The organism is Legionella sp. PATHC035 (genome assembly GCF_026191115.1).
Lineage (GTDB): Bacteria > Pseudomonadota > Gammaproteobacteria > Legionellales > Legionellaceae > Legionella.
Genome location: NZ_JAPHOT010000001.1, coordinates 230,686 through 346,028, shown reverse-complemented (window position 1 = coordinate 346,028; position 115,343 = coordinate 230,686). Strand labels below are relative to the sequence as shown.

Sequence of the window (115,343 nt, the reverse complement as noted above, 5' to 3'; positions counted from 1 at the left end):
CAATAAACATTTAAGGGATGAATATCAAGCAGTCGATGTTCAAACAACATTGCTTGCATTTACCGCTCAAACGATTGCGAATTCGATTTTGAAAGAACCCAATCAAGTGGAGCAAATGTACTTGTGTGGTGGGGGTACCCACAATCATGCCCTTTTGCATAGGCTTACTCAATTATTACCAGAAACCCGAGTGAAAAGCATAGCAGAGGTGGGCATTAGTCCTGATTATTTAGAAGCGATGATGTTTGCTTGGCTGGCTGCACAAACAATAAATCACGTTCCCGTGGATTTAAGTACGATTACCGGATCTCGAACACCAGCAATTTTGGGTGCGATTTATCCTAAACAGAATTAGAATCATGTAGCCTGGATGTTTGTGTTGTGAAGTTCTCGTCATCTCAAGTATCGTGAGCGATTTCTCCTCATCACACGGTACTACAACCCTTGAGATCCCTCGCTGTAAGCGGGGTGACGAGGAACAGAGAATAGCGAATCCTTTGAGTAAAATTCATCTGACTCGCTTTTCTGTATTAAGAATATATTGACAAAATAAATCTGTATGAGCTTAAATGAGGAATTTCAAACGGAGTGGCCTTAAGTTGAGCGCAAATTATATAGAAAAAACACCGCAGGGAGTAAGTACAAGTCTGGTGACGGCGTATTTTATTTTTTTCCTCGCGGCATCATTTTATTTGTATGAATTCATTCTACAGGTAGCCCCTAGCGTCATGGCAGAGTCGATGATGAAAACCTTTGGGGTTACAGGTCAAGGATTTGGGGTTATCTCCGCATTTTATTTTTATGCCTACGCACCCACTCAAATACCCGCAGGTGTGTTATTCGATCGTTATGGTCCCCGAAAATTAATGACTTTTGCCATTATCCTGTGTGCTCTTGGGTCTGCATTTTTTGCTTCAACTGACAGTGTGTTCACTGCATGTATCGGAAGATTCTTAATTGGAATTGGCTCAGCATTTTCTTTTATTGGGGTATTGGTTCTTTTATCACGTTGGTTTCCGCCTCATTATTTCGCCATTTTGGCTGGGATCGCCCAATTGATGAGTTCAGTGGGTGCCATGTTTGGTGAAATGCCCCTGGCATATCTAATTCAGGGGGTTGGCTGGCGTAATGCAAGCTTTATTCTGTCGATTATTGGCTTTATTCTGGCCGCATTCTTTTGGTTGTATATCCGAGACTATCCACATCAGAAAAGCCAAGCAGTCCCTGAGCATTACCTGCGTGATGAATGGAAAAGACTTATGGCGGTGTGCAAACACAGTTATACCTGGATAATAGGCGGGTATGCGTTCACAATATGGGCACCCATTGCTGTCTTCGCAGCACTTTGGGGTGTTCCGTATTTACAAGAAAAATTCCAGATAAGCGTGGTTGCCGCTTCGGGACTATGCAGTATGATTTGGATTGGAATCGGTGTGGGGAGCCCCTTATTAGGATGGTTCAGTGATCGTATTCAAAGTCGACGCATCGCGCTCATTATCAGTGCCATTTTAGGTTTGTTTGCGACATTGGTTTTATTGTATTTGCCTGGATTATCTTATGGATGGACCCCATTTATTCTGTTCGTATTAGGTTTAGGCGCAGGTGGGCAAACGGTAAGTTTTGCTGTAGTTAAAGAAAATAATCCACCAGAGCTTGTTGGTACTGCCTCAGGTTTCAATAATCTTTCCGTAGTGCTAGGTGGTGCCTTATTTCAGCCTTTAGTAGGGTACATATTACAGCATACCAACTTATGGCATTTGGTTAATGGAGTGCATGTGTACAGTATTTCAAGTTACCAAATCGCTTTAATGGTGATGCCAATATGCTTTTTAGCAAGTTTGCTCATTGCAAGTTTCGTGTTAAAAGAGTCACATCCAGCACATAAGAAACATTAATTTTAAATCACCCTAGAGTTCACCTTTTGAAAGGTGAACTTTAAAGGATTCTTCAAGTATGGTGGCGCATTTATTCCGAGTTTAGCGGCTACAATTAGAATATAACTTAAAAAAAATATATAAAAAAAACTTATTACTCCAGAAATATTGCATTAGGCGAGTTGTCATTTTAAATGAATAAAAATGAAAATTGATTATTAAACACTTCGTTTCAAAATACTAATTTTAGCGGCGGTATACTCCGCTAAAATTTCTAAAAACCTTTGGAAGCCTTTCCTAGTGCATCGACCAGAGAAGTTGAGACATCATCATGAGATGAAGAATGGCTAAAAATACTCAAAGAAGAGTGAGGTGTATTTGCGTTTTTCTGGAATGCTCCCTCTCCAGAATCATGGAGTACTTCATTGTCTCTACCAGAAGATTTATCTGTACTTAACTGAGTGAAGGGTTGCATTAAAACAGCAGGGACCTCAGTAAAATGGGTACTGGGACCGAACATAGGGTTCCCTCTACAGAGAATAAGTGGCTTCTCTTCTGGCAATAAAGGAATAATACCGATAATCGTATTTTCCTCATGCTCGCCACTGAGAATTTTTACAGTATCACACTCCAGGCCTAAGTTTGTAAAGGTGGCTAAATTAATTGTGGTCTGGTCAGTTAGCTTTTTTGCATGTTGAATTATTTCTTCCTTAACATGTGTTTTAAAACTGGCAAAAAGGGCAGATCCCCCTACTTTATCCAAGGTATTACTTTCGTTTAATATAGTTAATATCTCTACGGAAAGTTTTGCTGAAGGGGTATCTAAAAAGAACTCTTTGTTATTATTATACTCCGCACTAGAATGAGATAGATATGCAGGATTTTTACCAAAATGAAAAAAGCACATTCCTCCTGTTATTTCATCATAGACAATCACTGAGCCAAAACGAGAAGTGCCACCATAATTTTGCATTTCTGAACGTTCAGGTGAGAAAAGGGTGAGCGTCGGAGGGACACTATGATAGTAGCCTACAGGCAAGACCCAAAGGTGGTTACATCTAGGCAAGGCTAATGTTTCTAAAATAGAAAGACCCACAATCCTAAATACAGTTCCTTCTGATAAACTAGATTTATAAATGTCTTGATACTCCAAAATTAATTTTTGCTTTTCCTCTGAAGATTTAGCCCAACTGCTGCGCGTCGAATATTTTTCACTTTCAATTTTATTGAACATTACACGTTCCTATTAAATCAGAATTGATGACTAATACATCTGGTGGTTAAAAAGTTTATATTAAATCCATAAGGTGGTCAATTTGTATCAAAGAAGGCGAGAATGAATTAGATGGTTGGGATTTTATTGGTTATTTCAAATTTCATAATTTCTTTATTCCAATAATTAATGGTTCCTGCATAACTCATTCCGCATTTGATTAATACATTTTGGGAAGAAGCATTTTCTGGATGGACTACAGCGATTAGTTTTTGCATATTAAGCTTTCGAAAAACAAATTGAATTAGAGCGATAGTGATTTCTGTAGCATACCCTTTGCCCCAGTATTGAGGTAATAAAGCATAAGCGAGTTCAACCTCTGATTGCTGGTCATCATAATTGAAATAAATCAGTCCAGCTCGACCGATAAACTCATCGGAATCTTTTATATAAACAGTGCCAAGGCTAAATTGATGTTTTTGAAAGTGATGAATGGCCTTCTCCAATCCAACCATGACTTCATCTTTATCACGTTGCCCATGACCTATAAAACGCATCACTTGAGAATTTGATTGCAGTCTGTAGAGATTATCAAAATCATTCAGAGAGGGTCCGCAAATAATTAATCGTGTAGTTGTTAAAAATGGGGTCATTAAATTTTTTTTAGAGCAAGATAGTTATATTTGAAGAGTATACATTGGAACTGTTAATTAGATTCAATTATGCATCCAAAATATAGGGAAAACAAAGCACAAAAATAATTACAGAAACTGTAACATCAATTGATGTAACTCTAGAGCATCATTTCAAACATAAACTCACTAAATTATGACTTAAATTAAGGGCAGTCAGACTACGCTTACTGCTTTTTTATTCCATTCAAAAGACAGAATTAAAACAGGATGCAAGTTGGTTGAGATGTATATAGCTGGTTTTCAAGCAAGGAAGCACATTGATTAATTAAGCGTAAAATCATCTGTTGTTTACTTTTAGTAGGGGTAAAGCTAAAAAAGCGCAAATTACTGCCAGAGTTATTATCGACAGCATGTTGCATACCTTCCTTGAAATCGTGCATCATCCCCGTAACAATTTCTTTAAAATAACAAGTTTTGATGCCTTTTTCTGAGTTTGTGCCACTAAGAAAAGCCAGCATATCACCTACATCGTCTTTGATCCTATCAATGTCTTTTTCTGAAATAGGAGTTCTTAGTGCATCACTCTCATCATAAGAAGTAATCAAATAGGAAGCTGCCAATACAGAACTCTCTAGTACGTCGGGTTCGTGTGGCAGTGTAAATTCAAGTTGGTTATGCCGGGTATAGAAATAAAGCACTTCATACAATTGTAATAATAAGATACCGATACTGGCTTCCTTTTCGTGTGGATCGGAGATTTGAGGCAATGCATCAAGCGCAAATACAGTGATGAGATGTATTACTTTTAGAGGATTTACTGAGTCCAAATGTATCGTTCTTGCTGTTAGGTAGTCGTTGAATAAATCTTGCGCTTCATTTTTGATTAATTCTCTGTCAGCTTCCAGAAAGCGTTTGCATACTAACCTGCCGTGATGATTGGTAAAACGGAGCAAATAGTGCAGTATCTCATTCGGCAAATTATCAAACGGACTTATAGAGGCGGATGTTAACATGGTAGTCGTTTTCATTTTAGACCATCGTTCACTAATTATTACCGTTTTAAGTGGAAAATACTACCATGCTGAATAGTAATTATGCATTTATTATCATGGTAGCAAGCGTGGGTACTGCCCTTAAAATCAAGCCAAATTTTGATTAAAATATTTTTCAGCAAGACCAGGATTAAGTCTGGAAAATTGGTTTCTCCGTCCCATTAGCTAGCATTCAAATTGATCTAATAATTCAATCTGTTCATTAAGATTTATCAGCAGATTTTGCCAATATACAGGCGTATTAAACCATGGAAAACTCAAAGGGAATGCGGGATCGGCCCAGCGTTTTGCAATCCATCCTGAATAATGCAGCATGCGTAGTGTACGCAATGCCTCGATTAAATGGCGCTCACGCGGGTTAAAATCATGAAATTTACAATAACCCTCTAAAATCTTCTCCAGTTGCAAATCCATTTGCTTGGGTTCACCTGAAAGTAACATCCAAATATCCTGTATCGCAGGGCCCATGAGGCAATCGTCTAAGTCAACGATATGGGGACCTGATTTACTCCATAACACATTTCCTGCATGGCAATCGCCGTGCAAGCGTATTTGATCAATATCGCCTGTAGACTTAAATATCTGATGTACTTTCTCTAATGCTGTTTCCACTGTTTTGCAAAAATTTGAGGTTAAGTAGTCAGGAATAAAACTTTGTTCCATGAGAAATTGGTATGGATCATGGCCATAACTTTGGGGATTTAATTGGATGCGATGGTGAAATGACTGGCTTGCACTAACTCTATGCAAGCGCCCTATAAAGCGTCCCATCCATTCGAGGTGTTCACTATTATCCAATTCGAGTGCGTGGCCGCTGCGCCTGGGAAAGAGTGCGAATCTGAAATCATGATGATGGTGTAAGGTTCGGTCATTGATAATAAGGGGGGCAATAATGGGAATTTCATGTTCTTCTAATTCAAGTGCGAATTGATGTTCCTCTAAAATAGCTGCTGAACACCAGCGATTCGGTCTATAAAATTTAGCAATGAGAGGCTCGTCATTTTCTATTCCTATTTGATAAACGCGGTTTTCATAGCTATTGAGTGCGACCAGGCTGCCCGTGCAAACAACCCCCGTGCTTTCAATGGCATCCAAAATGGTAATGGGATCGAGTTGTGCATAGGGTGTTTGGTTCTCGTGATTCAAGAGGTAATTCTCTGATGGATAAGTATAGGGATGTATTATACAGAATCTATGGCAGCAAGCGTAGGTCAACCTCTTAAAAGTTACCAATGCTTAATGGTGTCATGTCAATGGGGTCAGGCCTTGAATTATGATTTTAATTAACTTATAATTGAAGCTTTAAATTTAAAGCTCGACTGAATAAATTACAATCACTCTGGCCTTAGTAAAGGCAGTTAAAAATCAAGTGAGATCACGGCAAGGCTTTACCTACCAGTATTTGTCTCTTGTAATGTAATCAGAGTTTAAATATGCTCCAATAAAAAGGTTTAACAATGAGAATGAAAGAAGATTCATCGTCTCAGGAGACGATTCAGGAAATCAATGAAGTCATCGAAGATTCACTGGCGTCTGTTGAGCGAGCCGCGCGTATGGCACGAAGAACTCGAGAACTAGGGGCAGATACTGTAGAGGCCTTAGAGGGGCAATCAAAAAAAATTCAAAGAATAGAGGAAATTACAGAAAATATACAAAAAAGGCTGAACAGGCAGAAGAAAGTATATTAAACATAAAAACTTATGGCTTATCTCGCTTTTTTCCTCCCATGCCTGATTTTTTTAAACACCCCTTCAGACGCAAGTCAAAAGATGAACCACCAAGACACTCAACTCTGACTCAATCTATTAAGCAGGGACTGCCAAGACATCATGAGCCCAAACATAAACCCCACTATGATGAACCAGTTGATAGAACTTTACTGGATGAAAAACATGAGGCGCTTTTAGATAAGACCAATGAGGGGCTTGAAGAGTTAGGTGAAATTGTCAAGGATTTAAATCAATTGGCAAGGGAGCAAGGCAAAGAATTAACCTGGCAGAATGAACATCTAAACCAGCTTAAACCAAAGATAGAAGAGGCAACAGAGTCATTACATTATGAAACTCGGCGTGCTGGAATGTTATAGAATTCATTACCGTACCAATGGAACAGGCCTTGAATTGTGAATTTAATTAACTTTTCACAATTCACAATTCAAGGCCTGACCCTGTATCTACCTATATGTTTTTCATACCCCCCTTTTGCTGATTGGCTTCCTCTTTTTGCCGCTCCCTTTGTATAAGCTCAGAGACACAACCAACATATTTATCTCTTAGTTCTCGAGCATGGGTTACTTCAACCAAGTCATTTACCTGTTCAGTTGTAGGAAATGTCCTTTTTTCTTGTATAAAATAATTAGAAACATAGCGTTGTGATTCTTGCTTCGTTATGCTTTCCAAATGTGTTGCCATTTCCGCTTGCGACCTCTTCACTGTACCTTCACAAGCGATGCCCTTAAAGTCAACTAATTCATCCTTTTCAATTGGAGACATATCTCTAATTGGATTGTCTGTCTCGGTTACTTTTTCGATGTGCTTAACGAATTTCGCTGTGGAATTTGCCTTCATTATTTCTTCACGCATCTCAGGATATTTATCCCACTCCCCACCACCCAAAGAACAAGAAATTGCTAGTGCTTCATCATTACCCATCCTACGAATAAATGAATTAGCCATATTTTGATAGTATTCCTTTATGTCAGCGATTATTTTTTCATCAAGCTCCATGCCATTTTCAAACATAATAGCTACTTTAGAGTCATATTTTTTTTTGATTAGATCTGATATTCCTTTGTCAGTTCTCTCTTCAAGACATGATTCAAAGGCTTTATCTATAAGATATTTCTTTATAATGTCAGTTGGCTCTTTAGAGACACTATAAGGCATGGGCTTTACCATATAAACCTCTCCTTTAGTAGAATTTCCATCAGGAAAATCCACATAGCCCATCCAGGGGAACCAAGTTTCCTTGCTATAGCTATTTTGGCCGGTAGACGTGTAAAAAGGATACAGTACCGATGAATTTCCTTTGATTAATGTAATTGTTCGTGCCTGAGTTTTATAAGAATGAATGTCACCATCTTTAAACGTATACATAAACTCTCCCTAGTTTGATATATTTTACTGTTTAAATTATAGGCATAAACTTAATGGGTGGGATTTTAATCCAAAAAATGCTGTAGATGACAACAGTTTTCAATTTAATAAGTTAAGAACATTAATGGTCAGGCCTTGAATTGTGAATTTAATTAACTGTTAATGAAAAATTGACAATTCAAGGCATCACCTTATACGAAACTCACATTTTCTTTGCTTGCTAACCGCTCAATAGAGAGTGAGTTGAATTTGAGAGGGCAATTGCCCTCTAAGATATTATGCAGACTGGTTCAGATTCATCCTGGTCTTTTGGTTTATCTGCTACTTTTGCTTTGCTAATTTCTCCAACAGCCGGATAAGAAAAAAGAATGCCAGTATCATGGCCATCTAATAATACCGTCATTGAGCATACCGGATCTTCAACCTTACCAAAATAATTACCTAGAGCTTCGCTTCCCACTGCTTTACAACGAAGTTTATTCATCGCCTCGGCATAGTCATTCGTATCCTTCGAATTTGCTGTGGCGAGATATTCTCTTGTGGGCCAAAACAAAGGATAAAAATCAAAATATCCTTGCATGAGTATCAGATTGCCTTCATTGCTGTTGGGGCTTCTATAATAATCCAAGAGTGGCATTACCAAGGTTTGAACATCTTTTGTAAGTAATGGTGAGCGAAAATCAGCTATAACCAACATGACATTGTTTCGGAGCAAATCAGTAATCGGATCTTTTATTATCGCAGCCAACGAACTATCAAAATTCATTCTTAAATATTTTTTATCGTCAGTATTAACACTAGCAGTCTTCACATGTTGATGACGGCCTGTTACACGGATCACTAATTCCAATTCATCATCATTTGCCAGGTGATAGGTATCGGTGCACTTTGATTTCAATAACTTAGCGTCATCTTGATTCGCATTCTTTGTATTGAGCTTATAAATATGAGAATCCTTAGGTGATACATAATAAAGATCATCGTTGTATAAAATTACAGCATTTTCAGATCCTAAAATCTTATCCATATTTGTGGTAAAGCTGGATTTTGTCGGATCAGTAGAGACTTTAAGGAGGCCGCAGGGATGGTCGCCTGGATAGTGCGTATCAATGTTTATAATTAAGTGTTTGTTTTCTGAATCAAAAACCATATTTTGGGCATAGGAGTCACGTGGATTTGGCCCTGATCCAATGGTGATAATGACTTGTTTGACGTCAGAACCAACATTGTTTAAATAGCTCAACAGTTGCGATCTGAGATTGATATCCACTTTCTCTGCTCGAATTAAACTATACATATTGACACCAATAATTATTGCCCATGTATTGTGTGAAAATTATACATCACAGGGGTTCGTTTTTCCAATTGACAACCAAAGCACAACATTTCTAACTTAATAAACTCTGATAAAAAACAAGTTAATGGGGGCAGGCCTTGAGTTGTGAAGAAATTGGGGAATATTTTCGTTTGCATTATACAAGTGTGAGTAAAATAGTCAAAAAATTACGACTATAGTTTTAAAAATTCACAATTCAAGCTCAGACTTCGTAAGTCACTATAAGTTTCTTGTGGCAAAAATAACCTATTAGAAGTTTTAAATCCTAGCATTTTCTAGGTCTTTTGTTACGTGTTTTCTTAATAGCTATTAAATGTTGAGCTGTTCTTAAATCAATACTGGAGGTTAAATATTCCCATACAAGTCAATTAGTCTATCCATTGAGTCCACGCTCCCAAGATAAATAAGGAAGGGCAAAATGAACACTAATTTTAATTTTTAAAGATGCTTTTATGCCAATACAATAGCTCTTAATGTTCCTGCGAATGCAGGGGGTAAATTAGCATTCTGGCCTGGGGTGGGGATGTATGAAAGTGCCGGTTCAAGATAGATATTATTTATTATTTTTGCTTGATAATAAATTTGATACATCAATTCAGAGGAGCGATCAGTAATGCGCTGATTGAGCCAAGCAAGCGAAAAACCAGCCCCTAATGAGTCACCGTCACGATGCGCAATAAGGCCAAATAAAGTAAGGCCAGCCCCTACAGATTGTTTCATAGGGAGCACACTGGAGTTATTGATTCCGTATTGATAAAACGCAGAAATCCCGCTGGTATCATATCCAGGGTGGCGGTACCATAAACGTTGCGAACCAAATAGATAAGCGCCTGTTGCTTCCATTTCAGTAAGATTGTGTTGTCGAATTAAGCCAGTTTGGTGCCATACACCTAGTCCAGCAGTCCCAGGTAAATGCTTTTTTCCTAAAACCCAAACACCACCCATTTCACTCACCTGAAAATACCTTCCATTAAATGTCGGTCCGGTTAAGCCGGTTTGTTTGCCACTGGCTAAGTTGCCATCATATATCCCATAGGACAGATACCATTGAGGGATTGGGGCCAAAGTCATAGTAATGCCGTATGCAGTATTCGTATAACCGGGCATGATGCCATCTACTTCAGGATTAATAAAAATAGGCGTATAAATTAAACTGGTCACTGCAGGAATGTTCGGTGCGTCAGAACTAAGTGGAGCGGGCTTAATGACGTTATTAAAATCAAGTGTCGTTATGGTTTTTCCAATTCGGACAAATAATTTTTTGTCGAAAAGTTCCTGGCGATACCAAAGGGCATAAAGTTCAGAACGGTTAAAAGGATAAACATCAGGTAATGAGTTATATCCTTGTATAATTCCCGCTTGTGCATTGGTATTCTGAGCATTTTGTTGCAAAAATTGAGCACTAAACAACCCACCATCCCATCCGGTAAACTGTCCCATATCCACGGTAAGATCGACTAAAAGAACACTGTTGGATGTCACTAGGTCCGCATCAGGAATTCCACCAGAGAACAATCTGTTGGTGTCACCAATCCAGGCTCCTTGAAGCATAATTCCATGATTATTTTGAATACCTAGCTTATTTTCTAAATAACGTTGGAGTACTCCAGAGCCGGTAGTTACATTAACTGCGGCAGGGTTGGAACTAATACTGGAGTTGTTTGCAATTTGTTGGTGTTCTGATTTCGTTGGCTTTGTAGGTGGTTTTTTTAATGTCTGTGCTGTAACCGGGTTATGGAGACCCGTTAGGAGAATAAGTAAGGTAAAAAATAATAATCGGATCATGATTTTTTTCTTTCAAAAGCATAGACATACAAATCTTTCTCTACATCTTTAACTATATATTTTTCTAAAGCAAGCCCAATCGCTTGATATTGACAAAGAATACCTAACTCGATACCGTTAAATGGAAACTGCTGATGCAGACAAGGACGTTATCTCAAAAAACAATAACCTATTAAGGCTGACATGGAGCGGGACTATGGCTGTGGACTATAAATTATTTTTACTTGTTGGCGCAGTTTGTTTCAATATACTGAATACTGGTGCGGCTTTGGCTCAAGATAATTCAATCAATTCAGTAGGAAAAACAAAAAAATGTTTTCCATATATTGAAAAACTCCCTGAGCAAAAACTTATGGCTGCTCCGCTAGAGCGTGACAACTTAGCACATAAAACCTATATTCTTCCTGCAACCCCTGCAACGACACAATGGGGTGTATACAATAATCATCAACCCCCGGTTTTAACCATTAATCCAGGTGACAGTATTTCTATAGAAACTATGGCTGCTTCAGATAACCAAGTCGTACCTGGTACGCCTATTGAAGAAGTTGTCCGTATGAATAATGCAGTACCTGGGAGAGGCCCCCATACTATTACAGGACCCGTCTATATCCAAGGCGCGGAACCTGGTGATGTGCTCAAAATTCATTTTAATAAAATTCTGCCACGAAGCTATGCATCGAATAATAATGTTCCTGGAAAAGGATTATTCCCAGAAGAATTCCCCGAGGGACAAATTAAGTATTTTTATCTGGATGTAAAAAAGATGCAGATGCAATTTGCGCCGGGAATTGTCATTCCACTTGCGCCATTTCCGGGCTTAATTGCCGTAGCACATGAACAATCTGGAGATTTTGACACGATTCCACCGGGCCCTTTTGGTGGAAATATGGATTTACGTGAAATGAAAGAGGGCACCACATTGTACTTACCGGTATTCGTCAAAGGGGGGCTCCTGTGGACAGGTGATTCGCATGCAGGGCAGGGGAATGGCGAGATCAATCTCACTGCAATTGAAACCGCATATGAAGAGTTTAATATTACAGTGGATTTGCTGAAACACACCCCATTGAGCTGGCCACGTGTCGAAACGCCTGATGCTTGGATCGCAGTAGGTTATGATGCGGATTTGAATAAGGCTCTGGATATTCTTAAAGGAGAAACGATTCAATTGATTATGGATCAACGTAAAGTATCTCGCCAACAAGCTGAGCAAATTATGTTTGCAACCTGGAATTGTCCTATTTCAGAAGTGGTTAATGGAGTAAAAGGTGTTTATTGTATGGTTCCAAAACAGTCTGAAAAACAAACTCCGTTCCCATTGCCTAACACAGATACGCCCACTCAATACGTTACTTATGCAAAGGATAATAATATTGAAAATGCAATGAAAAAAGCTTCTTTGACGATGCTTAATCGAATTGCTGCTGAGAAAAAATTAACTCGCCTTGATACCTACTCCTTACTTAGTCTTACTATGGATTGTCGCATGGCACCCTATAAAACCGGGGAAAAGGAAGTTCACTGTATGTTAGATAAAAATTTGTGGATTTCTTAAGATATATATTGCGATCAACAGGAAAACGGAAACCCAGGATTAAAAACTGGGTCCTTATCCCGCAATTGAGCCGGCCCACTAGATGCTGTTATCACTGTCTGCTTTATTTTCTTCCATAATTGCATGTTGACTAGGGAAGAACGTTAAACCTATAAATATTAAAAATAGGAATTGAATTGCATTACAATAAAGTCCGAAATGCAGATTATTGTGATATTTATAGAAAAAATTAGCTAACTCTGTTCCTATCGCACCTACGACCATAACACATAAACTAACCAAAGCCGACGCAGTGCCTTTACTTACAGGCGTTACAAAAAGACAGTATCTGTTTAGAGGCGCATTAATCACACTGAGCGCAAAAAAATAGATAATTGTTCCAGGGAGCAAATGGTAATAGGCATTACCATAGAGGTATGGAAGCAATGAAGTTAAAATGGCCCCTATAACCATAAGAATACAGCCCCAAAAAATGATTTGTTTAATTGTGTATTTGTAAGTTAATTGATGTAAAAACCAATTACCCAAAATGGTTGCACCAAATACAGGAAGTTGCCAAAGGCCATATTGAATGACCGTAAGTTTTGCCTCAGCAATTAAAATAATAGGGGCTAAAGCAATCCAAGCAATACATGGGATACCTACGGTACCTGCGGCCAAGGTTCCAAACACAAATGCCTTATTGGTAAATAAATCCTTATAGTTTCGTAATACCTTATTTGCTGAGAACTTGGTTTTTGGTGTTAGCTCTCCATTTTTTTTTGTTTGGCCAATCGGTTCAGGCATGTATTTCCATAATCCCCATAATGCAACAAGAGCCCCCAGGGCTATGGTTACGAAAATATAACGCCAGGAAGTGTAATGAATCACTATAGCTCCCATCAGGGGGCCTAATAGGGGCGCAAGAATTGCAACGTTTGCCATAATCGAGATTAAACGAATGGCATCCATTCTTCAAATATCTCTTGAATGGTCGCATAACCTATGACACCAATAAAGCATAATCCCATACCTTGAAAAAAACGTGCGACTAGGAATTGATACATTGAATTGGAGCTGGCAATAAATAAAGTAAAAATAAAAAATAGAAAGGCACCAAGTAGCATCATGGGCCTGCGTCCATAACTATCGGATATAGGACCTAAGAAAACTTGCAAGCTTGCGCCTCCAAGAATATAAACACTTAAAGAAGTTGCTACCGCTGATTCAGGCGCATTAAAAGACTGAACCACATGAATCATCCCCGGCATGATCATATCGTTGGCTATATAAGTTAAAAACTCATACATGACAAAAAAACAGGTAAATATTAAAGCGTGTCTTTTTGTTATAGGAATAAGGGGGTCAGTCATAGCAAGAGCCCTTGTTGTTTAATTTTTTCTTTAAATGTTCTGTCTTGTAATTTTGTGGCTAAATTTTATATACTCTTTTGATGCTCAATATTTGTGAAACGATCTTTATGAAATGGTATTTTTTTGGCAAAGATAATGGCAATCCTGGAATTAATGAACATTTAATGATCTACATTCTTAGTCTACTCGATCCTATTTCGCAGTTCAAGGCATCTCTGGTAAACCATACATGAAAAGAGATGGTTGAGTTAACTCAGAAATATATGAATTTATTACCAACAATACATCGCATACCGCTGCTTTCAAAAGTGGGGTTGGATGTGCTGAGATTAAAATTACTATCTGGTGGAATGACCAACACAGTGTACAGAGTACAAATTGGTCCTAATATTCCTAAATTGCTTGCCAAAATCCCTGGAATCAATCCGAAGCTCGTTGAGCGTAGCCAATTCAAACGATGGGTATTACGAATTCCTGGGGAGGTGTCCTCATTTTCAATATCTCGTGAGCACGAAGCAGAAAATGCGCGCAAAGCATCCGTCTTGGGACTTAATGTACCCATAAAACACTTTGATCCTGATGGATTACAATTGATGGAGTATATTGAAAACGCTCATGATTTAAACAAAGAAACATTAGAGCGCATCGACATATTGAATACTCTAGCAAGGATGGCCAAAACACTGCATACGTCGGAACGTTTTGACAATGACACAGCCGTTTTCGAACGTAACGAACAGTTATTGGAGCAGCTAAAAAATAAAAGTTTTGTTGTTCCCGAGAATACAGACTTTATAGTAGAACAGATGATTGCATTGAAGAACTTATTTTCTTCGTATCACGTTGAGATGAGTCCATGTCATAATGATTCGACACCTTTAAATTATATGATGGCATTTTCTGGGCCAAAGAAGGAGGAAGTGTTTTATCAAATTGATTGGGAGTATTCTGGTAATAACGACTTTATGTGGGATCTTGTTTATTTTGCAATTGAAGCAAAACTGAGCAAAGAGCAAGAATTAATTTTTTTAAAAGCATACTTTGGAGATCAAGAACTTACACAGTCGATATTGGCCTGGTTTACTGCTTATAAACCGGTAGTCGAATGGTGGATAACCCTTTGGTCATGGACCCAATTGGCAAATAACGCGAAATCTGTGAGTGAGGAAGAGTATGCAAAACTAGGAACAGAACGCTTTGCAAAAACTTTAGAACATTTACAGAGCGATGATTTTCGGAATGCACTTGATATGATTCATGCGGATAAGTTGCTGCCCTCGTTTAATGGTCACAGGGCTTTTACAATCTAATGGTAGTTTGCGTACAGCGCTTACCCTCATCCCGAGCGCAACGAATGGGCTGCGCTCTTGGATCACGGTCTTACAATGGAGATCGTCACTGCGTTCGGATAGACAGGGGTGCGCTACACTTAACTGACAACTCATTTTATGACATATGACTTAAAAATTCTTGCAGATGTTTTTTATCCTGCTCAGATCTTAAATAAGTTTTTAGCAACTCCAATAAACGATGATATTCATCCTGTTGGAGGACGCCACGCATGAGCTCAAACCGTAAAAAAACACAATAGGTATTGAGCACATCCGTTTCACAATAATCGCGAATACTTTTTATTTGGCCTAACAAATACTGTTCCCACACTTTGGAACCACTCATCCCCATTTTTCCAGGAAATCCCAGCATACTGGATATTTCGTCCAATGGAGCAAACGCTTTATTTTGATATCCTGCAATCACATCCATGAGATCAAGATGTCGATAATGAAAACGGCTTAAGTAATTATTCCAACGAAAATTTTGTTGATTTTCTCCAGTTTCCCAATAGGTGGGTGCGCTAATGCCATGCAACATGGAACGATAATGCAAAACCGGTAAATCAAACCCGCTACCATTCCAGCTCACTAGTGTTGGCGTATGTTTGTCGATTCCAGCAAAAAAACGGGTGATTAATTCCTTTTCATCAGAGGCTTCATCACCTAACGACCATACTTTTATTTGTGACCCATGACTCATCACCAAAGAAATAGCACAAATTTTTTGTAAATAATGCGGTAAGAAATCGTTACCTACTTTAGCGCGGCGCAATGCAAACATTGCTTCTGCGGTGTCTTCATCAGACAGACCGTGTAAATCATATAAATTACGGGCTGTTTCAATATCAGGAATTGTTTCTATATCAAATACAAGAATGGTCATCGGTTTCGCTTTGTTTTACTGTAAATAAACCCCTATCTTAGCACGGGGTAGGGTGAGGAAATAGTAGGTTTTACAATTCGGCCTCTTGTCCGGTCATTTCGGGGGCAGCGAGGGATCTTCACGCTGTAGCACTCGGGATACCGAGGAGGTACTTCGGCCTCTAAAATCATTCCATTTTCGCTCATTTAAATGAATGCATGCAACAGCTAATTTATGGAACAGCATATCTGCAGTTCATCATGACTATAATTCAAGCGTAGATTGTAGTTATCAAATTTGTTAAAATGTTCATTTTTCAGGTTTGGTTGCTCATGGACGCTTTGTTGCACATTTTTAAGAAATTACGAACATTCTTTGTTTTAATATTTGCTTTAATTCTTACTGCGTGTGTTAGTCATCCTCCTGCGGATGTTAATAATCTTTGTAATATATTTAGGCAATATCCTCAATGGTATCGAGATGCTAAGGATGTGGAACGCCGATGGAAAGTTCCAATTCCAGTACAAATGGCAATCATCCATCAAGAATCGAAATTTAACGCACGAGCACGACCACCTCGTCAGAAGCTCTTTTGTATTATTCCTTGGAAAAGACCTTCATCAGCTTATGGATATACCCAAGCACTGCATGGAACTTGGAATCACTACAAACAAAGTTGTGGTGGATGGTTCGCTTCACGGGATGATTTTGCTGATGGTGTGGATTTTATTGGATGGTACGCCAATGAAGCGTATAAAAGAGCGAGGGTACCCCGAACAGATGCGTATTTACTTTATTTGGCCTATCATGAAGGTATAGGTGGTTATCAACGTAAAACTTATTTGAAAAAATCATGGTTAATACCCGTTGCTCGCAAAGTGAAAGCGCGCTCACAACTTTATGCAATGCAGCTAAATTCGTGTAGAAAATATTAGAATTAAACTATTGGTGCTAATGTTTTCCTGGATTTGTGACGTAGATGCTTAGGGTAAATTTGAATTTATATGGTTTAATAAGTAATAATATATTCAGTAATTAACACTGATATAGATCACTAAGGAGTTTTTAATGCGATTAATGCTTTTGGGTGGGCCGGGTGCAGGAAAGGGAACCCAGGCTTTGCGTTTGATTGAACGTTATCAAATTCCGCAAATCTCCACAGGTGATATGCTGCGTGCTGCTATTGCGCAAGGAACTCCTTTGGGACTCAGTGCCAAAAAGATTATGGAAACGGGAGGATTGGTTTCCGATGACATTATTATTGGGCTAGTCAAAGAACGTTTAAAAAAGAGCGATTGTGCCAATGGTTTTCTATTTGATGGTTTTCCTAGAACAATTGTACAGGCAGATGCTTTGAAGCAAGCAGAAATTTATTTAGACCATGTTATTGAAATTGATGTTGATGATGAAGAAATCATTAAGCGTATCAGTGGAAGACGTATCCATCAGCCATCTGGTCGTGTTTATCATATCGAAAATCATCCGCCAAAACGAGATGGAATAGATGATGTAACAGGCGAAACTTTAATTCAACGTGAAGATGACAAAGAAGAAACGGTAAGAAAACGTTTGGAAGTTTATCGTAATCAAACAGCGCCTTTAGTTCATTACTATAAGTCTTGGGCTGAGAGTGGCACCCATGGTGCTCCTGAGTTCCATAGTATCAGTGGAGCTGGAGATGTGGATGATGTGTTCCAAAAAATTGTTAACTCAATTGAAGCTAAGGAAGAGATATGACCAGCCTGAATATAACCAGCTCTGAATTTGAATCTTTAATTAATGAAAATCAAATTGTATTCATTGATTTTTGGGCAGACTGGTGTGCACCATGTAAACAATTTTCCAAGGTTTATGAGCAAGTGGCTGAGCAGTTTCCAAGTATAAAATTTGCAAAAGTAAATATTGAAGCAGAACAACAATTGTCGGATTTCTTTGAAATCCGCTCTATCCCTCATCTGATGGTATTCAAGGAAGGAATTGTGATTTATTCAAATGCTGGCAGTATGCCAGCTTCAACGCTTAAAGAATTGGTCGAACAAGCAGTGGCTGTTGATGTCAGTGCAATAAAAGAGGAGCTTCAGCAGAAGGATAAGAAGTAACCTTTGATAAGTAATTTGCCAATTCTTTTTTGCCTGTTTCATCAATGATTAGATCAAGTTTTGTGCGGCGTTTGAGTATATCATCACAATTTTGTGCCCATTCTTCTAAAATCAGATAGTCTACTTCTACTTGATAGAGATAGGTACAATATTTTTTTCCTAAGGATTCTTTGCTATTACAGGAGGAAAGGAATAATTCCATGCGACTTCCATAAGTATTCAAATAACGATTAAATAAGCCTGTATCCATCCATTTATATTTTTCTTTTGCATAATGAACGTACTGCTCAAAATTCATTTGTTCAAAAGAGGCTCCTGGTAATGGGGTTGATGCGGTGATCGAAGGTCCCATTCGTGGAAATGTTTGCAGGAGTTGATTGATAACCTCTTCTGCTAATTGCCGGTACGTAGTAATTTTCCCGCCATAAATGGTGACACTGGGTGCGGGTTTGAGATGGACTTCATATGAATAATCACGGCTCAAAGATTTGGCTTCTTTGTTTTCGTCAGCGAGCAAGGCTCTGACACCACTCCAAGTATAAATAATATCTTGTGCGGATATCTTGCTTTTAAGGTACGAATTAACCAGATCAATTAAATAGTGAACTTCTTCATCACTGATGCTCGCATTACCTGGGTTACCAGCGAAGGGAATATCAGTGGTACCTATCATGCTAAATCCGTGGTATGGAATAACAAAAATAACCCGATTGTCTTGATGTTGTAACAAATAGGCATGATTGCCCTCATAAATTTGAGGAACAATAATGTGGCTTCCCTTAATTAAACTGATTTTTTGTCGATCGGGTATCTGGGTGAGTTTCTCCACCGATTTAACCCACGGGCCAGCTGCATTAATTACTGATCTGGCATAGAGGGTATAGCTTGGACCCACTTTAGGTTGAACGGTTAATTGCCATAAATTGTTCACAACTTCAATATGAATCACTGTAGAGTGGGGTCGTATGCTTGCTCCATGATTTTTTGCTTGGATTGCATTAACAATGGTTAAGCGAGCATCATCAGTTACCGCATCATAGAATAGGAACCCCATATCTAATTGATGAATCAAAGGGTCAAAATATTCAATTTTGTTTTTTCTATAAATTGTTTTACATTTTGGTAAACGATTTTTGCTACTTAAATGGTCATAAATAAAAAGACCTAAACGCAAAAACCAAGCGGGTCGCATATGCTTTTCATAAGGTAGAACCAAGGCTTGGGGATGAACTAAATGGGGCGCCAAATCAAGAAGCCGTTGTCTTTCGGTGATTGCTTTTTTAACCATACCAAATTCATAATTTTCTAAATATCTAAACCCACCGTGAATTAGTTTTGTGCTGCTTGAAGAGGTTTTAGAGGCTAGATCATCTTGCTCCAAAAGTACTACAGATAATCCTCTTAATGACGCATCTGCAGCACAACCACAGCCATTGATGCCGCCGCCAATGATTGCAACATCAAAAACCGAATTCATATTTTGGTCTCCATAAAAAAAGTATACACTTACAATATACACATAATAGTTGGCACAAGGAACTCTGCAACAATGAATTATTTGCTGGCGATCGATCAAGGAACGAGCAGTACCCGTGCCATGATATATACTGTTCATGGCGAATTAGTTATTTCCAGTCAATATCCAATCACTCAACATTATCCGCAAACCGGATGGGTGGAGCATGATCCAGAAGAAATATGGCAAAAAACTCTGACCGCCATGCGTGATGTTCTCTCTCGAGTTCCTGTGGAGCAAATAGTGTCTTGTGGCGTAACCAACCAAAGGGAAACAACCGTAATCTGGAACAAAAGAACTGGAGATTGTCTTGCGCCGGCTATTGTTTGGCAAGATCGCAGAACCGCTGAATACTGCAAAACACTAATCGTTGATGAATCGATGATTCAAGAGAAGACGGGTTTAATTCCTGATCCTTATTTTTCAGCGACAAAGCTCAAATGGCTTTTGGATAATAATCCTGAAGCAAAAAAATTAGCAGATAAGGGGGATTTAGCTTTTGGCACTATTGATAGCTTTCTTATCTGGCGTTTAACCAGGGAGCATTTGCATCTAACTGATGTGACTAATGCATCAAGGACTATGCTTTTCAATATTAAGGAAGAGCAATGGGATTGGGATTTGCTCGAATATTTTAGAATCCCTGAATCCGTTTTACCCAAAGTCTGTGCTAGTGATAGTCATTTTGGCCTGATAGATAAAAAGTGGTTGGGTATTGAACTTCCGATTACTGGAGTTGCTGGCGATCAGCAAGCCGCATTAATTGGTCAGGTCTGCTTCAAGATTGGCATGATAAAAGCCACTTTTGGAACCGGTGCATTTCTATTGCTTAATACCGGAAGTAAGGCGGTTTTATCGCAGCATAAGCTTTTGACAACCATAGCCTATAAGATACATGGAAAAACGGTTTATGGATTAGAAGGCAGCATTTATCATGCGGGTACTACTGTAAAGTGGTTACGCGATTCTATGAAACTGATTACTCATGCTGATGAAACCGAAACCTTAGCAAATTCATTAAAAGGAAATGACGGTGTTTATTTAGTTTCAGCCTTTACAGGTTTAGGCGCTCCCCATTGGTTATCTGTACCTGGAGCGTCCATGGTCGGTTTAAGCTTATCCAGCAGCAGAGCTCATTTTGCCAGAGCTGCGTTAGAGGGCGTTTGCTACCAAACGCGCGAAGTATGTCTTTGTATGCGAGAAGACAGTCAATTGGATTTGTCCTTACTGCGTGTTGATGGCGGAATGGCTGTCAATCAATGGTTCTTACAATTTTTAGCCGATCAATGTCAACTGCAAATACAAAAACCTAAAGATATCGAGACCACGGCTAAGGGCGCAGCGATGTTGGCTGCTTTAGGATGTGGTGTTTTTAATTCTTTAGATGAACTCAATGCAATTTGGAGTGTGGAACAAGAATTTATTCCGCAAAGAGCTTTAGAGCAAGTAGAAATGGATTATCGGGGCTGGCGCCAGGCATTGCAAAAAGCAAAGGGATAGTTAAACACTCTTAATTTATTGCCCATCGTCCCTCGTTATGCGCGGGATGATGGGCGTGAGCTAAACCGAGGCTAAATGTCGATTTTAAGGTACATCTCTAGTTTTTTCACCAGTGTAAAGCTGACGTGGTCTACCAATTCGTGACTTGGTGGCAACCATTTCCATCCAATGACTCATCCAACCCACAGTTCGAGCCAAAGCAAAAATTACTGTAAACATATTGGTAGGAATGCCTAGAGCACTCAAAGTCAGGCCTGAATAGAAATCAACATTCGGATATAGTTTTTTCTCAATAAAGTAGTCGTCTTCAAGGGCAATGCGCTCTAGTTCCATAGCCAGTTTGAATAATGGCTCATCTTTTGCACCTACAGCTTCCAACACATCATAGCAGGTTTGACGCATTACTTTGGCTCGAGGATCATAACTCTTGTACACACGATGCCCAAATCCCATTAATCGGAATGGATCATCTTTATCCTTAGCCCGTTTAATGTAATGTTGAATGCGATCAACACTTCCAATTTCTTTGAGCATGTTCAAGCAGGCTTCATTTGCCCCCCCATGCGCAGGTCCCCATAATGCACCGATACCTGCAGAAATGCATGCAAAAGGATTGGCACCTGTTGAGCCAGCGAGGCGAACAGTAGAAGTGGAGGCATTTTGTTCATGATCAGCATGCAGAATAAAGATTGTATCCATGGCACGGACTAGAACCGGATCAGGAGTAGACTCTTCTGATGGTACACTAAACATCATATGCAAGAAGTTTTCCGCATAGGACATTTTATTTTGTGGGTAAATGTACGGTAATCCTATGGAATATTTGTAACTCATTGCCGCGAAAGTAGGCATTTTAGCAACCATGCGAATTGCAGAAATAAAGCGATCTTCGGCGTTATTTATATCCAAAGTCTCATGATAAAACGCAGAGAGTGCACCAACCATGCCCACCATAATTGCCATGGGATGCGCATCACGACGAAAACCATTTAAAAATTGATACATTTGTTGATGTACCATGGTGTGATTGTTAATTAAGCTAACAAATTTTTTCTTTTCATCAGCATTAGGTAATTCGCCATTAAGTAAAAGATAGCTTACATCGAGGAAATCTTTTTTCTCAGCCAATTGCTCGATAGGGTAACCGCGATAGAGCAATATGCCTTTATCGCCGTCTATATAAGTGATTTTAGATTCACAGGAGGCAGTGGATAAGTAACCTTGGTCAAAGGTAAAGACGCCACTTGCACCCAGTTTCGTGATATCAATCACATCATTTCCCAAGGTAGGCGTATATACGGGTAACTCAAGCGGCTCTTGGCCTTCAAGGCTAAGTGTGGCTGTTTTATTGGTCATTGCTTCTCCTGATAAAGGATTCATATTGATTGTGCGTGGCACTATATAAAAATGCTCACTTACAGTCAATTTTATTATGGTTTAGAATTTCAAAGAATAACAGTAAAAAAAATAATAAATTTGCTCTGTGCATAGAGCGCACTAAAGTTTCGCGTGCATTTTGTTGTCTCTCTCAGAAATACTGTATCTCTGCGTTTTCCCAAGGGTACATTTTAGGATAGATGATTTAATTAAATCCGTCTGTGTGGTATTCTTTATTATTAAAATTGATCGTCAAGGATACGTCCAAACCATGGTTTATCTAGCTAAAGAAGTCTTGCCAGTTAATATTGAAGATGAATTAAAACAATCCTATCTCGATTATGCGATGAGCGTTATTGTCGGTAGAGCCTTGCCTGATGTTCGCGATGGGTTAAAACCGGTTCATCGACGTGTGCTTTATGCAATGAGTGAGTTAGGTAATGACTGGAATAAACCCTATAAAAAGTCAGCGCGTGTCGTAGGGGATGTTATCGGTAAATACCATCCACATGGCGATACAGCGGTTTATGATACAATCGTTCGCATGGCACAACCTTTTTCAATGCGATATCTTTTGGTTGATGGCCAGGGTAACTTCGGTTCTGTAGATGGTGATGCACCCGCGGCAATGCGATATACCGAAGTAAGAATGTCTAAGGTGGCTCACGCTTTATTAGCGGATTTGGAAAAAGAAACGGTTGATTTTAGTCCCAACTATGATGAAACTGAGTTCGCTCCCGTAGTTTTGCCTTCACGTGTTCCCAATTTATTGGTCAACGGTTCTTCAGGTATCGCGGTAGGTATGGCGACTAATATTCCTCCCCATAACCTGACTGAAGTAATCAATGCGTGTATTGCCTTAGTTGATGATCCTGAATTAAGTCTCGATGACATTATGGAGATTATTCCGGGTCCTGATTTTCCAACAGCGGCAATTATTAATGGAAGAGCTGGAATTATTCAAGGTTATCGTACAGGGAAAGGTCGAGCCATAATCCGTGCGCGAACAGAAATTGAAACAGATGAAGATTCTGGGCGCCAGGCCATCATTATTACGGAACTTCCTTATCAAGTGAATAAAGCCCGTTTGGTTGAACGTATAGCTGAACTGGTTCGTGATAAAAAAATTGAGGGGATTTCTGGGCTTAGAGATGAATCAGATAAACAAGGAATGCGTGTTGTTATCGAGCTAAAACGAAATGAAGTGGCTGATGTCATTTTAAATAACCTATATGCTCATACGCAAATGCAAAACGTGTTCGGAATCAATATGGTTGCCTTAGTTGATGGTCAACCACGAACATTGAATTTGAAACAAATTCTTGAATATTTTATTAAACATCGACGTGAAGTGGTCACCCGAAGAACTTTGTTCGATCTCAAAAAAGCACGTAGCCGTGCTCATTTATTGGAGGGTCTAGGTATTGCCTTGGCTAATATCGATGAGATGATTGCTTTAATTAAACAATCACCAACCCCGCAAGATGCAAAAGAAGCTTTGCTTGCTAAGTTGTGGGAAGCAGGCATGGTTAAAACGATGCTGGAGCGAGCTGGTTCTGATGCATCACGTCCCGATGATTTGGCTGCTGAGTTTGGTTTAGGGGCTGGTGGGTATAAATTATCAGAAGCCCAAGCCCAAGCCATTTTGGAATTGAGACTTCATCGTTTAACTGCTCTGGAGCAGGATAAGATTTTAGGGGAGTTCGAGGAATTATTGAAGTTGATTCGCGAGCTATTGGAAATATTGGCTTCTCCAGAACGGCTTATGCAAGTGATTCGTGATGAGTTTCTTGAGATTAAAACACAGTTTGGTGACGAGCGTCGTAGCGAAATTACCGCATCACAAGAAGATTTAACCATTGAAGATTTAATTACTGAAGAGAATGTGGTCGTGACTCTGTCGCATCAGGGTTATGTAAAATACCAGCCGCTTAGCGCATATCAGGCTCAGCGTCGAGGTGGAAAGGGCAAGTCTGCAACCAACGTTAAAGATGAAGATTTTGTTTCACGTCTTGTTATTGCAAGTACTCACGACACGCTGCTTTGTTTCTCTAACCATGGAAAACTTTATTGGCTCAAAGCTTATCAGCTTCCATTAGCCAGCCGTATTTCCAGAGGCCGTCCGATTATCAATATTTTACCACTTGCTGAAGGCGAAGAAATTAATGCCATGTTGCCAGTTAGAGAATATCAGGACGGTTATTATGTGTTTATGGCGACTAAAAAAGGAACAGTCAAAAAAGTACCTTTAAATGCTTTTAGTCGTCCCAGATCTAACGGAATTATTGCTGTGGATCTTGACGAAGATGATAGCCTGGTCGGTGTGGATATCACAGATGGAAGTAAAGATATCATGTTATTCACCGATGCTGGAAAAGTGGTTCGTTTTGATGAAAATAAAGTACGACCGATGGGTCGTACTGCTCGTGGTGTGCGCGGTATTCGCATAGAAGAAGGTCAGGCAGTCATTTCCTTGGTTGTAGCGCACCCAGATGGAACCATATTGACTGCAACAGAAAATGGATACGGTAAACGTACCTCCATTGAAGAATATCGTGTTTCTGGTCGAGGTGGACAAGGGGTGATTTCCATTCAGGTAACCGAACGGAATGGTAAAGTTGTTCGCTCAGTCCAAGTGACTGATGCAGATGAAGCCATGCTTATTACAGACAAAGGCACGTTGGTACGCTTTAGGATAAATGAATTGTCTGTGATCGGACGAAATACACAAGGGGTTCGATTAATTAATGTTAGCCCAGGTGAAAAAGTAGTCGGTATGCAGAAAATTGAAGATTTGGGCGAAGACTCTAATGAGTCTGATAACGAAATTGAAATTGAAGAAAATGGCGATGACGAATCGAGTTTATAATTTTGGTGCTGGTCCTTCAATGCTTCCTGAGGCCATATTAAAGGAAGCTCAGGAAGAATTCCTTGATTGGCAAAATTTAGGTGTTTCAGTGCTTGAAGTGGGGCATCGTACTTCTCAGTTTTCGGCGCTTTTGAATCATGCCGAGCAGTCTTTAAGAGAATTACTTTTTATACCTCCAAATTATCAAGTACTGTTTTTTGGAGGTGCGGCACGTACTCAATTTGCAATGATTCCGATGAATTTTTTGCATCCCGAGGAGCAGGCGGGGTATTTAGTCACTGGTGTATGGTCGGATATGGCTTTGGCTGAAGCTCAGCACTTAAAAAAAGCCTATTGCATCGCTAGTGGCGAAGAACATGGTTATAAAACAATTCCTGAACCTAAAAGTTGGGAAATAAAAGAAAATACATCTTATGTATATTATACACCTAATGAAACCGTCAACGGTGTACGATTCCCCTATGTTCCTAAAACAAAAGGTAGTACATTAATTGCGGACATGACCTCTGCTCTGCTTACCGAGCCCATAGACATCAAGAATTATGGTTTAATTTTCGCCGGAGCTCAGAAAAATATAGCAAATGCTGGTCTAACCATTGTAATTGTTCGGGATGACCTACTGGAGAGAGTACCTGTTCCTCCTGTGCCTACCATGCTCAATTATAAGATTCAAGCAGAGCATCATTCACTCTATGCAACTTTGCCGGTATTTAATTGTTATTTAGCTGATAAAATGTTTGATTGGTTAAAAAAACAAGGTGGAGTTGAAGCAATATACCGTATTAACTGCCAAAAAGCAGCGAAGTTATATCAATATCTGGATGGCTCAGATTTTTATACTACAAATATCGATCCTCAAGTCCGTTCTATTGTGAATATATGTTTCTCACTTAAAAATGAGCAATTAGAGGGTGAGTTCCTTCGTTTAGCCCAACTTCGGGGTTTATATGCTTTACAGGGACATCGACTTGTGGGTGGACTACGCGCCAGTCTTTATAATGCAATGCCAATGGCTGGGGTTGATGCACTGATTGAGTTTATGTCTGAATTTGCTAAGGAAAATAGTCGGTGAGAATACATCATTTCATAAGTAAACCTGTACGCGCGATAAAAGGTGAGATCACTGTACCTGGTGATAAATCGATTTCCCATCGCTCCATTATTTTTGGAGCTATCGCTAAAGGAACAACCATCATTAATGGATTTCTCGATGGTGAGGATTGCATGGCGACCTTGAAAGCATTTCAAGCAATGGGCGTGTCAATAGAGGGGCCTGATGAACACCAAGTGGTAATCCATGGTGTTGGTAAACATGGGTTGAAGAAACCAGAACAAGTTATTGATTGTGGAAACTCTGGAACCAGCATGCGCCTATTAGCAGGATTATTGGCGGCACAGCCTTTCGATAGTCAGTTGACCGGTGATGAAAGTTTATTAAAGAGACCCATGTTACGGATTAGCAAGCCATTGACACAAATGGGTGCTGATATAACGACTGTGGATGGCAAACCTCCAATAACAATTAGAGGTGGAAGAGAACTTAATGGAATCGATTATGTAATGCCTGAAGCAAGTGCTCAGGTGAAATCATGTATTCTACTGGCCGGGCTTTATGCTCGAGGCAAGACTCGAATTACAGAAACCGGTGTCAGTCGTGATCATACAGAGCTGATGCTCAAATACTTTTCTTATCCCGTTCATCATAAAGACAATGTTCTAATGATTGATTCAACAAGTGAATGTTTGGGTACTGAGATTTTTGTTCCTGGAGATATTTCATCGGCAGCATTTTTCATGGTTGCGGCCACGATTATTCCTGGTTCTGATGTCCTCATTCGCAATGTTGGCATTAATCCAACACGTACGGGAATAATTCACATTTTACTCGAAATGGGCGCCAACATTACTCTTTTAAATCAGCGACAACTCGGAGAAGAGTGGGTTGCTGATTTACGCGTTAAATACGCGCCTCTGAAAGGAATAAATATTGGTGCACATATGGTTCCACTTGCAATTGATGAATTTCCTGCTATTTTTGTAGCCGCAGCATGTGCCCAAGGACAAACTACACTTCATGGAGCAAGCGAGTTACGTTTTAAGGAAAGTGACCGTATTGCTACCATGGTTGATGGCCTAAGCAAACTAGGTATTCATGCGGAAGCATTCGATGACGGTGTCATGATTGAGGGTGGAATAATGCACGGAGGTAGTGTTGAAAGTAGGGGGGATCATCGTATTGCCATGTCTTTTGCAATCGCTGGAGCTGTAGCTAGTGAACCCGTTACTATTAAAAATTGTGCCAATGTAGCTACCTCATTTCCTTTGTTCATAGAAACAGCAAGGGAACTTCAGCTACAAATAGAGGAAATTGTTGATAATGTACAATGACGCCGTACCTGTGATAACCCTAGATGGGCCAAGTGGAACTGGTAAGGGAACGATATGTCAATTACTTGCAAAGCATCTTAAATGGAATATGCTTGATAGCGGAGCAATCTATCGCGTTCTCGCTTATGCAGCAAGAAAGAACAAAATCGATTTTCATGATGTAGGGCAATTAACTGCTTTAGCCCGCTCCTTAAATTTACGTTTTGAATCTTCCGATAACGGAACACGAGCTATTTTAGACGAAGATGACATCAGCTCAGCAATTCGAAGTGAGCAATGTGGACAAGATGCATCTCAAATTGCTGCTATTCAGGAAGTAAGGCAAGCTTTGCTTGAGCGTCAACGTAATTTTGCTCAACCTCCCGGTTTGGTTACTGATGGCCGTGATATGGGCACAGTGGTATTTCCATCGGCCATTTTAAAGATTTTTTTATACGCGAACGAAGCAGAAAGAGCAAATAGGCGATATTTACAGTTGAAAGAAAAAGGAATTAATGTTAGCCTCGCGCAGGTTGTAGAAGAATTGGCTAAACGCGACGTAAGGGATACTGGTCGTGCACATGCGCCATTAAAACCTGCAGAAGATGCAGTACAAATTGATACAACCAGTTTATCCATTGTACAAGTGTTTAATATTGTATTAGAATTAATGAAAGAACGTATGCACAATGGGTAAGTTTTATTAGGGGAAAGATGAGTGGAACTCATTCTTTCATTTTTTTACTAAAGAGTTTATTAACATGTCTGAAAGTTTCAAAGAATTGTTTGAGCAAAGTATTGCCGGTGCTCAATTTTATCCTGGTGCCATTATTAATGCCAAAGTTATCGGTATCGATAGTGATTATGTCATTTTAAATGCCGGTCTAAAATCTGAAGGAATTGTTCCTAAAGAAGAATTTTATGACAAAGATGGTGCCTTGGAAGTCAACCTGGGTGATACTGTCGAAGTAGCGCTGGACTCAGTCGAGGATGGCTACGGCGAAACGCTCCTTTCAAGAGAAAAAGCAAAACGTCAGGAAGCTTGGCGAAAATTATCTAAATCACATGAAAACAATGAAACAGTTACTGGTCTTATTTCCGGCAAGGTCAAAGGAGGCTTTACTGTTGAAATTGGAACAATACGCGCCTTCTTACCTGGTTCATTAGTAGACGTCAGACCTGTAAGAGATCCTTCTTATCTTGAAGGAAAAGAGCTTGAATTCAAAGTCATTAAAATGGATTTAAAGCGCAACAATATTGTTGTATCACGTCGGGCAGTTGTTGAAGAAGAAAGCAGCGCAGACAGACAAGCATTGCTTGAGTCTCTACATGAAGGCCAAGAGCTCCATGGTATTGTCAAAAACCTTACCGATTATGGTGCATTTATTGATTTGGGCGGCATAGATGGCTTGCTGCACATTACTGATATTTCATGGAAACGGGTCAAACATCCGAGTGAAGTATTATCAGTTGGTCAAGATGTAAAAGTTAAAGTGTTAAGCTTTGACAGCGAAAGAAACCGAGTTTCTTTAGGTATGAAGCAATTAGGTAACGATCCCTGGGTTGACCTGGTAGAACGTTATCCAATAGGCAAAAAATTACAAGGTAAAGTAACTAATATTACTGATTATGGTTGCTTTGTAGAAATTGAAGAAGGTGTTGAAGGCTTAGTCCATATGTCTGAAATGGATTGGACCAATAAAAACGTACATCCAAGTAAAGTGGTTTCACTTGGTGATGTAGTTGATGTTATGGTTCTTGAAATTGATGAAGAACGACGTCGTATTTCTTTAGGTATGAAGCAATGTGTGGGTAATCCATGGCAACAATTTGCTGCAACTCACAATAAGAACCAAAAAGTTAGTGGTAAGATTCGTTCAATCACTGATTTCGGAATATTCATTGGCTTAGACGGGGATATTGATGGCTTAGTTCACTTGTCTGATATTTCCTGGACTGTTGCTGGTGAAGAAGCAGTAAAACAGTTTAAGAAAGGACAGGAATTAGAAGCAGTCATTCTTGCTATAGACCCTGAGCGCGAGCGAATTTCCTTAGGTATTAAACAACTTGAAGGGGACAACTTTACAAGTTTTGTTGATGAATACACCAAGGGAGCTATCGTTAAAGGAACTGTTGTCGCTGTTGACGCTAAAACAGTTACTGTAGCATTGGCAGATGACATCACTGGTACTATTCGTGCGAGTGAGCTTTCAGATGAGCGTGTTGATGATGCGACTACTCTGGTCAAAGAAGGTGACGAGATTGAAGCAAAAATCATCAATGTTGACCGTAAAAACCGTTCAATTACTCTTTCAGTAAAAGCGAAAGATGCTCAAGATGAAGCGGATGCGATCAAGAAGTACTCTAGAACTGAAGGTGCATCAACAACAACTTTAGGTGATTTGTTGAAAGAAAAAATGGCAAGCAAAGAAAGTGATTAATTTCTTTATTGTCAAATAGCTAAAAAAGCGTAGATTTTTCTACGCTTTTTTGTTTTTATCTTGTTAAATAATCTGAGTGAGGCGAAGTGAGCTCAGGTTTATGTTATTATAGTCTCCTGGTTAAACCGGGTTGCACTTCGCTTTTACTGCCCAGGCAACAAAAGGAAGAATTTATGCGCATATTAATGCTGGTTATTTATTTACTGCTCATTATTATTGGCGTTAGTTTTGCTGCCCTAAATGCTACTTCGGTAGATGTTAATTTTTATTTTAAAACAATATCCATGCCTATTTCAGTTCTAATGACGATTATGTTGGGCATTGGTATTTTAGTGGGTTTTATACTATTTATTGGACGATATTGGCGTCTGAAAGCCGAATGTTACAAAATTAAAAATCAATTGAAATTAACTGAAAAAGAAATTAAAAACTTACGATCAATTCCATTGCAAGATCAACATTAGTTTTTTTATTATATAAAACGTAACATGCACAGAGGAGGGTAATAATGATTGATTTATGGCCATTACTATTGCCTGCTGCTGCTTGGTCGGGCTGGTGGATGGCAAATCGTACTAAGCCCAAAGAAGATCCTACTTTATACAACCGCTTATCCCGCGAATACGTTGTCGGACTTAATTATCTCTTAAATGAACAACCTGATAAGGCTGTTGATATTTTTATTAAATTATTAGAGGTAGATAGTGATACGGTAGAAACTCACCTTGCATTGGGAAGTTTATTCAGGCGGCGTGGCGAAGTTGATAGAGCCATCCGAATTCATCAAAACTTGATTGCAAGACCTCAGTTAAGTATTGTGCAAAGGAAAGAATCCTTAATGGCTCTTGGCCAGGATTATATGAGTGCCGGATTGTTTGATAGGGCAGAGCGAATTTTTTTAGAGGTTGTGGAGTTAGGTGGTTCTAAAGAAACACGAAGTTTGCATGGCCTACTAGCCATTTATCAGCAAGAAAAAGCTTGGGAAAAAGCTTTAGATGTAATTAAAAAATTAGAAATTTCAACTGGAACTAGTTTTCACAATCAAGCAGCTCATTATTATTGTGAAATGGCCAGTCAGGCATTAAAAAGTAATGCAATTGATAAGGCCACATATTGTATTAAACAGGCTATATCTGTGGATAATGAATCAGTTCGAGCCAGTTTAATGAATGCAAACCTAGAAATGAAAGAAGGTCGTTACAAGCAAGCCATTCGCTCATTAAAGCGTGTCCCACAACAAGATGCAGATTTTTTAACTGAAATTATTGAACCACTGGTTATATGCCACAAAGAATTAAATACAATGGATGAGTGCATCAAGTATCTTGAGCAGACCTTAGAAAATCATCCTCGGGCTTCAGTAATTTTTGTCATCGCAGAATATTTAAGACAACAAAAGAATATGGATGCCGCTATAGATTTCGTAGCAGACAATTTAAGCAAACATCCATCAATAAGAGGTTTAAATCAGTTAATTTATTGGCATCTTGAAACTGCTCACGGAAAAGTTCGTGACAAATTACAAATGCTTTATGATATAACGAGTAAGTTTTTAGACAATAAGCCAGTTTATCGATGCGTTCATTGCGGTTTTGGTGGTAAGCATCTGCATTGGCATTGTCCCGGTTGTAAAAACTGGGGAAGAATGAAACCTGTCCATGGTTTGGAAGGATATTAACTAATTTTAAGAGATTATGATGCAATTTATCGATTTAAAAAAACAGTATTCAATAATAGAAACCGAAATTTTGGCCAGTATTAAAAATGTTTTGAATCATGGCCAATATATCATGGGACCTGAAATTACCGAGCTTGAAAAGCAATTGGCTGATTTTGTAGGTGTGAAGCATGTTATTGTCAACTCAAGTGGAACGGATGCCTTATTAATGGCATTAATGGCTTTAGAAATTCAGCCTGGAGATGAGGTTATTACTACTCCATTTAGTTTTTTTGCCACCACAGAAGTAATTAGTCTTTGCCAAGCCAAACCAGTTTTTGTCGACATCGACCCGCTCACCTATAATATGGATCCCAAACATTTGGAAGCGGCTATTACCAGTAAGACTAAGGCAATAATGCCCGTTGGATTGTATGGTCAATGTTCAGAACATGATGAAATTAATGCTATTGCTGCTCGTTATGGTATTCCGGTCATTGAAGACGCAGCACAAAGTTTCGGTGCAACATATAAAGGTAAGTATTCATGTGCCTTATCAACAATTGGATGTACTAGCTTCTTTCCATCTAAACCTTTAGGCGGATATGGTGATTCTGGTGCTTGTTTTACCAATGATGATGCTTTAGCACAAAAACTCATTGAAATAAGAATTCATGGACAAAATGCGCGTTATTGTCATAATCGAATAGGCATTAATGGACGTATGGATACCATACAAGCTGCTGTTCTAATTGAAAAATTGAAACTTTTCCCAGATGAAATCATTATGCGGCAAAGGGTTGCTAAGGCTTATGATCAGATGCTCTCGCCATTTGTAAAAACACCTTATATTCATAGTCATAACACAAGCGTCTACGCACAATATACAATTGAAGTAAATAATCGTGATGCTTTTCAAAAATCAATGAGCGAATCAGGAATCCCAACAGCAGTTCATTATCCAATTCCCTTGCATCAACAAACTGCTTTAGCTTATTTAGGTTATAAAGTGGGCGATTTTCCCCATTCTGAACATGCAAGTAGTCGAGTGATCAGTTTACCGATGCATCCTTATTTGCAAGAAGCCGAACAAATGAAAATTGTTGCTGCGGTTAAAAATGCCCTGGAAATCCGCGAAGAAGAGGCTGTGGCATAAAATGATACCCAAATTAATTGTTGCGCTTGATTTTGATGACGAGCATGCGGCTTTAAGCCTAATCGAAAAGCTTGACCCTAAAAGTTGTGCTTTAAAAGTCGGTAGCGAGCTTTTTACTCTATTTGGCACCGATTTTGTGAAACAATTAGTGAAGCGGCAATTTAAGGTATTCTTGGATTTAAAATTTCATGATATTCCCAACACTGTTGCAAATGCGTGTAAGGCCGGTGCTGAATTAGGGGTATGGATGATGAATGTTCATGCTTCTGGGGGAATAAGCATGATGCAGGCGGCACGCAAAGCAGTCGATGCGTATGGCGCTAATCGACCTCTATTAATCGCTGTAACAGTTTTAACCAGTTTTAATCAAAACGAATTGACTTCTATTGGCATAAATACACCAATCATGGAGCATGTAAAAAAACTGGCGATCTTAACCAAAGAATCCGGTTTAGATGGAGTGGTTAGCTCCGCTCAAGAAGTTAACGTAATTAAAAGGGCGTGTGGCGATCAATTTATTACCGTTACTCCAGGAATAAGACTTACAAATGATGCAAATGATGATCAATCAAGAGTGATGACGCCGAAACATGCTATTGAGGAAGGTAGTGATTATTTAGTAGTAGGCCGTCCAATCACCCAATCAGTGAATCCAGAACTCGTTGTCGCAGAAATTCTAAACAGTATTCAATAAGTTTAACTATCTCAAAACTCTGGGTAACACAAGTTGTTACCCAGGGTTATCTTAAAAAATTATTCTTTATGCCTCTGCTCGATCTTACTTACTTCAACCTATGAAGTGTAATTTTTGATTAATTAGTGCTATTTAATTTCTGATAAATTTGTGTTAATTATATTTGTGATGGTTAAAAATAATAAAACAGATAGGCATTCAACCGTATCACTAAAATGAATAAGGTGATTAAGAAAACAGGAGTTTAAGCAAAAAGAAGATATAAACAGATTTGGAAATTTTGCAAAATAAAATAAAGCTGCTGAATGAATTAATGGATTATCATAACTTAAGGATAAGTGATGACACCACAACACGTAATAAGTCAGTTGCTTGACTCTGACTCAGCTCAATATGCTCAAAATCTGGATTTATTAAAAAAAATAATTATTACTGCCTACTTAGGTCGTCTACAAATCAACGGCTTACCCCCTGATAATAAAATTGCCTTAGGAAACTATTTATTTGACAACGAGCAGATGATGTTCGATTTCACACGTCTAAGTGAAGAAAAAAGAGCCCTATTTATGCAGTGGTTCTTAGATCCGCATCAAGAAGATAAAACAAAGGTGTTTTTAAGGGGTGTTACCGTAAATGAATATCGAGGTTTTACTGCTGAGGTCCCTTTGTCATGGTGGGGTAGATTAGTAAGCTGGTTCCAAGGGTTGTATCTAGACTATTGGAAAATAAGCGATATCGATTTGTCGCTGAAAAAAATATCTCATTATCAATTGACTGGAATTGAGATGTGCAAAGGGACTCATGGAATATTGATCGGCTTCAATCAATTTCTAGTACCTGGAACCGGAACAAAGTACAAAGCCCACAATGATTTACAACAAGAACCTTTAGGCAATACAAAACGAATTTTTATTACCGATAAATTAGTCGAACAGCTTATTACGCTCAATTTAAAAAATATCAAATTTGAATCGGTATGCAAAAGCCCACATCCTCAATCAATAGAAGTGTCTGATCCGCAGGAACGTCTCGATAAAATGTATGATTATCGAAAAATGCAGCGATTTGTATCCATGAAACCTTGGTATATTCGAATTTGGATTTGGTTATTTCCATGGTTGGGTGAGGAAAAGGTTAAAAGCAAATCTATTAAAGAAAGACAAATAGTTCCCTTATATGAATCAAAAAAAATAGAAATATATCGATTTTTAAAATCTCATGAGGTTTTAGTCAGAGAAAGAAAACCTAATATAGAAAATATTGTTCTTTGCGGTGGTGGTGCAAAAATTTTTGCCCATATTGGGGTTTGGAAGGCGCTAAATGAAGCCAGAATATATCCTGAAAAGTTTGCGGGTAGTTCTGCGGGCGCCATTATGGCTTTAATGTGTTATTTAGGCTATTCAGCGGCTGAAATTGAAGAATTATTTAAACATTTTAAACATGAACATTTAGTTCATTTTGATATTAATATTAATGGAATTTCAGAGGCGCATTCGTTAAAGACAGCTCTTGATTATGCAATTGCCTATAAATTAAATGAAATCGTTGCTCAATATCGAATTCCGTATCCAGAAGGAAAAATTACTTTCGCAACTTTAGAGGAGATAAGAAAAAAATGTCCTGGATGTGGCATAGGGAAAGAGTTGGTGGTGACGGCTACGAATAAGCGTAAAGGCGAAACGCGCTATTTTTCATTTCTACGCTCACCTAATTTTGAAGTAAGTGAGGCAGTGAAAACATCAGCAAGTTTTCCTATAGTTTATCGTTCGACGGATATTGATGGAGATCCACATAATGATGGTGGTGTATTGAATAATTTTCCTACCGAAGCCTTTGTGGATGATCATACAACATTACTCGAATCCGAATATGGTAATAATTTAAAAGTACTCGCAGTCAAATTCGATGATGGCCCCGAAAGAAAGGCAATAGATCGGGTAATGGATAGAGTATATAGAGAAAATATAGTATTAAACTGGATTTATCGCTTGCTCACTGGGGTTAGTGATCCTGCCAGTGGGTGGGAAAAAGACCGTTTGAAATTAAGAAAATATGCATGCCAATCGATTGTGATCAATGTGGATAATGTATCTACCTCATCATTTACGGTGGAAGAGAAAACCAGAAAACAAATGATTGAGTCAGGTTACAAGGAAACAATAAATTACTTAAATATGCGCTATCAAAAAAATGAATTTGATGAGTATGATAATGAGGAATTCATGTATGAGACGTTCAGCTCTTTAGGCGAATTGCTCTCGTATTGTTGTTATAGAGGCGATAGACAATGGTTTGATAGGGTGTATCAACTTCTTGAGGAATCTACTGCTCCTAATCGCGTTGATTTGCTCAAACAGGCTCAAGAATTAAAAGCTCTTTATTTTAATTCGGGATCTTCTTCGTTAAATAGCCCCTTACATGAAGAACGTCCATTAACTTTTTTTGGTAATGAAATACCGCACAGCTTTTCTTCTACAGTGAGAATGGAGAATCACAAAATTTTACTTGCGGTATATCCAGTATTCTTAAAGCTCTCGCAGTCTTTATTAAAAGACAGCACGGACAAAAAAATCTTTGATTACGCTCGGCATTCATTTTTGTTGAAAGATCCTTTTGCTTGCTTAGATCATTTTGCAAAAATCCGCAACGAGACCCATTTAATGCTGCATATTGTGATTCAGTTATTAAAAGAACTTAAAAAAAATCCAGGTAAAGAGGTTTTTGATGCATTGAGTCAGGTGCTTGATTTGTTGAATGGGAATAAAAACATGGATAAAGACGAGTATTTTGCACGTTGGGATTTATCTTTTCCCCAATGTTTACGTATGTTGCGTATATGGAGCAAGGATTCTCAAATTAGTACGCGTTTACTTCGTTCGATGAGCAGAAAAAGTGAGCCTTTGCAAACCGTAGTTTCAGGTGTTTATTATGAAGAAGAGGATGACTCTGATGAGGCATTTTCTTTTAGCATGTAATATTTTGCAATACATGATATTTTATTTACTTCCACTCGCACCAGGAATAGACATGGAGTAGTATTTATTTGTATGAAAATTAAAGGTTTTACACTTCTTGAGTTAGTGATAACAATGGCATTATTTATAGGGTTATCACTATTAGGAATTGCTTCATATAGTTATTTCATCAATAAAAATGAGCAACAAACAATAATTGATGAGCTACGAGCAGCAATTCAATATGCCAAGATTCAGGCGATAATTCTTGGCAATCCAGTATATCTTGCTCCCATAGATAGTTCATCTGATTGGTCAAATGGTATGGTTTTGAGTTTTTTTGATAAACAAACCAATCAAGCCCAATTGATTTATCAATGGCAATGGAGTCATCGACGTTGGAGTTTGAATTGGGAGGGCGCGGGTTCAACAAATAAGATCATATTTTCTACTTTTCTTGGACAGGCAATGAGCAATGGACATTTTACCTTAATTAATAAAGTGACTCATCAACAAGTCACTTTGATTTTAAATCGACTGGGAAGAATAAGGGTCAGCAATAACTTGTCGCTGGAGCGTTAATTTTGTAAGATCTTACTGATAATATTTTGTTTTAAGTAATATCATCGATGGCTATTAATACCCAATCTATTTTTACAATAAATGCAAAAAGATCCGAGACTCTTACCGAGTGGCTCAACTATCAATCTTCATTAACTGATAAATTGCAGCAAATAAACGGTGAGGCAAAAATTGAACTTATTTCACAATGTTGGAAAAATACTGATTGGTGGAATAAAAATCTTTTACAAATTCAAGATGATATGGTTTTTCAGCGTGACATTATTATGAGAAGTCATGGTGTCGCTTATTGGTATGCCCGAAGTATTATTCCTAAAAAATGCTATGACCTCGCTCCTGATTTTTTTGGACGTCTTAAAAATGAATCCATAAAAAACTTAATTTTTGATGAAGAAAACGTGCGTCGCGTGCAATGGATCAGTTATCCCGCCGATCAACAATGTTTAGAATATCATTGGGTAAAACGAAATTTTGATTCAGCTCATGGTGTACTTTGGGTTCGTCTCGCAGAATTTTCATTTCAACAAAGGCAGTCATTTTATTTAGTTGAAATTATGTTACCCGAACTTGAGAATTTGAATCCATGAAATGGAATGCGTATTGGCGATTAATGCGATTTGATAAACCCGTAGGAATTTTATTGCTATGGTATCCTACTGCATGGGCTTTGTGGCTAGCAAACAAAGGAGAACCATCACTGCGACTGTTCCTCCTTTTTTTAAGCGGTACAGTTCTGATGCGAGCAGCGGGCTGTGTCATTAATGATATTGCAGATCGAAATATCGATAGGCATGTCGCCCGCACTAAATTAAGACCACTGACTGCTGGTGAGGTGACTTTACCCGAGGCTTTTCTTTTATTAATCGCATTGCTTTTAGCCGCATTGTTTATATTGATTCAGTTACCGCGAAATTGCTTTTATCTTGGATTAATCGCATTATTTGTTTCTTTGCTCTATCCATTTTGCAAACGTTTTTTAGACGCTCCACAACTGATTCTTGGTTTGGCATTTTCTATGGGAATACCTATGGCTTATGTCGCCTCAGGTTTCTCGTTAACTATTGAATGTTTTTTATTATTTTTAATCAATTTTTGTTGGATCCTTGTTTATGACACCATGTATGCTATGGCCGATAAAGCAGATGATTTACGAATTGGGGTAAAATCTACTGCAATTTTGTTTGCTGATAATGATCGATTGATTATTGGTGTGTTACAAAGTTTATTTCATGGCTTATGGCTCTATTGGGCATTGGTAAATCAAATGAGTTTATTTTTTTATATTATTTGGTGTGCAGCGGGTTTTATCTTGATTTACCAACAGAAACTTATCAGGAAAAGAGAACCTCAGGATTGTTTTAAAGCGTTTCTCGTGAGCGGGTACTATGGTGCATGGATGTGGTTAGCAGTTGCGATATAACAAATGAGCTTGAATGTTTATTTAATAAACGAATTGACGCGCTAAAAAGCAAAAAAGGGTAATCAATAGAGCTCTAATTAATGAATGCATCTAAAGTCTTAGGTCATCTTTTAGGAACTAACAAAGCCTGGCTGTTTGCAACCAGGCTCTATTCACATCAAAGAATGATTCATCCAATAGATGTTGTGATTGATACAGTCTATTAAAACGTCTCACTTCCATTGTCTGCTACAACACGTGTGTGTTTTCCATAAATTACAAGAATTTTTTGTTTTGTTTTAAGCCGGAGATCTTCGGACTGAACAACAGAAATAATTCCACCAGAATTCAATTTAATGACGTACTCAACACCACGGGTTTGACTGTAACCATTATCTACAAACCCATTGCTTGTGCTTTTAGTCATATTATTCATGTTTCGATGTAAGTTCACCGGACGTTTAGAAATAATTGTCCCGGGTATTACTTTTTTAACTTTGCCAACTTCATTTGTATCATACTCACCGGGAGGCAATGCTTTATTGCAGCTTATTAAAATAAAGCCAAAAAGCAATATTAAAACAGATTTAAATAAGTTGATTTTATTCATAGGGCTTAAACTCCAGTTAGGACATGACCGAAATAAGACCGAGTCATATCATCAATTTAATGTTTGGCCGCACGAAGTATAACCGAGAATTAAATTATTTTTAACAGTTCGTTTAATAAACTGCTCGCTCCTATGCGAAACCAGCTTTTGTGAATTTGTTTGTCGATTATTAGTTCTGAAAGCATCGCATAATTGTATGCATCTTGGGTTTTTTTAACACCCCCAGAAACCTTAACGCCACAGTCAGCTTTTGTATCTCTAATTGCAGTTAAAATCGCAAATACTGCGGATAAAGTTGCACCTGAAGGGATTTTACCTGTAGATGTTTTAAGAAAATCGCAACCTGATCCAATTAGCTCTTTACTTGCATTATAAATGGTTTGCATGTCAGGGAAAGCGCCCGTTTCCAAAATAATTTTTAAAACAAGATTATGTTGTTTGCATGTTTCAGAAACAGCACGACATTGGGCTAATGCTTTTTGTTTCTGTCCCTGTAGATACAAATGATATGGAAGGACATAATCAATTTCAGTCACGCCTAATTGTATCGCTTGTTCTATAGAGGCAAGTGAAGAGTCTAATTCATCCTTTCCATGAGGAAAGTTGACCACTGTTGCCAAGGGAATAATATTTTGCGAGGAACACTGTTCTAGATGTTGTAAGTAAATACATAGTGCAGCAACATGATTCAGATTGGCATTCTGTTTTAATTGAGATAATGATTCATCGGTTGCTTGCTCATCCAATAAGGTGAGATCGAGTGTATGGATCAGTTGCTTGGCGGTTATCCCACAATGAGGATAACTGCCAAGCAAAACAGACATGACCTCGTTAAAATGGGTCTCTAAAGTCACTTTAAGCTCGCAATATATTGTTTAAGGATAAGATTAAGCTGCTCAGCGGCACTTTCTGCCATGGCAACTACTGATTCATGACTATGAGCTGTTTTTGAAAGGCCAGTCGCGTAATTAGTTATCATGGCAATTACTGCTACATGCATAGAGCAGTGGTTTGCTACTAAAACTTCTGGAACTGTAGACATTCCTACCGCATCTGCTCCCCAAATTTTAAATGCTTTAATTTCTGCGGCCGTCTCATAGTGTGGGCCTAGTACAGAGATATAAACTCCTTCAGTCAGCTTGATTGAATTTTTTTCTGCAATTGATAATAAATCGAAACGCATCTGTTTATCATAAGCATTATCTAAAGGATAAAATCTTGGACCAAACTCATCATCATTCGGACCTATTAAAGGGTTACTTGGTTGCAAATTGATATGGTCGGAAATGAGCATTAGTTCCCCGGGGCCAACATCTTCTCTTAATGAGCCTGAGGCATTGGTTGCAATAAAATGGGTGCATCCTAGAAGTTTGATAGTACGAACGTAGGTCTTAACCGTCTCATAGTTTTCGATACCTTCATACGTATGAGCTCGCCCTTGCAAACAAACAACACCTACGTTGTTCCAATAGCCAAGAATTAAATTACCACCATGTCCTTGTACTGTAATTTTGGGAAATCCAGGTAATTCATCATAATTGATACGTATTGAATCTTTTAATTCATCAGCAAATTTACCTAATCCTGATCCCAAAACCACCGCAATAGTTGGCTTAAATGAAGGATAGAGTTTTTTGATATGGTTTGCTGCTAAATGAGCATAGTTCTGCTTGGTTGCAGTATCGGTCATACAAATTTTCCTATTATGTTAAGAGTTAAAATCAAACTTAAAAGCCAGCGGCAGGAGTTCATCAATTTTTAAGCTATGCAATATCGAATCTTTGTTACATAGATGGACTAGGGTATCGGGTGTTGCAAACTCATAAATCCTTTGTCTGCACGCACCACATGGTGAACACAATGCATTGGTTCCTGCAAGTACCACCATACTTTTAATATGCTGCTCCCCCGCAGAAACCATTGCTGATATTGCTGAAGTTTCTGCACATACTGCCAAACCATAAGAGCTATTTTCCACATTGACGCCTGTATACAGATTATCTTTATCCGTACAAATACAACAGGCCACACTAAATTTGGAGTAGGGTGAGTAAGAATGAGCAAGTGCTTGATGTGCATTTTTAATCATTGTGGTAATTTTGGGATCCATAATAAGTCTCAATAAAATAGATACAATTTATTCAATTATAAAAGACTATTGCTACTAAGACTATGTCCTCCTGCAATTTCTTGAAGTTGCACTGCATCATTTAATTCAATAGAGTTTGAAAATTTTTTATTAGTTTTTTGATTGGGACTGGAGAACAAGCTGCTCCAACAGCCTGGTTCAGGCGTATCAGCATGTTCGGGGGAAGGTGACGGGCCCAGTGTATCGCCCATTTGCACATAACTACCAGGTCCAGGTTCAGGGGCTGGTTTATGTTCCCCAAAAGAGGAGGTAAGCCAGAATTCAAAGGCCAAAGCACCAAGCCCTACACAAACGATCAGCGAAAAAATAGTAATAGGGATTGCCATAGGAGGAAATACGAATATAAGAGTGGCTGAGATTGCGGTGACTAATGAGATAGCAGATGATGTTGTAGCATAGGCAAAATAAGCACTTTGCTTAGAATAAGGGGTATTTTTATCCTGTGGGTTTCTTAATTTATGATATTCGCCAACGGTCCATACCAGGTTACCCAGAAGAAAGAGCCAAGCTGCTGGAGGGAATAGGGCAGGGATAAAAACCGCAGCAATACTGAGGATAGTTGCACCTAACCCTATGAATGATGAATAAAAAAATTGTTCTTTTATTTGGGCAAAACCGTACCATTTTTGATAGTGTTCTTTATGATCTGGATGAAGAATGGATGCTGTAAGCCAAGAAAGATATGCGAGTAAATAGATCCCCAGTGAAACAAATCTGAAAGCAGCTGATACAATTGGAAAAGGCAGATATTGGAGCTTTGAAAGCAAAAAGCCAGCGAAGAATAAAATACCACTTGCTTTATCTAATTTCTGAGCTACGGTCATTCTATAAATAGTCCTGGAGAGTGTCTAACCCTAAGCATTGTACCTTAATTAGACAGAAAAAAATAGTTCATTTTCAGACACTAAGAAGAGTCAGCATGGATGTCCTACATGGTCATAAGCGAGTCTAATTCAGTTTTTTCGATTCGAGCTGCACTCGCTAGATTTGCATTAAGAATAATTCGTACAAGCAATCCCCCGCCCAAATTATTTTGAGCCATGATTTTACCATGATGCATTTGAATCGCACGAGATGCTATAGCCAAGCCTAAACCATATCCGCCAGTTTTCTTTGCTCTCGATGTATCGACTCGATAAAAGGGATTAAATATTCTCTCTAACTGATCCTCTGGAACGCCTGGTCCTTTATCACTAATGTCGATGCATACGTGTTCTTTGGTTTCATCATGTTTTAATGACACCGTAACCTGTTCAGCAGCCGGTGAATAATGCAACGCATTGCGCACCACATTTTCTATTGCTCTATGAATCAAACGTTCATCGATTAATAAGTGGCAAGGCTCAATTACTCCGGCCAGGACTCTAGGGGCATCATCACCAACCTCATAATTGGCATCTTCGATAATACGAAACAAAAGCTTAGAAAGATCGATTTCAGATAAATTAAGTTCAGTTGTTGATTTTTCTAAGCGAGCAAAGTCTAAAACTTCTGTAATCAAGGCATTTAAACGAGAACATTCAAGCTCCATACGGTTGAATTCGGTATCTGCCAAATGTTGTGTTTTATTGCGCCCCAATTCGATGGCAATTTGTAGTCGAGCAAGAGGGGAGCGTAATTCGTGAGAAATATCTTGCAGTAATCGTTCTTTGGAATTAACCAATCTTTCCAGTTGCTCTGCCATGCGATCAAATTCTTTACTTAATTGCGCAATTTCATCGTTATGATGGCCTCTTAAATGTCCGACACGCGTATTTAATTTTCCCGTCGCAATTGATTTTGCTGCCATGCCTAGAGAACGCAACGGCTGAGTTAAGTAGCGTGATAATAAATAACATATTAGTCCGCTGATAAATGTTGCTAAGATAAGACGAATAGCCAGGCCTGCCCACGGTACACCAACAAAATGATAGATAGGTTTTTCACTAACCGCTGCAAGACGATAGAATTTTCCCGAGGTAGATAAAATTTCATGACTTACTATGAGTTTTCCTGACTTTAAAATACCTTCACTCAATTGATCTTGAAGCAGGTTTTCAGCGACTTTTTTGACATTTTCTGGCGCTGCCTGTGTTCCAATAATTTCACCAGTACTGGACAATAAATAAATGGACATATGACGAGAAATGCCTATTTTATTCAGCCATTTTAATAAAGCAGCTTGCCTGCCTGATTCATAAGTAGCAACTGCGGCATTTGCATAGCTGTCCATAAAGAGTTGTTCTTGTGCGGGTAATGATGACTTTTGTACAATATGGCTAATGACCCATGCAGTAGTGAAAATAATAAGTATGGTGGCAAGCCAGAATGAAATGAAAATTTTCCAATATAAACTACGCATTAAACATATATCCAAAGCCACGAACCGTCTTCACTATGGGTTCGCCTTGAGGATTATCTCCTAACTTGTTTCTTAGGTTACTGATATGAACATCAATGCTGCGATCATAAGCGGTGTATTTTCGCCCAAGAGCATATTCAGTAAGCTCCTCTTTTGAGAATGCTTGTCCTGGTGACTTAATAAGCATCTCCAAAATATTAAATTCGGCATTGGTTAACTCAAGATAACTTCCGGCCATCGTTACATGACGTTTAGAACAATCAACAACAATATTATGTTGTTCAATGATTGGTCTTGAAGTGGGAATTTTTTGAGTACGTCTCAAGATTGCACGTAAACGAGCAACCAATTCACGCGGATTACAGGGTTTAGGCAAGTAATCATCAGCGCCAATTTCAAGACCCACGATACGATCGATGTCATCCCCCCGAGCAGTTAACATGAGTACAGGGGTCTCCAAATGTTCCCGAATTGCTTTTAATACCTCAAAACCATTTAGTTTAGGCAGCATCACATCGAGAATAATCGCATCAAAAGTTTGATTTAAGGCTTTTTTTACGCCACTCTCACCATCATGGACACATATCGCGTTAAATCCCTCAGGGACCAAATATTGGGACAATAAATCTGTCAGCTCTGTATCATCATCAATTATGAGAATATTACCATTCATACTTCATTATGCCTTACGTTTATCAATACATTCCATTAATTTAATTCTTCTGGCATCTGCATTAATAATTCTAAATTCAAAAGAATCAATTGTAATGGTTTCGCCTCGTGAAGGTAAATGACCAAAACTATTCATTACAATACCACCAATTGTATCATAAAATTCATCACTAAAATCGGCATTCAGTTGTTCATTAAATTCATCAATAGGCATATGGGCTTTGACAATATAGTGCCCATCCTCATGTACTTTAAGGTAAGCATCTTCATCGATATCAAACTCATCTTCAATATCGCCGATTATTTGTTCGATAATATCCTCAATGGTTACAAATCCGGAAACTTCGCCATATTCATCCACAACAATAGCCATGTGATTTTTGTTACTACGAAACTCACTGAGCAAGCTATCGAGACGTCGGCTTTCAGGAACAAAAGCCGCCAAGCGACAAATATCCAACAAATCAAAGCTATCCAGATTAGACGATTGATAGCGTAGTAAATCCTTTGCATGGAGTATCCCAATGATTTCATCTGCATCTGCAGCAATGACTGGAAACCTGGAGTGCCCGGTTTGGGTTACGGTTTTTATAATATCGGAGAACTCATCGTTTTGCTTAATGCAAACCATTTGATTTTTAGGCAACATAATATCGCGTACGCGCATCTTGGAAAAAGAAATAGCTCCTTCGATCATTGCCAAAGTTTCTGCACTGATAAGAGAGCGAATTTGAGCGTCCCTTAATAAGCTAACAAGTTCCTCTTGATTTTGTGGTTCTCCTTGTAAAAACTGTTTAAAGCGAGCAAACCACGTACTATTGTCTTCCTCTTTATTCAAGTTCAATACCCTCTGCGTCGTAAGGATTAGGAAACCCCAGTTCCGCTAACAATTTAATTTCAATAGCTTGCATTATAGTGGCTTCATCATCCTTAATATGATCATAGCCCAATAAATGCAGTATTCCATGAATCAAAATCAATGCCCAATGGGCTTCCAAAGTTTTATTAAGCTGTTTACTTTCTTCGACTAATACCTGCGGACAAATAACAACATCACCCAAGAGTGGGCATTCCAGTTGTATTTCAGGAGGCAAAGCACTGGGAAATGAGAGTACATTTGTTGTCTTATTTTGCTTTCTGTAAGTGTGATTTAAGTAGATCATCTCTTCTGGTGTAACGAGACGGATCGTCAGTTCAGCCTCTTTTTGATTATCCCTCAAAGCCAAATGTGCTAGGCGCATTAATTCATCTTCACTAACAGGTAAGGATTCATCAGTTGCATTTTGAATATCGATATAATAACTCATTATTTTTTTCCTGTTGATGCATTATCATAGCAGTCAACAATTTTAGATACTAAAGGATGTCGTACTACTTCCCGACTTGTGAACATATGAATACTAATTTCCGGTATTTTTTTGAATAATCCTACTGCATGGGCAAGTCCAGAATCAATACCCTTAGGCAAATCTACTTGAGTCATATCTCCAGTTACCACCGCTTTTGAACCAAAACCTATGCGAGTTAAAAACATTTTCATTTGCATAATAGTCGTATTTTGCGCCTCATCTAAAATAATAAATGATTCATTTAAAGTTCGTCCGCGCATAAATGCCAAAGGTAAAACTTCGATTATATCAGTTTGAATTAATTTTTGTGTTTCTTTAAAACCTATCATTTCATATAAAGCATCATAAATTGGTCTTAAATAGGGTAATACCTTTTCCACCAAGTCTCCTGGTAGGAAACCTAATTTTTCACCTGCTTCAACTGCGGGTCTAACAAAAATCAATCTTTGTACTTCCCCTTTTTCAAAACATTGTATGGCTTTAGATACAGCCAAATAAGTCTTCCCTGTTCCAGCAGGACCAACAGCGAAAGTTATGTCAGATCGATCAATTGAATCGAGAAAATCTGCTTGTTTGTTATTTCGCGCAGCAATCGATTTTCGGCATAATTTAACGTGATGAACATTGTGAATCATTATTTTTTGGTTTTCCTCAATAAAGTAATATATATTATGAGTATAGTATTTATAATACTTTTTGACCTTGAAAAATATAGGTATGCAAGAATAGTGCAGAAAGCACATCTTCTGCAAGATTTATGCTACAATCATTCTTTTTGATATAACACGAATTCATGATCGATCTTCATTGTCATAGCAGTTTTTCTGATGGAGTTTTAAGTCCAAAAGAACTAATACAAAAAGCGCAAAATCAAAAGATAAGGTGTTTGTCACTCACCGATCACGATACTGTTGCCGGTTATTCAGAATTACTTGATGCAACCGCTGCGACATCCATTAAAATAATAAATGGCATAGAATTTAGTGTTCGATGGAAAAAGCATGAATTACACATTCTTGGTTATCAAATAAATCATACTGCAGATTTTCTGGAACTGATTGAGCGGCAAAATCAAAGTAGAGTTAATCGCGCGCAGCAAATTGGTAGCGCTTTAGAATCACTTGGTATTTCCGATGCTTACTTAAAAGCATGTCATTTGGCAGGTCATGAACGAGTCGGAAGACCTCATTTTGCACAACTTCTTGTTAATGAAGGAATGGTTAAGGATCTTGCGGCCGCATTTAAACGCTTTTTAGGAAGAGGTAAGTGTGCCTATGTGTCTACTCTCTGGATTAGCCTTCAAGAAGCAGTGCAGGGCATTATTGCTGCTGGCGGCCAGGCAGTCATCGCTCACCCACTTAAATATGGATTGACGCGTTCTAAATTGCATGAGTTAATTAATGAGTTTAAAGAAGCAGGTGGAGTAGGAATAGAAGTCGTCTCGGGGGAAATGACAGTAACTGAAGTTAATGAAATGGCTGCAACATGTCTTCGTTTTCATTTATTAGGTTCTTCTGGTTCAGACTATCATAGTGATCGCACTTCACGTGTTAATCTTGGTGGTCAAAAACAGCTACCAGCAAACTGTACGCCTATTTGGCATGAATGGAACATATAACAGGGGACTTTATGAGTCAGTTTTTTGCATTACATCCTGATAATCCGCAAGCTCGTTTGTTGAGAAAGGCGGTAAATGTTATTGAGGAAGGTGGTTTAATTGTTTATCCCACAGATTCAGGCTACGCATTAGGTTGTAGTTTGGGGAACAAGGCCGCGCTCGAACGCATTAGAAAATTACGTCAATTGGATAAGAATCATAATATGACTCTTGTATGCCGTGATCTATCGCAACTTGGCACGTATGCTCGAGTATCAAATCCAATATTTCGATTATTGAAAGCATTCACACCGGGTTCCTATACTTTTATTCTTAATGCAACACATGAGGTTCCTCGTTTAATGTTGCATCCAAAAAGAAAGACATTAGGATTACGGGTTCCTAATAACCTGATTACACTGGCACTGTTGGATTGTCTTGATGCTCCTTTAATGAGCACCACATTAATTCTTCCTGGTGCCAAGGCGCCATTAAGTGAACCAGAAGCGATTCGAGATCTTTTGGGAAATCAAATCGATTTGGTTATTGATGGGGGTAATTGTGGGCATGAACCCACAACGGTAGTTGATTTAACTGGTGATTATCCAGTGATAATAAGGGAGGGTAAAGGTGATCCTGAGCCCTTTAGATAATTAATAATTAAAAAAAGAGGATATTGATGTCAGCACTATTTAGTTCCAATAAACGAGTTGTTTCTGGAATGCGAGTCAGCGGAAGATTACATCTTGGGCACTACCATGGTGTAATAAAAAATTGGATTAAATTACAACATCAATATGATTGCTTCTTTTTTGCAGCCGATTGGCACGGCTTGACAACACAATATGATGAACCTGGTTTTATCGAAAACCATTTATGGGATATGATTATTGATTGGCTAGCTTGTGGCGTAAATCCTGGATTATCACGAATATTTATTCAATCATGGGTCCCAGAACATGCAGAGCTTCATTTACTCTTATCCATGATTACCCCTTTGGGCTGGCTTGAAAGAGTGCCCAGCTTTAAAGATCAGCAAGAAAAAATAAAAGAGAAGGATTTATCCACTTATGGTTTTTTAGGCTATCCCTTATTACAAAGTGCCGATGTTCTAATTTATCATGCCGATTATGTTCCAGTTGGCGAAGATCAGGTATCTCATATTGAGTTGACCCGAGAAATTGCGCGTCGATTTAATCACATCTATGGTAAGGAGCCTAATTTCGAAGAGCTTGCTGCTGAAGCAATTAAAAAAATGGGGAAAAAGAACAGCAAATATTATAGTGAATTACGTCGACAATTTCAGGAGCATGGGAATCACGAAGCGATTAAAACAGCACAGGCTCTTTTAGAGGATCAGTCTAATTTATCTATCGGCGATAAAGAGCGTTTATTAGGCTATTTAGAGGGTAGTGGTAAAATTATTCTCCCAGAACCGCATCCATTACTGACAGAGACTGCCAAGATGCCTGGGCTTGATGGACAAAAGATGTCTAAGTCTTATCACAATACAATTATGTTAAGAGAGCCGCCGGCACAAGTCGAAAAAAAGGTATTGACGATGCCAACTGATCCAGCACGAGTCAAACGAACCGACCCAGGCGAGCCAGAGAAATGCCCAGTTTGGCAATTTCATAAAATTTACTCAAATAATGAAGTGAAAGATTGGGTACAAAATGGATGTCGTTCTGCAGGGATTGGTTGTATTGAATGTAAAAGACCTGTTGTGGATGCAATTAACAAAGAGCTACAGCCTATCCAGGAAGCAATTTCTGAATATGAATCTGATTTAAGCTCCGTGAAACGAATCGTTTCTGAGGGGAGTGAGGCAGCGCGAGAAGTGGCTAGTAAAAATTTGAGTACGGTTCGAGAAGTCATGGGACTCGATTATTGATGTCTCCAGTATGGGGGCTCTTGCGTGTTATAATAATCACCACGGGCTTCATTATTATTAGATAGAAACTGTCGTTCCCGCGAAGGCGGGAGTTTCTTTTTAGTGCGGCATAAGACTACTTTGAGAATAGATTCCCGTCTGTTTTTGTTTGGGAATGACATAAATTTTTTAGAATAATGACCGTAGGTCCAGGTTTACCCATTCTATCGTTGATTATGTCGATCTTTGAAAGTGTACTGACCAGCTGAATAAGAATGAGTTGTTAGCATGGATATTGAAATATCAAGCAATCCGGAAGTGAAAGCAATAGTTGATGGTAAGGAGCTTACAGAGCTTCCGGATGATTTATTTATTCCTCCAGATGCGCTTGAAGTTCTGCTGGATTCATTTAGCGGTCCGCTCGATTTGCTTTTATATCTCATACGCAAACAGAATATTGATATCTTAGATATTCCTATTGTGAGTATTACCAATCAATATTTGCATTACATTCAATTAATGGAATGTAGACGATTGGAGTTAGCCGCTGATTATTTGTTGATGGCTGCAATGCTTGCAGAAATTAAGTCACGGTTATTACTACCAGCACCACCTACTAGTGATGAAGAGGAAGAGGACCCTCGAATGGCACTCGTAAGAAAATTACAAGCCTATGAACAAATAAAAATTGCAGCAGAGCTGCTTGATGCACTCCCTCGACAAGAGCGTGATCACTTTATGATTCAAGTAGTCCCCTCAGAGCTTGAGAGGATAATCGTGCACCCAGAAGTGACGCTCGAGGATTTAATTGATGCAATGAAATCATTATTGAAAAGAGAAGAACAAATAAGTCATCATCAGGTCTCTCGTGAAGCGTTATCTGTTCGTGAGCGTATGAGCGATATATTAATTCAGCTACAAGAACACAAGCTCTTGGAATTTAATCAATTATTTTCTAATAAAGAAGGTCGAATTGGATTGGTTGTCTCTTTGTTGGCTATTTTAGAGTTAGCACGACAATCACTGATTGTGATTACGCAAAATGAACCATTTTCACCAATACATTTACAGGCAGCATAAAATGGATGAAAAGGAGTTAAAAAACATAGTGGAAGCATTACTCTTAAGCAGTAATGAACCCGTATCTCTTGATAGAATGTTAGAGGTCTTTGATGAGTGGCAAAGACCCACTAAAGAGTATTTAAGTGTTATTATCAATGACCTAAAGGAGGAGTATGCATCTCGATCTTTTGATTTGGTACAAGTCGCAACTGGGTTTATTATTCAAACAAAAAAAGAATACAGTAACTGGATTGCGCGAATGCAAATTGAGAAACCCGCAAAATACTCGCGTGCTTTACTTGAAACTTTAGCCATTATTGCTTATAAGCAACCCGTTACTCGAGCAGATATCGAAGAGCTGCGTGGAGTCGCAGTAAGCAGTCAAATAATGAAAACACTGCTGGAGAGAGAATGGATTCGTATTTCCGGTTATAAAAATGTAGCAGGTAAACCTGCTGTATATACAACGACGAGAGAATTTTTAAATTATTTTAATTTAAAATATTTAAATGAACTTCCAACCTTACCTGAGGTCATGGAAGCATTAACCTTACACAATCCTAACGAAGAGTATACTACCGAATGAGCAGCGAAAGGTTACAAAAAATACTAAGCCAAGCAGGTCTTGGATCGCGACGAGAAATGGAGCGATGGATAGAGAATGGCTGGGTACAAGTGAATGGAAAACCGGTTAAATTAGGGGACTCAGCAAGTGCTGAAGATAAGATCACGGTAAAAGGAAAATTAATTCCCAATCCACTTAAGGTAAGACAAAATGTACGTATTCTTCTGTACCATAAGCCTGTTGGAGAAATTTCTAGCCGCCATGATCCTAAATTTGAAAAAACAGTTTTTGATCATTTACCTCACTTAAGACAAGGTCGTTGGGTGCAAGTAGGACGTTTGGATTTGAACACCTCTGGGTTGCTTATCTTTACGAATAATGGTGATTTAGCCAATCAGTTAATGCACCCCAAATATGGTTTAGAAAGGGAATATGCTGTGAGAGTGCATGGTCAGGTGAGTCCTGAAGCCTTAAACAAGCTACAAAAGGGAGTTGAACTGGAAGATGGAGTCGCTAAATTTACTCGTTTAGAATTTCGCGGCGGTGAGGGGGCTAACTCTTGGTATCATGTGACTTTAAATGAGGGGCGTAATCGAGAAGTCCGCCGCCTATGGGAGTCGCAAGGTGTCGAAGTCAGCCGGTTAATACGTATACGCTACGGTCTACTCACTATGCCAAGGTACTTGTCACGGGGACAGTGTTATGAATTAACCCCAAAAGAGGTTACTGAGTTTTTGGCTTCTTTACCAAAGGAATAATTGAAAAAGCTTGAAGCGTATCGACCCCTAGAGTGTAATTTCCTGATTGCGCTAGGCAAATCTGGGCTAAGAAACAACCAAAAATTGATTCTCATATGTGTAGGTTGGTGCTTGGCAACCTACATCTGATTTATCACTCGATCTTAAACCGTATAGTTTTTGTGACTAAAGGGTTTAAGGGACTCTGCAATTTGTTTATATAATTCAGGAAGCCATCTGGGTTGAGCAAATGTAGAAGTTGATGGTTTACCTTTGCGCAAATCATTTGGGGCAATAATGACTTGAATGTTATCAAGACCAACACGACGTGCCAAAATAAAAAGCTGATCTATGGCTAGATCGCCTACAGCCAAACAACCCACCGATAAATTTTTACCATGAATAAAAATATTATTTCCTAAGTTTCTTCTCCCATCTTGATAACCTTTTTGCTTATCAAAATTATTGGGATAATTAATCATCATGGATAAATGCATACTACTAAAAGGGTTGAAATTAACCAGTCTATAAACCCCTTCAGGAATTTGTTTGTCATTTTCACGTAACTTAGGTCCTAGCCGACCACTAAAACCAGTTAACGGATAGTCGTGTATATGTTTCCATTTTTGATTGGTATTTTTAGCCCATAGCTCTACTTTTCTTTCTGATTTAAAAGCGAGTAAGGCGATCTCACTTGGGGGATAACTGACTTTTGCTTTGGAGAAGTAAGATTTGAGCCGGGGTTCAACTCGTAAACCATAGCGTTTTATTGCTTTGTCAACCGCTTGGTCCCAATTAAGTTTAGGGGCCATTGCATGGCAATTGAAACTAAGAATCATTATGGTAATAGATAAGAACCGTTTCATATAAATATTAAAGTGCTGAATTATTGGCATATTATCAAAGATTAACCCAAAGAACAATTTAACCTCCAGACCGAATCAGGACTACGTAACCCTTTTTAATCATTTATTAATACATTAACTCTTATTTTTTTGCTTCAAAAGTAATTGTTTTTTAACAGGTAATGATAATTGTGTTGTGATGAAATCTGGACTTGTTGCTAAGTGTCCAATTGAAGGTAACAAACCATAATAATTGGGGCAGAGGTATGTGACAGTGCTGTCTTGATCAATTTTGTAAAAAACATACTTATTGCCACAATAATCTGGTTTTTGAAACAGAGCTACTTGCATTATGGGAGTGCCTTCCAACTTATTTTCTATAAAAAAAGCATTAATCCAAAGATTACTGATTACAATAAACGCGCCTACAACCATAAGGGAACTAATAAAGGCGTATGTGTATCTCAATGCGGGACGAGCAGCACTTAAATGTGACATCACTTGTATCAATGCAAGGAGCAATATAAAGAAATTAAATGAATAAATTCCTGCATTAAAATAGTTAAAATAAGTTCCAAAAATTTGATTTCCTGAAAATTGGAAATGAATTAACACAGCAATAAGGCTAAGCCAAAGAGATGAAATAACATAATAAATGGCGTTTCTTTTAATTCCAATAATAAAGAGTACTAGTGCAATTAATGGAAAAAGAGCTTGGATTAGTTTTCCCAGTGTATACATTCGAGCATACTCTCAAAGTTAAATGGTATTTACTTTAAAACTATATAGTTATAACAGTAATTTTTATAGATGTATAGATAATGAGAGGCTAGAAGGTATTTCCCAAGAGGCACTTCATGACAAACCTTTAGTCTTTACTCAGTTTAGAGAACGCCACAAAGAAACTACACTAGCATACGAAGAAATCAAAAAGCAAAGCAGAGATTTAAAATTACATTAAAATGTAGCTGATTGATTGCAGTTCGACAGTAATGAATAAAAAAATGCTTATTTGTAGGGCTTACTTACCGAGGACTTCATTTTTTTGTTTTACAAGGGTTAAGTAGGGCTCTGTCGGATAGATTGTGGTTTTAATCATAGTATCCGGGAATTTGATTTGTTTGACCGCAAACCCGTGATCTTTTTTAAACAAATATTTTAATGGATTGAGTAGTTTTGGAAAATAACCTTGGTTACTCATCTGCTTGTTCGCGCGATTGGATGGATGAATGCTGCCTATCCATAGGGGCTGGTTCGATTCAAGTAAATTATAATTAGACTCCCAAATCCTTAACTCCAGTGTTAACTTAGTTTCTTGATCGGTATAGGTCATGACGAGCAAGGGCGCTTTATTTTCATATAATTGGGTCAATAAGGGGAGTTTAATACTGTTTGGTTGCTGATTCATACGCTTAAGTAAGTTCATAAAAAATGAGTCTGTTTGTAGTTTCCACCCATTCTCATTCAAGCTGTTTTGCAATGATTCCAGATTACCTGCGAATTGAAGGTTCAATAAACTGATTCGTTTACCGATTCTACTGTATTGATACATAGGAAGAATAGGCTTTTCTTGCTCCCACCATGTTACTTCACTGAGAGTAAATTTTTTATAGTTGGGTGTGTGATTATAGGATAGCGTTTTAAAATTAATGTAGGTCGATGTGACTGAAGCTAAAAGAATGCCGATTAAAAGCGGAGAGATCATTAACAATGAATGACTTGCTTTCTTGATCGTGATATTCGATTTTCTATATACTAGACAGTGAATTAAACAAATTGTTGTACCTACAAAATAGGATGTTAACACGTCAGTGAGCCAATAATCTCCCAAATAGATAGAGCCTAATCCACTAAAGCCCAAAATCACAAATAGGATTGATTTCAGTATGTTCGCAAATAGGGTAAAGGTGCTATTAATGTAAAATAAAATAAATCCGTATAATCCAGTGGCTATCAAAAGATTTGTTGCCGGAAAAGAGGATCCAGGAGGAGTCACTAATAGTCCCGATGGTCTTGGACTATGAATAAGTGAGTTAAGTAATAGCGCTACCACAGTGCTTATAAAAATCAGACTGCATAAATAAATAATCGCTGTTCTATTCTTATGAAAAATGAACCAACTACAACAAATAATAAAAAAGCTAATCATTGTCATTGCAGAGGTTAATTGGGTGCAAAAGATAAAAAATACTTTTAATGATATTGTATTAAAACTTTGCAAAAACAGATAGACAGGCAAATTAATATAAGTTAGGTATTGTGTTGTAGCAGTTAAGCCAAGAAGAATCAAAAAACAGAGCATACACACTAGGGTTATTAGAACAAGAGCAGCTGTAGGATAATGGTTTGTTTCACTTTTTGGAGTAAATGCATTATATACATAGGCCCATAGCGAGTTGTTTTTAAGCCTGAGCCAGAAATCGTGTAAATAAGCCGTTAAAAAATTATTTAACAAACGAATGAGCCGCTTTATGACTAAACTAATAATCCAGAGCCCTGCAAGTAAGACAAGTATCAGTATAAATAAACGTGTCGCACTCTCTGCTGATAATTCGTGACTTGCTGCGCCGATTGCGACGCCAGGCATAACGTACAGTAGTGACCAGCCAATTGCAGATAAGACATTAGCTACAAAAAAACGCCATTGCTTCATATGCAATATTCCAGCGATGACAGGAATAATTGAACGCAAAGGACCAACAAAACGACCAATTAGCACACTTTTTCCACCATGTGTTCTAAAGAATTCCTTACCATATTCTATCCATTTGGGATATTTACTAAATGGCCAAATTTCAGTTAATCGATCGCTGTAATAGTAACCCAAGGTATAACTTAGGCTATCTCCAGCAACAGCCCCTAAAATAGCTGCCAATAAGGTCAAATCAATACGCATAATTCCAGAACCAGCGAGGATCCCTATAGCGGTCATAGTGACACTCCCAGGTACTATGCTGCCTACAATAGCCAAGGATTCTGTTAAAGAAATTAGAAAGGTAATGAATAAAGACCAACGAGGGTTGTGTTGCAACCATTCTGTAAGCGGTTGTACATAGTCAACGAACAAATTCATATTGTGTTCAAGGATAAAATTGTTCTAGAAAATATTGCACGAAATGCTGATTAACTTGAGTGATTTGAACATCAGGAACGAAATGTTTTATTTGAGTCATTTCCATTTTTGCAAATCCACAAGGATTTATTCCTGAAAAAGGGTTTAAATCCATATCAACATTGAGCGCAATTCCATGATAAGTACAGCCATTTTTTACTCTTAATCCTATTGAAGCAATTTTTTGTTCTTTGACATATACTCCTGGTGCACCGCAACGAATAGAGCCTTCTATTTGATATTGAGCCAGGACAGAGATTAAAATTTGTTCCAATTTACTCACTAACGATCTGATTCCTAAATTTTTTCTCCTAATATCCATTAATACATAGGCAACTAGCTGACCAGGTCCATGATAGGTTACTTGTCCTCCTCGATCAGACTGCACTATGGGTATGGACTGAGGATTGAGGATATGTTCGGGTTTGCCTGCTTGCCCTTGGGTATAAACAGGAAAATGCTCTAGGAGCCAAAGTTCATCGAGTGTTTCTGCCTCACGTTTTTGGGTAAATTCTTTCATGAGCAGCCAAACATCATTGTAATCCTTAATACCTAGCTGACGTATTTTCATTATAGAACCATTTTTACTTCGGGATGCTGAGTGACAGCTCTATAAAACGTATCAAGCATCTCTTGATTTTCAGCATAAACAGTAACTGTTATTGCCAAGTAATTAGAGTCCTTGCTCATCTTATGACTCAATGCCTCATCCTCGATATTAGGAAAGTGAGTGATAGTAATCTGTTTAATTTCCTCAAAAAAAACGGCAGAATTATTCCCTATTATTTTTATAGGAAAATAACAGGGAAATTCAATAAGAGTCGTTTTTTTCATCCTCAATCCTATAAATTTTATGAGCCAAACCAGCGTTTGAAAGCTAAACGAATGGAGTCTTTGGTTCGAGTATAAAAACCGCCTGATTCAACATCTTGTAAAGCATAAAGAGGTCGGGTTGAGACGACGTTATTATCAAATTGAACCACTAAATCACCTATTTTATCACCCTTTTTAATTGGAGCCTCAAGGTATGATGGAACTTTAGTTGAAATGTTTAATCGTTGGTATTGCCCAGTAGGAATCGTGATAAACTGATCTTCAGTTAATCCTACAGTAACTTTATCTACTGTACCTTTATAAAGAGGAAGTTCAGTTATTGATTGTCCTGATTTGTAAAGCTGATGGGTTTCAAAAAATCTAAAACCATAATTGAGTAATTTTTCACTGTCATCAGCACGGGAAGAGTCGCTTGGTTCTCCAAGGACTACTGCCAATAAACGCATGTTATCCCGTTTTGCAGAAGAGACGAGACAAAATCCTGCATCATTCGTATGACCGGTCTTAATTCCGTCGACTTGATTGTCCCGCCATAACAAGCGATTTCTATTAGGTTGACGAATACCATTATAGGTAAACCATTTTTGTTTATACCAGTCGTAGTATTGTGGAAAATCGACAATTAATGCTCTACCAAGAATCGCTAAATCCTTCGCTGTTGTGTACAAATTAGGATCGGGCAAGCCAGTACTGTCAGTAAAATGGCTGTTTTTCATTCCAAGATTTTGAGCTTGCTGATTCATCAGATCAGTGAATGAGTTCTCAGTTCCTCCGACGTGCTCTGCCATTGCGACGCAGGCATCATTACCAGAGTCAACAATAATTCCCTTGAGCAAGTCCTCCACAGGGACTTGTTGTCCTTCTTTAATGAACATGCGAGAGCCACCTATTTTCCAAGCATCACGGCTTACACGCACACTATCAGTGAGGTGAATTTGTTCATGATGCAATGCATTGGAAATAACATATAAAGTCATCATTTTTGTTAGGCTGGCAGGAGGTAAACGCTCTTCACTGTTTTTTTCAGCAATGATTTTGCCGCTGTTTACATCAATCAGTATGTATGCTTTTGCATTAAGAATTGGAGGAGCTGGGGTTACTAAGGGTTTATTGTTCACTGTCGGAGAGGGTCTTTCCAAATCAGCAGTAGGTTTTGTAGGTAATGAACCTTCATCGGCAATCGAATTGGTTGATTGTACAAATAAGGTAATGATAAACAGTGTGGTTAATAGAATAGACGTTGTTCTTGTCATGTTAATTACTAGTCCGATTACAAAAATGAGAATATATTATCACAGCCTTTTGATGGCAACAAAATAACAGATGAAAAATAATGAAATTTTTTTCAAATTAAAATAATTCTTCGAAATTAGGTGATATTTCGGTATATTAGCCAGAAAATAATAATAAAAATGGAAAAAATGCGAAAGATACTTATTGCTGTGCTCATTCTGCTAACAGGATGTCAAACTACAAATCAGTCTCTTGACTCTGCATCATCAGGGGCGAAACAGTCTACGCGACAAGCAAGTAAAAAAACGAATAATTCCATATACAATCGTTATAAAAATAAAACCAATCGCTACACCCAATTAAAGGATGGGGCTCCCTCTAAAACGAAACCAGTTAGTTTCAAGGAACCCGTACCAACCAAAGAACCATTAAGCCGATATGGAAATCCAACAGAGTATTCTGTTGATGGACGCTCATACCAGGTGATGAGAAGCTCAACGGGTTATAAAACACGTGGGATTGCATCCTGGTATGGAACAAAGTTTCACAAGCAAAGAACATCAAGCGGCGAGCCTTACGATATGTACGTCATGTCTGCTGCGCATAAGACCTTACCTTTACCTACTTATGTCAAAGTCAAGAATTTAAATAATGGAAAAGAAGCTGTTGTCAAAGTAAATGATCGTGGTCCTTTTCACTCAGACAGGATCATCGATTTGTCATACGCTGCAGCTTTAAAACTTGGCGTATTTCCTAAGGGAACAGCTCCAGTTGAAATTGAAACGTTAATGGGACCTGCTGGACAAGCGCATTACTATCTGCAAGCAGGTGCTTTTTCGACCGAAATCTTAGCAAAGCGTTTAAAAGAAAAATTATCCCACCTTACCCCGTCTCCTGTTTATATTGAGCATTTTAAACAGCATTATATTGTAAGAGTAGGGCCATTTGGGTCAAAAAATATGGCAGATAGTTTGAAGCATAAATTGGTTCTTAATGGTATTACAGGATCTTTTTCTGTTTTGATTTAATTAACATTGAATTATTGATAGCTAATTCGCGGATTAATAGATAAAATTATGGCGTCGATTTTTCATGACATTAGAATTGCTATGGTAACAAAATTGTAGCATTGATGAAGCGTGTGTTAACTCGTTTGTTGTGTTCCATTTCTTATTCTTGCGACATCATCAAGCTAAAATTTTCTTAGGTTGATATTTTTTATTATTGAGGTATTCAATCAATGCATGATGGCACTGTGTTTTATACAATTTTCTTAATCTTCGCAGGCGCTGCATTATTATCAACGTTGGTTCTTTATACCAAACAGTCCTTGTTGGTTGCCTACATTTTACTCGGTGCCGTATTTGGGCCTTGGGGCTTAGGTCTGGTATCCGATGTAACCATAGTTAAGCAAATTGGTGATGTTGGAATTGTTTTCCTATTATTTCTACTTGGATTGCATTTGCAGCCACAAAACCTGATACACATGCTCAAGAAAGTAACCTGGATTGCCCTAATTAGCTCAATCCTTTTTGCAGTTATGGGCTATTGGGTGGGTAGGTTTTTCGGTTTAACTGTGAATGAGTCATGGATTTTAGGTGGATCAATGATGTTTTCAAGTACCATTATTGGCTTGAAATTATTACCAACAACCATCTTGCACCATCAACATACTGGTGAGGTCATGATCAGTGTATTGTTGATGCAAGACGTTATTGCAATTATTGTGCTGATCTTAATAAATGGCGCGAAACAAACAAACGGTTTATCTATCGATGATATTATTTTAGTAGGCATTGATTTACCTGCACTATGGTTGTTTGCATTTGCCATTGAGCGGTATGTTTTGATTCGATTACTGGCTCGTTTTGATAGAACTCAAGAATATGTATTTCTTTTGTCAATCGGATGGTGTCTTGGCTTGTCTGTTCTTGCGCAAGCGATAGGCCTTTCAGAAGATATAGGTGCATTTATTGCAGGTGTAGCTTTAGCAGCAAGTCCAATTTCTCTTTATATTGCAGAGAGTTTAAAACCCTTAAGAGACTTTTTCCTGGTTATGTTTTTCTTTTCAATCGGAGCAACATTCAATTTTGGATTGGCACATCAAGTTATTGTTCCCGCTCTTATATTATCAGGTTTAGTTTTACTATTTAAACCGATATTATTTTCTTTACTTCTTGGTAAGTCAGGTGAAAAAAAACATGTCGCGAAGGAAGTTGGTATTCGATTGGGGCAAGCAAGCGAGTTTTCATTACTTGTAGCCAGTATTGCTCTTAGCACCAACCTTATCTCGGATAAAGCATCGAATTTAATACAAGCAACTACCATTTTAACTTTTATTGTTTCATCATACTTTGTTGTCTTGAAATACCCAACCCCCATAGCATTCTCTGATAAAATGCGTAAGGATTAAATAATGAAATTACTTGTTATCTTATTGTGTTTACTAAGCGAACGTTTTTTGATTCACACGATGTCCTATCAACGATTCTATTGGTTTGCCGACTATTATCAAAAAATAAAAACATTTGCTGACAAACACAGCATGTTCACTAATCCATGGATATTGTTAGCCTTAATAGTTATACCCGTTGTATTGCTTGTATTAATAATCTATTTATTACTGCACCATATTGTTTTTGGATTGATGGGATTTCTGTTAAGTCTGTTCATTTTCTTTTATTGCCTTGGCCCACAGAATGTCTTTTACCCGGTAACTCAATCAGATAATAAAAGTAATCAAGAGCTTTTGGGGGACTATTTTATCTTGGTTAACCGTCAGTTATTCTCTCTTGTATTTTGGTATATTATTGCCGGACCTGTAGGCGCGCTGGCTTACCGTTTGATCACATTAAGCCGTGATATTAATTCGGTTAGTGAGCATGCAAATGAAATTACGGATCTTCTTGAATGGATTCCTGCGCGATTAACCGCTTTGCTTTTTTTACTTGTGGGAAATTTTCAACGCGGTTTTTCCTCGTTTACTAAATACTTTTTTGCCAAACCCGATTTGAATAGTAATATGCTACGCGATTGTGGTTTATTAGCAGTAAGAACAAATGAAGCTGAAGAAGTTCCTATGCCTGAAGCTGAAGGTTTAGTGGAACATGCAATTATTGTCATGTTGGTTTTTATTGCGCTATTTACATTAATTCCTTGGCTTTAGTTTTTTAATTTATGAATTGAGAATGGGGTTGGGTTTATAGCTCAACCTGCATAATTATTTATTCGGATGCGCTCTATATGAATTCTTTTTTGCGTTTAGTTTGTGCCACTATAATACTAGGACTTGGGGGTTGCCAAGGATTAAAACAAAGCGCACTTAAAGCCCAAGAAGAACAACGATGTACTATGACGTGCATGCAGCATTTTGAATTTTGCAGACAAAATTGTGTCGATAACTGTCCAAATTGTTCTTATAAGGCTCAAAGAACAGCAGGGAAAAATTTTGCTAAATACGTGCATGAACGAAAAGTTGAAGGCAAAAAGGTGATGCGTGAGTTGAATTCTTACCGCGATCCACTACAATGCCGCAAAGTGACATGCGATTGCTTATTTGATTTGGCAATGTGTAAGAAAGGTTGCACGGGTGTAATTCCAAAAAAATTACACGCTATACCTTATTGTGTTTAATAGATTTCGGGGAACACTTTCATGGCAAATGAAACTAACTTAGATTTGGATCCTATAGAAACGCGTGAATGGCTGGATGCCCTGCAAGCTGTATTAGCCAATGATGGCCCTGAACGAGGTGCTTTTCTTTTGAAGCAGCTTCTTAATAAAGCAAATTCAGAAGGGGTCAACTTAACGAGTTCAATTAATACGCCCTACAAAAATACCATTAAACCATATGAAGAAAAGCAAATTCCTCCAGATGAGGGGATTGGCAAACGCATCAGTGCTTTAATTCGCTGGAATGCTGTGGCAATGGTTTTACGCGCGGGAAAATACGCTCCTGAGCTGGGAGGGCATATTGCCTCCTATGCTTCATCATCTACATTATACGAAACTGGATTTAATTATTTTTTTAAAGGACCCAATGGCGAGCATGGCGGTGATTTAATTTATATTCAAGGACACTCTTCTCCTGGAATTTATGCGCGCGCTTTCCTAGAGGGACGTTTAACAGAAGAACAATTAGGTAAGTTCAGGCAAGAAGTAGAAGCTGATGGTTTATCGTCATATCCCCATCCTTGGTTGATGAGCGAGTTTTGGCAGTTTCCTACCGTCTCTATGGGATTAGGGCCATTACAAGCGATTTATCAAGCACGCTTTTTAAAATATTTAGAGAACAGAGGTCTCATTAACACCGAAGACCGAAAAGTGTGGGCTTTCCTTGGTGATGGAGAAATGGATGAGGTCGAGTCAGTAGGCGCTTTAAGCATTGCTGCTCGAGAAAAACTTGATAACCTGATTTTTGTTGTGAATTGCAACTTACAACGGCTTGATGGTCCTGTACGTGGCAATGGCAAAATTATCCAAGAACTTGAAGGTTTATTCCGTGGAGCGGGTTGGAATGTCATTAAAGTGATTTGGGGTGGCCGTTGGGATCCATTGTTTGAGCGTGATAAGGATGGCTGGTTGCAAAAACGTATGGAAGAGTGTGTTGATGGTGATTACCAGGCCTACAAGGCAAATGATGGTGCCTATGTACGACAACATTTCTTTAATGAATATCCTGAATTAAAGAAGATGGTTGAAAATTACACGGATGAAGAAATTTGGAGATTAAATCGAGGTGGACATGATCCGCAAAAAGTTTATGCGGCCTATGCTAAAGCGGTGGAGCATAAAGGTTCACCAACTGTTATTTTAGCAAAGACAATTAAAGGTTACGGAATGGGAGCCGCTGGTGAAGGACAAAATATAACCCACCAGCAAAAAAAGATGACTGTGGATCAATTAAAAGCGTTCCGAGATCGTTTTAGTATTCCTATAAGTGATGAGCAAATTGCTGACATTCCTTTTTATAAACCTGCGGATGATAGCCCAGAGATTAAATACATCAAAAAACAACGGGAAGCGTTAGGTGGGTATTTGCCATCACGTTCTACAGAAGTAGAACCACTTAAAACTCCTCCTTTAGAAGATTTCTCATCCGTAACCAAAGGATTAGGGGATAGAGAAATCTCAACAACAATGGCTTTTGTACGAATACTTTCTGTATTACTTAAAAATAAAGAGATTAGTTCGCGCATTGTTCCAATTGTTCCTGATGAGTGCAGAACGTTTGGTATGGAAGGGTTGTTTCGACAAATTGGTATTTATTCTCCAGTTGGCCAACTTTATACACCTGTAGATCACGAGCAGGTAATGTTTTATCGTGAAGCTAAAGATGGACAAATTCTTGAAGAAGGAATCAATGAGGCAGGTGCTTTTTGTTCCTGGATTGCTGCGGCAACCTCTTACAGTTCCAATAAATTGGCGATGATTCCATTTTATATTTATTATTCTATGTTTGGATTTCAGCGCATTGGCGATTTAGCATGGGCTGCAGGTGATATGCAGGCCAGAGGATTTCTGCTCGGTGGAACCGCCGGACGAACAACCCTGGCGGGAGAGGGATTGCAACATCAAGATGGGCATAGTCATTTATATGCATCAACAATTCCGAATTGTGTTTCTTATGATCCTACCTTTGCGTACGAGCTTGCTGTGATCATTCAAAATGGTTTACACCGTATGTATGAAAAGCAAGAAAATGTTTTTTACTACATTACCGTAATGAATGAAAACTATATGCATCCGGATATGCCCGAGGGTGTTGAAGAGGGTATTATCAAAGGAATGTATTTACTTCAGGAAAATAAGAAAAAATCTAAACAGCATGTGCAACTCATGGGAAGCGGCACTATCTTGCGTGAGGTAATTGAAGCTGCAAAAATGCTAAAAGAAGATTATTCTGTGACCTCGGATATTTGGAGCGTGACAAGCTTTAATGAGTTAAGAAGAGATGGATTAGCTGTGGAACGATACAATGCAATGCATCCTGAGGCAAAGGCATTAAAAAGTTATGTTACAACGCAATTAGAAGGTAGAACCGGACCAGTGATTGCAGCAACGGACTATATGAGGATTTATGCGGATCAAATTAGACCTTATGTTCCAAATTATTTTGTAACATTGGGTACAGATGGTTATGGAAGAAGTGATACACGACAGCGTTTACGTCATTTCTTTGAAGTGGATGCCAAGTTTATAGTTTTGGCAGCATTAAATGCATTAGTTGCTGAAGGAAGCCTCGATAAATCCAAAGTAGTTGATGCAATGAAGCGCTATAACATTAAACCTGATAAATTAAATCCGGTTAATCATTAGAATTGAAATAGATAGTGGCCTTGGTCATTCAAGCACTGAGACTAAGGAAGCGGATAACTATTTTAAGTCTGCTTCCTGAATATCGTTGCTTGAATTGATCGGCAACCTTTGAGGAAAGACATGTCAAACGAAATAGAAGTTAAGATTCCTGATATTGGTGGAGCTACTCAAGTTGATGTGATTGAAATAATGGTTCAGGTTGGTCAGCAAATCGAAGTTGATACACCACTTATTACTTTGGAATCAGATAAAGCCAGCATGGAGATTCCCTCTCCGGTTGCAGGTAAAATCACTAAACTAAACATAAAAGTGGGGGATAAGGTCTCTGAAGGAGACGTAATTCTTTTGGCAACAGTTGAAAGTAAATCAGCAACTGAAAAGGAAAGTGAATCACAAGCTCCTAAAAATGAAACACCCAATAAAGAGCTAGATAAACCTCAAATCGTGCAGGAAAAAAAATCGGAAAGTATAAAAGAAATCAAGATCCCCGATATTGGTGGAGCAACCCAAGTCGATGTGATTGAGATTATGGTACACGTTGGGGATCGGATTGAAGTGGATACGCCACTCATTACCTTGGAGTCGGATAAGGCCAGCATGGATATCCCTTCTCCAGTGGCTGGAACAGTCACGAAACTGAGTGTAAAAGTTGGTGATAAAGTATCTGAAGGCGATGTGATTCTTTTCGCTACAGTAGAAAATGGTTCTGAAGTCGCAAAAACTGAACAAACAGCTAGTGAATCAGTGCAAGTAAGTACTTTTGAATCCTCGAAACCAGCTACAGAGGATCTTAAAAAAGAAGATGTTTCACCGAAAACTATTTCTGCCAGTACCGTTGAGTCAACAAGAATACTCGCTGCCGGTCCTGCTGTAAGACGTATGGCTCGAGAGCTTGGGGTCAACTTATCTGAAGTGGCAGGAACTGGTCGTAAAGAGCGTATTACGAAAGAAGACGTCCAGGCTTTTGTAAAAGCACGTCTCAGTGAGCAACCCAGCTCGAGTTCTTTAGGTATGCCATCTAATCCAGTAATTGATTTTAGTCAGTTCGGTGAAATTGAAACGAAACCACTTAATAAAATTAAAAGGCTTACTGGGGTTAATGTGCATCGCTCTTGGATTACAATACCTCATGTCACCCAATTTGATTCAGCTGACATTACCGATGTTGAGGCATTTAGAAAATCTGAGGCAGAGAATGCAAAAGAAAAGGGTTATAAACTTACATTACTTGCATTTGTCTGTGCCGTAGTGAGTAAAGCTTTAAAAGCGTTCCCTCAATTTAACGCATCTTTAGATGCTACCGGTGCTAATCTTGTTTATAAAAAATATTGCAATATAGGAATTGCTGTTGAGACGCCCAATGGATTGGTTGTGCCGGTAATAAAAAATGTGGATAAGTTAAGCGTTGCTGATATTGCAACCGAAATGACGCGTTTAAGCTCAAAAGCTCGAGATAAAGGATTGATGCCGGCAGATATGGCTGGTGGCTGCTTTACTATTTCCAGCTTAGGCGGAATTGGTGGTACATCTTTTACACCCATAGTGAATAGCCCCGAAGTAGCGATCCTTGGGTTGTCTCGGTCTGAAATAAAACCCGTCTACGAAAATGGCACATTCCAACCAAGATTAATGTTGCCTTTATCTTTATCCTACGATCATCGAGTGATTGATGGTGCTGAGGCAGCGCGTTTTACTCGTTTTATTTGTGATTGCTTAAGTGATATAAGACGAATTTTACTGTAGTTTTTTATAATATCTAATTAAAAGAGGCTTGTAATGGCTAATAAAATTAAAACTGATGTCGTTGTGTTAGGAAGTGGACCTGGTGGATACACAGCAGCATTTAGAGCAGCGGACTTAGGAAAAAAAGTAGTTTTAGTTGAACGATATGATTCACTGGGTGGAGTTTGTTTAAATGTGGGCTGTATCCCTTCTAAAGCTTTGTTGCATCTTGCAAAAGTTGTTGATGAAGCTCATGAAATGTCTGATCAAGGTATAAGCTTTGGCAAACCAAAACTGGATAATAAAAAAATTGTTGCATGGAAAAACTCAGTTGTTTCCAAATTAACAGGCGGTTTAAAAGCCTTATCAAAACAAAGGAAAGTGGAAGTAATTACCGGAGTAGGGAAGTTCTCGGGTTCCCACCAAATAACTGTTGCTACCAAAGATGGCTCAGTCGAAGTGGAGTTTGAAAACGCTATCATTGCTGTAGGCTCTGAATCCATTAATTTACCTTTCATTCCTGAAGACAAGCGTATTTTTAGTTCAACAGGTGCCTTAGAACTTGCTGACATTAAAGGCAATCTATTGGTTTTAGGTGGAGGAATTATTGGACTGGAAATGGCCACAGTTTATTCATCTCTTGGAGTTGATGTAACCGTTGTTGAATTTATGGACCAACTTATTCCAGGTGCTGATTTTGATCTCGTTAATGTTTTGCAAAAACGCATGCAAAAGAAAGGCGTCAAATTCCTTTTGAAAACTAAAGTAACCGCAGTAGAAGCCAAAAAAGATGGTATCTATGTTTCTATGGAAGGCGAGCATGCAACAGACAAACCGCTGTGCTTCCAACAAGTTCTTGTTTCAGTTGGAAGAAAACCAAATGGTGGTGCAATTGATGCAGAAAAAGCTGGTGTAAAGGTGGACGAGCGAGGTTTTATCAAAGTTGATAATCAGCTAAGAACCAATGTCTCACATATTTTTGCTATCGGCGATGTCGTTGGACAACCTATGCTTGCGCATAAAGCAATTCCTGAGGGTAAAGTTGCTGCTGAAGTTATCGCTGGAAAAAAACATTATTTTGATCCCAAATGTATTGCGAGTGTTGCTTATACTGATCCCGAAATTGCTTGGACAGGCTTAACTGAAAAGGAAGCCAAAGAAAAAGGTATTCGTTATGAAAAAGCGACCTTCCCTTGGGCTGCCAGTGGCCGTGCACTAAGTATGGGACGCGAAGAAGGAATGACGAAATTGTTATTCTGTCCTGATACCAACCGAATATTGGGCGCAGGAATTGTTGGAGTTAATGCCGGTGATTTAATTGCTGAAACCTCATTGGCTATTGAAATGTGTTGCGATGTTGAAGACATTGCTCTGACAATACACCCACATCCAACACTTTCGGAAACTATTGCTCAAGCTGCAGAGGCATTTGAGGGTACGATAACCGATCTTTATTTGCCCAAAAAGAAAAAAAGTACTGAGTAACATTTGACAGAGAACACTTGTATTCTCTCATCCGTCATGACGGGCATCTTCTCCCCTAGGGGAGAAGGGATTTTTTGTATTAAATGAATAGGGCATGGACCAGTCAGTTTTTTTGTAGGTCTTATGGTTGTAAAAGTAGTATTCCATTTTTCTGCTTTCGCAGAAATGGAACATATTCGGTATGGTAATTAGGAGCTTTCTCCTGAGTTTCGACAAAAAAATTATTTAGGAGCAAACAGGGATGGCATTCAACATTCGGCGCATGACTGAATCAGATGTTGATGCAGTTTATTTAATTGAAAAAAATGCGCATATTGCTCCTTGGAGTAGAGAGATTTTAAGGGATTGCGTTCGTGTGGGATATGATTGTCGCCTATTCGAAGTTGATGAAGGAAGTCAGCGACTCATTGGTGGTTATATTATTTCCAGACACAGTAACAAATGCGGTCATATTTTAAATTTTTGTATTGCCAAACCATTTCAATCAAAAGGTTATGGACGCCAATTTCTGAAAAAAGTGCTTTTTTCTTTAACTGAATCACAGCATATTGATTATGTCACTCTTGAAGTGCGGCCTAGCAATAAAGCAGCGTTATCTCTTTATCAGAGTATGGGCTTTGAACAAGCAGAAATTAAACCGGGTTATTACATAGAAGATAATAAGATTGAAGATGCAATTGTATTGAAAAAGATATTACACATTCAAAATTAAAATCCTGATAAAAAATATATAAAAATTCACTGTCAAGACTGTTTTTTAAATCTTTCTTTAGTTATGATACACGACCCCCACAGTACGATCTTAAATTTCCTTTCCTGTGAATAACTTTTATTAAAAAGTCGCTTTTTATTTCATTTTTTTACTAAAAAATTCATATACCCCTTGTGTAGCGGGGTATTGTTATTTTTAAAAAAATGTATTGATGATGTGGTTATCCACAGAAACTGTGGATAACACTGTGAATAGGACTATGAATTACTTGATAAATAAGCTCATTTTAAAGATGTTCTAAAATAACCCAATCATGAAATACACACTGTTATCTATTGCAGTAAAAGCAGAATATGAGAGGGCTCGTATATTTGGTATTGCTAGAATTCAAGCCGGATCTGTAATGATATTTATTTGGACATCATGGATTTTGTCATAACAAATATCCATGACAAATATAAATTGCATGTGGTACTCTTTACCGTTTTAAACAATGCAATTTTTTTCGTAATTGCACTGATTTTTCTGTTAATTAAATGATTTATATGTTGAGAATACATTCATGAGAAGAGCAAAACCCAAACACAATCCAACCCCGCAAACTGCTCAAATCGATAATTTAAGCCATGATGGAAAAGGAGTTGCACGTATTCAAGGTAAGGCAACTTTTATTCAAGGTGCTTTGCCAGGTGAATTAGTTGAGTTCCAGTATAAAAGGATAAAAAAAGATTTTGATGAAGGCCTTTTACTTAAGGTTCTTAAACCATCTTCCTTACGGGTCGAACCTAAGTGCCCGCATTATTCTATGTGTGGGGGTTGCTCATTACAACATATGAGTGCAGAAGAACAGATTCATTTTAAACAAGAGCAATTATTGGATTTGTTATCACGATACGGTCATACCAACCCCCAAACTGTGTTATTACCTCTAGTTTCAAATTATTGGAATTACAGAAATAAGGCACGATTAAGCGTACGATTTGTTGAGAAGAAACAGACTTCAATGGTTGGTTTTAGGGAACGTAATAATCCTAGGTATATTACTGAAATTACCCAATGTCCTGTTTTAAATGCCAAACTTGATGCAGATATCATTCCATTAAGACAATTGATCGATTCGATGCAAGATAAACATTGTATTGCACAAATTGAAGTTGCTGCTGGCGATGATGAGGTTGCTCTTATTTTTCGGAATTTAACTGCTTTAAATGGTGAGGATGAGTTAAAAATTCAAAAATTTGCTGAAGACTATCAATATAAAATTTTTCTTCAGCCTGGTGGTCCCGATAGCGTTTATTGTTTTTATCCACCCAAATCCAGTGAGTATCTCACATACACATTACCGGACTATCTGATTACCTATTCATTTCATCCCACAGATTTTACGCAAGTGAATTCTGCGTTAAATCGTTCCATGGTATCGCAAGCCATACAACTTATGGACTTAAAAAGTACAGATATAGTGCTAGACTTATTTTGTGGGTTGGGAAATTTTTCACTTCCAATGGCTAAATTTTGTGCCAAAGTACTCGGTGTTGAAGGCAGTAAGACTATGGTTGAAAGAGCATACATGAATGCCAAATTAAACCATATTCAAAATGTAGATTTTTATGCGGCAAATTTGGATGATGTTAATGAAGTTAAGAAACTGGTTCAGCAGCCTTGTAGTAAAGTATTAATTGACCCTCCTCGATCAGGCGCGCTTGAAATTGTGAAACAAATTGATGCATTAAATCCAGAGCGTATTGTTTATGTATCGTGTAATCCCGTAACATTAGCACGAGATACTGATATATTAGTCAATCAAAAAGGCTATACACTGATAAAAGCAGGAGTAATGGATATGTTCCCTCATACTGCCCATGTTGAGTCGATAGCGTTATTTGAAAAAGGATAAAACTCATGGTTAGAGTAAAAGATACCGTTCCATTGTGCGAAGATGGAAGCATTGATGTTGATTTATGGCTTCATCAATTAGGCGCAAAAGGTTATTTGGAAAATCTTGAACTCATTCGTAGCGCATGTGCTCTCAGTCAGCTTGCAGGTCAAGAACATGCTACAGAAACAGGTCATTCTTGTTTGCAACAAGGATTGATTATGGCGGATTTACTTGCTGATCTTGAAGTTGACCCAGAAACGCTGGCTGCTGCAATTATTTTTGAAAATGTGCATTATGCCGATCTGTCCATTGATGATGTGTCGGAGCAGTTGGGTCCTAATATTGCGAAGCTCGTGAAAGGTATTGAGCGCATGAGCGCGATGCACAGTTTTCAAGGATTAAATAAATACCCACAAAATAAGCAACAAATTGATAACATTCGCAAAATGTTATTGGCTATGGTTGATGATGTGCGGGCTGTATTGATCAAGCTTGCTGAACGCTTGTGTGTTTTAAGAACCGCCACTCATTTATCTGAAGAATTACGCAAACAATTAGCTACCGAGGCAATGGAAATTTATGCTCCTTTAGCCAATAGACTGGGAATAGGGGCCATTAAATGGGAAATGGAAGACTTGGCTTTTCGTCATTTACACCCTGAAGATTATAAAGCGATTGCCAAGGGTCTGAAGGCGAAACGACTGGAGCGCGATAACTTTGTCAATACAATTGTTGGCCAGCTTAATGAACAAATTAAAGCAAGTGGAATAGATCATTTTGCTGTTTACGGTAGATCAAAACATATCCATAGTATTTATAAAAAGATGACCCGTAAGAATGTGTCGCTGGATGAAATTTATGATGCTACAGCGGTACGTGTCCTCGTAGATACCCAACCTCAATGTTATGAGGTCTTAGGTATGGTGCATACACTTTGGAAGCAAATTCCAGCTGAGTTCGATGATTACATTATCAATCCTAAAGCAAATGGCTATCAATCGTTGCATACAGCAGTTACAGGCCCTGAAGGTCGAGCTTTTGAAGTACAAATAAGAACATTTCATATGCATGATTTGGCCGAAATGGGGGTTGCCGCACATTGGAAATATAAAGAGGGTGGTTTTAAACAGAAACAAAGCCATGAACGTAAAATTGAATGGTTACGCGATGTATTGGCTTGGCATCGAGAAATGGCAAGTAATAAAGGGGTTCCTGAAAGTACTACCACAGAGTTTCTCGAAGATAGGGTTTATGTTTTTACTCCTGATGGTGATGTTCTTGATCTACCTCAAGGCGTTACTCCTTTGGATTTTGCATATCATGTACACAGTGATTTAGGGCATCGCTGTCGAGGGGCCCGTATCAATGGCCATATCGTTCCTTTGACTTATCAACTGAAAACAGGAGATAAGGTGGAGATTTTGGCTGGAAAAGAAATCAAGCCATCTCGTGATTGGATCAATCCTCACTTGAACTATCTCAAAACATCCCGAGCTAAGGCCAAAGTATTGCATTGGTTTAAAATGCAAGATTATGATCGAAACATCCAGGATGGACGTGAGTTATTAGATAAAGAATTAAAATCTTTAGGAATAAAATCTGATAAACTGAATGAAGTAGCGACGGCACTGCATTTCAAAAAACTTGATGATCTGTATGCAAATCTTGGACGTGGTGATATCAAGATAGGACAAATCATCAGTAAGCTTGCTCCACCACCTACTTCAGAACTCAATCTTGAGCGATTTGTTAAACCACAGGCCAAGCCAGAGGTTACGGGGAGCGATCTTCGAATTGAAGGGGTCGGTAATTTATTAACTTTTATGGCTCGATGCTGCCAACCTGTCCCAGGTGATCCAGTAATTGGCTACATCACTATAGGAAGAGGTGTGTCAGTACATAGGCCAGATTGCCCTAACATTATTCATGCGAGTGAACGGCAAAAGCAACGCTTCCTGCAAGTTACTTGGGGCAGTGCTACACGTGAAAACTATGTAGTGGATATTTTAATCAAGGCATTTGATCGTTCTGAGCTTTTAAAAGATGTCACATCATTACTTGCCAATGAAAAAGCACATGTTTATGCACTACAAACGCAAAGTAACAAACAAGAAAACATGGCCTATATTACATTAACTGTAGATGTTGATGGTCTAAATAGTCTCTCTCGCCTATTAACAAAATTAGAGCAAATCCCGAATGTTCTTGAGGCACGAAGACAGCTCTAAGTCGCTGCCTGATAAAATGCAGCACTGGCTGCAGTTCAGCCATTGTGTTTCCCTTTTCTCCTTGAGGAGAAGGTGCCCGTATCGGGAGGAGGGAAACCCTCACCCACAAGTGGGAGAGGGGAATTTCGTATGATCGCTGCACTGGACCCAGGCTACAACTATATTTCTATTCAAAAATAAATCCTGCAACAACAGCGCGGTGCTCACTCAGCAACACATTATAAGTACGACATGCTGCACCTACAGACATGCATTCTATACCTATTTGCTGTTCTGTCAGTTGATTGAGAATTGACAGAGGCAGGAGTTTTCCGGTATGTTCATGACCAATGATGATAATTTCCGGTTTAAATTGCGTTAATAAGTTCATATAGTGTGCATCAATTTCTTCGATGGTTTTAATTGCAAGATCACTAATGATTGCTGTTTTAGAAATTATTAAACTGCGTTCATAAACAATGGAATTAATCTGAATTTTGTTATCACTATAAGCTTGTACTGCGTGTTGTTCCGCGGACTCTAAATTGATATTCATGGTTTAGAATGTTCAAATGAATTATACATAGCTACAAGTATACTACAGAGGTCACTATTATGAGTCAATTTCCGCGCATAAATCGTTTGCCCCCTTATGTTTTTAATACTTTAACGCAATTAAAAACCGAAGCGCGGGCGCGGGGAGAAGACATTATTGATTTCGGTATGGGAAATCCAGATCAACCCACACCACCTCATATTGTAAATAAGTTGATTGAGGCAGTACAAAGGCCAGATACCCATCGATATTCTATGTCGAAAGGTATACCAAGGTTAAGACGGGCTATGGCCTCCTGGTATCAACGCAACTATGATGTATCTTTAAATAGTGAAACACAAATATTAGCTACTATTGGTTCAAAAGAGGGATTGGCTCATTTGGCCTTAGCGATAAGTGGGCCTGGAGATACCATACTGGTCCCTGATCCAGCTTACCCTATCCATACCTATGGATTTATTATTGCAGGTGCTAACGTCAAACAAATTCCTTTGATTAATGAAACTCAGTTTTTAGCGTCAATAGAGGATACAATTAATCGAAGCTTGCCGAAACCTAAAGCATTAGTCATTAATTTCCCGGCTAATCCAAGTACGCATTGTGTTGATTATTCCTTTTTTGAGCAAGTAATTGATCTGGCGAAAAAACATAAAATTTGGGTAATTCATGATTTAGCTTATGCTGATATTGTATTTGATGGATATAAAGCTCCATCAATACTTCAAGTACCCGGCGCTACGGATGTTGCCATCGAAACTTATTCGATGTCCAAGTCATATAATATGCCGGGTTGGCGAGTTGGTTTTGCTTGTGGAAATGAGGAACTCGTTGCCGCGCTTACTCGAATTAAATCTTATTTGGATTACGGTACGTTTACACCAATCCAAGTAGCTGCTATTGCCGCACTGGATGGGCCTGATGAGTGTGTGCATGAAATCAGGGCACTCTATGAGAAAAGACGTAATATTCTTTGTGATGGTTTAAATGAGATTGGCTGGGAAGTGACTCGACCCAAAGCAACTATGTTCGTTTGGGCACCTATCCCAACTCATTATCAACACATGGGGTCACTTGAATTCAGCAAATATTTACTTAAAGAAGCTCATGTCGCTGTATCCCCAGGGATAGGCTTTGGCCAACAAGGTGATCATCATGTTCGTTTTGGTTTAATAGAAAATAAAGATCGGATGCGACAAGCATTACGAAACTTAAAGGCATTATTTCGTAGAGATGGATTGATTAAGGCCGAAGAAACATGCATGTTGTAATTGACTCAGAGTGTAATTCTATTCCAGAACGAATGAGTCCACTACCCTCAGAAGGGAATGTGTTACTCAATTTTTTATTGAGCCTGGGCTATGAACCTACTAATCCACCTTATGCCGATTTATTAAAGCGACATCATAATTTGGAAGGCGAGTGGTTCATAGTCACACCAGTTCACTGGGAAGCGACTCATAATGATGCGATGATAGTTGCCTCGGCTAGAGACTTACAGCTGGAAGAGAGTGAGTCGAGATCATGGTTTGACGTATTTTCACAGTATTTGGCTGAAGACGAGACCGTACTTTATTATCATGATGCGGAAACCTGGTTGCTTAATACGAATAAAAAATATTCTTTAAATGCAAAACCTCCCCATCATATATTGCATCAATCCTTAATGCCCGAATTGACCCAACTTGATAACTCGATGCATTGGCAGAAATTCATCACTGAAAGCCAAATGCTGTTCGCTTCAAGACCCAATCAGTCTTTAATTAATGGATTGTGGGTTTGGGGGAATGCAAAACTGAATGAGAAAAAAGCACTTAATATTTGTGTTGACGCGCATTTTTTTTCATTTGCGACATTATGTAGTACTCAGGTTACTGTGTATAGCCCAGAAATAAAGCTCAAGGACTTTCAAATTTTATTACTCTCTGAGTTTTCAATACTGAGCAAGCAACATCAAGAAGAATTAGAAAAAATGCCCGTTCATTTGTATTGGAATAATACTGCTTATTTGATGAATAGCGGCAGGTGGTATGCCCGTTTATGGAGAAAAATAATACATGCTAATTAAACAACGCCCCAAGCCATCACACATACTCGATTTACCTAATGTGCCTGATGTACTCAGGCGAATATTTGCAAACAGGGGAATAAAAGAATCGTGTCAATTGGATAAACAACTCCAAACATTACTCCCTTTTGACAGCTTCAAAGGAATAAACGAGGCTTGTGTTCGTTTAGAGAGCGCATTACGTGAACAGCATAGAATTTTAATCATTGGTGATTTTGATGCGGATGGTGCAACATCAACCGCACTTGCTGTCACTGCTTTACGGGCTATGGGGGCTCAATTTGTTGATTATTTGGTTCCTAATCGGTTTGAGTTTGGCTATGGTTTAACACCTCAAATCGTTGAGGTGGCCAGTAAATGGAAGCCTGATCTCATTATCACCGTAGATAACGGTATTGCTAGTGTTGAGGGTGTGGAAAAAGCAAACCAGTTAGGGATTGATGTTTTAATCACCGATCATCATTTGCCTGCAGATACTCTTCCTGCTGCCTGCGCTATTGTGAACCCAAATCAGCCAGATTGTAAATTTCCCAGTAAATCGATTGCTGGCGTAGGGGTTATTTTTTACGTCATGCTGGCTTTGCGTAGACATTTGGTGAAAGCAAATTGGTTCCATGAAATGAATATCACTGAACCTAATATGGCCAGTTTTTTGGATTTAGTGGCATTAGGCACTGTCGCTGATGTAGTGGGGCTGGATCAGAATAACCGCATTATGGTGAATCAAGGTCTTTCCAGAATACGTCAAGGACAATGTCGTGTAGGAATAAAGGCTTTGATTGAAGTCTCTGGACGTGAGTATGCGCGACTAAGAGAGTCTGATCTAGGTTTTGCTATTGCACCAAGACTTAATGCCGCTGGAAGATTGGACGATATGGCCTTAGGCATAGAATGCTTAATTACTACAGATCCCCAACAAGCTAGAAACTATTGTCAACAACTCGATGAGTTAAATGAAGAAAGAAAGTTAATTGAAACTGAAATGAAAGAGCAAGCAATGCTTGCATTGGAAAAACTTGCTTTAAGTACAGAATATACAAGTAATCATTTACCCATCGCTTTATGCCTTTTTGATAAAACCTGGCATCAGGGGGTAATTGGAATTTTAGCGGGACGGGTGAAAGAGCGATATCATCGTCCTGTAATAGCTTTTGCAGAAGTCAGTGAACATGAATTAAAAGGATCTGCGCGGTCAGTTCCTGATTTAAATATCCGAGATGTATTGGCAGCAATTGATAAGGATAATCCAGGGCTCATCTGTAAATTTGGTGGTCATGCTATGGCTGCAGGTCTGAGTATTCATCCAAACTCGTTTAAAGCCTTTAGGGAAGCATTAATTTCTGAAGTGAGTAAGCATATTGATTTATCTCAATGCGAAGGGGAAGTGCTTACTGATGGGCCATTGCAACCTGAAGAGCTTAATATTGAGATTGCTCAATTGATCCAGCAAGCAGGTCCTTGGGGACAGCAATTTGCTGAACCCGTATTTGATAATGTTTTTGAAGTGCTGGAGCAACGGCTGGTAGGAAAAAATCATTTGAAAATGACTTTGGCAACAACACAGGGTGATCAACAGGTGGATGCGATTGCATTTAACATTGATTTAAAATCTTGGCCGAACCACAGAGTAAAATACATCCATGCGGCTTATAAGCTTGATATTAATTTTTACCAAGGACGTACCCGCCTACAATTACTGATTCAAGCGATGAATGCGGTCAATCAAAAATAGAGTGAAGTGCTTATCTCCCCCTCACGCCTCACTATACTCGGGATGGAGGGGAGCGTATTGCATCGGCATCTGCTGCAATACGGTTATTTTTTTGCACAAAAAATTTTAGTTTCAGTTATAATCAGTACTTTTTAACCGAACAATAATAGTGACGAATATTCTGCTTTCTCCTTTGTCTATTGCTCCGATGATCGATTGGACCTACAGTCATTTTCGAGTTTTTATGCGATTTTTGGCTCCTCATGCACTTTTGTATACTGAAATGCAAACTACTGGGGCAATTCAAAACAATCCTGTGCGTTCGTTGCAATTTAGTGCAAAAGAGCATCCCATCGCACTTCAACTTGGTGGTTCCGATCCTGATGCATTGGCGCAATGCACTCATCGTGCTGAGCAAGAAGGATATGATGAGGTGAATATCAATCTTGGCTGCCCCAGTGATAAAGTTCAAGCAGGCCGTTTTGGTGCCTGTTTGATGAAAGAACCCAAACAGGTCGTTGATTGTATTCATGCTATGCGACAAACAGTGGGTATTCCTGTTACAGCCAAAACTAGAATCGGAATTGATCATCAAGACAGTTATGAATTTTTTAGTGATTTTGTTCATCAATTGGTTGAGGCCGGGGCACAAAAGATTATTGTTCATGCACGTAAAGCATGGCTAAACGGTTTAAATCCAAAACAAAATCGAACAATTCCACCAGTTAATTACGAATATGTTTATCGTCTTAAAAGGGAAATTCCTACAATTCCGATAGTGATCAATGGCAATATTTTGAATATCGGAGAAATTACCGAACATCTTCAACATGTTGAAGGAGTGATGCTTGGACGTTTAGCATGTGACAATCCTTTTCAAATAGCAACAATACATCAAGCGCTTTATCCTGAATCTCCCGTGAGAACACGCAGTCAGGTATTTAACTATTACTTGGATTATTTGCTTGATCAATACAGCAAAGGTGTATCGCTTAGTTTACTAATAAAACCTATATTCAACCTAGCTTTTGGTTTACCTGGCGCCAGTCAGTGGAAAAAAAAGTTGATGCTTATTTTGCAGGATAAAGATTTAACTTTGTTTCAAGAGCTAAGCGAGTATCTTCAGAATATTGAATTGCTTGCAGCGGTTTGATGAGAATTCAAATGTATCTAATCGTTACCCGTTTCGTTACGCAAAGGAGTTTAATACCCTGACTTGCTGTGTTTTATGGATAAAGGCAAAAATCAATATCTGACCCTATATTTTTGAAAAATAATAAGTTACTGTGTAGCATATCCTGACATGCAGGTCGAATCACATTATAAAGAGGGTTAAATGCAAGAACGATTTTTTAAGGAAGCCAGCCCCGATCTTTCAATGTCACTCCCATCTCTGAGTTTGGAAGATTTACACCATTTACAAACTTTATGTGATGAAGAGGTTGATATCAATACCTTGCTGATTCAAAAAATGCCTAAAACAGATTTACATGTTCACGCTGAGGCTGGCTTTTTAATTGATATTGAATTAGCTAAAGTTATAGCTGAGCGAAATAATATCCCTTTTCCATATGACTTGATCGATGAACAAACCCAGCAATGGAAATTTACTGGTTCGGATGATTTGGATCAATTCATCAAAGACTTTCGACGCATTTCGAATCTGTTGAAAACGCCTCAAGATATCGAAGATCTCACCTATGCATTTTATAAATATTGTTATGAGCATCATGTCATTTTCGCTTTGCCAGGAATATCCTGGATTCAATGTAAAGAACATATAACTTTTGTTGAATTTAACCAGGCCTATAACCGTGGCATTGCGCGAGGGATCAAAGAGTTTGGTGATGTCACCACATTAAGATTACGCTATTATCAAGAGCGACACATAGATCCAGAAGATTTTCAGAGCATATGGGGTACCATTCAACAATATCCCAATCCGATGGTGACAACAATAGGCCTTGCAGGCGCGGAAGAAGGGTTCCCTCTAGAGCGTTTTTTTAATTTTTTCGATGAGATCAATCATTACAGACAGCAAAAGGGGAATCCTTGGTATTTTATCACCGCCCATATCGAGCCAGAAGCACAGAAACATACCTTGGAAACTGCAAAAAAATATCTTGACCGATTTGCCCATGGCAGAAATGTTGCCAATTATCCAGAACTCGAAAAAACACTTAAATCTGATGGCATGACACTTGAGCTATGCCCTTTAAGTGATGTTGCATTTTTTCCAAAATCGATACCCAATTTAAAATCTCATACTCAATTTCAAACTTTATTTAAAGATGAAATGATTTCTTTAAATTCTGATGACCCCGCATTTTGTGGGCCCATTGATCAGGTATATCAGGCTGTTTTTAAAGAACTCGAATGCGACATGGCACTTTTATTCCGATGCACTTATAACGGTCTATTTGCGGTAGCACCCAGTACCTTAGATGCGATGCATCGTTTCGCACCAGAAATGTATCAGGACCACATGTTATTCCTTAAGCACAGCCTGTTGAAACTTAAATTTTTTGAACAATATTTTCATTTATTACAAGAGATTAAAACAATAAGTGATGAATATCGCGAACTAAAAAAAAGCATTTTGGGGATTAGCTTACACACACCCATAAGTGAATTAAATCACCTCTCATCATCTCTTTTAAAAATTGGAAAAGAGATTAGCATCAGCTCATTAATCGATATAAAACAGGAAATTATCAGAACGGCTAAACTATTAGAAAAAAACACGTTGCACGCCATAGATAAATTTGAACACAATTGTCTCCTCGCAGAAGAGCAAAGCATCTACTGTCTTGAATCATGATTTAAGACAGTTCCGCATCCAATTATCCTGAAGTGCTAAAATAATGAATGGTCGAAATGAAAAATTGCGTTTTTAAATTTCATCTAACAACATGATAATTCTTGGGATAAGCATCATGTCGGGACAACCTATGACAAGGGGAAAGTTGTTTTTAGAATTAAGGTGAGAAGGTTGCAGTTATTCAACACGTGTTCGTATCTCAAAAAAAGTTTAATGTTGGAACTTGTATTGGTTTACCTGCTCGTTTCTGTCGTACTTAAAGTAGGAAGTGCATCAGGTATTATGCAGGCAGACAAAACCCAGATTTATGAGTTGATTGACGCTAGGGTAATGCAACGAAGGATCTCTGATTTGGAGTTCCCTCGCTGCAGTCGGGATTACGTTGCTCCTAATAGAGATTACAGATTAACAAACGTTTGGTGCAAACGTTCTTCTGCATCTTCACCTAGCAGCTTTTGTGCTTTGTCATAGAAAATTTGCGTCGTTTCTCCTCGTTTGTTGAAAAAGCCGTGATTATTCTTTTTAGCGGAGGCCGCGATCATCCCCGCGACTTTTTCTACGGTTTCTGAAAAGGTCACCGAGCCTTTTTGCGCCTCTTCAATCTCTTTAAGGACGGCATGCATTCCTTTAGGAATGAGATTGGAAGCACCTGTAGTTGATTTAACTTTCTCCCCACCAAAATAACCAATATCCCACTGTGTGTCGATTATGAGGTACTTAAGTACTTCTAATATTGCTTTATTCACAGCTTCTTTAGGCGACTCTGGGGCAATAATTGAGTCTTTATGAATCTGGAAACTATCAATCGTTCCATTGGCATTTCTTGTTTTCAATTGCCATTCCGAAACCTGAGCCAAGTGATTTAATTGATAGTGTAGAAATTCTTTCCTAAAGATATTTTTTTTATTTTTATCCATAGCAGATTTTTGCAAATCAGAATAGATAGTATGAATGGGGGTCGTACGCAACTGGGTTTCATAGTCCGAAAAGCTATCGTTCAATGCTGGCTCATTTTCAGGTTCAATCCAAGGATAACCTATTGATTTGGTACATTCTTGAATCTTTGCCATTTGCTCTAAAGCAGATTTAGACTTGATATCTCCGAGCTGAGTAAAAAATGCATTGGCCTGTCCTTTCACTTGTAAATCAAAAAGCAGGTTTGCAAAATAATCTCTCTCTTTCGTGCTCGCATCTTTATACCAAGTGAACACTTTTTCTATGATCTTTGCTAAATCATCGACATCGATATCACTATATCTGCTCGAGCGAGTTTGTTGATATTCGTACAGCCTCAAATACAGTTTCAACATTGGGGTTAGACATTGAGCAATTTTAGTTGTATCGGTTGGATCCGCTTTTGCATATTCAGCGCCAGTAGTTGCTGTCAGTAAAAGTTTGGGACCATACTTGACCATTACCGCCGGAGTCTCTCCAGTGCCTGTATTATTGAGAAATTCTACTAACTTCTCTTGTTCTCTTTTAGGTAACTGATGGAATGCAGCATCAATACTTTCTACAAATAAACGAGTCCTCGCTTCGTATTGTCCTGTGTCACGAATTGTAATTTTTTTATTGTTTGGATTTTGTCTCGTTTTAAATAAATGACAACGTAACATTTGCGCAATACGTGTTATTGCTGCATCGTGCAATGAAGCCTCAGAGCCGAGAATATCAGGGATGGCTTTCGCTAATTTTTTGCGATATAGAGTATAGGCTTCTTCGGCAGGATCTTTACCTGGCTTTTGTTCCTGAGCTACGCTAACTAAAGTTTTATAAAGTAGATTGATTTTTAGATGAATTTCAGGCGAACTTCCAGGAGCACTAACCATTGTATCAGAAGGTTTCGCGCCAAAAATGTCATAGCAATGATGTACAAAAACCAACTCAGCAAGTTTTGGATTTTTTTTGTACGCAGCAAAAAATAAATCTAATCCTTTTTTAATTCCTGCAAAAGGAATTTCTCCTTGAACAATTTGGGCAATGTTCATTTCATTGCATAAATTGAATAGTTCATCACATAAAATAAATGCTTCTTTATTTTTTTGTTCTTCTTCAGGTGCGGGACCACCCCATAATAAATATTCTGTAGCTGTACAATCCTTTTCTTGAGCACCAACAAAACCATAAAGTTCTAGAGCCATGTCATGATCAACATATTCTTTTGCTTTCTCGAATTGATCTGCATCAGAGGGAGAAAGGTGTTTGTTATCAGTGCACTTAAAATAGCTGCCAGATGGAAGCCGAATTAAATAATTCCCCTTGCTATCCCGATGAACTGCATTTTTTATTTGGTCCCCTTTTCCTGCATCATGAAGTGCTAAATGCAAATAAAACGCAGTTTTATTGGTTGCAGAATGACCATCTAAACCCAGTAGTTTTTTATATTTTGAAGACATGCCCCAAACACCGCTTGAAAAAGCAGTGGGAAATTGGTTTAGGGTGGCCAAAAAATAGTATAGAACGCTATTACCAGTTCGTTTAAATTCAAAATCCAATTTGCCATTTTGCTGCAGTAAATTGCATGCTCTTTCAGTTGGCATCAATCTGGGTCTCAGCATATTAACGAAGAGGCCTGTCAAGGCAGTATATTTTTTCTCTGTTGTCGGCTGCTGGAAGGCTTTGTTGATTTCTTGAATCATTGATTCTGGCAAATCATGGTTTTCAGTAAGTTGTAGGAATGCTTCGATTTCTCTAACCCATTGTAGGAGATTTTCACCTAATGCATTTTTATTCTCGGCTTCTAATGTTTCAGCGCTAAGAAAATATTTATTTGCTTCATCCAGGTTAGCCTGAGCTTGTAGTTTGAGCTGCTGTTGCAGTTCCAATAAGTTCGCCTTTATCCACAGAGAATTAATGTGCTGCTCTTTTTCTGGATCCGTTTGACCTTGTTGTTTTAGCTGATGTAATTCAGCTTTTAATTTAATGATTTTTTTATAGCAATCCACTAAAGGCTCTTGTTCTTTGACACAGCCCACAGCAATGAGATGTAATAGAGAAGTAAAGAATATGGGATCTATTTCTTTTCCATAAATAAAGTGCCCATCACTTTCAATCGCAATATCTTTTTTCTCTTGTTCCTCAGGAACGGAAGAGTCAATTAACACTCCGGTATCATTGACCATGCGTAGGCGGAGATCATGAGCAGGTATTTGAGCTGTCTCCTTAAATAGCATTTCTTTAGTTACTTCAGTTCCAATGGACTCTTTCCAATTGATTATTCCAATTAATGCCAAAAGTGAAGCCACAACATCATGAGGCCAAAATCCTTTGTATTTAGAACTTTTTATAAACTCGCCCATTGCTGTGAGTAGCGTAGGAGCATATTGTCCGGTTAATACAGGATAGGCACGAGACATAATGTCCGATGCCCCTTTCATCGATGTGATTTTACTGTAGTTAGGGAGTACTCGTGTTGTTTTTGAAACCACATGAAATGCTCTGTCATGGGTTAATGCTGCTACTGCAGAAGCTGCCCTCTTCGCGTCGGTGCTCCGTGCATTGTAGGGAAGATCCGAAGTTTGATAATCATTTTGAGAGTAAGGTTTATTATAACCCATGTTGATAAGGGTATACTTTTTCTGCTCTTCTGGTGCCATTTGTGCAAGAAAATCGCTAACTGTATTAAATGACGCGATATTAACTAAAGTTGTCTCTTCAGGACTTGCTTGCCCAATTTTTTGTAACCACGCATTGGGTTGTTCAGCAGTGCTTAAAAGAGAGTTCATTTTGGGCAATACATCAAATTGTGAATAATACTGAATCACTTCATCAGTAGGATAGAAGGCATCGCTTTGTGATGGCTCATGATGGTATTTTTTAAGTGGTTCGTTATAGCTGTAATAACTTGTTACTGGGCCAGCAATTACTTCGGGTAAATTACCTTTGGGCAGGTTTAATTGTTTCTGTAATTGTTCAATGTGCATTTGTAAATATAAAGCACGTAAACCGTATTTGCCATTGGGATCCTGCACTCCATATTGATTGCAAGGAATTTCGTCGGTGGTGATTAATTTAATCGGTGTCAAAGGATCTATAATACCTGCAGCTTTAGCTTGCATGATCACATGGACTGTAGCAAGCAAATCATCCCCATCTTTTCCTGGGTCAGTAAAAAAAACTATTTGTACCATTATTATCTCCTGTTAATTTTAAAATCAGGCTTTTATCACAATTCTTAATAAAAACATATTGTTATTTTTATTTGCAGAAGATCGGGCTGTGTTTTTTTAATTGTTCACTTTGTGCGCTTGCTAGGGTATTTCATGCTTAGAGTGTTTTTTTCTGGTACTAAGATTTTCACGGTAAGATATATTCTGAATCGATGTGTCATATAGATGACTAAAATATCGTATACTATGAGAGAAAATTGCGGAAAATTATGTTTTAGTTGTCTGTTTTGTCAGAAACTGTTCTTTTCACTAAGTTAAACCATGAAGATTCACTTAAATTAGTAGGTATTCATAGTATTTTTCCCCAAATTTTAGTACATTAAGCAATTTGTTATTTGATATCTCCAGAGGATTATTTAGGCCATGCTCAATACGTTGATTAAGAAAATGTTTGGAAGCCGAAATGAGCGTACATTGCGGCGTATGGAAAAGGCAGTAATGGCAATTAATGCATTTGAGCCACAAATGCAAGCACTCACTGATGCTGAATTGGCCGCAAAAACCCAGCATTTTAAAGCACGTTTTGCAGAGGGAGAAAGCCTTGATGAGATGTTAGCAGAGGCTTTTGCTACAGTAAGAGAGGTATCTGTACGCACTTTAGGCTTACGTCATTTTGATGTGCAGTTAATCGGTGGAATGGTGTTGCATGAAGGTAATATTGCTGAAATGCGAACAGGGGAAGGTAAAACATTAGTTGCCACTTTGCCTGCATACTTAAACGCGATCACTGGGCGTGGTGTCCATGTTGTTACAGTGAATGATTATCTTGCTAAACGGGATAGTCAATGGATGAAGCCTATCTTCGAGTTTTTGGGATTAACTGTAGGTGTGATTTTTCCTGATATGCCACATCCTGCAAAACAAGAAGCTTACCGTTGCGATATTGTATACGGAACAAACAATGAGTATGGCTTTGATTATTTGCGCGATAATATGGCTTTTAGTTTAGAAGACAAAGTACAAAGAGAGCTAAATTTTGCTATAGTGGACGAGGTGGATTCAATTCTCATCGATGAAGCACGTACCCCTCTGATTATTTCAGGTGCGGCTGAAGACAGTTCAGAACTTTATATCAAAATTAATACGTTGATCCCCCATTTGAAGAAACAAGAAGAAGAGGGTGGAGAAGGGGATTACACCGTTGATGAAAAACAAAAGCAGGCACATCTTACAGACGCAGGCCATCAACATATTGAAGAGTTACTGGTTAAAGCAAAACTTTTGGATCATGGTGAGAGCCTATATCATGCCAGTAACATTATGTTAATGCACCATGTCAATGCAGCATTAAAAGCCCATGCGATGTTTCATCGTGATGTCGATTATATCGTTAAAGACGGTCAGGTGATTATCGTTGATGAGCATACTGGTCGAACCATGCCTGGCCGAAGATGGTCTGAAGGGCTGCATCAGGCAGTTGAGGCTAAAGAGGGGGTCTCCATTCAAAATGAAAACCAAACTCTGGCTTCAATTACATTCCAGAATTTTTTCCGTATGTATAACAAATTATCAGGAATGACGGGAACAGCAGATACCGAAGCCTATGAATTACAGCAGATTTACAACCTTGATGTGGTTGTAATTCCTACAAATAAACCTATGGTACGCAAAGATGAGTCTGATTTGGTTTATTTAACTCAAAAAGATAAATTTGAGGCTGTTATCGAAGATATTCGTGGATGTATCGCGCGCAAACAACCTGTTCTTGTTGGTACTGTTTCGATAGAAGCGTCTGAATTTTTAAGTCAACTCCTTAAAAAAGAAAATATTAAACATCAAGTACTTAATGCTAAGTTCCATGAAAAAGAAGCACAGATTATTGCTGAAGCGGGTCGACCTGGTGCCGTAACCATTGCTACCAATATGGCTGGTCGGGGAACAGATATTGTACTGGGTGGAAGTTTATCTGCTGATTTGGCGCAATTGCCTGAAACAGCAACTGCCGATGAAATAGATGCTGTAAAAAAAGAGTGGCAAAAACGCCATGATGAAGTACTTGCAGCCGGCGGACTAAGAATTATAGGCTCAGAGCGTCATGAGTCACGCCGGATTGATAATCAGTTGCGAGGTCGTTCTGGACGTCAGGGCGATGTCGGAAGTAGCCGTTTCTACCTGTCACTTGAAGACAATTTGATGCGAATTTTTGCGTCAGATCGTGTTGCATCGATGATGCGTCGTTTAGGTATGAAACCGGGTGAGCCTATTGAACATAGCTTGGTTACCAAAGCAATTGAGAATGCTCAACGAAAGCTAGAAGGACACCATTTTGATGTCAGAAAGCAATTGCTAGATTATGACAATGTCGCTAATGATCAAAGGCAAGTCATCTATACTCAACGTGCCTCAATCATGGAAATGACGGATACTGAGGAGATGGTCAACACGATGAGAGAGGAAGTGATATCTAATCTTGTCGATACCTATATTCCTCCACAAAGTTTGGAGGATCAATGGGACCCCAAAGCTTTAAGTGATATCCTGATGGATGAATTTAAACTCAAAGCACCAGTACTTGAGTGGATTGAAGAAGATCATCATATCCAACCAGAACAAATTAGAGAAAAAGTGCTTGATCTCGCTGAACGTAAATACGATGAAAAAGTAAAACAAGCTGGAAGAGCCACGATGTCACAGTTTGAAAAGTCTGTGGTTTTACAAACCTTAGATAACCAATGGCGTGAACATTTGGCTGCAATGGATCAATTACGTCAAGGTATCCATTTACGTGGTTATGCGCAAAAAGATCCAAAACAAGAGTATAAAAAGGAGGCTTTCACTCTGTTTACCACCATGCTTGATAATTTAAAGTATGATGTAGTTCGTTTAATTTCTTCAGTTGAAATTCAAACTGAAGAAGACGTGAATGCCGTTGAAGAACAACGACGTGCTGATCAGGTCAGTAAAATGAGTTTACAACATGGCAGTTATGCCGATGAAAATGAAGAAGAAGCTCAGCCGCAAACCTACAAGCGACAAGAAAAGAAAGTAGGTCGAAATGATCCTTGTCCATGTGGATCAGGTAAAAAATATAAATCTTGTCATGGAAGCCTGGCGTGAGCATCACCGTTGCCGTAGCGGTCATTATTGATGAGCAGCAACGAATTCTAATAACCCAACGTCCTTTTCATGTACCTCATGGAGGATGTTGGGAATTTCCCGGCGGTAAATTAGAAACAGATGAGACATCATCATCCGCATTAATACGAGAAGTACGAGAAGAAGTGGGCTTAGAGGTTAATCAATACCAGTTACTCGGTGAAGTCCACCACCAATATCCTGATAAAACAGTAAAATTAATTATTTTTCTTGTGAATCAATTTTCTGGAGTGCCTTCCTGTTTGGAAGGGCAACTGGCTATGAAATGGGTTTACCAGCACGAGTTAAATCCTGAACAGTTCCCTGAAGCGAATCATGCAGTAATTGCTATGGTAAAAAATTACCTATTGACCTAGTGCTGCAAATCTTGAGGGTATGGCGAAAAAATATATGATGCACTGGATTGTAAAAGAACCATTTGGTGTTACATGTTAGTTACCCAATGGTTTGGTTTCGATAGCCTCAATAAAATCGTCACTAATCATTTCATCTGTCTCATTTAATAGATGACGATTATCCAGCGATGCTAATTTTTCATAGAGCTTGACTAGTTTATTGACTAGAATGGGAAAATCTTTATCAAGCCTTTCTTTCTTTTTTACATGTTTCTCATGTCGTAGTCGAAGGATTAGATCGGGTTTGTCGAAAGTATCATATGCTTTTTTACTCGTTTTTTCGAATGCCATTTCTGCTTTTTCGAAATGGTGTATTGTTTTATTAAAATGGTTAATTATTTTATTTAATTCAGATAAGAAGTCCGCATTTTTTCCCTCATGTAATTCAATTTTAAGATGAATTAATTCAACAAAAATATTGAATAGCCATTGATAATGCAACACATCAAAAGGAGACATTTGATAACAAAAACAGGGGTTTAATTCGTGTTGCAATAATTCAATCGTCTGATCTGATGAGCAAGGACTTTGAAACAAAGGAACTTTTTTTCTTTTCGTATTTTTAAAAAAAGGAATATGCATGTATTCCGTAGTTTCTCTTATCAGTGGTTTAGCACTTATTTCTTCATTTAAACCATCGAACGATCCTTTACAAAGAAAGAGATTGAGCTGAAATTCGCCTTCTGCATGCTTCAAATAAAAATCTAATTTTTCTTCCTCTGTAGTCGCTCTCCCAGTATTTATCATGTCGATTTTTAGTCGATCACTTTGAGATTGATAATGCTCAATAACTGTTTGAGGCTGTGTATGATCAAATACCACGAATCGGGCTGTATGTGCTTTTTCAAACTCATCTTCATTAAGCAAAATGATGATGTTTGAAATACCAACCTTGTCCAGTTGATATAAGTGACCAAAAGGAATGTCAATATATTCAACATTTGCGAAAATTACTGAAATTTTCATTTCATACGCTCAAAGATTATGAAGTATTTTTTTAAGTATAGCCTAGGCGGTTAAGGAAACATAAAGTACGCAGGGCTTATAAAATCGCCTTATCTTTGAGGGTATAAACAGGAGTAGACTGTCCATGTATTTTCATAACAAGTCTATTTACTCCTCGTTGGCTGTTCTTGCTGTGGAGCAACTCCGGCATATAAAGCATCTAATCCTAATTAAAATCAAGAAACAATGGAGCATGATCAGAAACTTCATCATTCATGACAATGAACTGATTCACTACAATGTCTGGTGAGGTCAGAATGTAGTCCGCATATTTCTCGGGTTTTTTATAATAACGAGTTCTTGTCGATTTAATATTGTTCATCGTAATTAGATTGCTCATTCCTTGCTCAATTATGCGCATACTTTCTGTGTCAGGTCTTAAGTTAAAATCGCCACATAAAATTTTAGGCGTATTGATGGTATCCATAAAATGACGAATACGGTATGACTGATTGATTCGCTCAGGAGTATCCTTTTTTCCTTGCCCATTCCAGAGACCATGCACATTTAGAATGGAATAAATTTTTTTATTGATTTCGCATTCAACCCATTGCAAGTTTCGAGGATGGTTTAATCCTATTCCTGGATAATGTTGCTTTTGATGAATATTGATCTCTCCCTCTCCTAAAATATCAATGTTATTTTTTAATAACATCGCAACGCCATATACATTTTCAACAGCAGGCTTAAAAATTGCAAAATGATTAGGAAGAAGTCGTTGTAAGTCAGCAAATATATTTAAACTAAGTTCTCTATCTTCCTCAGTTATTTTACGGTGTGCGTTGTAATACACTTCTTGTAGGCAAAATATATCAACATCACGATGTTCATTGATAAATTTTAACAGGGGGTTTCTTATGTGTCCTCCCCATAAATTTAAAGTAATTAATTTCATTGATCATTGAGTCCCTGGCAGTCGTTATACTCCATATATTTTACCTCGGCGATTAAGACTCGTTTGGACTTCTCATTAACTCATATACGAGGGTAAAATATTTATTGGTCCTTTTTAGCTTCCTGAAGATATCTATAATGTAAATCGTGTACTCTTTTAGTTAACTCTTCGATCCCCATATTATTAATAATTATATCATCTGCATTTTCCAAACGTTTATCCCAATCGGGTTGAGTGGATAAAATAGCCTGAGCTTGTTTTTCATTGGATTGATCGCGTTGCATTAGCCGTGAGATTTGTGTTTCTTTGGGCGCACATACAAGCAACGTCCGCTTGATATAGGGATAAGTTTGTTTTGTGATCAGCAGGGGAATTTCTATAACACAATAAGGAGTGGTGCATTCATCAGCCCGCTTTTTAATTTCGTGTCGTATAAGAGGATGTAATAGTTGTTCAAGCCAATACCGCTCTTTGTGGTTAGAAAAAATGATTTCTCTTAATTTACTACGATCCAGTTCGTCATCTTCTTTAAGAATGCTACGACCATAATGCTCAAGAATTTTTGTGTATGCGTCTTTATTCTTTTGGGTTAGTTCCCTCGAAATTTTATCAGCATATATTACTTCCATACCCAGTTTGGAAAAAAGTTCAGCAACAGTAGTTTTCCCACTCGCTATATCACCTGTTATTCCAACACAATAAACCATATTTTATATCTCATTTTGATTAATACATGTTACTACATTCATATAACAAGTATAAGGCACTGGACTCTTATGTTTGCAGTATGCTAGAGCAGCCAATGCAGCATCTTCGCGATTGGGATAAAGATTACTTCGCCATGATAATGCTTCCCTGTCCAAAGCGGTACATCGCCACATGGGCATGACATTGATACCGTTAATGAATCGAATACAGCCCATCTTAGTTGTTCTACAGGTAGCTGGCGCCTTACTGTTTTTTTTACATTCAGCATAAGAAAGATTCAATGCTATTTTTTGATAAGGACTTTGTGAAGACCATTTGGCATGAGTCGCATCATGAGCGAAGCATTGCCAATAATTTCCCTCTGTATCTAAAGGTTCAGCAAAACTTGGTACTGAGATTCCTAAAAGCAGCAAAAAATACCATCCTATGTTCTTATTCATTTTTCTCCCCCTGAATCAGTTCAATTAATTGTTCCACATGCAAGGCCTTTGAAAAAAACCAACCTTGAAGGAATCGAACATCATTTTGTAATAAATAGTCGTGTTGCTCTTTGGTTTCTACACCTTCTGCAATAATAATTAAATTAATTTTTTTTGCTAAATGAATTATTGCATCATTTAATGTCTCTGCGATGGCCTTAGTCCCTATGGCATGTACAAATAATTTATCGATTTTAAGATAATTAAAAGGATAATACTGTAGATAGCTGATGCTCGAATGTCCTGTTCCATAATCGTCTATAGCCAATGAATAACCGGTTTTTCTAAGTTCATGCATCCTGTTGATGTAAATTTTATTATTCATATCGAGTAAATAGCGTTCTGTTATTTCCAATAATATTTGTCCAGGTGAAATAGAATAGTGCTGCACAAGTTTATAAAACTTGGGAAAAAAATGACTATCAGTAAAATGTAGGGCACAAATATTAAAAGATAAATAGAATGTAGGATGATTTTTTAAGATATTTTTGGCTTCTTTAAATGCTATTTCAATAATTTGTAATGTTATCGGGACAATTAACCCTGTATTTTCAGCTTCCTCTATGAACAGATCAGGCATTATAATTTCATCATAATTATCCTGCCATCTTAATAGGACTTCAGCTCCGGAATAGGTCCTGGATTCTGCATCAAATAATGGTTGGTAAACAGGGTAAAATTGTCTGCCGCGAAGTGCTTGTTTTATTGCTCCATGCAAAGAGTAATGTTGAATAAAAATATTCTTAATGACAAAGTATAAAAAAATTGAAAATACCAAAACATCGAGAGCAAGCAAAATTTGATTAAACCATAGACTATTCATCATTACGTGCTTGGGTTCAGATACTATGAGTAAAACTCCATTAAGACTTGATAATTTGGCTGTGGCAAATACTCTTTCTGATGCGAAAGATGAGTCAGATGTTAAATGACCTATCCAGGATTTGTCGTTTACTTTTCCCACTTGAATCAGTTCTTTCTTCTTATTTACATCATACAAGGTGACGGTACGTGAAACACTATCTGGTGTTTTCAATATATTTTCCAGCATCGAGGACATCATCACTACCTCTACCTGATAATCACCAATTTTTTTTTGTATTGCATAAATTGGAAGATTAAACATAGGTGTTGTTAATGGCCCAATAATCATCTGGTGTAGATTACGACCCAGGAGAAAGGTCTGATTGAAAGGTAAGGTGGAACATGTAATTTGATGTTTTAGATTGCGGATGGCCAATCCCGAGATTTGTGGATGATTGATGACGATGTGTTGTAAATAAGGAATAAAATCGACTGAACACGAGAGCTTATTTTTTTGATCAGATGGAATTTGATATGCGCTCTGAAATATATCATTAATAAAGTGATCGACCTTTTGTGATAGTTTAGTGCTTTCCTCGGTAACCAAGGTGAGAGAGTTGGTGACGTTATTATGCCAATTGACATATGAGAAGACTGCAAGCAAAAAAATGGTGAAAAATATCCAGAATAATTTGAATCGTTTGTAGACAAAAAATGTCAAGTTTCTGCATATTTTGCGCATAATTATGGTGTTACATAGGCTCCCTTTATAGAGTGTAGTGTGATTTCTGCTAATTTCCCAATTACTTCATGACTTGTATTTAACGGAGGAAGCCAGTAAAGCGTGTTTCCAATTGGTCTTATTAATGCACCATGATTTAATGCCTGCTGATACACTTTATTCCCTATACGATCATGTCCTATTTCCTCAAGATCCGCTGCGACAACTGCGCCAACTCCTCGAACATTGCTTAACCTGCCTGAAATTTGCGCTATTTCAGTCAAAGTACTTAACATGTATTCCCCGAGGTTTTGAGCTTGCATGAGGATATTTTCTTCATGCATGACACGTATGGTTGCCAATGCTGCGCTCACTGCGAGTGCATTACCGCTGTAGGTGTGTGAATGAAGAAACGATTTACCGCTGGCATAATCAGCGTAAAAAAGTTCGAAAATAGAGCTATCAATCATGATACAGCTTAAAGGAATGGATCCTGAAGTTAATCCCTTGGATAGACAAATCAGATCCGGTTCTACATCAGCATGGTGTGAGGCCAGCCATTGGCCTGTACGTCCCATCCCCGTCATTATTTCATCAGCAATAAGATAAATATTATTGCTTTTAGCCCAGGATGAGAGTTTTTTAAGAAAGTCGGGGCTATAACACAACATTCCTCCTGCGCCTTGAATCAACGGCTCAACAATTATGGCGCAGACTTTGTCGCTTACTGCTGCTAATTCTTTTTCTACAGCAGTCCAATACGAATCACAATCACTCCATAAAAGATCTTTATTGCCAGTGATATAGGGAATATTTTGAATAAAATGACACGTTAGACCAAATGAAGTGTAGGGGGATTTATAAAGGCCTAGATCACTGATACTCATTGCACCTAATGTTTCTCCGTGATATCCATTTTTAAGAGCGATAAATTGATTCTTGTCGGTGAAGCCTTTAATTTGGCTTGCATGAATGGCCAATTTCATTGCTATTTCAACTGCACTAGAGCCATCACTGGCAAAGAAAACATGTTGTTTTTGAGTGATTTTTGCAAGCTCTTCTGCCAATTCTACAAGTTGGGGATGTGTAGTATTTGCTGCAATAACATGTTCAAAATGGTTCAGTTGTTCAGTTATTGCTGCCATTACGGCCGGATGGCCGTGTCCTAATGATTTACACCACCAACTGGAAATGGCATCAATCAAAGGCCCTTTATTCGTGTGAAGATAACTGCCTTGCGCTTTTTCAACAAGCAGTGGAGGGCAGGTTTCAAAATCCTTCATTTGGGTGCAAGGGTGCCAAAAATGTTTCAAATCTCTACTTATTAATTGATGCACGTTAACCATTTTTAAAATTTTGGTTGACAAGATTGGGAGGCACTTTATCATGTTCGCCATGTAAATAAAATGAGAAATATCGATGCAGCTGAATTTTGCTTCACTTTGCCTAACATAGAGAAGCATCATTTTATCTGGATAATGGATTGGTGTAGTGTTGGTCATTCCAGGTCCAGTGTTGGAGCTCTACTTGGCCTCACCATGTGCTGATACGAAGTTATTGGCTACGTTGGGCATGAATATCGGATTACTCACTGACGCATCAAGGCTACATTGTTTTTATTTCCTTAATAGGAGGAACTGTTGTGACCCAAACTAAGAAGCACTGGTCTATTTCTGACATTACAGCTCTTTATGAGCAACCATTTAATGATTTGTTGCACCAGGCGCATGCTGTACATAGAGAATATCATCAACCTAATTCGTTGCAATTCGCTACTCTACTCAGTATTAAAACAGGTGCTTGTCCTGAGGACTGCGGTTATTGTTCACAAAGCGGCCACCACAAGACTCATGTAGAAAAAGAAAATTTAATGTCAGTTGCTGAGGTATTAAAAGCAGCTCAGGAAGCTAAAGAGGGTGGTGCCAAACGCTTTTGCATGGGAGCTGCTTGGCGTTGTCCACCAGATAAGGCCATGAATGAATTACAAGAAATGATTAAAGGGGTGAAGTCTTTAGGTTTGGAAACGTGCATGACTTTAGGAATGTTAAATCAAGAGCAAGCTGCTTGTTTAAAAGAAGCCGGTTTGGATTATTACAATCATAATATCGACACATCACCTTCTTATTATGAGAAAGTAGTAACGACACGCAAATTCAGCGAGCGATTGGATACGTTAAATAATGTGCGAGAAGCCGGAATTAATGTATGTTGTGGTGGTATTTTAGGTTTAGGAGAGACACGCGAAGATCGTATTGAATTTTTATTAACTCTAGCCAACATGGAAACGCCTCCCGAAAGTGTTCCTATAAACCGTTTAATTCCAGTAGAAGGTACACCTCTTGCGAAAGCTCAGCCAGTCGAAGGGATTGAGTTAGTTCGTACGATTGCAACTGCTCGAATACTAATGCCTAAAAGCGTCATTCGTTTGACTGCTGGAAGAACTGAAATGAGTGATGAATTACAAGCACTTTGTTTCTTTGCTGGAGCAAATTCTGTATTTATTGGTGATAAATTATTAACAGAGGAAAATCCTCAAAGAGTAAAAGATAAAGCCCTATTTAGCAAGCTAGGTTTAACTGAGATGGTTTAAATGCCTATAAGTCACAAGATTAAGGATTATACGAATCAGCTCGCTCAAGAAGGCCTATTAAGAAATAGGATAATAAACGCTGATGATTCGTCATTAATCCATTTTGACAGTAATGATTATTTGTCGCTAGGTAGGCACCCACGAATTGCAGAAGGATACCAGCGAGGGTATGCTCTGTATCCTTGTGGAAGCGGTGCCTCAATGTTATTAAGTGGCTATCACCCCAATCATCGAGCAGTTGAAGAGGCATTTGCTAACTTATTGGCGGTAGATGATTGTATTTTATTTTCTTCAGGATATGCAGCAAATCTTGCGGTTACAGCCTTACTTGGTCAATTAAAAGTCCATTGTTTTATTGATAAAGAAATACACGCATCAATTTATGATGGCTTAGCTCTATCACAAGTAAACTATACACGCTATCTACATAATAATTTAAATGACTTAGACCGTAAATTAATAACTTATGCCAATGGATCCGCATTAATTACTGAGGGAGTTTTTAGCATGAGTGGCCAAATCGCTCCTTTGGCAAAACTGTCCTCTTTGTGTAGTACAAACCAAAGTGCACTCTTGGTTGATGAGGCTCATTCTTTTGGGCTCCTAGGCGCTCAGGGAAGGGGGGCAGTAGCGTATCATGGTTTAACTCAAAACGAAGTTCCGTTGAGGATTATTCCTCTAGGGAAAGCCTATGCTGCTCAAGGTGCACTGGTTGCTGGTAAAGCAGATTGGATCTATGCTTTATTACAAGCCGGTCGCTCTGTTATCTATTCAACTGCCATAAGTCCTGCCTTAAGTTATGGCTTGTTGCATGCATTGGAATTTGTAGTTAATGCAGAAGATAGAAGGTCGAAATTAACACAACTCATTACGCTATTTCGATCCTATATCAAAGAAACTCCGCTAAATTGGTCTGATTCAATTACCCCAATTCAGCAACTTCAATTAGGCTGTCCGCATTTGGCATTATATTATGCTCGTGAGTTGAAGAAAAAAGGAATTAGCTGTTCTGCTATAAGACGGCCTACAGTCAGTGCCAAAGCATCCGGTTTGCGCGTCATTTTAAATTACAATCATACTCCAGAACAGATCCGGGAGTTATTTAATCAATTAAGTGTCATTTATGAATATCAGCATCAGTAGTTATGGAAAAGGATTCCCTATTGTGTTTCTGCACGGATGGGGATTTGACAGTCGAGTTTGGTTGCCATTAGTGCTTAAACTTTCCATGGAGTATCAGCTCATCTTAATTGACTTGCCTGGATTTGGTCATAGTCCAATCATGGACTGGGATTCATTCAAAACGTTTTTATTGAGCCAATTACCCCCACAATTTGCATTAGTAGGTTGGTCTATGGGGGGCTTATATGCCATCCGTTTTGCATTAGAAGAACCTGAACGAGTTCACTCTCTTATTAACGTGACATCATCACCTCGATTTTTGCACACGGATCGATGGCCAGGGGTTTCTCAGGATGTTTTTAAAAAATTTTACAAAAAATTATTACAAGAGCCAAAGGGTACTTTAAACGAATTTATGGAACTCAATGGATTAACTATTCATGATCGAGTGCAGCATCTGCCTAATAAACTTCCCTCTCCCGAAGGGTTGAAATTAGGCCTTGAAATTCTAGAAGAATGGGATTTACGAGAGGAGCTGAAACAGTTTGCTAAACCCACGTGTTTTATGTTTGGTCGTCTTGACCCCATTGTTTCCATTAAAACAATGAGTTCGATGCAACTGAATTATCCCAAGTTTCATTATATTCTGTTCAAAAGAGCGGCACATATGCCTTTTTTATCTCATATCGATTTATTTATCGAGGAAATCCGAGGATTTATTCAATGAAGCGATTTTTTATTACGGGTACTGATACAGATTGCGGTAAAACCTATGTAACGGCAAGTCTGTTAGATTATTTTTCATCGGCAGCTGCAATTAAACCAGTAGCAAGTGGATGCATGGAAATAGAAAATACACTAGTGAACAGTGACGCGCAGAATTTACAAAAAAACAGCAAGATAAACATCCCCATGGATGTAATCAATCCATGGCGATTTAAAGCTCCGGTTTCCCCTCATATTGCGGCACAGAATGAGGGAGTGTGTTTAAGCGTTACTGAAATTGCAGACTATTGCCTTAACTTGCAACTGGAGGGTATTGAAACATTATTCATTGAGGGCGCGGGTGGGTTAATGGTGCCGCTAAATGACAATCAAACATGGATTGATTTTTTACAGATTACCCAGCTCCCTGTTATTTTAGTGGTTGGCATGAAATTAGGATGTATTAATCATTCGTTGTTAACGGAAGCTGTTTTGCATGCAAATAACATTCAATGCACGGGATGGATTGCAAATTGCATTGACCCAAACATGGAGGCTTTATCAGCTAATATTAATACATTAAAGCAAAAACTTACTGCCCCTCTTTTGGCGGTACTCCCATTTGCTGGCAAGATTACAATGATTGATTTTTAATAGCCGGAATGAATACCTAGGTGACGTCGGAAGCCGTTTTTTTTCCTTTTACTTGTTGTTTCCATGACACTATTGTATGTTAAACAAGACATACATTAATGAAGGGATAACTATGTTAATTCGAGATAAATTAGTGCAATCAGTAATGACTGCTTTTTTTGTTTTAGTTGCAACGGGAAGTTCAGCAGCTGACAACAACGATACAAATTCCACAACGGAAAAATGTTATGGAATTGCTAAAAAGGGAATGAATGATTGCGCTACTGCAACAGCTTCATGCGCCTCTTCTGCGACTAAAGACAAACAAAAAGATGCTTTTATATTGTTACCCAAAGGACTCTGTGAGCGGATAGTTGGTGGCAGTCTCAAGCCTGAGTAAAAGTTTAAATACAATTATTTCAAATTCTCATTAAAAAAAGGAAGTTAATAATGAAAAAAATTTTAGGATGCTTGTCCTCATTCTTGTTTATGGCACTCACTTTTTCTATGACGCCAATTCATGCCGCACCAGAAACGTATACATTGGATAAAAACCATACTTTTGTGTTGTGGAGCATTGATCACTTGGGCTTTTCAACTCAATATGGTAAATGGTATGGGACCGGTCAATTAATTCTTGATAAACAGAATCCAAGTCAAAGTAAAGTCAACGTGAAGATTGATGTTGCGGATATGGTTACCGGTATTCCAGAGTTAGATAAGCATCTAAAAAGTAAGTTGTTTTTTGATACGGAACATTTTCCTACTGCGACTTTTGTCAGTACCAAGGTAACTCCTAAAGGTGATAATAAAGCAACTGTTGATGGTACCTTAACTTTGCGTGGTGTGAGTAAACCTGTGGTATTGGATGTGACCTTAAATAAAGAGGGAATGAATCCCATTAGTAATAAGATGTCAGTTGGCTTTACAGCCACTACCACTATAAATCGTTCTGATTTTGGGATAAATGCTTTCCTGCCTTCTGTAGCTGATAAAGTAAACCTCTCAATTGGGGCCGAAGCATATCAGGATAAGAAATAGGGACTTCTCATGCAAATCAAAAATAGTGCAACTCACTTTGGTATTGTTGCTATAGTATTTCATTGGGTTATTGCTTTGTTAATTATTGGGTTGTTAGTGCTAGGGTTGTACATGGTCTCTTTACCATGGAATCCCCAAAGATTGAAATTCTATGGTTGGCACAAAGAGTATGGCTTGTTGGTCCTTTTTTTGGCAGCTTTTAGAATTATTTGGCGTCTGAGCAATGAACAACCTGAGCTTGCTTTGCCTTTGTTGGAAAAAATTGCTGCTCGCAGTATGCATTGGGCTTTTTACTTGTTCATGTTTGCCATGCCAATTACTGGTTGGTTAATTACTTCGGCTGCTGGATTACCAGCATCATTTTTTGGCTTGTTTACCTTACCTAATCTTATCGCACCAGATGACAGTAAAAGGATTCTATTTGAATGGATCCATGAATGGTTGGGGTATGCACTCATCGCAGCAATTTTTATGCACAGTGCCGCTGCTCTAAAACATCACTTTATTAATAAGGATGATATATTACGGAGAATGTTCCCATGAAAATGATAAAGTTTGTTTTCGTTTTACTTTTTTTGAATAGTACTTATGCAAATGCCTTACCTGAATGGACACTTGTTCCCAGTGAAAGCAGTATAAGTTTTACAGCAACCCAGAACAATGCACCTGTTACTGGTTCATTTAAAGAGTTCACCGCAACAATAAATGCTGATCCGGCACATTATCAAGACAGTAAGGTCGATGTGGTAGTGAATACTAACTCCCTCACTATGTCCTACGCAGAAATAACTTCAATATTACTCAGCTCCGATTGGTTTAATGCCAAAGAATTTCCCAAAGCTGAATTTAAATCGACCAAGTTCACTAAAAAGGATGATAAAAATTATGAGGCTGCTGGAATATTAACCATAAAAAATAAATCTCTACCCGTAGTACTTACTTTTACAGCAGTTGAATCACCTAAAGATCATCTTGTTGTTGAAGGACATACCACAGTAAAACGATTAGACTTTGGTATAGGCCAGGGCGATTGGTCAAGTACTAGTGAAATAAAAGATGAAGTGACCATAAACTTTAAAGCGGTTGCTGTGCTTAAAAAATAAGTGCATTACATTAAATTGAAACCTTAAAGTGATAGTTTGGACAGTGTTCCAGACTTAATTTTATGAACAGACTAGGTGCGATGCACTCTACGCTGGTTTTCTGGGAGATCTTCATCATAACTCAGTGCCACATGATGGAGATCTCTCGCTCGTGATTGACGAATAGACTAAGCATTACGCTTTAAATACCATTTTTTCTTTAATTCAAGAAACTTAGCCTTTTGTTTCTCATTTAAGAGTGAGAACATCTGATGTTGCATCATTATTCTACTTTTTAACATAGAGCCTCTGATTTTACTTATTTTCTCTATTAAAGAATCAAGTTTTGCTTCATCAATTTTATTGGATTGAATCATAGCGTTAATTTGACTGCGAAGTAATCTGAGTTGACCGTAGTTTTCTTTGAATGCAGCTCTAGCTTTTTCTTTATATGCTTTAATTTTAGCTTTTTGATCCGCAGTGAGGTTCAGCTCTTGGGCTAATCTATCGAATCGGTGATGGGAATTACACTGCTTCGAGCCACCAATACACGCAAAACTTGGTTGGCCAAATGTTAGTACAAATACGACGGTTGATAACCAGAGAATTTTTTTACTCATTATCCATTCCTCATAATAATTATACCAACTTTCCTGTTGTCTTAAGGCATTAGGATGACCTTATTGGAGTATAGACTATAGAGTCAATAAATACAGTATGTTAGCGTTAATTGAAACAGGAGTATCTTCATCTACTTTTGCCAGGTAATCAGGTTATGCATGTACTGGCTGATACCCCTAATTTTCTTCTTTATAATTGGTGTTGGGCATGATTGGGGCGATTGAGTAGATGGATGAGCTAATTTTATTTTTCTATCTTTTGCAAGACTAAAAATTAGTGCATCATGACAAAGTGTTTTAAGCTCTTTGATTAATCTTTGCGTACAGTCATCCTGTTTATGATTCTGAATATTCAGTAAAATAGTATTAAATTTAAGGATATTAAATTCATTTTCTTGAGTAAAACAATTTAAAATAAGCTCAAGGTCTTCTTTTTTGGAATAATTCTTATCTCTGATAAATGATCGACAAGGGATTTGAGGCATTTTTTGAATGCTTTCTTCCACTTCCCTTTTAATCATTAAAAACGCAGTAGGTAAGCTTAAAGCAAGTTCCTTTTGTCGGGCAGCAAGTAATTTCGAGCGTGAACTTTGTAATTTTTTTCCAGAATCTAACCAGGAAGAATCATTTAATTCGCCCTCATCAACACCAAGAAACTTGAGCATCCCCAGAACATTTTCATGCAAAGGGATAGAGTTTTGTGAACAAAAGGCTTTTTGTAAGCCATAATGATTAAACGAGTGGGGTTGAATTTCTTTGCTGAATTTATTGGCATCCACCACATAGCCATGAAATAAGGCATTCGATATCTGTATTGGACCTGTAGTACATACAACAATCGACTTAAGATATAGATCACGCTCTTTTTTCATTAAATAAGACAAAAACTTATCATCATTTGTTTCTAAGATCCGTTTAATTAACGAATATTCTTTACTAAAAAATAGATATTTTATTAAATTCAGTTGAACCTGTAGGTTTTTTCTCAATCTTTGTATCACTTCCTCATGAGTTTCTTGGGGGGATATTTTATTAAAATCTAAAAATTTATTTTTATCCGCCATCACTTCATTAATGTATTTTCTGATTTTTAATGAAGAAGTAGATGTATCAGGTGGATTAATTTCTTTAGATTTTGCTATATAAAGTGACTCAGAACGATTTTTCATGAATTTTAACAGATAACGATTTATCAAGCTGTCTTCGTTTAATTCAGCCTCTGTGCGCTCAATGAAGTCAGTATCATAATGAGATAGTCGGGCAATGAGTCCATTTTGTACACGCTCAATATCTTTTTGCGCTGCTAGGGCGTCTACAATCGCGACAAAATCATTATTTGCGAGAATAAATTCTTTTCTTCCCATTCTTAAACTACCAATATTGAGTAATATTGGCATTTCAGTTGGAATAAGTTGAGGAAGCTGAGTCGTATCAATTGGAAAATCAAAATCGGTATAAGTTCCTTTTTTAAATATTGGAGAAAGCCATCTTAAAATATCACTGGCAACAGCTAGGTTCCCGCCCATTTTCAAATTACAAATTTCGTCTTTATAAAATTGGTACAATTTTTTTTCGTTATCTGTTTGAAGGAAGGAGTGAATTGTGTTGGCATCAATTAAATGAATTCGATGTTCTCTACAAAATTCGTGTAGCGTATTAACTGATGTCTGGGTGAGCAAGCTGGATTCGTATACCAAGTGAATTGTATCGTTGATATTTTTTTCACGCATTTCAATCAGTCGAATCTGATTCTCCAAATTCATAAACGCATTTGGATTATTGCTTAACCAGATTTTTACATGTAATTTGGGGTTATATTGATACATTTTTTTTCTTTTTTTGAGTTCAATAAATTACCGCATATAAAAAGCCAGTTTTTTTATATTCCAGTACAACAAAAACAGAGCCATTAATAAAAAGCTTAGCACAAGTTAAAAAAAAGATTTGCCATAAAATTCGATTGATGAATTTCATCTAATATGGTATAAAGGTCGCGCTTTAAATACACACACGGTTCGGCACATACGATAGGGTCCCCAAAAGGGTTTCGTATGGGAAACGTGGAGGAATAACCCTGGAGATAAAAAAATGAATGTAAGTATGCGTGAATTACTCGAAGCAGGTGCTCATTTTGGACACAGAACTCGCTTTTGGAATCCTGAAATGGGTGAGTATATATTTGGATCTCGTAACAAAATCCATATTATCAACCTTGAAAAAACGATGGTAATGCTTAACGACGTAGTAAACTATGTTGGCAGATTAGCATCTAATAAAGCAAAAATTCTGTTTGTAGGTACTAAAAGAGCAGCGCAAGACAGTATTCGCGAACATGCGAAACGTTGTGGCATGCCTTATGTTGACCATCGTTGGTTGGGCGGTATGCTAACTAACTATAAAACAGTACGTCAGTCTATTTTTCGCTTGAAAGAATTAAAAGAAATGAAAGAAAAGGGATTGTTTAATGGAATGATCAAAAAAGAAGCATTAATGCTGACGCGTGAACTCGAAAAGTTAGAAAGAGGCTTAGGCGGTATTGAGAACATGGGCGGTTTGCCTGATGCTTTATTTGTTGTTGATGTTGGTTTCGAACATATTGCCGTTGAAGAAGCTCACCGTTTAAGAATTCCCGTTATTGGTATTGTTGATACAAACAATAGCCCAAGAAATATTGATTACATTATTCCTGGTAACGATGACTCTATGAGAGCAGTTGATATCTATGTACGCTGTGTTGCTGATGCAATTTTAGATGCTAAAGGCACTAATACAGTAGGAGTAGGTTCTTCTGATGCTGAATTTGTTGAAGTAGTTGAACAAACCAGTGATGCAGAAAAAGCTGGGGAATAATTAAAATTTACAATATAGGGGGCCGGGTGTCAGAACACCTCAATTTGCCCCCTTTTTGCTATACGGAGAAATGAAAATGTCAATTAGTGCGAGTTTAGTCATGCAGTTACGTGAACGTACCGGTGCTGGCATGATGGAATGTAAAAAATTTCTAATAGCAACCAATGGTGATATTGAGGCTGCAATTACTGAAATGCGTAAAGCAGGTCAAGCAAAAGCAGATAAAAAAGCAGATCGTGTTGCCGCTGAGGGTGTGGTAGTTATTGCACGTTCCGCAGATGGACGTAGTGCAGTAATGCTTGAAATTAATAGTGAAACCGATTTTGTTGCTCGTGATGAGAACTTTACTAACTTTGCTAGCAAGGTCGCTGAAACGGCATTAAATAGTTCTGCTAATACAATTGCCGAATTGTCTGCAATTACCCTTGCATCTGGAAATACCGTAGAACAAGCTCGTCAAGAATTAGTAGCAAAAATTGGCGAAAACATTAAATTAAGACGTCTAGAGCGTATGTCTTGTGATACTGGGGTAATTGGTTATTACTTACACGGTTCAAGAATTGGCGTTATGGCCGCTCTGAAAACGGGTGATGAAGAACTTGCAAAAGACATTGCTATGCATATTGCTGCCAGCAAGCCAATTGTTGTAAGTCGAGATCAAGTTTCTGCTGAGGCAATTGAAAATGAGCGTGAAATTTTTACTGCTCAAGCAAAAGAAAGTGGCAAACCACAAGAAATTATCGATAAAATGATTGAAGGTCGAATCAATAAATTTATTGATGAAGTAAGCTTATTAGGTCAGCCATTTGTTAAGAACCCTGACATTAAAGTGGGACAACTTTTAAAAGAAAAAAATACAGAAGTACTTTCTTTTATACGCTATGAAGTTGGTGAAGGGATAGAGAAAAAAGAAGATAATTTTGTTGAAGAAGTGATGGCTCAGGTTCGTACATGATGAATGAAAGTCACCCAACATTAAAATACAAACGTATTTTACTAAAATACAGTGGCGAAGCCCTTATGGGCAAGTCACAATTCGGTATTGATCCCTCGGTTCTGGATACCTTAGCCAGGGATATTGCCGAATTAATTAAGATGGGCGTTGAAGTTGGTCTCGTATTAGGTGGTGGTAATTTATTTCGTGGTAAAGCACTTTCTCAGGCTGGGGTTGGACGTGTAACTGGTGACCATATGGGCATGCTGGCTACAGTAATGAACGCCTTAGCGGTGAGAGATGCTTTAGAGCGAATTGATATGCCAGCGCGTATTATGTCAGCTATTCCCATGCTGGGAGTCGTTGACCCTTATCATCGCCGCAAGGCAATTACACATTTGCGCACCGGGCACGTTGTTATTTTCGCAGCAGGAACAGGAAATCCTTTTTTCACTACGGATACAGCGGCTTGCTTAAGAGCCATTGAGATTGGCGCTGATGTGGTATTAAAGGCAACAAAAGTCGATGGTGTTTATTCAGAAGATCCCTTTAAAAACCCTAATGCCATACGATATGATTATTTGACCTATATCGAAGTATTAACGCAAGGCTTAGAAGTAATGGACTCTACTGCAATTTGTCTTTGTCAAGATCAAGGCATGCCATTGCAGGTTTTCGATATGGCTGCACCCAATGCATTGAAAAGAATTGTATCTGGAGAACGCGTAGGAACTATAGTCGGAGCTAATCATGATTAATGAGATTAAGCAAGATTCAGAAAAGCGAATGAAAAAAACGATTGAAGTATTGCACACAGACTTAACTAAAATTCGCACCGGAAGAGCGAATGTTGGTTTACTTGATCATGTGCAAGTTGACTATTATGGAACGATGACTCCATTGAGCCAAGTAGCTAATATTACTGCTAGTGATTCTCGTACAATATTAGTTACCCCATGGGAAAAGTCGATGGTATCAGCTGTAGAGAAGGCCATTTTAACCTCAGATTTGGGTTTGAATCCGGCTACAGCAGGTTCTGCGATTCGTGTCCCTATGCCACCTTTGACTGAAGAACGAAGAAAAGAGCTAATCAAAGTGGTTCGTAATGAAGGCGAGCAAGGAAAAGTATCCATTCGTAATATCAGAAGAGATGCAAATAATCAATTAAAAGAATTAGTTAAGGAAAAGGCTATTTCTGAAGATGATGAGCGTCGAGCAACTGAAGTCATTCAAAAATTAACCGATAAATATATTCTGGAAGTAGATGCATTATTGGCTGAAAAAGAAAAAGATTTAATGGAAATTTAAATCAAGTGACAGCTTGAGGTGAATAACCTCAAGTTGTAATGAATTTTTTATTGCAATTCTTATTCAAATAAAACACAAAGTACTTTATTTAATTTGTTAATTTAGTCATGATAAAGAATCTCAATTAAGTTTTTTCATTGATTAGCGGAAAAATAGCTTAATAAATTTCTCTTAAATGCTTCTGAAAATGATTTTTGGAGGTTCCTTATGAAGTATAAAGTTGTAATTTTTGGCAAAAGTGGTAAAACGAAACTCGTTCATAAAGTAGCTCAAACAAAAATTGATTTTGCAGAAGAGACTTCCCCTACCTTAAGTGTTGAGTTTTTCTCTCGGCAAATGGATTCCAATAATATTGTAGACCTATGGGATATATCTGGAGAAGAGCGATTTAAACAAATTAACCCATATTATTATAAAGGGGCTGATGTTGGTTTATATTGTATTGATTTAACTGAAGAAATTAACGAACAAGAACTAATTAAAAGTATCCAGCAGTTTCGTCAATTTGCGCCCCTAGCTCCGATTATCTGTGTTGGTACAAAATCAGATTCACCTAAAGCAAATCTTAACGCATTAAAACAAATTAATTCAAAGGAATTATTTGCCAATTTCATTACCACTTCAGCAAAAAACGAGGAGAATATCGAGGAGCTTTTCGATCTGATCCGCGCTCAGTGTGAAGCGAAACTTCTGATCTCGTGGGCTGAGGCTGTTATAAAACTAAAGGAAGGTATAAAAAATCTACCCAAGATCAAAAAAAGCTTGATGGATATTGAATTGGATGAGCTGTCTAAAATTATATTGGACTTGAAAGCTACGCCAAAAAATAAAGCTAAAGCCATTGAAAGTTTTATAAAGAATAGTGACATCATTTTGGCGGGTGAGAATCCTAATATCCTTAAAGCAGCACTTTCTGTTGCTGCAGCGGCCATTGTATTGATTGTAACCGCACTAATGGGCTTTACAATTGGGGTTGCGTGTAGTTGGTGGACTGGTCCAGGCGCTTTTTTTGCGGGGATATTAAGCGGTTATACTGCTGCTGTAACTGTTGCTTCTTCGAGCGTCATGTCAGGGGTTATTGCGGGAGGTGTTACTGCATATGGTTTATTTAAGCCTTCTAAAGAGATGGAAGCGCTTGATAAATTTACTGATGAAGTATCTTCTTGGAATAGAGCAGTAGTTTTATAGTCCAACCGAGATGTTAATCGCTGCATTATTTTGTTTGTTACAAAATTGGCAGCACCTCAACCAGGGCTAATCCAACTTTGTAGCGTGTATAAGCAGTTCGAAGTCCATGCGATAGGCAGTAGCAAACGATGGTGTGATGCGCATCATACATTAGGATGACTTTGTTTATCGCACGTGTTGAGCAATCGCTCGATGATATCACCGGAATGGCGCTCGCTGTTGTATAACAAGTTAACTTGCTTTTCCCGTGTTGAATCGGGTTAAAAATGCTTGTAAATCATCATGTCTTTAAAAAATAGTACATTTTTTTTGCATAAAAAAAAGTATCATTTATAATGCACAAAGTTTTAACATTCCTGAGAGTATTATGCCCGGTTCTGTTCATGGTGGTGGCTATATTTATTATTATGATTTTCCAAGCCAACTCGATTTCGATTTTGTTCCACTTCCACTAAAAGAAAAATATCCGACAATTACCTCAGAAGATGATCAATATTCCATTGAAAGCACACGTTACTCTGAGTATGTAAGTACAATAAAAACCGAATGTGCCGATAAAATGGCATGGGTGATGAGTTCACTACCAGCAGCATTGGAATCATTAGAGGATGTGATTTGCCTGAAACAATTATGTAATTATTTAAATACCAGCGATTTTTGGAAAAAAGATGATGATTGGCCTGAACAAGTAAATGATGAGCAGTTAAGAGCATTTAATATCGAGGTTGTTAGAAACTGGCTTTTTCACAACACAGCGCGACATTTTTACGTTCAAAATCAAGGGGCGCTTCCAAGTTTCAATGAATATACAACGCAAATGGCTATTCAACTGGAGCAAATGAAGAAAGAATTATTGGCTCTTGATGCCCTTTATTTGATGAATTCCCATCTAAATAGCTACCTTGTTGGACTGTGGGAAAGCTTTAACTCAGGTAGCAGCCTTAATAAATTCAATGTATTTAATGTTGCTGCAATTACAGAAATGATAAAAGAAAAAGAGTTACTTCCGGACCTCATGCAGCTTAATATTCATTCAGATGATTTTGAGCATTGGCAACGAGTACATCGGGAACTGGTTCATGAATTATTAATCATAATAAACTGTTCAATTCTTAATGAGTTGAAAAAAAAATGTGCAGCACATGGCTGCAAAATCCCCTTTGAACTATTATATGCAAAGTACTGGCCTACCTCGAAACGTTTAGACGACTACACTTCACCATTACGTTCATTATCTGAGATAAATCAGTTCATGGAAAAAATTGCTGAAGTGGAACAAGAACGATTTAGAATCATTGAAGAAAAAAGAAAAAGATGGAACGGTTCACCTGCAGGCTTTGAGGTAGCTATGGAGCGAACCCAAGCCATATTGATGTCCACTGATGCAAGTAATGAAAAATTGATGCAAGTCTTGTCCGAGCAGTTGGAAAAAATTGCTGCTGAAGATGAAGTTGTCCAATCTCTCTCATTGGTTAATAAAAATCCAATAGAGATTGTTAAAAAGATATTGCATGCTGAACGAGTTGATGAGGTAGCTAAGTTAGCTCCTGTAATTGTTCGTGACATTCAGCATGTTATCGAACATATGCCCGATAAGCCTACATCCGTTGATCATTCCAAAAATCTTCAGGCACTGGATCAATTTGTGGTGGGGGTTCGTTCAGCTTGTAATCGTGCCGCTCTGATCGACCTTTATGATCGTTTAGAGCAGAGCACAAACAAACAAATTGCTGAAAAAATAATTGGTGATTGGGATGTGGTTGGGACTGACATTCGTGATAGTGAACGAATGCTGACGGAATCAGATAAACTTCGCATTATCGCTTATGCTCAAGGAAAAATGACTAAGGAAGAATACACAGAGGAAATGTCTAAATTAAATATAAAACTTGAGCGAGGTGAGATTACCGCTCAAGAAGAAGTCGTCATTAAAATGTTTCCTAAGCTCAAACAGGCACTAGCTCGGTTACCTAAAGAATATTTAGAAGATTTTTCTCTTGTCTTAAAACGAGCATTTGTACACCAGCAAATTACCCACCCAGAAAAATTTCTCCAAAACCCTCATGAGACTGCTGTTTTTACAGCACTTGGTTTAGACTCAGGCAAAGTTAAGGTGGATAAGGAGCTTGTCCAGCAAAAAATCAAACATGTGATTCAAAATGTAGTCCTGAATGGTCAGTCCGAAAATGAATTCCCTACCTTGAAAGAATTGCAGTATCAGATTGAACTGATGGCCTTAAAGGAAAAGATCAGTGCCGCAGGTGGAGATCCTTCACTAGCTCCTTTGATTCATACTGTAACCAAGGCCAGGCAAAAAGTCCTCGCAACCGCAACCCTTTGGTTAGAACAAGAATATGAGCGATGCAGAAAGGAATTGAATGATGACAAGGGACATATTGCTCAGCACATAGACAGTTCCTTGAAACAATCAAAAAGTAAATTGCTGCGCTCTATAAGCCGTGCGGTCAATCAAAACATTAAAAAGAGCAAAGACAGTCTTACCGCATTAAAAGATGAGTATAACAAAGTAATCGAGATGATATCTCCTCTCAATGATCAGTCTTGCAGTACCTTCCATGCTGAGTTGTTAAAGGATGTTCAAAAAGACATTGAATTTTTTAATCAATGGGGTGATCCCATCCAATATGAAAATATTCAAGGATTCATTGGTGGCATTGGCGAAGTGTTGGGGGATGGTGTGTGTCAAGCAAATACTTATAGAGTAATTACTCAAGAAATGACCACCCTAGGAAGAAACCAGTTCCTTTCCGATGCTCAATGGAAAACAGAAGTAAAAATTTCACCCCAAGATCGCTATAATCAAGCTTTATATCAAGTAGACGCAGGGGATGAAAAGAACAATGGTTTATCAAAAGCGGTATTAAAGCGTCTTCATTTAAAGAAAATTCAAGCACTACACAAAGATTTTCATTATGCAGATGAGCCTGCTTTTGGTTCTGACTCTATTTATCAAATACTATTTCAGGCAGTTAATGAACAGAAGAAATCCAAATTCAAAAATTTTGGAATTGTGAAACTATCTATTGGACACCATGCAACTAACAAAGACGGAACTCAAGCCACAGATCAGGCGACGTGGGGGCATGCAATCTATTTACGTTACGATCCTAAGAAGAAAACTGCATATTTTTATGATCCAAATCATGGACGGAGCATTAATTTTTATACTTGGAAAAAGTTGGAAAATGACGCTGATTTTAAAAAAATGGGACAGAAAGAACAGGATGAGGTGGTTTTAAATTACATGCTTTTATGTTTTTCGCAAATGATGACTAATGACTTTAATGACATCAATACTGTCAAATGCTATGAAATGGAAATGGATTTTAGTTTTATTGATAAATTAGTCTCTGCCGGTAATAAGGTCGTTGGTGGCTTAAATAATTTCTTTAAAAAGAAAAAAGAGCCTGATATGCAAATTAAAAGCATGACTGTAAGCCCCATGGTTCCATAGCAATAACACTCAAAATGCATAGCAACTGTCATTGACGTTGCTATGCTATCAACAAGCTACTCAAAAGCAATATGGCAAAATTGGAAGTGATCACAAATACTGCTGTTCACCTCTTTATGTGCCAATCATAGATAGTCATATTAACTCGAGTATAGGGAAGAGGTCGAACTTCATAACCAATTTGTCCCTTATTGACTATTTAGAGTTCAATAGATTATTTTGTATGAAAGACGGCTATAGTGAAATTTTTCTAAAATAGATTGCTAATCGCTGCCAGTTTGTTTGTATAAAATCTCCAACATAACCCCATGATTCAACCCAAATAATACGTTTGAAAGCAGACGTTTGCTTTATTTTATTCATGAACAATTCTTTGCTTTCATCGGCAGCAAAAATGACCATATTCGAACTTTTACGTATTGGAATAACTAAGGTATGTTTAAATTGGTTCCTAACTAATTGAAAAATAGCATCTTGCTCTTTGATGTTGGCCAAGTTTATAGCCAAAAAACCATCTTCGGTCATTATTCTTTTGCATGAAGCAAAAAAATTGGCATCAGCGCATTCAGGTGGGAAATGATTGGCGTTATATAGATCAATGATGACATGATTGTATTTCCTTTTGCATGTTTCTATATAATCTTTAGCATTCTCATGGACGACTGTTAACTTTTTTAAGTGGTCTATCATAAAAAAGCTTCTTGCTATGTCGATGACTTCCTCACTATTATCTACAGCAACCAGAGGAACATCTTTTAACATCCACGCAACCCCCGCACCGCCTAATCCCAGCATACAGGTGCCACCAGGGTATTTTCGAGCCATTAATGTAAGTGCAGGAAGATAATATAAAACTGGCTCTTGCGGATGATAACGGTTAATTACTGTTTGGAGTGCTGTACTTCCTAATGTAAGCCAACGATAACATAAATTTTGATATACTTTATAACCTGAAGGAGATGTATGAATGCATCTGCCGAACTTCGTTTTCCACATTTAGCGTGTATTCTCTAATTGAAAAGGGTAAACGGAGCCAAGTTTTAGAATTTGAGATAGTTCATCCAAGGCAGAAAAACATTCTTCAATAAGTTGAGGATCAGCTAAATCTTTGGGAGCTAACTCAGTACGATAATGCTTTAAAACCCACATTTCTAAAATTTTTAATAACTTATCGTCGATTAATACGCCTTGATGCATGGCTTCAAGCTCTTCGTCATTCAAGGGAACACGCAATCTTAAGCAAGCAGGGCCACCACCGTTTTGCATACTTTGTTTCAAATCAAGAAAATGCACCGAGTTGATTGGGTTCGAGTCATCAGCAAGTATTCTCTCAATGCATGCATTAGAACGAGGATTGTTTTGACATTCAAAGGGAGCAATAAGCATCATCGAGTTTGATTTTTTTAAACTAATAATTTGCGAATTAAAAAGATAGGTTGCAACAGCATCAGCAACACTAAGTTCTTTTTGTGGAATTTGAATAATATTTAAAGGAAAGGGTGCTTTTTCCTTTAATTGGTCCAGTATTGAATTTTGTTGATGAAACGCTTGTTCATGGACTAAAAAAACTGATTCATTGACTACAGAGATAACGTCATTATGGAAAACCCCTTGATCGATAGCAAGTGGATTTTGGCATGCGAACACAACTTGGTTTTCTGATAACTGATGTTGACGAACAATCGCCTCAGATGCTTCTCGGGTTTGACGGGCTGGATATTTTATTGGGCCAATGTTTGACTGATTTTTCCCTAAAGTTTTTTTCCCGTAAACAAAAAGATGTATTCCTGGTTGGCTGTAGTTTTGACAGAGACGACTGTGATTTGCAGCACCTTCGTCCCCAGTAATCGTTGATCTTGGCAGAATCGCATGATGATGAAAATAATTTGGGTTAAAAAAAATAAGCTCCAGTAATTTTTTTGAAAAATCTGCCTCATGATGTCGATGTAAATTGCTTATGAGATTTGCGGCAGTAAAATGAACTTTATGGTCATGAGTATCCGTGCTTGGAGAGACGGTAGCTGCATTGGCTGCCCACATACTGGATGCTGAATAACATGCACTAAGAAGTTCTGGTGCATTTTTATACGCTTTATTAATTTGCTCTTTGGGCTTGCCGCAAAAACCTAATTGATGGAGTAGCTCTAGATTCGGACGTTGATGCGGTGGTAATAATCCTTGTTTCAGGCCCATTTTGTACAGCAAGCGCATCTTCTCTAAACCTTGCAGTGCGGCCGCCTGAGGATTAGAAATTGCCGCTGCATTATTAGAAGAAGCAAGATTACCTGGGGCAATACCAGCGTAATTGTGGGTAGGGCCAACTAGGCCATCCATGTTTAACTCATAAACAGTCATTTTAGATTCCATTTTAAATGAGCCGAATTAGCGCAGCGTAATTCAGCTACAATACACCAAAATCGCTAATACCTGGTACTATTTGTTCAGGCATCGTTAAAAAAGATTGTTCCATACTGGCTACGGGATAAGCGCAATAATCTGCAGCAAAGTAAGCACTCGGTCTGTGATTTCCACTTAATCCGACCCCGCCAAAAGGAAGACTACTGGCTGCGCCTGTGGTGGGTCTATTCCAATTAATTAAACCAGCGCGGACATGTTGATAAAATTGCTGATAATTCTGCTCATTATTACTGAATAAACCCGCGACCAAACCGTAACGAGTTTGATTCGCCAGATAAATTGCGTGTTCAAAGTCTGAGTACCGATATATTTGTACTAGAGGTGCAAAAATTTCCTCATCTGGTGGATTTTCGAAATGCGTCATATCTATGATGCCTGGTGATAGTAAGCCTGTACACTCAGCAAGTAATGTCATGGGCAATAAAGAAATACCTCCTGACTCAGCGAGTTTTTTTTGGCTATGAATGTGTTTAAGAGCTTGCACATGGCTTATAACTGGCCCCATAAATGGCTCTGGTTTTTGATCAAATGGGCCTACCTTGACTGATGTGCACATCTTGATAAAACGCTGTAAAAACTCATCACCTTGAGCGGAATCAGGGATGATAACACGTCGTGCACAGGTGCAGCGTTGACCAGCAGTAATTATGGTAGAGAGTAATGTATGGTAAACAGCCGCTTGAAGGTCAGTCACTTCGTCAATGACTAAAGGATTATTTCCACCCATTTCAAGCGCTAAAATTACTTCTGGTTTATCCGCGAATTGTTGGTGAATACGTAACCCTGTGGCATAGCTACCGGTAAAATACACACCTTGAATGTCTTGTGCAAGTAAGATTTTTGCACAGGTTGCATCACCCTGTAAACAATTGATTACTCCGGGAGGCAGTTCGCTCTCATGCCAACATTGCATGATAAACTCGGCTACTGCAGGTGTATGCTCACTTGGTTTATAAAGAATCGTATTTCCTGCTAGAAGAGCAGGGACTATGTGCCCATTGCTCAAATGAGCTGGAAAGTTAAATGCACCAAGAACAACTACAATGCCGTGAGGTTTAAACCGAAGACAGGCATTCGCTTCTGTTGTTTTGGTCATTTTTGTTCCGGTTCTTTCTTGATAAGCTTGGATGGATAAATTAATCTTTCCTATAACTGCATTGACTTCGGTATGTGCCTCCCATAGAGGTTTTCCAGTTTCTAATGCAATGAGCTGCGCTAATTGATCACGATTTTTTTCAATTTGCTTCGCAAATTTCTGGATGTAATTGGCGCGTGTTTCGAAATCAAGTGTAGACCAGGGGAAAAGGGCTTGATGAGCAGCATGATAGGCTGAGGAAATTTCTTGTTCCGTTGCATTTGTTCCTTGCCAAAATAATGTCCCATAAGCCGGATTTAATGATTCCAGCTTAGTTCCCTGTCCCTCAAGCCACTGACCACAAATATAGTGTCCTTTACCATTCAATATTGATGATTTAATCATTTAACACCCCATTATCAAATAATACCGGAGCAACACGCAGTTGATTTCCACATTTAACTTGAAGGAGATTTGCCGTTTTTTTGCTAATGATACATGTATTATTTTCTCTGTTGATTAGAGCGCTATTAATGGTTGCACGAAAATCCAATTGGGTATTTGCTAATAAATAGCTCGTACTGCTCACTTCATCACTAATGTTTTTAATGGTGACCACGCGACTAAGTTCAATGGTTTTGATTTTGGATAATGGTACTTCGAGTGTGGGACCCGCATCGAAAATATCAATGTACTTGTTATAGCGAAAACCTTCTTTTAATAAAATGTTCATTGCCGCTTGTGTCGAGGGATGGGCTTGGCCTATCACTGCTTGGGCTTCTGTAGACAGCAATTTAACGTAGATTGGATTACGAGGCATTAAGTCTGCTATAAACTGTTTGTCAGTGGCGAGGGTGAGTCGATCTGCTTCAGCAAAAGACATGTGAAAAAAATGACTTCCTACATTCTCCCAAAAGGGTGATATACCCTTTTCATCCGAAATTCCGCGCATTTCAGCAATTACCGTTGAAGCAAAACGTTCAGGATATTGAGCCATAAAGAGGAAACGTGCTTTGGAAAGTAATAAACCATTTTTATTTTTTCTGTATTGAGGCTCTAAAAAAAGGGTGCAGATTTCACTTCGTCCCTGATTATCATTTACTAGACTTAAAACCTCATAATCACTGCGTATATTTAACGAACGACAAATTCGGGTGCGCTTAGATATTTTGTAAGAATAAAAAGGAGCCTCATGTCCAGTGCATGATTCTATTCCTGAAACACCCATTATTTTTTTATTTGTTGGATTTTCTAAAACAAATAAATAATATTCATTATACGGCTTTTCGATAACTTTTTTATAGGAGTCAGTAGACCAGCAAAGTCGTTTTTCCAATATTTCTTTATCCTTGGAAAGCGTTGTTATTCCTACGCCACTTTCCTCAGCCAAATGATGAATGGCATCCAAATCTGTAACACGAGCACTACGAAATAGCATCATTTTTTAGATCCTCTAAACCACCTTGAGCTAGATCAAGCAAGAGTAGGGTGCTGAGTGCTGCGCGTTCGAATAAACTATCAAGCAATATATACTCTTCTGAACTGTGAATATTACCACCCCTAACCCCAAGTGTGTCTAGAACTGGTAAACCATGTTGAGCCAAATTATTTCCATCACAGCAGCCACCACTATCTTTCCAATCTATAGATAGACCTAGCTCTTGTCCTAAATGTTGAAGACGATGAAACAAGCGTTTTGTACCTGAGCATACACGTTTTACTGGTCTGCCAAAAACACCATACACGTTTAGAGAATAACCTGGGCGTTTTAATCGACTAATAATTTCATCCAGCTCAGTTCGCACCCAAAACTCATCTTCAGGTAGACTAATCCGAATGTCAAGCTGTGTTACTGCTCGGTCAGGAACCACATTGAGCGCTTCACCGCCTGCAATTGCTCCTACATTAATTGTTACTCCCTCGCGCTTCCCATTAAGTGCATGCACAGCACATATCGCCTCAGCTAAATAACAGATTGCATTTCGACCTTCTGAAAAAGCGCGCCCAGCATGTGCCGCTTTTCCAGTCGCAATAAGCGTCAATTTTCCACTTCCTTTGCGATTTTTTGCTAAGGTACCTGTTGGTGTCATAGCCGGTTCATAAACTAAAGCTGCTTGATAATTAGCTGCTAACTCATCGAAAAGCGCGCTGGATGCTGGTGAGCCAATCTCTTCATCAGTATTGATTAAAACATCCCACCCGAGCTCTGCGGCACACTCATCTTGTTCGAAGGCGGATAAAGCGTGTAACATCACAATAAGGCCACCTTTCATATCGGCAACGCCAGGCCCATTAATACAATTATCATTAATATAAGTTAATTTCTGAAAAGGATTGTCTACGGCATAAACAGTATCCATGTGCCCACAAAGTAAAACTCGACGTTTCAAATGAGGCCTTTTTCTAATAAACAGTGCATCACCACAGTTTTGTATTACTGTATTACCGGATAGATCCATCACTGAAAATGGTTGAAGTTTTTTGATTTGAATGGTGTCTGCTATGGCGCTATAGGCTGTTTGCAGAAGATTAGCCATTTGAGCCAGCCCATCCAAATTGGATGTTCCCGAGTTAGTCTCACAAAACTGATGAAGTTGCTTCACCATCGTTTCCTGATTATTTTTTATTATTTTTATCAGTTTATTGTATGATTTAATCACGGCTTTTAACTTGAAGTTAAAAATACAGAATAGCCGAAATTAGGGTACTTCACAATGTTGGTATAAGCAAAGAAAAAAGTAGATTCAATCCTCCGAGTAATGCAACTCGGAGGAAATGATATCTGAGGGTTTCGCTTAAGGTACAGGATTCATGGGAGAGTTTTGTTTGACTGGTTGTGTCGAGTTGGTTAATGGCCATATTTGGGGC

General features: G+C 38.3%; 102 protein-coding genes and 2 pseudogenes (2 of these 104 only partly in view). 61 read left to right on the top strand and 43 right to left on the bottom strand.

Annotated features, from left to right (window positions below; genetic code table 11):
* Together OQJ13_RS01530 and OQJ13_RS01525 are read left to right on the top strand one after the other, a co-directional pair.
* On the top strand, positions 1 to 355 hold the end of the coding sequence (locus OQJ13_RS01530) for an anhydro-N-acetylmuramic acid kinase (protein ID WP_265708694.1). It extends 740 nt beyond the left edge of the window; 355 of the gene's 1,095 nt are visible here — the last part of the coding sequence; the start codon falls outside the window, past its left edge; the stop codon is at positions 353 to 355.
* 214 nt (positions 356 to 569) lie between these two features.
* The gene (locus OQJ13_RS01525) at positions 570 to 1,895 is read left to right on the top strand and encodes an MFS transporter (protein WP_265708692.1); all 1,326 of its coding nucleotides are present in this window, start codon (positions 570 to 572) and stop codon (positions 1,893 to 1,895) included.
* A gap of 253 nt (positions 1,896 to 2,148) precedes the next feature.
* Here the strand turns inward: OQJ13_RS01525 and OQJ13_RS01520 are convergent, their stop codons facing one another.
* The 4 genes from OQJ13_RS01520 to OQJ13_RS01505 all read right to left on the bottom strand — a co-directional run bounded on the left by OQJ13_RS01520 (position 2,149) and on the right by OQJ13_RS01505 (position 5,920).
* Complete coding sequence (locus OQJ13_RS01520; RefSeq protein ID WP_265708691.1) at positions 2,149 to 3,108, bottom strand: hypothetical protein; 960 nt, start codon at positions 3,106 to 3,108, stop codon at positions 2,149 to 2,151.
* A 107-nt stretch (positions 3,109 to 3,215) separates the two neighbouring features.
* Positions 3,216 to 3,740: a GNAT family N-acetyltransferase gene (locus OQJ13_RS01515; protein WP_265708690.1), complete on the bottom strand. Its 525-nt coding sequence runs from the start codon at positions 3,738 to 3,740 to the stop codon at positions 3,216 to 3,218.
* 239 nt (positions 3,741 to 3,979) lie between these two features.
* The gene (locus OQJ13_RS01510; protein WP_265708689.1) at positions 3,980 to 4,750 is read right to left on the bottom strand and encodes a hypothetical protein; all 771 of its coding nucleotides are present in this window, start codon (positions 4,748 to 4,750) and stop codon (positions 3,980 to 3,982) included.
* 189 nt (positions 4,751 to 4,939) lie between these two features.
* Complete coding sequence (locus tag OQJ13_RS01505; RefSeq protein ID WP_265708687.1) at positions 4,940 to 5,920, bottom strand: serine/threonine protein kinase; 981 nt, start codon at positions 5,918 to 5,920, stop codon at positions 4,940 to 4,942.
* Positions 5,921 to 6,231: 311 nt separating this feature from the next.
* Here OQJ13_RS01505 and OQJ13_RS01500 point away from each other — a divergent pair, with 311 nt between their 5' ends.
* Both OQJ13_RS01500 and OQJ13_RS01495 read left to right on the top strand, forming a co-directional pair.
* Positions 6,232 to 6,462, top strand: coding sequence for a hypothetical protein (locus tag OQJ13_RS01500; RefSeq protein ID WP_265708686.1), 231 nt, complete (start codon positions 6,232 to 6,234; stop codon positions 6,460 to 6,462).
* A gap of 38 nt (positions 6,463 to 6,500) precedes the next feature.
* Positions 6,501 to 6,860 carry a hypothetical protein gene (locus OQJ13_RS01495; protein ID WP_265708683.1) on the top strand — a complete coding sequence of 120 codons (360 nt, stop codon included), beginning with the start codon at positions 6,501 to 6,503 and terminating at the stop codon, positions 6,858 to 6,860.
* 91 nt (positions 6,861 to 6,951) lie between these two features.
* Here the strand turns inward: OQJ13_RS01495 and OQJ13_RS01490 are convergent, their stop codons facing one another.
* From OQJ13_RS01490 to OQJ13_RS01480, 3 genes are all read right to left on the bottom strand, one after another.
* Positions 6,952 to 7,869, bottom strand: a complete 918-nt coding sequence (locus OQJ13_RS01490; protein WP_265708682.1) for a hypothetical protein — start codon at positions 7,867 to 7,869, stop codon at positions 6,952 to 6,954.
* Between the two features lie 268 nt (positions 7,870 to 8,137).
* The gene (locus tag OQJ13_RS01485; RefSeq protein ID WP_265708681.1) at positions 8,138 to 9,166 is read right to left on the bottom strand and encodes a hypothetical protein; all 1,029 of its coding nucleotides are present in this window, start codon (positions 9,164 to 9,166) and stop codon (positions 8,138 to 8,140) included.
* A gap of 489 nt (positions 9,167 to 9,655) precedes the next feature.
* Entirely contained in the window at positions 9,656 to 10,990 is a 1,335-nt protein-coding gene (locus OQJ13_RS01480; protein WP_265708680.1) for a carbohydrate porin, read from the bottom strand.
* 196 nt (positions 10,991 to 11,186) lie between these two features.
* Between OQJ13_RS01480 and OQJ13_RS01475 the strand changes: the two genes are divergently transcribed.
* Positions 11,187 to 12,548, top strand: coding sequence for an acetamidase/formamidase family protein (locus OQJ13_RS01475; RefSeq protein ID WP_265708679.1), 1,362 nt, complete (start codon positions 11,187 to 11,189; stop codon positions 12,546 to 12,548).
* 78 nt (positions 12,549 to 12,626) lie between these two features.
* On the opposite strand, the pseudogene OQJ13_RS01470 reads toward OQJ13_RS01475, so the two are convergent.
* Positions 12,627 to 13,900, bottom strand: a pseudogene (locus OQJ13_RS01470) (MFS transporter).
* 107 nt (positions 13,901 to 14,007) lie between these two features.
* Between OQJ13_RS01470 and OQJ13_RS01460 the strand changes: the two are divergent.
* Positions 14,008 to 15,210, top strand: a pseudogene (locus OQJ13_RS01460) (phosphotransferase).
* A gap of 136 nt (positions 15,211 to 15,346) precedes the next feature.
* Here OQJ13_RS01460 and OQJ13_RS01455 read toward each other — a convergent pair.
* A complete protein-coding gene (locus tag OQJ13_RS01455) occupies positions 15,347 to 16,117 on the bottom strand; it encodes a 3'-5' exonuclease (RefSeq protein ID WP_265708675.1) in 771 nt (256 codons plus the stop codon).
* 311 nt (positions 16,118 to 16,428) lie between these two features.
* Here OQJ13_RS01455 and OQJ13_RS01450 point away from each other — a divergent pair, with 311 nt between their 5' ends.
* The 3 genes from OQJ13_RS01450 (at position 16,429) to OQJ13_RS01440 (ending at position 18,195) form a co-directional block, all read left to right on the top strand.
* Positions 16,429 to 17,031 (top strand): transglycosylase SLT domain-containing protein, encoded by a 603-nt coding sequence (locus tag OQJ13_RS01450; RefSeq protein WP_265708674.1) that lies wholly within the window; start codon positions 16,429 to 16,431, stop codon positions 17,029 to 17,031.
* A 133-nt stretch (positions 17,032 to 17,164) separates the two neighbouring features.
* Positions 17,165 to 17,833: an adenylate kinase gene (gene adk / locus OQJ13_RS01445; RefSeq protein WP_265708672.1), complete on the top strand. Its 669-nt coding sequence runs from the start codon at positions 17,165 to 17,167 to the stop codon at positions 17,831 to 17,833.
* Complete coding sequence (locus tag OQJ13_RS01440) at positions 17,830 to 18,195, top strand: thioredoxin family protein (RefSeq protein ID WP_265708671.1); 366 nt, start codon at positions 17,830 to 17,832, stop codon at positions 18,193 to 18,195. Before adk ends, OQJ13_RS01440 begins: the two co-directional genes overlap by 4 nt.
* On the opposite strand, the gene glpD is transcribed toward OQJ13_RS01440, so the two are convergent.
* Positions 18,152 to 19,672, bottom strand: coding sequence for a glycerol-3-phosphate dehydrogenase (gene glpD, locus OQJ13_RS01435; protein ID WP_265708669.1), 1,521 nt, complete (start codon positions 19,670 to 19,672; stop codon positions 18,152 to 18,154). The genes OQJ13_RS01440 and glpD overlap by 44 nt on opposite strands.
* 72 nt (positions 19,673 to 19,744) lie before the next feature.
* On the opposite strand from glpD, the gene glpK reads away from it, so the two are divergent.
* The gene (gene glpK / locus OQJ13_RS01430; protein WP_265708668.1) at positions 19,745 to 21,211 is read left to right on the top strand and encodes a glycerol kinase GlpK; all 1,467 of its coding nucleotides are present in this window, start codon (positions 19,745 to 19,747) and stop codon (positions 21,209 to 21,211) included.
* Positions 21,212 to 21,295: 84 nt separating this feature from the next.
* On the opposite strand, the gene gltA is transcribed toward glpK, so the two are convergent.
* Entirely contained in the window at positions 21,296 to 22,567 is a 1,272-nt protein-coding gene (gene gltA, locus OQJ13_RS01425) for a citrate synthase (protein WP_265708666.1), read from the bottom strand.
* A 292-nt stretch (positions 22,568 to 22,859) separates the two neighbouring features.
* Between gltA and gyrA the strand changes: the two genes are divergently transcribed.
* The 14 genes from gyrA to OQJ13_RS01355 all read left to right on the top strand — a co-directional run bounded on the left by gyrA (position 22,860) and on the right by OQJ13_RS01355 (position 38,934).
* Entirely contained in the window at positions 22,860 to 25,457 is a 2,598-nt protein-coding gene (gyrA, locus tag OQJ13_RS01420; protein ID WP_265708665.1) for a DNA gyrase subunit A, read from the top strand.
* Positions 25,438 to 26,529, top strand: coding sequence for a 3-phosphoserine/phosphohydroxythreonine transaminase (gene serC, locus OQJ13_RS01415; protein ID WP_265708663.1), 1,092 nt, complete (start codon positions 25,438 to 25,440; stop codon positions 26,527 to 26,529). Before gyrA ends, serC begins: the two co-directional genes overlap by 20 nt.
* Positions 26,526 to 27,845, top strand: coding sequence for a 3-phosphoshikimate 1-carboxyvinyltransferase (aroA, locus tag OQJ13_RS01410; protein WP_416209900.1), 1,320 nt, complete (start codon positions 26,526 to 26,528; stop codon positions 27,843 to 27,845). Before serC ends, aroA begins: the two co-directional genes overlap by 4 nt.
* Entirely contained in the window at positions 27,835 to 28,521 is a 687-nt protein-coding gene (gene cmk, locus OQJ13_RS01405; RefSeq protein ID WP_265708662.1) for a (d)CMP kinase, read from the top strand. The genes aroA and cmk overlap by 11 nt, the downstream gene beginning before the upstream one ends.
* A gap of 64 nt (positions 28,522 to 28,585) precedes the next feature.
* Positions 28,586 to 30,265 (top strand): 30S ribosomal protein S1, encoded by a 1,680-nt coding sequence (rpsA, locus tag OQJ13_RS01400; protein WP_265708660.1) that lies wholly within the window; start codon positions 28,586 to 28,588, stop codon positions 30,263 to 30,265.
* Between the two features lie 173 nt (positions 30,266 to 30,438).
* Positions 30,439 to 30,729, top strand: coding sequence for a LapA family protein (locus OQJ13_RS01395; RefSeq protein ID WP_265708658.1), 291 nt, complete (start codon positions 30,439 to 30,441; stop codon positions 30,727 to 30,729).
* A gap of 44 nt (positions 30,730 to 30,773) precedes the next feature.
* Positions 30,774 to 31,943: a lipopolysaccharide assembly protein LapB gene (lapB, locus tag OQJ13_RS01390; RefSeq protein ID WP_265708657.1), complete on the top strand. Its 1,170-nt coding sequence runs from the start codon at positions 30,774 to 30,776 to the stop codon at positions 31,941 to 31,943.
* Positions 31,944 to 31,962: 19 nt separating this feature from the next.
* Positions 31,963 to 33,078, top strand: a complete 1,116-nt coding sequence (locus OQJ13_RS01385) for a DegT/DnrJ/EryC1/StrS family aminotransferase (RefSeq protein WP_265711865.1) — start codon at positions 31,963 to 31,965, stop codon at positions 33,076 to 33,078.
* 1 nt (position 33,079) lies between these two features.
* The gene (gene pyrF, locus OQJ13_RS01380) at positions 33,080 to 33,772 is read left to right on the top strand and encodes an orotidine-5'-phosphate decarboxylase (protein WP_265708656.1); all 693 of its coding nucleotides are present in this window, start codon (positions 33,080 to 33,082) and stop codon (positions 33,770 to 33,772) included.
* A 341-nt stretch (positions 33,773 to 34,113) separates the two neighbouring features.
* Positions 34,114 to 36,747 carry a Dot/Icm T4SS effector VpdC gene (vpdC, locus tag OQJ13_RS01375; RefSeq protein WP_322783737.1) on the top strand — a complete coding sequence of 878 codons (2,634 nt, stop codon included), beginning with the start codon at positions 34,114 to 34,116 and terminating at the stop codon, positions 36,745 to 36,747.
* A 72-nt stretch (positions 36,748 to 36,819) separates the two neighbouring features.
* Positions 36,820 to 37,308: a GspH/FimT family pseudopilin gene (locus tag OQJ13_RS01370; RefSeq protein WP_265708652.1), complete on the top strand. Its 489-nt coding sequence runs from the start codon at positions 36,820 to 36,822 to the stop codon at positions 37,306 to 37,308.
* 47 nt (positions 37,309 to 37,355) lie between these two features.
* Positions 37,356 to 37,895 (top strand): chorismate--pyruvate lyase family protein, encoded by a 540-nt coding sequence (locus OQJ13_RS01365; RefSeq protein WP_265708651.1) that lies wholly within the window; start codon positions 37,356 to 37,358, stop codon positions 37,893 to 37,895.
* Entirely contained in the window at positions 37,892 to 38,728 is an 837-nt protein-coding gene (gene ubiA, locus OQJ13_RS01360) for a 4-hydroxybenzoate octaprenyltransferase (RefSeq protein WP_265708649.1), read from the top strand. The genes OQJ13_RS01365 and ubiA overlap by 4 nt, the downstream gene beginning before the upstream one ends.
* Before the next feature lie 80 nt (positions 38,729 to 38,808).
* Positions 38,809 to 38,934, top strand: coding sequence for a hypothetical protein (locus OQJ13_RS01355; protein ID WP_265708647.1), 126 nt, complete (start codon positions 38,809 to 38,811; stop codon positions 38,932 to 38,934).
* Here OQJ13_RS01355 and OQJ13_RS01350 read toward each other — a convergent pair.
* From OQJ13_RS01350 to OQJ13_RS01305, 10 genes are all read right to left on the bottom strand, one after another.
* Positions 38,931 to 39,317 (bottom strand): hypothetical protein, encoded by a 387-nt coding sequence (locus OQJ13_RS01350; RefSeq protein ID WP_265708645.1) that lies wholly within the window; start codon positions 39,315 to 39,317, stop codon positions 38,931 to 38,933. The genes OQJ13_RS01355 and OQJ13_RS01350 overlap by 4 nt on opposite strands.
* An 89-nt stretch (positions 39,318 to 39,406) precedes the next feature.
* The gene (gene deoC / locus OQJ13_RS01345; protein ID WP_265708643.1) at positions 39,407 to 40,171 is read right to left on the bottom strand and encodes a deoxyribose-phosphate aldolase; all 765 of its coding nucleotides are present in this window, start codon (positions 40,169 to 40,171) and stop codon (positions 39,407 to 39,409) included.
* A complete protein-coding gene (locus OQJ13_RS01340) occupies positions 40,168 to 41,007 on the bottom strand; it encodes a purine-nucleoside phosphorylase (protein WP_265708641.1) in 840 nt (279 codons plus the stop codon). Before OQJ13_RS01340 ends, deoC begins: the two co-directional genes overlap by 4 nt.
* 18 nt (positions 41,008 to 41,025) lie before the next feature.
* Entirely contained in the window at positions 41,026 to 41,427 is a 402-nt protein-coding gene (gene cdd, locus OQJ13_RS01335; RefSeq protein WP_265708640.1) for a cytidine deaminase, read from the bottom strand.
* Between the two features lie 35 nt (positions 41,428 to 41,462).
* On the bottom strand, positions 41,463 to 42,290 hold the full coding sequence (locus OQJ13_RS01330; protein ID WP_265708638.1) for a hypothetical protein: 828 nt from the start codon (positions 42,288 to 42,290) through the stop codon (positions 41,463 to 41,465).
* Positions 42,291 to 42,394: 104 nt separating this feature from the next.
* The gene (gene cpxA / locus OQJ13_RS01325; RefSeq protein ID WP_265708637.1) at positions 42,395 to 43,807 is read right to left on the bottom strand and encodes a two-component system sensor histidine kinase CpxA; all 1,413 of its coding nucleotides are present in this window, start codon (positions 43,805 to 43,807) and stop codon (positions 42,395 to 42,397) included.
* Positions 43,800 to 44,480 (bottom strand): two-component system response regulator CpxR, encoded by a 681-nt coding sequence (cpxR, locus tag OQJ13_RS01320; RefSeq protein WP_265708636.1) that lies wholly within the window; start codon positions 44,478 to 44,480, stop codon positions 43,800 to 43,802. The genes cpxA and cpxR overlap by 8 nt, the downstream gene beginning before the upstream one ends.
* A 6-nt stretch (positions 44,481 to 44,486) precedes the next feature.
* Complete coding sequence (locus tag OQJ13_RS01315) at positions 44,487 to 45,323, bottom strand: HlyC/CorC family transporter (protein WP_416209899.1); 837 nt, start codon at positions 45,321 to 45,323, stop codon at positions 44,487 to 44,489.
* The gene (gene ybeY / locus OQJ13_RS01310; protein ID WP_265708631.1) at positions 45,310 to 45,786 is read right to left on the bottom strand and encodes an rRNA maturation RNase YbeY; all 477 of its coding nucleotides are present in this window, start codon (positions 45,784 to 45,786) and stop codon (positions 45,310 to 45,312) included. The genes OQJ13_RS01315 and ybeY overlap by 14 nt, the downstream gene beginning before the upstream one ends.
* The gene (locus OQJ13_RS01305; RefSeq protein WP_081776853.1) at positions 45,786 to 46,463 is read right to left on the bottom strand and encodes a PhoH family protein; all 678 of its coding nucleotides are present in this window, start codon (positions 46,461 to 46,463) and stop codon (positions 45,786 to 45,788) included. Before OQJ13_RS01305 ends, ybeY begins: the two co-directional genes overlap by 1 nt.
* A 158-nt stretch (positions 46,464 to 46,621) precedes the next feature.
* On the opposite strand from OQJ13_RS01305, the gene OQJ13_RS01300 reads away from it, so the two are divergent.
* The 6 genes from OQJ13_RS01300 to rluB all read left to right on the top strand — a co-directional run bounded on the left by OQJ13_RS01300 (position 46,622) and on the right by rluB (position 51,683).
* Complete coding sequence (locus tag OQJ13_RS01300) at positions 46,622 to 47,446, top strand: PHP domain-containing protein (protein ID WP_265708629.1); 825 nt, start codon at positions 46,622 to 46,624, stop codon at positions 47,444 to 47,446.
* A gap of 11 nt (positions 47,447 to 47,457) precedes the next feature.
* Entirely contained in the window at positions 47,458 to 48,078 is a 621-nt protein-coding gene (locus OQJ13_RS01295) for an L-threonylcarbamoyladenylate synthase (protein ID WP_265708627.1), read from the top strand.
* A gap of 26 nt (positions 48,079 to 48,104) precedes the next feature.
* A complete protein-coding gene (locus OQJ13_RS01290; RefSeq protein ID WP_265708626.1) occupies positions 48,105 to 49,319 on the top strand; it encodes a tryptophan--tRNA ligase in 1,215 nt (404 codons plus the stop codon).
* Positions 49,320 to 49,586: 267 nt separating this feature from the next.
* Complete coding sequence (locus OQJ13_RS01285; protein WP_265708624.1) at positions 49,587 to 50,378, top strand: segregation and condensation protein A; 792 nt, start codon at positions 49,587 to 49,589, stop codon at positions 50,376 to 50,378.
* A 1-nt stretch (position 50,379) separates the two neighbouring features.
* Positions 50,380 to 50,946: an SMC-Scp complex subunit ScpB gene (gene scpB / locus OQJ13_RS01280; protein ID WP_265708622.1), complete on the top strand. Its 567-nt coding sequence runs from the start codon at positions 50,380 to 50,382 to the stop codon at positions 50,944 to 50,946.
* Positions 50,943 to 51,683: a 23S rRNA pseudouridine(2605) synthase RluB gene (rluB, locus tag OQJ13_RS01275; protein WP_265708621.1), complete on the top strand. Its 741-nt coding sequence runs from the start codon at positions 50,943 to 50,945 to the stop codon at positions 51,681 to 51,683. The genes scpB and rluB overlap by 4 nt, the downstream gene beginning before the upstream one ends.
* 143 nt (positions 51,684 to 51,826) lie before the next feature.
* Here the strand turns inward: rluB and OQJ13_RS01270 are convergent, their stop codons facing one another.
* The 6 genes from OQJ13_RS01270 to OQJ13_RS01245 form a co-directional block, all read right to left on the bottom strand.
* Positions 51,827 to 52,474 (bottom strand): L,D-transpeptidase family protein, encoded by a 648-nt coding sequence (locus OQJ13_RS01270; protein WP_416209898.1) that lies wholly within the window; start codon positions 52,472 to 52,474, stop codon positions 51,827 to 51,829.
* Positions 52,475 to 52,642: 168 nt separating this feature from the next.
* A complete protein-coding gene (locus tag OQJ13_RS01265) occupies positions 52,643 to 53,248 on the bottom strand; it encodes a type I secretion system protein LssZ (RefSeq protein WP_265708620.1) in 606 nt (201 codons plus the stop codon).
* Between the two features lie 280 nt (positions 53,249 to 53,528).
* On the bottom strand, positions 53,529 to 55,580 hold the full coding sequence (locus tag OQJ13_RS01260) for a bifunctional DedA family/phosphatase PAP2 family protein (protein WP_265708619.1): 2,052 nt from the start codon (positions 55,578 to 55,580) through the stop codon (positions 53,529 to 53,531).
* A 7-nt stretch (positions 55,581 to 55,587) separates the two neighbouring features.
* Positions 55,588 to 56,190, bottom strand: coding sequence for a lipoyl(octanoyl) transferase LipB (gene lipB, locus OQJ13_RS01255; RefSeq protein ID WP_265708618.1), 603 nt, complete (start codon positions 56,188 to 56,190; stop codon positions 55,588 to 55,590).
* Positions 56,190 to 56,453, bottom strand: coding sequence for a YbeD family protein (locus OQJ13_RS01250; RefSeq protein WP_265708617.1), 264 nt, complete (start codon positions 56,451 to 56,453; stop codon positions 56,190 to 56,192). The genes lipB and OQJ13_RS01250 overlap by 1 nt, the downstream gene beginning before the upstream one ends.
* 17 nt (positions 56,454 to 56,470) lie before the next feature.
* The gene (locus OQJ13_RS01245) at positions 56,471 to 57,706 is read right to left on the bottom strand and encodes a D-alanyl-D-alanine carboxypeptidase family protein (RefSeq protein ID WP_265708615.1); all 1,236 of its coding nucleotides are present in this window, start codon (positions 57,704 to 57,706) and stop codon (positions 56,471 to 56,473) included.
* A 168-nt stretch (positions 57,707 to 57,874) separates the two neighbouring features.
* Between OQJ13_RS01245 and OQJ13_RS01240 the strand changes: the two genes are divergently transcribed.
* The 10 genes from OQJ13_RS01240 to relA all read left to right on the top strand — a co-directional run bounded on the left by OQJ13_RS01240 (position 57,875) and on the right by relA (position 72,030).
* Positions 57,875 to 58,714: a septal ring lytic transglycosylase RlpA family protein gene (locus OQJ13_RS01240; protein ID WP_265708613.1), complete on the top strand. Its 840-nt coding sequence runs from the start codon at positions 57,875 to 57,877 to the stop codon at positions 58,712 to 58,714.
* Positions 58,715 to 58,926: 212 nt separating this feature from the next.
* Positions 58,927 to 60,099, top strand: a complete 1,173-nt coding sequence (locus OQJ13_RS01235; protein ID WP_265708612.1) for a cation:proton antiporter — start codon at positions 58,927 to 58,929, stop codon at positions 60,097 to 60,099.
* 3 nt (positions 60,100 to 60,102) lie between these two features.
* Positions 60,103 to 60,852 carry a regulatory signaling modulator protein AmpE gene (locus OQJ13_RS01230; RefSeq protein WP_265708611.1) on the top strand — a complete coding sequence of 250 codons (750 nt, stop codon included), beginning with the start codon at positions 60,103 to 60,105 and terminating at the stop codon, positions 60,850 to 60,852.
* A gap of 77 nt (positions 60,853 to 60,929) precedes the next feature.
* Positions 60,930 to 61,319, top strand: coding sequence for an acyltransferase (locus OQJ13_RS01225; RefSeq protein WP_265708609.1), 390 nt, complete (start codon positions 60,930 to 60,932; stop codon positions 61,317 to 61,319).
* A 21-nt stretch (positions 61,320 to 61,340) separates the two neighbouring features.
* A complete protein-coding gene (aceE, locus tag OQJ13_RS01220; protein WP_265708607.1) occupies positions 61,341 to 64,004 on the top strand; it encodes a pyruvate dehydrogenase (acetyl-transferring), homodimeric type in 2,664 nt (887 codons plus the stop codon).
* Positions 64,005 to 64,124: 120 nt separating this feature from the next.
* A complete protein-coding gene (aceF, locus tag OQJ13_RS01215) occupies positions 64,125 to 65,747 on the top strand; it encodes a dihydrolipoyllysine-residue acetyltransferase (RefSeq protein WP_265708604.1) in 1,623 nt (540 codons plus the stop codon).
* A 33-nt stretch (positions 65,748 to 65,780) separates the two neighbouring features.
* Positions 65,781 to 67,211, top strand: coding sequence for a dihydrolipoyl dehydrogenase (gene lpdA / locus OQJ13_RS01210; protein ID WP_265708602.1), 1,431 nt, complete (start codon positions 65,781 to 65,783; stop codon positions 67,209 to 67,211).
* Between the two features lie 241 nt (positions 67,212 to 67,452).
* Entirely contained in the window at positions 67,453 to 67,923 is a 471-nt protein-coding gene (rimI, locus tag OQJ13_RS01205; RefSeq protein ID WP_265708600.1) for a ribosomal protein S18-alanine N-acetyltransferase, read from the top strand.
* Between the two features lie 562 nt (positions 67,924 to 68,485).
* Positions 68,486 to 69,820, top strand: coding sequence for a 23S rRNA (uracil(1939)-C(5))-methyltransferase RlmD (gene rlmD / locus OQJ13_RS01200; RefSeq protein ID WP_265708598.1), 1,335 nt, complete (start codon positions 68,486 to 68,488; stop codon positions 69,818 to 69,820).
* 5 nt (positions 69,821 to 69,825) lie between these two features.
* Positions 69,826 to 72,030, top strand: a complete 2,205-nt coding sequence (gene relA, locus OQJ13_RS01195) for a GTP diphosphokinase (protein ID WP_265708597.1) — start codon at positions 69,826 to 69,828, stop codon at positions 72,028 to 72,030.
* Positions 72,031 to 72,196: 166 nt separating this feature from the next.
* Here relA and OQJ13_RS01190 read toward each other — a convergent pair whose 3' ends face one another.
* Complete coding sequence (locus tag OQJ13_RS01190; RefSeq protein WP_265708595.1) at positions 72,197 to 72,565, bottom strand: Mth938-like domain-containing protein; 369 nt, start codon at positions 72,563 to 72,565, stop codon at positions 72,197 to 72,199.
* A gap of 59 nt (positions 72,566 to 72,624) precedes the next feature.
* Between OQJ13_RS01190 and alaC the strand changes: the two genes are divergently transcribed.
* The 5 genes from alaC (at position 72,625) to OQJ13_RS01165 (ending at position 79,162) form a co-directional block, all read left to right on the top strand.
* A complete protein-coding gene (gene alaC / locus OQJ13_RS01185) occupies positions 72,625 to 73,833 on the top strand; it encodes an alanine transaminase (RefSeq protein ID WP_265708593.1) in 1,209 nt (402 codons plus the stop codon).
* Positions 73,821 to 74,630 (top strand): hypothetical protein, encoded by an 810-nt coding sequence (locus OQJ13_RS01180; RefSeq protein ID WP_265708591.1) that lies wholly within the window; start codon positions 73,821 to 73,823, stop codon positions 74,628 to 74,630. The genes alaC and OQJ13_RS01180 overlap by 13 nt, the downstream gene beginning before the upstream one ends.
* On the top strand, positions 74,620 to 76,362 hold the full coding sequence (gene recJ / locus OQJ13_RS01175; RefSeq protein WP_265708590.1) for a single-stranded-DNA-specific exonuclease RecJ: 1,743 nt from the start codon (positions 74,620 to 74,622) through the stop codon (positions 76,360 to 76,362). Before OQJ13_RS01180 ends, recJ begins: the two co-directional genes overlap by 11 nt.
* Positions 76,363 to 76,510: 148 nt before the next feature.
* The gene (dusA, locus tag OQJ13_RS01170; protein WP_265708589.1) at positions 76,511 to 77,494 is read left to right on the top strand and encodes a tRNA dihydrouridine(20/20a) synthase DusA; all 984 of its coding nucleotides are present in this window, start codon (positions 76,511 to 76,513) and stop codon (positions 77,492 to 77,494) included.
* Positions 77,495 to 77,677: 183 nt separating this feature from the next.
* Positions 77,678 to 79,162, top strand: coding sequence for a hypothetical protein (locus OQJ13_RS01165; protein ID WP_265708588.1), 1,485 nt, complete (start codon positions 77,678 to 77,680; stop codon positions 79,160 to 79,162).
* A 398-nt stretch (positions 79,163 to 79,560) separates the two neighbouring features.
* Here the strand turns inward: OQJ13_RS01165 and OQJ13_RS01160 are convergent, their stop codons facing one another.
* A complete protein-coding gene (locus OQJ13_RS01160; RefSeq protein WP_265708586.1) occupies positions 79,561 to 83,292 on the bottom strand; it encodes a hypothetical protein in 3,732 nt (1,243 codons plus the stop codon).
* A gap of 402 nt (positions 83,293 to 83,694) precedes the next feature.
* Between OQJ13_RS01160 and secA the strand changes: the two genes are divergently transcribed.
* Together secA and mutT are read left to right on the top strand one after the other, a co-directional pair.
* Entirely contained in the window at positions 83,695 to 86,388 is a 2,694-nt protein-coding gene (gene secA, locus OQJ13_RS01155) for a preprotein translocase subunit SecA (RefSeq protein ID WP_265708585.1), read from the top strand.
* Positions 86,385 to 86,783 carry an 8-oxo-dGTP diphosphatase MutT gene (gene mutT, locus OQJ13_RS01150; protein ID WP_265708584.1) on the top strand — a complete coding sequence of 133 codons (399 nt, stop codon included), beginning with the start codon at positions 86,385 to 86,387 and terminating at the stop codon, positions 86,781 to 86,783. Before secA ends, mutT begins: the two co-directional genes overlap by 4 nt.
* Positions 86,784 to 86,858: 75 nt before the next feature.
* Here mutT and OQJ13_RS01145 read toward each other — a convergent pair whose 3' ends face one another.
* The 6 genes from OQJ13_RS01145 to bioA form a co-directional block, all read right to left on the bottom strand.
* Positions 86,859 to 87,788: a hypothetical protein gene (locus OQJ13_RS01145; RefSeq protein WP_265708583.1), complete on the bottom strand. Its 930-nt coding sequence runs from the start codon at positions 87,786 to 87,788 to the stop codon at positions 86,859 to 86,861.
* A gap of 205 nt (positions 87,789 to 87,993) precedes the next feature.
* Complete coding sequence (locus OQJ13_RS01140; protein ID WP_265708582.1) at positions 87,994 to 88,722, bottom strand: endonuclease/exonuclease/phosphatase family protein; 729 nt, start codon at positions 88,720 to 88,722, stop codon at positions 87,994 to 87,996.
* Positions 88,723 to 88,823: 101 nt separating this feature from the next.
* Positions 88,824 to 89,429 (bottom strand): dephospho-CoA kinase, encoded by a 606-nt coding sequence (coaE, locus tag OQJ13_RS01135; protein WP_265708581.1) that lies wholly within the window; start codon positions 89,427 to 89,429, stop codon positions 88,824 to 88,826.
* Positions 89,430 to 89,432: 3 nt separating this feature from the next.
* Positions 89,433 to 89,870, bottom strand: coding sequence for a hypothetical protein (locus OQJ13_RS01130; RefSeq protein ID WP_265708580.1), 438 nt, complete (start codon positions 89,868 to 89,870; stop codon positions 89,433 to 89,435).
* Positions 89,863 to 91,434 (bottom strand): EAL domain-containing protein, encoded by a 1,572-nt coding sequence (locus OQJ13_RS01125; protein ID WP_265708579.1) that lies wholly within the window; start codon positions 91,432 to 91,434, stop codon positions 89,863 to 89,865. The genes OQJ13_RS01130 and OQJ13_RS01125 overlap by 8 nt, the downstream gene beginning before the upstream one ends.
* A gap of 23 nt (positions 91,435 to 91,457) precedes the next feature.
* Positions 91,458 to 92,780 carry an adenosylmethionine--8-amino-7-oxononanoate transaminase gene (gene bioA, locus OQJ13_RS01120; protein ID WP_265711863.1) on the bottom strand — a complete coding sequence of 441 codons (1,323 nt, stop codon included), beginning with the start codon at positions 92,778 to 92,780 and terminating at the stop codon, positions 91,458 to 91,460.
* 296 nt (positions 92,781 to 93,076) lie between these two features.
* Between bioA and bioB the strand changes: the two genes are divergently transcribed.
* The 8 genes from bioB to OQJ13_RS01080 all read left to right on the top strand — a co-directional run bounded on the left by bioB (position 93,077) and on the right by OQJ13_RS01080 (position 98,628).
* Positions 93,077 to 94,024: a biotin synthase BioB gene (gene bioB / locus OQJ13_RS01115; RefSeq protein ID WP_265708578.1), complete on the top strand. Its 948-nt coding sequence runs from the start codon at positions 93,077 to 93,079 to the stop codon at positions 94,022 to 94,024.
* Complete coding sequence (locus tag OQJ13_RS01110; protein ID WP_265708576.1) at positions 94,025 to 95,167, top strand: aminotransferase class I/II-fold pyridoxal phosphate-dependent enzyme; 1,143 nt, start codon at positions 94,025 to 94,027, stop codon at positions 95,165 to 95,167. It abuts the gene before it with no gap.
* Complete coding sequence (locus OQJ13_RS01105) at positions 95,148 to 95,873, top strand: alpha/beta fold hydrolase (protein WP_265708575.1); 726 nt, start codon at positions 95,148 to 95,150, stop codon at positions 95,871 to 95,873. Before OQJ13_RS01110 ends, OQJ13_RS01105 begins: the two co-directional genes overlap by 20 nt.
* On the top strand, positions 95,870 to 96,505 hold the full coding sequence (gene bioD / locus OQJ13_RS01100) for a dethiobiotin synthase (protein ID WP_265708573.1): 636 nt from the start codon (positions 95,870 to 95,872) through the stop codon (positions 96,503 to 96,505). Before OQJ13_RS01105 ends, bioD begins: the two co-directional genes overlap by 4 nt.
* A 112-nt stretch (positions 96,506 to 96,617) precedes the next feature.
* The gene (locus tag OQJ13_RS01095; protein WP_028380471.1) at positions 96,618 to 96,884 is read left to right on the top strand and encodes a DUF2282 domain-containing protein; all 267 of its coding nucleotides are present in this window, start codon (positions 96,618 to 96,620) and stop codon (positions 96,882 to 96,884) included.
* 50 nt (positions 96,885 to 96,934) lie between these two features.
* The gene (locus tag OQJ13_RS01090; protein WP_265708571.1) at positions 96,935 to 97,525 is read left to right on the top strand and encodes a YceI family protein; all 591 of its coding nucleotides are present in this window, start codon (positions 96,935 to 96,937) and stop codon (positions 97,523 to 97,525) included.
* 9 nt (positions 97,526 to 97,534) lie between these two features.
* Positions 97,535 to 98,068 (top strand): cytochrome b, encoded by a 534-nt coding sequence (locus tag OQJ13_RS01085; RefSeq protein WP_265708570.1) that lies wholly within the window; start codon positions 97,535 to 97,537, stop codon positions 98,066 to 98,068.
* A complete protein-coding gene (locus tag OQJ13_RS01080) occupies positions 98,065 to 98,628 on the top strand; it encodes a YceI family protein (protein ID WP_265708569.1) in 564 nt (187 codons plus the stop codon). Before OQJ13_RS01085 ends, OQJ13_RS01080 begins: the two co-directional genes overlap by 4 nt.
* 167 nt (positions 98,629 to 98,795) lie before the next feature.
* Here OQJ13_RS01080 and OQJ13_RS01075 read toward each other — a convergent pair whose 3' ends face one another.
* Positions 98,796 to 99,227: a Spy/CpxP family protein refolding chaperone gene (locus OQJ13_RS01075; protein ID WP_265708568.1), complete on the bottom strand. Its 432-nt coding sequence runs from the start codon at positions 99,225 to 99,227 to the stop codon at positions 98,796 to 98,798.
* A 131-nt stretch (positions 99,228 to 99,358) separates the two neighbouring features.
* Positions 99,359 to 101,053: a glycosyltransferase family 88 protein gene (locus OQJ13_RS01070; protein WP_265708566.1), complete on the bottom strand. Its 1,695-nt coding sequence runs from the start codon at positions 101,051 to 101,053 to the stop codon at positions 99,359 to 99,361.
* 262 nt (positions 101,054 to 101,315) lie between these two features.
* On the opposite strand from OQJ13_RS01070, the gene rpsB reads away from it, so the two are divergent.
* The 6 genes from rpsB (at position 101,316) to OQJ13_RS01040 (ending at position 108,982) form a co-directional block, all read left to right on the top strand.
* A complete protein-coding gene (rpsB, locus tag OQJ13_RS01065; protein ID WP_265708564.1) occupies positions 101,316 to 102,077 on the top strand; it encodes a 30S ribosomal protein S2 in 762 nt (253 codons plus the stop codon).
* Between the two features lie 76 nt (positions 102,078 to 102,153).
* On the top strand, positions 102,154 to 103,032 hold the full coding sequence (gene tsf, locus OQJ13_RS01060) for a translation elongation factor Ts (RefSeq protein ID WP_265708563.1): 879 nt from the start codon (positions 102,154 to 102,156) through the stop codon (positions 103,030 to 103,032).
* Positions 103,029 to 103,769 (top strand): UMP kinase, encoded by a 741-nt coding sequence (gene pyrH, locus OQJ13_RS01055; RefSeq protein ID WP_265708561.1) that lies wholly within the window; start codon positions 103,029 to 103,031, stop codon positions 103,767 to 103,769. Before tsf ends, pyrH begins: the two co-directional genes overlap by 4 nt.
* Entirely contained in the window at positions 103,762 to 104,319 is a 558-nt protein-coding gene (gene frr, locus OQJ13_RS01050) for a ribosome recycling factor (protein ID WP_265708559.1), read from the top strand. The genes pyrH and frr overlap by 8 nt, the downstream gene beginning before the upstream one ends.
* A gap of 207 nt (positions 104,320 to 104,526) precedes the next feature.
* Complete coding sequence (locus OQJ13_RS01045; protein WP_265708558.1) at positions 104,527 to 105,507, top strand: Rab family GTPase; 981 nt, start codon at positions 104,527 to 104,529, stop codon at positions 105,505 to 105,507.
* Positions 105,508 to 105,874: 367 nt separating this feature from the next.
* Entirely contained in the window at positions 105,875 to 108,982 is a 3,108-nt protein-coding gene (locus OQJ13_RS01040; RefSeq protein ID WP_265708557.1) for a hypothetical protein, read from the top strand.
* Between the two features lie 234 nt (positions 108,983 to 109,216).
* Here OQJ13_RS01040 and OQJ13_RS01035 read toward each other — a convergent pair whose 3' ends face one another.
* The 6 genes from OQJ13_RS01035 to OQJ13_RS01010 all read right to left on the bottom strand — a co-directional run.
* Complete coding sequence (locus OQJ13_RS01035; protein WP_265708556.1) at positions 109,217 to 109,978, bottom strand: spermidine synthase; 762 nt, start codon at positions 109,976 to 109,978, stop codon at positions 109,217 to 109,219.
* Positions 109,979 to 111,337 (bottom strand): N-succinylarginine dihydrolase, encoded by a 1,359-nt coding sequence (gene astB / locus OQJ13_RS01030; protein ID WP_265708554.1) that lies wholly within the window; start codon positions 111,335 to 111,337, stop codon positions 109,979 to 109,981.
* A 46-nt stretch (positions 111,338 to 111,383) separates the two neighbouring features.
* Positions 111,384 to 112,880 carry a succinylglutamate-semialdehyde dehydrogenase gene (gene astD, locus OQJ13_RS01025; protein ID WP_265708552.1) on the bottom strand — a complete coding sequence of 499 codons (1,497 nt, stop codon included), beginning with the start codon at positions 112,878 to 112,880 and terminating at the stop codon, positions 111,384 to 111,386.
* The gene (locus tag OQJ13_RS01020; RefSeq protein ID WP_265708550.1) at positions 112,873 to 113,916 is read right to left on the bottom strand and encodes an arginine N-succinyltransferase; all 1,044 of its coding nucleotides are present in this window, start codon (positions 113,914 to 113,916) and stop codon (positions 112,873 to 112,875) included. Before OQJ13_RS01020 ends, astD begins: the two co-directional genes overlap by 8 nt.
* The gene (locus OQJ13_RS01015; protein WP_265708548.1) at positions 113,900 to 115,135 is read right to left on the bottom strand and encodes a hydrolase; all 1,236 of its coding nucleotides are present in this window, start codon (positions 115,133 to 115,135) and stop codon (positions 113,900 to 113,902) included. Before OQJ13_RS01015 ends, OQJ13_RS01020 begins: the two co-directional genes overlap by 17 nt.
* 135 nt (positions 115,136 to 115,270) lie before the next feature.
* Positions 115,271 to 115,343, bottom strand: partial view of a LegC2/C7 family Dot/Icm T4SS effector gene (locus OQJ13_RS01010; RefSeq protein ID WP_265708546.1) — the end only. The gene runs 1,241 nt beyond the window's last position; only the last 73 of its 1,314 coding nucleotides appear in the window; its start codon lies off the right edge, out of view; its stop codon occupies positions 115,271 to 115,273.

Bases quoted from the DNA above. Each gene is read 5' to 3' on its own strand.
- OQJ13_RS01165 (WP_265708588.1), top strand. From the start codon at position 77,678: ATGCAAGAACGATTTTTTAAGGAAGCCAGCCCCGATCTTTCAATGTCA.
- cmk (WP_265708662.1), top strand. From the start codon at position 27,835: ATGTACAATGACGCCGTACCTGTGATAACCCTAGATGGGCCAAGTGGA.
- OQJ13_RS01385 (WP_265711865.1), top strand. From the start codon at position 31,963: ATGCAATTTATCGATTTAAAAAAACAGTATTCAATAATAGAAACCGAA.
- OQJ13_RS01450 (WP_265708674.1), top strand. From the start codon at position 16,429: ATGGACGCTTTGTTGCACATTTTTAAGAAATTACGAACATTCTTTGTT.
- OQJ13_RS01045 (WP_265708558.1), top strand. From the start codon at position 104,527: ATGAAGTATAAAGTTGTAATTTTTGGCAAAAGTGGTAAAACGAAACTC.
- pyrF (WP_265708656.1), top strand. From the start codon at position 33,080: ATGATACCCAAATTAATTGTTGCGCTTGATTTTGATGACGAGCATGCG.
- OQJ13_RS01285 (WP_265708624.1), top strand. From the start codon at position 49,587: ATGGATATTGAAATATCAAGCAATCCGGAAGTGAAAGCAATAGTTGAT.
- OQJ13_RS01395 (WP_265708658.1), top strand. From the start codon at position 30,439: ATGCGCATATTAATGCTGGTTATTTATTTACTGCTCATTATTATTGGC.
- OQJ13_RS01290 (WP_265708626.1), top strand. From the start codon at position 48,105: ATGTCAGCACTATTTAGTTCCAATAAACGAGTTGTTTCTGGAATGCGA.
- glpD (WP_265708669.1), bottom strand. From the start codon at position 19,672: ATGAATTCGGTTTTTGATGTTGCAATCATTGGCGGCGGCATCAATGGC.
- OQJ13_RS01110 (WP_265708576.1), top strand. From the start codon at position 94,025: ATGCCTATAAGTCACAAGATTAAGGATTATACGAATCAGCTCGCTCAA.
- OQJ13_RS01250 (WP_265708617.1), bottom strand. From the start codon at position 56,453: ATGAAAAAAACGACTCTTATTGAATTTCCCTGTTATTTTCCTATAAAA.
- OQJ13_RS01090 (WP_265708571.1), top strand. From the start codon at position 96,935: ATGAAAAAAATTTTAGGATGCTTGTCCTCATTCTTGTTTATGGCACTC.
- OQJ13_RS01365 (WP_265708651.1), top strand. From the start codon at position 37,356: ATGGCTATTAATACCCAATCTATTTTTACAATAAATGCAAAAAGATCC.
- OQJ13_RS01140 (WP_265708582.1), bottom strand. From the start codon at position 88,722: ATGAAATTAATTACTTTAAATTTATGGGGAGGACACATAAGAAACCCC.
- OQJ13_RS01035 (WP_265708556.1), bottom strand. From the start codon at position 109,978: ATGTGGAAAACGAAGTTCGGCAGATGCATTCATACATCTCCTTCAGGT.
- OQJ13_RS01500 (WP_265708686.1), top strand. From the start codon at position 6,232: ATGAGAATGAAAGAAGATTCATCGTCTCAGGAGACGATTCAGGAAATC.
- bioA (WP_265711863.1), bottom strand. From the start codon at position 92,780: ATGGTTAACGTGCATCAATTAATAAGTAGAGATTTGAAACATTTTTGG.
- OQJ13_RS01490 (WP_265708682.1), bottom strand. From the start codon at position 7,869: ATGTATACGTTTAAAGATGGTGACATTCATTCTTATAAAACTCAGGCA.
- cdd (WP_265708640.1), bottom strand. From the start codon at position 41,427: ATGGATCCCAAAATTACCACAATGATTAAAAATGCACATCAAGCACTT.
- OQJ13_RS01485 (WP_265708681.1), bottom strand. From the start codon at position 9,166: ATGTATAGTTTAATTCGAGCAGAGAAAGTGGATATCAATCTCAGATCG.
- OQJ13_RS01230 (WP_265708611.1), top strand. From the start codon at position 60,103: ATGAAATTACTTGTTATCTTATTGTGTTTACTAAGCGAACGTTTTTTG.
- astD (WP_265708552.1), bottom strand. From the start codon at position 112,880: ATGATTAAATCATCAATATTGAATGGTAAAGGACACTATATTTGTGGT.
- rluB (WP_265708621.1), top strand. From the start codon at position 50,943: ATGAGCAGCGAAAGGTTACAAAAAATACTAAGCCAAGCAGGTCTTGGA.
- OQJ13_RS01040 (WP_265708557.1), top strand. From the start codon at position 105,875: ATGCCCGGTTCTGTTCATGGTGGTGGCTATATTTATTATTATGATTTT.
- OQJ13_RS01080 (WP_265708569.1), top strand. From the start codon at position 98,065: ATGAAAATGATAAAGTTTGTTTTCGTTTTACTTTTTTTGAATAGTACT.
- OQJ13_RS01130 (WP_265708580.1), bottom strand. From the start codon at position 89,870: ATGAATAAGAACATAGGATGGTATTTTTTGCTGCTTTTAGGAATCTCA.
- ybeY (WP_265708631.1), bottom strand. From the start codon at position 45,786: ATGAGTTATTATATCGATATTCAAAATGCAACTGATGAATCCTTACCT.
- OQJ13_RS01095 (WP_028380471.1), top strand. From the start codon at position 96,618: ATGTTAATTCGAGATAAATTAGTGCAATCAGTAATGACTGCTTTTTTT.
- OQJ13_RS01520 (WP_265708691.1), bottom strand. From the start codon at position 3,108: ATGTTCAATAAAATTGAAAGTGAAAAATATTCGACGCGCAGCAGTTGG.
- OQJ13_RS01070 (WP_265708566.1), bottom strand. From the start codon at position 101,053: ATGTATCAATATAACCCCAAATTACATGTAAAAATCTGGTTAAGCAAT.
- aceF (WP_265708604.1), top strand. From the start codon at position 64,125: ATGTCAAACGAAATAGAAGTTAAGATTCCTGATATTGGTGGAGCTACT.
- OQJ13_RS01300 (WP_265708629.1), top strand. From the start codon at position 46,622: ATGATCGATCTTCATTGTCATAGCAGTTTTTCTGATGGAGTTTTAAGT.
- astB (WP_265708554.1), bottom strand. From the start codon at position 111,337: ATGACTGTTTATGAGTTAAACATGGATGGCCTAGTTGGCCCTACCCAC.
- scpB (WP_265708622.1), top strand. From the start codon at position 50,380: ATGGATGAAAAGGAGTTAAAAAACATAGTGGAAGCATTACTCTTAAGC.
- alaC (WP_265708593.1), top strand. From the start codon at position 72,625: ATGAGTCAATTTCCGCGCATAAATCGTTTGCCCCCTTATGTTTTTAAT.
- OQJ13_RS01225 (WP_265708609.1), top strand. From the start codon at position 60,930: ATGAATTCTTTTTTGCGTTTAGTTTGTGCCACTATAATACTAGGACTT.
- serC (WP_265708663.1), top strand. From the start codon at position 25,438: ATGACGAATCGAGTTTATAATTTTGGTGCTGGTCCTTCAATGCTTCCT.
- lpdA (WP_265708602.1), top strand. From the start codon at position 65,781: ATGGCTAATAAAATTAAAACTGATGTCGTTGTGTTAGGAAGTGGACCT.
- adk (WP_265708672.1), top strand. From the start codon at position 17,165: ATGCGATTAATGCTTTTGGGTGGGCCGGGTGCAGGAAAGGGAACCCAG.
- aceE (WP_265708607.1), top strand. From the start codon at position 61,341: ATGGCAAATGAAACTAACTTAGATTTGGATCCTATAGAAACGCGTGAA.
- coaE (WP_265708581.1), bottom strand. From the start codon at position 89,429: ATGGTTTATTGTGTTGGAATAACAGGTGATATAGCGAGTGGGAAAACT.
- OQJ13_RS01440 (WP_265708671.1), top strand. From the start codon at position 17,830: ATGACCAGCCTGAATATAACCAGCTCTGAATTTGAATCTTTAATTAAT.
- OQJ13_RS01510 (WP_265708689.1), bottom strand. From the start codon at position 4,750: ATGAAAACGACTACCATGTTAACATCCGCCTCTATAAGTCCGTTTGAT.
- OQJ13_RS01240 (WP_265708613.1), top strand. From the start codon at position 57,875: ATGCGAAAGATACTTATTGCTGTGCTCATTCTGCTAACAGGATGTCAA.
- bioD (WP_265708573.1), top strand. From the start codon at position 95,870: ATGAAGCGATTTTTTATTACGGGTACTGATACAGATTGCGGTAAAACC.
- cpxA (WP_265708637.1), bottom strand. From the start codon at position 43,807: ATGCGTAGTTTATATTGGAAAATTTTCATTTCATTCTGGCTTGCCACC.
- OQJ13_RS01020 (WP_265708550.1), bottom strand. From the start codon at position 113,916: ATGATGCTATTTCGTAGTGCTCGTGTTACAGATTTGGATGCCATTCAT.
- OQJ13_RS01480 (WP_265708680.1), bottom strand. From the start codon at position 10,990: ATGATCCGATTATTATTTTTTACCTTACTTATTCTCCTAACGGGTCTC.
- OQJ13_RS01370 (WP_265708652.1), top strand. From the start codon at position 36,820: ATGAAAATTAAAGGTTTTACACTTCTTGAGTTAGTGATAACAATGGCA.
- rimI (WP_265708600.1), top strand. From the start codon at position 67,453: ATGGCATTCAACATTCGGCGCATGACTGAATCAGATGTTGATGCAGTT.
- OQJ13_RS01455 (WP_265708675.1), bottom strand. From the start codon at position 16,117: ATGACCATTCTTGTATTTGATATAGAAACAATTCCTGATATTGAAACA.
- vpdC (WP_322783737.1), top strand. From the start codon at position 34,114: ATGACACCACAACACGTAATAAGTCAGTTGCTTGACTCTGACTCAGCT.
- glpK (WP_265708668.1), top strand. From the start codon at position 19,745: ATGAATTATTTGCTGGCGATCGATCAAGGAACGAGCAGTACCCGTGCC.
- OQJ13_RS01160 (WP_265708586.1), bottom strand. From the start codon at position 83,292: ATGGTACAAATAGTTTTTTTTACTGACCCAGGAAAAGATGGGGATGAT.
- OQJ13_RS01305 (WP_081776853.1), bottom strand. From the start codon at position 46,463: ATGATTCACAATGTTCATCACGTTAAATTATGCCGAAAATCGATTGCT.
- recJ (WP_265708590.1), top strand. From the start codon at position 74,620: ATGCTAATTAAACAACGCCCCAAGCCATCACACATACTCGATTTACCT.
- lapB (WP_265708657.1), top strand. From the start codon at position 30,774: ATGATTGATTTATGGCCATTACTATTGCCTGCTGCTGCTTGGTCGGGC.
- OQJ13_RS01355 (WP_265708647.1), top strand. From the start codon at position 38,809: ATGAATGCATCTAAAGTCTTAGGTCATCTTTTAGGAACTAACAAAGCC.
- gltA (WP_265708666.1), bottom strand. From the start codon at position 22,567: ATGACCAATAAAACAGCCACACTTAGCCTTGAAGGCCAAGAGCCGCTT.
- OQJ13_RS01270 (WP_416209898.1), bottom strand. From the start codon at position 52,474: ATGGCCCCTAAACTTAATTGGGACCAAGCGGTTGACAAAGCAATAAAA.
- OQJ13_RS01145 (WP_265708583.1), bottom strand. From the start codon at position 87,788: ATGAAAATTTCAGTAATTTTCGCAAATGTTGAATATATTGACATTCCT.
- OQJ13_RS01340 (WP_265708641.1), bottom strand. From the start codon at position 41,007: ATGACCGATACTGCAACCAAGCAGAACTATGCTCATTTAGCAGCAAAC.
- OQJ13_RS01350 (WP_265708645.1), bottom strand. From the start codon at position 39,317: ATGAATAAAATCAACTTATTTAAATCTGTTTTAATATTGCTTTTTGGC.
- OQJ13_RS01475 (WP_265708679.1), top strand. From the start codon at position 11,187: ATGGCTGTGGACTATAAATTATTTTTACTTGTTGGCGCAGTTTGTTTC.
- OQJ13_RS01075 (WP_265708568.1), bottom strand. From the start codon at position 99,227: ATGAGTAAAAAAATTCTCTGGTTATCAACCGTCGTATTTGTACTAACA.
- relA (WP_265708597.1), top strand. From the start codon at position 69,826: ATGGTTAGAGTAAAAGATACCGTTCCATTGTGCGAAGATGGAAGCATT.
- tsf (WP_265708563.1), top strand. From the start codon at position 102,154: ATGTCAATTAGTGCGAGTTTAGTCATGCAGTTACGTGAACGTACCGGT.
- OQJ13_RS01085 (WP_265708570.1), top strand. From the start codon at position 97,535: ATGCAAATCAAAAATAGTGCAACTCACTTTGGTATTGTTGCTATAGTA.
- ubiA (WP_265708649.1), top strand. From the start codon at position 37,892: ATGAAATGGAATGCGTATTGGCGATTAATGCGATTTGATAAACCCGTA.
- OQJ13_RS01245 (WP_265708615.1), bottom strand. From the start codon at position 57,706: ATGACAAGAACAACGTCTATTCTATTAACCACACTGTTTATCATTACC.
- rpsB (WP_265708564.1), top strand. From the start codon at position 101,316: ATGAATGTAAGTATGCGTGAATTACTCGAAGCAGGTGCTCATTTTGGA.
- frr (WP_265708559.1), top strand. From the start codon at position 103,762: ATGATTAATGAGATTAAGCAAGATTCAGAAAAGCGAATGAAAAAAACG.
- rlmD (WP_265708598.1), top strand. From the start codon at position 68,486: ATGAGAAGAGCAAAACCCAAACACAATCCAACCCCGCAAACTGCTCAA.
- secA (WP_265708585.1), top strand. From the start codon at position 83,695: ATGCTCAATACGTTGATTAAGAAAATGTTTGGAAGCCGAAATGAGCGT.
- OQJ13_RS01235 (WP_265708612.1), top strand. From the start codon at position 58,927: ATGCATGATGGCACTGTGTTTTATACAATTTTCTTAATCTTCGCAGGC.
- cpxR (WP_265708636.1), bottom strand. From the start codon at position 44,480: ATGAATGGTAATATTCTCATAATTGATGATGATACAGAGCTGACAGAT.
- OQJ13_RS01265 (WP_265708620.1), bottom strand. From the start codon at position 53,248: ATGTATACACTGGGAAAACTAATCCAAGCTCTTTTTCCATTAATTGCA.
- OQJ13_RS01105 (WP_265708575.1), top strand. From the start codon at position 95,148: ATGAATATCAGCATCAGTAGTTATGGAAAAGGATTCCCTATTGTGTTT.
- rpsA (WP_265708660.1), top strand. From the start codon at position 28,586: ATGTCTGAAAGTTTCAAAGAATTGTTTGAGCAAAGTATTGCCGGTGCT.
- OQJ13_RS01190 (WP_265708595.1), bottom strand. From the start codon at position 72,565: ATGAATATCAATTTAGAGTCCGCGGAACAACACGCAGTACAAGCTTAT.
- OQJ13_RS01260 (WP_265708619.1), bottom strand. From the start codon at position 55,580: ATGAATTTGTTCGTTGACTATGTACAACCGCTTACAGAATGGTTGCAA.
- pyrH (WP_265708561.1), top strand. From the start codon at position 103,029: ATGATGAATGAAAGTCACCCAACATTAAAATACAAACGTATTTTACTA.
- OQJ13_RS01525 (WP_265708692.1), top strand. From the start codon at position 570: ATGAGGAATTTCAAACGGAGTGGCCTTAAGTTGAGCGCAAATTATATA.
- OQJ13_RS01295 (WP_265708627.1), top strand. From the start codon at position 47,458: ATGAGTCAGTTTTTTGCATTACATCCTGATAATCCGCAAGCTCGTTTG.
- gyrA (WP_265708665.1), top strand. From the start codon at position 22,860: ATGGTTTATCTAGCTAAAGAAGTCTTGCCAGTTAATATTGAAGATGAA.
- OQJ13_RS01515 (WP_265708690.1), bottom strand. From the start codon at position 3,740: ATGACCCCATTTTTAACAACTACACGATTAATTATTTGCGGACCCTCT.
- OQJ13_RS01495 (WP_265708683.1), top strand. From the start codon at position 6,501: ATGCCTGATTTTTTTAAACACCCCTTCAGACGCAAGTCAAAAGATGAA.
- OQJ13_RS01330 (WP_265708638.1), bottom strand. From the start codon at position 42,290: ATGACCGTAGCTCAGAAATTAGATAAAGCAAGTGGTATTTTATTCTTC.
- OQJ13_RS01180 (WP_265708591.1), top strand. From the start codon at position 73,821: ATGCATGTTGTAATTGACTCAGAGTGTAATTCTATTCCAGAACGAATG.
- lipB (WP_265708618.1), bottom strand. From the start codon at position 56,190: ATGAAAATACGTCAGCTAGGTATTAAGGATTACAATGATGTTTGGCTG.